This is a genomic window from Streptomyces sp. NPDC015032 (assembly GCF_043080425.1).
Classification (GTDB): Bacteria; Actinomycetota; Actinomycetes; order Streptomycetales; family Streptomycetaceae; genus Streptomyces.
Map to the genome: position 1 here is coordinate 1 of NZ_JBIBVN010000021.1, position 113,129 is coordinate 113,129.

General features: G+C 69.1%; 105 protein-coding genes and 4 pseudogenes (1 of these 109 running past the window's edge). 51 read left to right on the forward strand and 58 right to left on the reverse strand.

All coding sequences use genetic code 11. The features are described from left to right. Positions 1 to 124: 124 nt before the first annotated feature. The gene (locus ACF08M_RS25860) at positions 125 to 928 is read left to right on the forward strand and encodes a MerR family transcriptional regulator (RefSeq protein ID WP_392187654.1); all 804 of its coding nucleotides are present in this window, start codon (positions 125 to 127) and stop codon (positions 926 to 928) included. Positions 929 to 977: 49 nt separating this feature from the next. Here the strand turns inward: ACF08M_RS25860 and aac(6') are convergent, their stop codons facing one another. Next, the gene (gene aac(6'), locus ACF08M_RS25865) at positions 978 to 1,451 is read right to left on the reverse strand and encodes an aminoglycoside 6'-N-acetyltransferase (protein ID WP_392187763.1); all 474 of its coding nucleotides are present in this window, start codon (positions 1,449 to 1,451) and stop codon (positions 978 to 980) included. Positions 1,452 to 1,597: 146 nt separating this feature from the next. Between aac(6') and ACF08M_RS25870 the strand changes: the two genes are divergently transcribed. The 4 genes from ACF08M_RS25870 (at position 1,598) to ACF08M_RS25885 (ending at position 3,375) form a co-directional block, all read left to right on the forward strand. After that, the gene (locus tag ACF08M_RS25870) at positions 1,598 to 1,852 is read left to right on the forward strand and encodes a type II toxin-antitoxin system Phd/YefM family antitoxin (protein WP_266915235.1); all 255 of its coding nucleotides are present in this window, start codon (positions 1,598 to 1,600) and stop codon (positions 1,850 to 1,852) included. After that, positions 1,849 to 2,100, forward strand: a complete 252-nt coding sequence (locus tag ACF08M_RS25875) for a type II toxin-antitoxin system RelE/ParE family toxin (protein ID WP_392187655.1) — start codon at positions 1,849 to 1,851, stop codon at positions 2,098 to 2,100. Before ACF08M_RS25870 ends, ACF08M_RS25875 begins: the two co-directional genes overlap by 4 nt. Before the next feature lie 418 nt (positions 2,101 to 2,518). Then, positions 2,519 to 2,920, forward strand: a complete 402-nt coding sequence (locus tag ACF08M_RS25880) for an RNHCP domain-containing protein (RefSeq protein ID WP_392187656.1) — start codon at positions 2,519 to 2,521, stop codon at positions 2,918 to 2,920. 38 nt (positions 2,921 to 2,958) lie between these two features. Next, complete coding sequence (locus ACF08M_RS25885) at positions 2,959 to 3,375, forward strand: RNHCP domain-containing protein (RefSeq protein WP_392187657.1); 417 nt, start codon at positions 2,959 to 2,961, stop codon at positions 3,373 to 3,375. A gap of 49 nt (positions 3,376 to 3,424) precedes the next feature. Here ACF08M_RS25885 and ACF08M_RS25890 read toward each other — a convergent pair whose 3' ends face one another. Both ACF08M_RS25890 and ACF08M_RS25895 read right to left on the reverse strand, forming a co-directional pair. Further along, positions 3,425 to 4,276: an NmrA/HSCARG family protein gene (locus ACF08M_RS25890; protein WP_392187658.1), complete on the reverse strand. Its 852-nt coding sequence runs from the start codon at positions 4,274 to 4,276 to the stop codon at positions 3,425 to 3,427. A 106-nt stretch (positions 4,277 to 4,382) separates the two neighbouring features. Continuing rightward, entirely contained in the window at positions 4,383 to 4,805 is a 423-nt protein-coding gene (locus ACF08M_RS25895; RefSeq protein WP_392187659.1) for an ATP-binding protein, read from the reverse strand. 135 nt (positions 4,806 to 4,940) lie between these two features. Between ACF08M_RS25895 and ACF08M_RS25900 the strand changes: the two genes are divergently transcribed. The 6 genes from ACF08M_RS25900 to ACF08M_RS25925 all read left to right on the forward strand — a co-directional run bounded on the left by ACF08M_RS25900 (position 4,941) and on the right by ACF08M_RS25925 (position 14,449). Further along, complete coding sequence (locus ACF08M_RS25900) at positions 4,941 to 5,807, forward strand: Scr1 family TA system antitoxin-like transcriptional regulator (protein WP_392187660.1); 867 nt, start codon at positions 4,941 to 4,943, stop codon at positions 5,805 to 5,807. After that, positions 5,804 to 6,049, forward strand: coding sequence for a DUF397 domain-containing protein (locus ACF08M_RS25905; RefSeq protein WP_392187661.1), 246 nt, complete (start codon positions 5,804 to 5,806; stop codon positions 6,047 to 6,049). The genes ACF08M_RS25900 and ACF08M_RS25905 overlap by 4 nt, the downstream gene beginning before the upstream one ends. A gap of 327 nt (positions 6,050 to 6,376) precedes the next feature. Further along, on the forward strand, positions 6,377 to 7,279 hold the full coding sequence (locus ACF08M_RS25910; RefSeq protein WP_392187662.1) for a helix-turn-helix domain-containing protein: 903 nt from the start codon (positions 6,377 to 6,379) through the stop codon (positions 7,277 to 7,279). A 1,130-nt stretch (positions 7,280 to 8,409) separates the two neighbouring features. Next, the gene (locus tag ACF08M_RS25915) at positions 8,410 to 13,191 is read left to right on the forward strand and encodes an RHS repeat-associated core domain-containing protein (protein ID WP_392187663.1); all 4,782 of its coding nucleotides are present in this window, start codon (positions 8,410 to 8,412) and stop codon (positions 13,189 to 13,191) included. A 206-nt stretch (positions 13,192 to 13,397) separates the two neighbouring features. After that, a complete protein-coding gene (locus ACF08M_RS25920; protein ID WP_392187764.1) occupies positions 13,398 to 13,865 on the forward strand; it encodes a histone-like nucleoid-structuring protein Lsr2 in 468 nt (155 codons plus the stop codon). 128 nt (positions 13,866 to 13,993) lie between these two features. Further along, on the forward strand, positions 13,994 to 14,449 hold the full coding sequence (locus ACF08M_RS25925) for a hypothetical protein (protein ID WP_392187664.1): 456 nt from the start codon (positions 13,994 to 13,996) through the stop codon (positions 14,447 to 14,449). Positions 14,450 to 14,540: 91 nt separating this feature from the next. Here the strand turns inward: ACF08M_RS25925 and ACF08M_RS25930 are convergent, their stop codons facing one another. Then, complete coding sequence (locus tag ACF08M_RS25930; RefSeq protein WP_392187765.1) at positions 14,541 to 15,197, reverse strand: DNA-3-methyladenine glycosylase; 657 nt, start codon at positions 15,195 to 15,197, stop codon at positions 14,541 to 14,543. A 133-nt stretch (positions 15,198 to 15,330) separates the two neighbouring features. Beyond that, positions 15,331 to 16,158: an SMI1/KNR4 family protein gene (locus tag ACF08M_RS25935; protein ID WP_392187665.1), complete on the reverse strand. Its 828-nt coding sequence runs from the start codon at positions 16,156 to 16,158 to the stop codon at positions 15,331 to 15,333. Between ACF08M_RS25935 and ACF08M_RS25940 the strand changes: the two genes are divergently transcribed. From ACF08M_RS25940 to ACF08M_RS25950, 3 genes are all read left to right on the forward strand, one after another. After that, a complete protein-coding gene (locus tag ACF08M_RS25940) occupies positions 16,153 to 17,106 on the forward strand; it encodes a LysR family transcriptional regulator (protein ID WP_392187666.1) in 954 nt (317 codons plus the stop codon). The genes ACF08M_RS25935 and ACF08M_RS25940 overlap by 6 nt on opposite strands. Positions 17,107 to 17,484: 378 nt before the next feature. Next, the gene (locus ACF08M_RS25945) at positions 17,485 to 18,024 is read left to right on the forward strand and encodes a DUF2690 domain-containing protein (RefSeq protein ID WP_392187667.1); all 540 of its coding nucleotides are present in this window, start codon (positions 17,485 to 17,487) and stop codon (positions 18,022 to 18,024) included. A 446-nt stretch (positions 18,025 to 18,470) separates the two neighbouring features. After that, positions 18,471 to 18,704 (forward strand): hypothetical protein, encoded by a 234-nt coding sequence (locus ACF08M_RS25950; protein WP_392187668.1) that lies wholly within the window; start codon positions 18,471 to 18,473, stop codon positions 18,702 to 18,704. A gap of 107 nt (positions 18,705 to 18,811) precedes the next feature. Here ACF08M_RS25950 and ACF08M_RS25955 read toward each other — a convergent pair. Both ACF08M_RS25955 and ACF08M_RS25960 read right to left on the reverse strand, forming a co-directional pair. Next, positions 18,812 to 19,300 (reverse strand): annotated as a pseudogene (locus tag ACF08M_RS25955) (transposase); the annotation flags it as partial. A 69-nt stretch (positions 19,301 to 19,369) separates the two neighbouring features. Then, the gene (locus ACF08M_RS25960; RefSeq protein ID WP_392187669.1) at positions 19,370 to 19,897 is read right to left on the reverse strand and encodes a GNAT family N-acetyltransferase; all 528 of its coding nucleotides are present in this window, start codon (positions 19,895 to 19,897) and stop codon (positions 19,370 to 19,372) included. A 183-nt stretch (positions 19,898 to 20,080) separates the two neighbouring features. Between ACF08M_RS25960 and ACF08M_RS25965 the strand changes: the two are divergent. Then, a pseudogene (locus ACF08M_RS25965) lies at positions 20,081 to 20,967 on the forward strand (IS5 family transposase). Positions 20,968 to 20,987: 20 nt separating this feature from the next. Here ACF08M_RS25965 and ACF08M_RS25970 read toward each other — a convergent pair. Beyond that, positions 20,988 to 22,472 (reverse strand): peptidoglycan D,D-transpeptidase FtsI family protein, encoded by a 1,485-nt coding sequence (locus tag ACF08M_RS25970; protein WP_392187670.1) that lies wholly within the window; start codon positions 22,470 to 22,472, stop codon positions 20,988 to 20,990. Between the two features lie 334 nt (positions 22,473 to 22,806). On the opposite strand from ACF08M_RS25970, the pseudogene ACF08M_RS25975 reads away from it, so the two are divergent. After that, positions 22,807 to 23,106, forward strand: a pseudogene (locus tag ACF08M_RS25975) (tyrosine-type recombinase/integrase); the annotation flags it as partial. A gap of 194 nt (positions 23,107 to 23,300) precedes the next feature. On the opposite strand, the gene ACF08M_RS25980 reads toward ACF08M_RS25975, so the two are convergent. The 4 genes from ACF08M_RS25980 to ACF08M_RS25995 form a co-directional block, all read right to left on the reverse strand. After that, complete coding sequence (locus ACF08M_RS25980) at positions 23,301 to 23,807, reverse strand: SUKH-3 domain-containing protein (RefSeq protein WP_392187671.1); 507 nt, start codon at positions 23,805 to 23,807, stop codon at positions 23,301 to 23,303. Continuing rightward, entirely contained in the window at positions 23,807 to 24,028 is a 222-nt protein-coding gene (locus tag ACF08M_RS25985; RefSeq protein ID WP_106969952.1) for a YwqJ-related putative deaminase, read from the reverse strand. The genes ACF08M_RS25980 and ACF08M_RS25985 overlap by 1 nt, the downstream gene beginning before the upstream one ends. A 352-nt stretch (positions 24,029 to 24,380) precedes the next feature. Continuing rightward, a complete protein-coding gene (locus ACF08M_RS25990; protein ID WP_392187672.1) occupies positions 24,381 to 24,668 on the reverse strand; it encodes a hypothetical protein in 288 nt (95 codons plus the stop codon). After that, the gene (locus tag ACF08M_RS25995) at positions 24,661 to 24,939 is read right to left on the reverse strand and encodes a hypothetical protein (RefSeq protein WP_392187673.1); all 279 of its coding nucleotides are present in this window, start codon (positions 24,937 to 24,939) and stop codon (positions 24,661 to 24,663) included. Before ACF08M_RS25995 ends, ACF08M_RS25990 begins: the two co-directional genes overlap by 8 nt. On the opposite strand from ACF08M_RS25995, the pseudogene ACF08M_RS26000 reads away from it, so the two are divergent. Beyond that, positions 24,936 to 25,634: pseudogene (locus ACF08M_RS26000) on the forward strand (site-specific integrase); the annotation flags it as partial. The gene ACF08M_RS25995 and the pseudogene ACF08M_RS26000 overlap by 4 nt on opposite strands. Positions 25,635 to 25,836: 202 nt before the next feature. Here ACF08M_RS26000 and ACF08M_RS26005 read toward each other — a convergent pair. The 6 genes from ACF08M_RS26005 to ACF08M_RS26030 all read right to left on the reverse strand — a co-directional run bounded on the left by ACF08M_RS26005 (position 25,837) and on the right by ACF08M_RS26030 (position 35,299). Beyond that, positions 25,837 to 26,475, reverse strand: a complete 639-nt coding sequence (locus tag ACF08M_RS26005; protein WP_392187674.1) for a hypothetical protein — start codon at positions 26,473 to 26,475, stop codon at positions 25,837 to 25,839. Positions 26,476 to 26,486: 11 nt separating this feature from the next. Continuing rightward, positions 26,487 to 32,387, reverse strand: a complete 5,901-nt coding sequence (locus ACF08M_RS26010; protein WP_392187675.1) for a polymorphic toxin-type HINT domain-containing protein — start codon at positions 32,385 to 32,387, stop codon at positions 26,487 to 26,489. Positions 32,388 to 32,426: 39 nt separating this feature from the next. Then, complete coding sequence (locus ACF08M_RS26015) at positions 32,427 to 33,452, reverse strand: hypothetical protein (RefSeq protein WP_392187676.1); 1,026 nt, start codon at positions 33,450 to 33,452, stop codon at positions 32,427 to 32,429. A 143-nt stretch (positions 33,453 to 33,595) separates the two neighbouring features. Beyond that, a complete protein-coding gene (locus ACF08M_RS26020) occupies positions 33,596 to 33,790 on the reverse strand; it encodes a LamG-like jellyroll fold domain-containing protein (RefSeq protein ID WP_392187677.1) in 195 nt (64 codons plus the stop codon). Beyond that, the gene (locus ACF08M_RS26025; protein WP_392187678.1) at positions 33,787 to 34,119 is read right to left on the reverse strand and encodes a hypothetical protein; all 333 of its coding nucleotides are present in this window, start codon (positions 34,117 to 34,119) and stop codon (positions 33,787 to 33,789) included. The genes ACF08M_RS26020 and ACF08M_RS26025 overlap by 4 nt, the downstream gene beginning before the upstream one ends. Positions 34,120 to 34,453: 334 nt before the next feature. Continuing rightward, positions 34,454 to 35,299 carry an LLM class F420-dependent oxidoreductase gene (locus tag ACF08M_RS26030; RefSeq protein ID WP_392187679.1) on the reverse strand — a complete coding sequence of 282 codons (846 nt, stop codon included), beginning with the start codon at positions 35,297 to 35,299 and terminating at the stop codon, positions 34,454 to 34,456. 231 nt (positions 35,300 to 35,530) lie between these two features. Between ACF08M_RS26030 and ACF08M_RS26035 the strand changes: the two genes are divergently transcribed. From ACF08M_RS26035 to ACF08M_RS26045, 3 genes are all read left to right on the forward strand, one after another. Next, the gene (locus ACF08M_RS26035) at positions 35,531 to 37,021 is read left to right on the forward strand and encodes a CehA/McbA family metallohydrolase (RefSeq protein ID WP_392187766.1); all 1,491 of its coding nucleotides are present in this window, start codon (positions 35,531 to 35,533) and stop codon (positions 37,019 to 37,021) included. A 187-nt stretch (positions 37,022 to 37,208) separates the two neighbouring features. Continuing rightward, entirely contained in the window at positions 37,209 to 37,853 is a 645-nt protein-coding gene (locus ACF08M_RS26040; protein WP_392187680.1) for a DNA polymerase ligase N-terminal domain-containing protein, read from the forward strand. Next, the gene (locus tag ACF08M_RS26045) at positions 37,850 to 38,527 is read left to right on the forward strand and encodes an endonuclease (protein ID WP_392187681.1); all 678 of its coding nucleotides are present in this window, start codon (positions 37,850 to 37,852) and stop codon (positions 38,525 to 38,527) included. The genes ACF08M_RS26040 and ACF08M_RS26045 overlap by 4 nt, the downstream gene beginning before the upstream one ends. A gap of 61 nt (positions 38,528 to 38,588) precedes the next feature. Here the strand turns inward: ACF08M_RS26045 and ACF08M_RS26050 are convergent, their stop codons facing one another. From ACF08M_RS26050 to ACF08M_RS26120, 15 genes are all read right to left on the reverse strand, one after another. Further along, the gene (locus ACF08M_RS26050) at positions 38,589 to 40,154 is read right to left on the reverse strand and encodes an APC family permease (protein WP_392187682.1); all 1,566 of its coding nucleotides are present in this window, start codon (positions 40,152 to 40,154) and stop codon (positions 38,589 to 38,591) included. Positions 40,155 to 40,413: 259 nt separating this feature from the next. Next, a complete protein-coding gene (locus tag ACF08M_RS26055) occupies positions 40,414 to 41,877 on the reverse strand; it encodes an aldehyde dehydrogenase family protein (protein ID WP_392187683.1) in 1,464 nt (487 codons plus the stop codon). Then, a complete protein-coding gene (locus ACF08M_RS26060; RefSeq protein ID WP_392187684.1) occupies positions 41,874 to 43,613 on the reverse strand; it encodes an amidohydrolase family protein in 1,740 nt (579 codons plus the stop codon). Before ACF08M_RS26060 ends, ACF08M_RS26055 begins: the two co-directional genes overlap by 4 nt. Before the next feature lie 159 nt (positions 43,614 to 43,772). Then, complete coding sequence (locus tag ACF08M_RS26065) at positions 43,773 to 44,894, reverse strand: LLM class flavin-dependent oxidoreductase (RefSeq protein ID WP_392187685.1); 1,122 nt, start codon at positions 44,892 to 44,894, stop codon at positions 43,773 to 43,775. Positions 44,895 to 45,012: 118 nt separating this feature from the next. Then, the gene (locus ACF08M_RS26070; RefSeq protein WP_392187686.1) at positions 45,013 to 45,798 is read right to left on the reverse strand and encodes an SDR family NAD(P)-dependent oxidoreductase; all 786 of its coding nucleotides are present in this window, start codon (positions 45,796 to 45,798) and stop codon (positions 45,013 to 45,015) included. Positions 45,799 to 45,808: 10 nt separating this feature from the next. Further along, complete coding sequence (locus tag ACF08M_RS26075; RefSeq protein ID WP_392187767.1) at positions 45,809 to 46,717, reverse strand: LLM class F420-dependent oxidoreductase; 909 nt, start codon at positions 46,715 to 46,717, stop codon at positions 45,809 to 45,811. Between the two features lie 243 nt (positions 46,718 to 46,960). Beyond that, positions 46,961 to 47,506 (reverse strand): hypothetical protein, encoded by a 546-nt coding sequence (locus ACF08M_RS26080; protein ID WP_392187687.1) that lies wholly within the window; start codon positions 47,504 to 47,506, stop codon positions 46,961 to 46,963. 174 nt (positions 47,507 to 47,680) lie between these two features. Then, entirely contained in the window at positions 47,681 to 48,544 is an 864-nt protein-coding gene (locus ACF08M_RS26085) for an oxaloacetate decarboxylase (RefSeq protein WP_392187688.1), read from the reverse strand. 371 nt (positions 48,545 to 48,915) lie between these two features. After that, complete coding sequence (locus ACF08M_RS26090; RefSeq protein ID WP_392187689.1) at positions 48,916 to 49,875, reverse strand: phosphotransferase family protein; 960 nt, start codon at positions 49,873 to 49,875, stop codon at positions 48,916 to 48,918. Further along, positions 49,868 to 50,551 (reverse strand): TetR/AcrR family transcriptional regulator, encoded by a 684-nt coding sequence (locus ACF08M_RS26095; RefSeq protein WP_392187768.1) that lies wholly within the window; start codon positions 50,549 to 50,551, stop codon positions 49,868 to 49,870. Before ACF08M_RS26095 ends, ACF08M_RS26090 begins: the two co-directional genes overlap by 8 nt. 215 nt (positions 50,552 to 50,766) lie before the next feature. Continuing rightward, on the reverse strand, positions 50,767 to 52,122 hold the full coding sequence (locus ACF08M_RS26100; protein WP_392187690.1) for a dicarboxylate/amino acid:cation symporter: 1,356 nt from the start codon (positions 52,120 to 52,122) through the stop codon (positions 50,767 to 50,769). Between the two features lie 451 nt (positions 52,123 to 52,573). Continuing rightward, a complete protein-coding gene (locus ACF08M_RS26105; RefSeq protein WP_392187769.1) occupies positions 52,574 to 52,828 on the reverse strand; it encodes a DUF4229 domain-containing protein in 255 nt (84 codons plus the stop codon). 165 nt (positions 52,829 to 52,993) lie between these two features. Then, positions 52,994 to 53,518 (reverse strand): GNAT family N-acetyltransferase, encoded by a 525-nt coding sequence (locus ACF08M_RS26110; protein WP_392187691.1) that lies wholly within the window; start codon positions 53,516 to 53,518, stop codon positions 52,994 to 52,996. Between the two features lie 108 nt (positions 53,519 to 53,626). After that, a complete protein-coding gene (gene mqnE / locus ACF08M_RS26115; RefSeq protein WP_392187692.1) occupies positions 53,627 to 54,790 on the reverse strand; it encodes an aminofutalosine synthase MqnE in 1,164 nt (387 codons plus the stop codon). An 89-nt stretch (positions 54,791 to 54,879) separates the two neighbouring features. Further along, positions 54,880 to 55,335 carry an Lrp/AsnC family transcriptional regulator gene (locus tag ACF08M_RS26120; RefSeq protein ID WP_392187693.1) on the reverse strand — a complete coding sequence of 152 codons (456 nt, stop codon included), beginning with the start codon at positions 55,333 to 55,335 and terminating at the stop codon, positions 54,880 to 54,882. A gap of 132 nt (positions 55,336 to 55,467) precedes the next feature. Here ACF08M_RS26120 and ACF08M_RS26125 point away from each other — a divergent pair, with 132 nt between their 5' ends. Continuing rightward, positions 55,468 to 55,602: a hypothetical protein gene (locus ACF08M_RS26125; protein ID WP_361443644.1), complete on the forward strand. Its 135-nt coding sequence runs from the start codon at positions 55,468 to 55,470 to the stop codon at positions 55,600 to 55,602. 29 nt (positions 55,603 to 55,631) lie between these two features. On the opposite strand, the gene ACF08M_RS26130 is transcribed toward ACF08M_RS26125, so the two are convergent. Then, positions 55,632 to 56,306: a UbiX family flavin prenyltransferase gene (locus ACF08M_RS26130; RefSeq protein ID WP_392187694.1), complete on the reverse strand. Its 675-nt coding sequence runs from the start codon at positions 56,304 to 56,306 to the stop codon at positions 55,632 to 55,634. A gap of 192 nt (positions 56,307 to 56,498) precedes the next feature. Here ACF08M_RS26130 and ACF08M_RS26135 point away from each other — a divergent pair, with 192 nt between their 5' ends. Then, entirely contained in the window at positions 56,499 to 57,056 is a 558-nt protein-coding gene (locus ACF08M_RS26135) for a rhomboid family intramembrane serine protease (RefSeq protein WP_392187770.1), read from the forward strand. 82 nt (positions 57,057 to 57,138) lie between these two features. Here ACF08M_RS26135 and mqnP read toward each other — a convergent pair whose 3' ends face one another. The 4 genes from mqnP to ACF08M_RS26155 form a co-directional block, all read right to left on the reverse strand. Continuing rightward, positions 57,139 to 58,056, reverse strand: a complete 918-nt coding sequence (mqnP, locus tag ACF08M_RS26140; protein ID WP_392187695.1) for a menaquinone biosynthesis prenyltransferase MqnP — start codon at positions 58,054 to 58,056, stop codon at positions 57,139 to 57,141. After that, positions 58,053 to 59,510, reverse strand: a complete 1,458-nt coding sequence (locus ACF08M_RS26145) for a menaquinone biosynthesis decarboxylase (protein WP_392187696.1) — start codon at positions 59,508 to 59,510, stop codon at positions 58,053 to 58,055. Before ACF08M_RS26145 ends, mqnP begins: the two co-directional genes overlap by 4 nt. A gap of 106 nt (positions 59,511 to 59,616) precedes the next feature. Further along, positions 59,617 to 60,003: a hypothetical protein gene (locus tag ACF08M_RS26150; RefSeq protein WP_392187697.1), complete on the reverse strand. Its 387-nt coding sequence runs from the start codon at positions 60,001 to 60,003 to the stop codon at positions 59,617 to 59,619. A 37-nt stretch (positions 60,004 to 60,040) separates the two neighbouring features. Continuing rightward, positions 60,041 to 60,775 (reverse strand): GntR family transcriptional regulator, encoded by a 735-nt coding sequence (locus ACF08M_RS26155; protein WP_392187698.1) that lies wholly within the window; start codon positions 60,773 to 60,775, stop codon positions 60,041 to 60,043. Positions 60,776 to 60,864: 89 nt separating this feature from the next. Here ACF08M_RS26155 and ACF08M_RS26160 point away from each other — a divergent pair, with 89 nt between their 5' ends. From ACF08M_RS26160 to ACF08M_RS26180, 5 genes are all read left to right on the forward strand, one after another. Next, positions 60,865 to 61,674 (forward strand): class I SAM-dependent methyltransferase, encoded by an 810-nt coding sequence (locus ACF08M_RS26160; protein WP_392187699.1) that lies wholly within the window; start codon positions 60,865 to 60,867, stop codon positions 61,672 to 61,674. 71 nt (positions 61,675 to 61,745) lie between these two features. After that, on the forward strand, positions 61,746 to 62,141 hold the full coding sequence (locus ACF08M_RS26165) for a PLD nuclease N-terminal domain-containing protein (RefSeq protein WP_392187700.1): 396 nt from the start codon (positions 61,746 to 61,748) through the stop codon (positions 62,139 to 62,141). A 207-nt stretch (positions 62,142 to 62,348) separates the two neighbouring features. Beyond that, positions 62,349 to 62,804, forward strand: coding sequence for a nucleoside deaminase (locus ACF08M_RS26170; protein WP_392187771.1), 456 nt, complete (start codon positions 62,349 to 62,351; stop codon positions 62,802 to 62,804). Positions 62,805 to 62,936: 132 nt separating this feature from the next. Further along, the gene (locus tag ACF08M_RS26175) at positions 62,937 to 65,129 is read left to right on the forward strand and encodes a hypothetical protein (protein ID WP_392187701.1); all 2,193 of its coding nucleotides are present in this window, start codon (positions 62,937 to 62,939) and stop codon (positions 65,127 to 65,129) included. Further along, complete coding sequence (locus ACF08M_RS26180) at positions 65,122 to 66,693, forward strand: ABC transporter substrate-binding protein (protein ID WP_392187702.1); 1,572 nt, start codon at positions 65,122 to 65,124, stop codon at positions 66,691 to 66,693. The genes ACF08M_RS26175 and ACF08M_RS26180 overlap by 8 nt, the downstream gene beginning before the upstream one ends. 8 nt (positions 66,694 to 66,701) lie before the next feature. Here the strand turns inward: ACF08M_RS26180 and ACF08M_RS26185 are convergent, their stop codons facing one another. The 8 genes from ACF08M_RS26185 to hemL all read right to left on the reverse strand — a co-directional run bounded on the left by ACF08M_RS26185 (position 66,702) and on the right by hemL (position 75,262). Next, positions 66,702 to 67,232, reverse strand: a complete 531-nt coding sequence (locus ACF08M_RS26185) for an SRPBCC domain-containing protein (protein WP_392187703.1) — start codon at positions 67,230 to 67,232, stop codon at positions 66,702 to 66,704. Positions 67,233 to 67,343: 111 nt separating this feature from the next. Continuing rightward, positions 67,344 to 68,426, reverse strand: coding sequence for a c-type cytochrome biogenesis protein CcsB (gene ccsB / locus ACF08M_RS26190; protein ID WP_392187704.1), 1,083 nt, complete (start codon positions 68,424 to 68,426; stop codon positions 67,344 to 67,346). Continuing rightward, a complete protein-coding gene (locus ACF08M_RS26195; RefSeq protein WP_392187705.1) occupies positions 68,423 to 70,204 on the reverse strand; it encodes a cytochrome c biogenesis protein ResB in 1,782 nt (593 codons plus the stop codon). Before ACF08M_RS26195 ends, ccsB begins: the two co-directional genes overlap by 4 nt. 5 nt (positions 70,205 to 70,209) lie before the next feature. Further along, positions 70,210 to 70,974: a cytochrome c biogenesis CcdA family protein gene (locus tag ACF08M_RS26200; RefSeq protein WP_392187706.1), complete on the reverse strand. Its 765-nt coding sequence runs from the start codon at positions 70,972 to 70,974 to the stop codon at positions 70,210 to 70,212. 4 nt (positions 70,975 to 70,978) lie between these two features. Next, positions 70,979 to 71,590, reverse strand: coding sequence for a TlpA family protein disulfide reductase (locus ACF08M_RS26205; protein ID WP_392187707.1), 612 nt, complete (start codon positions 71,588 to 71,590; stop codon positions 70,979 to 70,981). Positions 71,591 to 71,657: 67 nt separating this feature from the next. Then, positions 71,658 to 72,902 carry a hypothetical protein gene (locus tag ACF08M_RS26210; protein ID WP_392187708.1) on the reverse strand — a complete coding sequence of 415 codons (1,245 nt, stop codon included), beginning with the start codon at positions 72,900 to 72,902 and terminating at the stop codon, positions 71,658 to 71,660. Positions 72,903 to 73,256: 354 nt separating this feature from the next. Then, positions 73,257 to 73,949, reverse strand: coding sequence for a histidine phosphatase family protein (locus tag ACF08M_RS26215; RefSeq protein ID WP_392187709.1), 693 nt, complete (start codon positions 73,947 to 73,949; stop codon positions 73,257 to 73,259). Next, on the reverse strand, positions 73,946 to 75,262 hold the full coding sequence (gene hemL, locus ACF08M_RS26220) for a glutamate-1-semialdehyde 2,1-aminomutase (RefSeq protein ID WP_392187710.1): 1,317 nt from the start codon (positions 75,260 to 75,262) through the stop codon (positions 73,946 to 73,948). Before hemL ends, ACF08M_RS26215 begins: the two co-directional genes overlap by 4 nt. A 130-nt stretch (positions 75,263 to 75,392) precedes the next feature. Here hemL and ACF08M_RS26225 point away from each other — a divergent pair, with 130 nt between their 5' ends. The 3 genes from ACF08M_RS26225 to ACF08M_RS26235 all read left to right on the forward strand — a co-directional run bounded on the left by ACF08M_RS26225 (position 75,393) and on the right by ACF08M_RS26235 (position 77,539). After that, positions 75,393 to 75,992, forward strand: a complete 600-nt coding sequence (locus ACF08M_RS26225; RefSeq protein WP_392187711.1) for a hypothetical protein — start codon at positions 75,393 to 75,395, stop codon at positions 75,990 to 75,992. A 304-nt stretch (positions 75,993 to 76,296) separates the two neighbouring features. Then, on the forward strand, positions 76,297 to 76,464 hold the full coding sequence (locus tag ACF08M_RS26230) for a hypothetical protein (RefSeq protein ID WP_392187712.1): 168 nt from the start codon (positions 76,297 to 76,299) through the stop codon (positions 76,462 to 76,464). Positions 76,465 to 76,519: 55 nt separating this feature from the next. After that, entirely contained in the window at positions 76,520 to 77,539 is a 1,020-nt protein-coding gene (locus ACF08M_RS26235; protein ID WP_392187713.1) for a proline racemase family protein, read from the forward strand. Positions 77,540 to 77,602: 63 nt separating this feature from the next. On the opposite strand, the gene ACF08M_RS26240 is transcribed toward ACF08M_RS26235, so the two are convergent. Together ACF08M_RS26240 and ACF08M_RS26245 are read right to left on the reverse strand one after the other, a co-directional pair. Continuing rightward, positions 77,603 to 78,286, reverse strand: a complete 684-nt coding sequence (locus ACF08M_RS26240; protein WP_392187714.1) for a GntR family transcriptional regulator — start codon at positions 78,284 to 78,286, stop codon at positions 77,603 to 77,605. Positions 78,287 to 78,386: 100 nt separating this feature from the next. Further along, positions 78,387 to 78,947 carry an NADPH-dependent FMN reductase gene (locus ACF08M_RS26245; protein ID WP_392187715.1) on the reverse strand — a complete coding sequence of 187 codons (561 nt, stop codon included), beginning with the start codon at positions 78,945 to 78,947 and terminating at the stop codon, positions 78,387 to 78,389. A 139-nt stretch (positions 78,948 to 79,086) separates the two neighbouring features. On the opposite strand from ACF08M_RS26245, the gene ACF08M_RS26250 reads away from it, so the two are divergent. Continuing rightward, a complete protein-coding gene (locus ACF08M_RS26250; protein ID WP_392187716.1) occupies positions 79,087 to 79,740 on the forward strand; it encodes a TetR/AcrR family transcriptional regulator in 654 nt (217 codons plus the stop codon). Here ACF08M_RS26250 and ACF08M_RS26255 read toward each other — a convergent pair. Next, a complete protein-coding gene (locus ACF08M_RS26255; RefSeq protein ID WP_392187717.1) occupies positions 79,715 to 82,378 on the reverse strand; it encodes a glycoside hydrolase family 65 protein in 2,664 nt (887 codons plus the stop codon). The genes ACF08M_RS26250 and ACF08M_RS26255 overlap by 26 nt on opposite strands. After that, positions 82,378 to 83,139: an HAD family hydrolase gene (locus ACF08M_RS26260; protein ID WP_392187718.1), complete on the reverse strand. Its 762-nt coding sequence runs from the start codon at positions 83,137 to 83,139 to the stop codon at positions 82,378 to 82,380. The genes ACF08M_RS26255 and ACF08M_RS26260 overlap by 1 nt, the downstream gene beginning before the upstream one ends. A gap of 187 nt (positions 83,140 to 83,326) precedes the next feature. Here ACF08M_RS26260 and ACF08M_RS26265 point away from each other — a divergent pair, with 187 nt between their 5' ends. Together ACF08M_RS26265 and ACF08M_RS26270 are read left to right on the forward strand one after the other, a co-directional pair. Then, on the forward strand, positions 83,327 to 84,328 hold the full coding sequence (locus tag ACF08M_RS26265) for an Acg family FMN-binding oxidoreductase (RefSeq protein WP_392187719.1): 1,002 nt from the start codon (positions 83,327 to 83,329) through the stop codon (positions 84,326 to 84,328). 29 nt (positions 84,329 to 84,357) lie between these two features. Beyond that, complete coding sequence (locus tag ACF08M_RS26270) at positions 84,358 to 85,269, forward strand: universal stress protein (protein ID WP_392187720.1); 912 nt, start codon at positions 84,358 to 84,360, stop codon at positions 85,267 to 85,269. 341 nt (positions 85,270 to 85,610) lie between these two features. On the opposite strand, the gene ACF08M_RS26275 is transcribed toward ACF08M_RS26270, so the two are convergent. After that, positions 85,611 to 86,183: a TIGR03086 family metal-binding protein gene (locus ACF08M_RS26275; RefSeq protein ID WP_392187721.1), complete on the reverse strand. Its 573-nt coding sequence runs from the start codon at positions 86,181 to 86,183 to the stop codon at positions 85,611 to 85,613. A 90-nt stretch (positions 86,184 to 86,273) separates the two neighbouring features. Here ACF08M_RS26275 and ACF08M_RS26280 point away from each other — a divergent pair, with 90 nt between their 5' ends. Both ACF08M_RS26280 and ACF08M_RS26285 read left to right on the forward strand, forming a co-directional pair. Next, entirely contained in the window at positions 86,274 to 87,092 is an 819-nt protein-coding gene (locus tag ACF08M_RS26280; protein WP_392187722.1) for a DUF6597 domain-containing transcriptional factor, read from the forward strand. Between the two features lie 154 nt (positions 87,093 to 87,246). Continuing rightward, positions 87,247 to 87,993, forward strand: coding sequence for a Mut7-C RNAse domain-containing protein (locus tag ACF08M_RS26285; protein WP_392187723.1), 747 nt, complete (start codon positions 87,247 to 87,249; stop codon positions 87,991 to 87,993). A gap of 282 nt (positions 87,994 to 88,275) precedes the next feature. Here the strand turns inward: ACF08M_RS26285 and ACF08M_RS26290 are convergent, their stop codons facing one another. Then, positions 88,276 to 88,848 (reverse strand): TetR family transcriptional regulator, encoded by a 573-nt coding sequence (locus ACF08M_RS26290; RefSeq protein ID WP_392187724.1) that lies wholly within the window; start codon positions 88,846 to 88,848, stop codon positions 88,276 to 88,278. A 177-nt stretch (positions 88,849 to 89,025) separates the two neighbouring features. Here ACF08M_RS26290 and ACF08M_RS26295 point away from each other — a divergent pair, with 177 nt between their 5' ends. The 3 genes from ACF08M_RS26295 (at position 89,026) to ACF08M_RS26305 (ending at position 91,737) form a co-directional block, all read left to right on the forward strand. Continuing rightward, positions 89,026 to 90,483 carry an FAD-dependent monooxygenase gene (locus ACF08M_RS26295; RefSeq protein ID WP_392187725.1) on the forward strand — a complete coding sequence of 486 codons (1,458 nt, stop codon included), beginning with the start codon at positions 89,026 to 89,028 and terminating at the stop codon, positions 90,481 to 90,483. Positions 90,484 to 90,587: 104 nt separating this feature from the next. After that, entirely contained in the window at positions 90,588 to 90,923 is a 336-nt protein-coding gene (locus ACF08M_RS26300; RefSeq protein WP_392187726.1) for a YnfA family protein, read from the forward strand. Positions 90,924 to 90,978: 55 nt separating this feature from the next. Further along, positions 90,979 to 91,737, forward strand: coding sequence for an SDR family NAD(P)-dependent oxidoreductase (locus ACF08M_RS26305; RefSeq protein ID WP_362199186.1), 759 nt, complete (start codon positions 90,979 to 90,981; stop codon positions 91,735 to 91,737). A gap of 118 nt (positions 91,738 to 91,855) precedes the next feature. Here the strand turns inward: ACF08M_RS26305 and ACF08M_RS26310 are convergent, their stop codons facing one another. Continuing rightward, positions 91,856 to 93,049, reverse strand: a complete 1,194-nt coding sequence (locus ACF08M_RS26310) for an RtcB family protein (RefSeq protein WP_392187727.1) — start codon at positions 93,047 to 93,049, stop codon at positions 91,856 to 91,858. A 170-nt stretch (positions 93,050 to 93,219) separates the two neighbouring features. Here ACF08M_RS26310 and ACF08M_RS26315 point away from each other — a divergent pair, with 170 nt between their 5' ends. The 3 genes from ACF08M_RS26315 (at position 93,220) to ACF08M_RS26325 (ending at position 96,862) form a co-directional block, all read left to right on the forward strand. Next, positions 93,220 to 94,128 (forward strand): DUF3558 domain-containing protein, encoded by a 909-nt coding sequence (locus ACF08M_RS26315; protein WP_392187728.1) that lies wholly within the window; start codon positions 93,220 to 93,222, stop codon positions 94,126 to 94,128. Between the two features lie 165 nt (positions 94,129 to 94,293). Next, positions 94,294 to 95,106 carry a DUF3558 family protein gene (locus ACF08M_RS26320; protein WP_392187729.1) on the forward strand — a complete coding sequence of 271 codons (813 nt, stop codon included), beginning with the start codon at positions 94,294 to 94,296 and terminating at the stop codon, positions 95,104 to 95,106. A gap of 235 nt (positions 95,107 to 95,341) precedes the next feature. Further along, positions 95,342 to 96,862 carry a DUF2637 domain-containing protein gene (locus tag ACF08M_RS26325; protein ID WP_392187730.1) on the forward strand — a complete coding sequence of 507 codons (1,521 nt, stop codon included), beginning with the start codon at positions 95,342 to 95,344 and terminating at the stop codon, positions 96,860 to 96,862. Positions 96,863 to 97,071: 209 nt separating this feature from the next. Here ACF08M_RS26325 and lysS read toward each other — a convergent pair whose 3' ends face one another. Then, positions 97,072 to 98,847, reverse strand: coding sequence for a lysine--tRNA ligase (lysS, locus tag ACF08M_RS26330; protein WP_392187731.1), 1,776 nt, complete (start codon positions 98,845 to 98,847; stop codon positions 97,072 to 97,074). A 196-nt stretch (positions 98,848 to 99,043) separates the two neighbouring features. On the opposite strand from lysS, the gene argS reads away from it, so the two are divergent. Further along, positions 99,044 to 100,816, forward strand: a complete 1,773-nt coding sequence (argS, locus tag ACF08M_RS26335; protein WP_392187732.1) for an arginine--tRNA ligase — start codon at positions 99,044 to 99,046, stop codon at positions 100,814 to 100,816. Positions 100,817 to 101,604: 788 nt separating this feature from the next. Here argS and ACF08M_RS26340 read toward each other — a convergent pair. Further along, positions 101,605 to 103,155, reverse strand: coding sequence for a helix-turn-helix domain-containing protein (locus tag ACF08M_RS26340; RefSeq protein WP_392187733.1), 1,551 nt, complete (start codon positions 103,153 to 103,155; stop codon positions 101,605 to 101,607). A gap of 316 nt (positions 103,156 to 103,471) precedes the next feature. Here ACF08M_RS26340 and ACF08M_RS26345 point away from each other — a divergent pair, with 316 nt between their 5' ends. Both ACF08M_RS26345 and ACF08M_RS26350 read left to right on the forward strand, forming a co-directional pair. Further along, entirely contained in the window at positions 103,472 to 104,215 is a 744-nt protein-coding gene (locus ACF08M_RS26345; protein WP_392187734.1) for a DUF4232 domain-containing protein, read from the forward strand. An 86-nt stretch (positions 104,216 to 104,301) separates the two neighbouring features. Next, entirely contained in the window at positions 104,302 to 105,033 is a 732-nt protein-coding gene (locus ACF08M_RS26350) for a hypothetical protein (RefSeq protein ID WP_392187735.1), read from the forward strand. A gap of 193 nt (positions 105,034 to 105,226) precedes the next feature. Here ACF08M_RS26350 and ACF08M_RS26355 read toward each other — a convergent pair whose 3' ends face one another. Further along, positions 105,227 to 105,835 (reverse strand): GNAT family N-acetyltransferase, encoded by a 609-nt coding sequence (locus tag ACF08M_RS26355; protein ID WP_392187736.1) that lies wholly within the window; start codon positions 105,833 to 105,835, stop codon positions 105,227 to 105,229. Between the two features lie 191 nt (positions 105,836 to 106,026). On the opposite strand from ACF08M_RS26355, the gene ACF08M_RS26360 reads away from it, so the two are divergent. The 5 genes from ACF08M_RS26360 to ACF08M_RS26380 all read left to right on the forward strand — a co-directional run bounded on the left by ACF08M_RS26360 (position 106,027) and on the right by ACF08M_RS26380 (position 109,541). Then, complete coding sequence (locus ACF08M_RS26360) at positions 106,027 to 106,830, forward strand: HEAT repeat domain-containing protein (protein ID WP_392187737.1); 804 nt, start codon at positions 106,027 to 106,029, stop codon at positions 106,828 to 106,830. Positions 106,831 to 106,947: 117 nt separating this feature from the next. Beyond that, complete coding sequence (locus tag ACF08M_RS26365; RefSeq protein ID WP_392187738.1) at positions 106,948 to 107,733, forward strand: Scr1 family TA system antitoxin-like transcriptional regulator; 786 nt, start codon at positions 106,948 to 106,950, stop codon at positions 107,731 to 107,733. Continuing rightward, positions 107,730 to 107,981 (forward strand): DUF397 domain-containing protein, encoded by a 252-nt coding sequence (locus ACF08M_RS26370; protein WP_392187739.1) that lies wholly within the window; start codon positions 107,730 to 107,732, stop codon positions 107,979 to 107,981. Before ACF08M_RS26365 ends, ACF08M_RS26370 begins: the two co-directional genes overlap by 4 nt. A gap of 24 nt (positions 107,982 to 108,005) precedes the next feature. After that, positions 108,006 to 108,668 carry a 1,4-alpha-glucan branching protein gene (locus ACF08M_RS26375; protein ID WP_392187740.1) on the forward strand — a complete coding sequence of 221 codons (663 nt, stop codon included), beginning with the start codon at positions 108,006 to 108,008 and terminating at the stop codon, positions 108,666 to 108,668. Positions 108,669 to 108,749: 81 nt separating this feature from the next. Further along, the gene (locus tag ACF08M_RS26380; protein WP_392187741.1) at positions 108,750 to 109,541 is read left to right on the forward strand and encodes a DUF4253 domain-containing protein; all 792 of its coding nucleotides are present in this window, start codon (positions 108,750 to 108,752) and stop codon (positions 109,539 to 109,541) included. 107 nt (positions 109,542 to 109,648) lie between these two features. Here ACF08M_RS26380 and ACF08M_RS26385 read toward each other — a convergent pair whose 3' ends face one another. Beyond that, positions 109,649 to 110,221: an SMI1/KNR4 family protein gene (locus ACF08M_RS26385; RefSeq protein WP_392187742.1), complete on the reverse strand. Its 573-nt coding sequence runs from the start codon at positions 110,219 to 110,221 to the stop codon at positions 109,649 to 109,651. A gap of 232 nt (positions 110,222 to 110,453) precedes the next feature. Here ACF08M_RS26385 and ACF08M_RS26390 point away from each other — a divergent pair, with 232 nt between their 5' ends. After that, positions 110,454 to 111,101: a class I SAM-dependent methyltransferase gene (locus tag ACF08M_RS26390; protein WP_392187743.1), complete on the forward strand. Its 648-nt coding sequence runs from the start codon at positions 110,454 to 110,456 to the stop codon at positions 111,099 to 111,101. A 217-nt stretch (positions 111,102 to 111,318) separates the two neighbouring features. Then, positions 111,319 to 112,311 carry a phosphotransferase family protein gene (locus ACF08M_RS26395; protein ID WP_392187744.1) on the forward strand — a complete coding sequence of 331 codons (993 nt, stop codon included), beginning with the start codon at positions 111,319 to 111,321 and terminating at the stop codon, positions 112,309 to 112,311. 312 nt (positions 112,312 to 112,623) lie between these two features. Here ACF08M_RS26395 and ACF08M_RS26400 read toward each other — a convergent pair whose 3' ends face one another. After that, on the reverse strand, positions 112,624 to 113,129 hold the 3' portion of the coding sequence (locus ACF08M_RS26400; protein WP_392187745.1) for a MarR family transcriptional regulator. 619 nt of this gene lie beyond the right edge of the window; 506 of the gene's 1,125 nt are visible here — the last part of the coding sequence; its start codon lies beyond the right edge, outside the window; the stop codon is at positions 112,624 to 112,626.

A 113,129-nucleotide genomic window follows, 5' to 3' on the forward strand; every position in this document is an offset into this window, starting at 1 on the left:
CCCGAACACCCACCGTCACCCTCGCCCCATGAACGGGACCCACACCCCCAAAACCGACAGCGCGGGATTGACGAACGACATAGAGGCACCCCCCCGGGCGCCGGTCGCAGCGACAATCAGGAGCATGCCTGATACCACTGACGCCGATGGCCTGCCCGTCGGCCAGGTCTCGACACGCCTGGGCGTGACGGTCCGCGCCCTGCACCACTGGGACGAGATCGGTCTTGCGCGACCGTCGCTGCGCACGGCTGCCGGATACCGGCTCTACACCGCCGGTGACCTGGAACGCCTGCACCGCATCGTCGTCTACCGTGAGATCGGTCTCGGCCTGGACAGGATTCAGGCCATCCTGGACGACTCGACCGCAGACGTACCCGGCGCACTGCGCGCGCAGCGCACCCAGGTCGCGGAACGGATCGACCGCCTGCAACAGCTCGGCGCCGGACTGGATCGGATGATCGACGCCCACGAGCGCGGCCTGCTGCTGACCGCAGAGCAGCAGGCCGCGATCTTCGGCCCCCAGTGGGACCCGGACGGGCCCGCCCAAGCCCGTCAGCGCTGGGGAGGCACGACGCAATGGCGGCAGTACGCCGAACGCTCCGCCTCTCGCGGTCCGGAGGAATTGCAGGCAATCGCCGACGCCGTCGCCGCCCTCGATCGCGCCCTCGGCGATGCGATGGACGCCGACGTCACACCTGGCAGCCCGGAAGCGAATCAGCTCGTCGAACGGCACCGGGAAGTCTTCGCTTCGTACTTTCCCCTCACCAGGCAAATGCAGGTCTGTCTCGGCCGCATGTACGAGGCCGATCCGGCATTCGCCGCCCACTACGACGGCATCCGCGCCGGCCTTGCCGCGTGGTTCCGTCAAATCGTCGACGCCGACGCGCGCGCCCACGGCATCGACCCCGACACCGCGATCTGGCAGTAGAACGCGGGTCCGGAAGCGTCGGTCGACATGCCGCGGACCACGCTGGATTTCAAGCCAGCTCGTCCGCGAGCAGGTCCATCAGCAGACCGTCCTGCCAGACCCCCGTCCGGTGGTCCCGCCAGTACGCCCGCATGATTCCCACGGGTTTGAACCCGACCTTGCCGTAGCAGCGGATCGCCGCGGCGTTGGCCGAGGCGGGATCGATGGTCAGCCGGTGATGGCCGCGTTCCCCCACCAGCCACCAGGCCAGCGTGCGCACCGTATCGGTACCGAGGCCCTTCCCGTGGTGCCTCGCCGTCAGGAAGATGTCGATGCCCGCGTGGCGGAACTCGGGATCGTTCTCCTCATTGAACTGGACTGCGCCGATGACCTCACCCTCGAAAACGACGGCCAGCATGCGTTCGTAGCCGTCCGGGGGCGACCACCACGCCGCGACTTCCGGTTCCCTCACGACCCTTTCGAGGATCTCGTCCTCGCCATCGGCCACCGGCCGCAACACGACCTTGTCCCCACGCAGCTCCATGCCCTCATTCTCTCCGAGGGGTACGGAGAACGCCGAGGCATTGTCGTCCAGCACTCGCGACACTCCGCCCCGTTCACGTATCAGGAAGTCGGCTCACGCGCGGACACCGATTGGACACAAGATGCAACAAGTGTACACTTCTGCACATGAGCGACACGTTGCCGATCACTGAAGCCCGCGCCCGCTTCGGCTCTCTTGTCCGTAGAGCCTCCAACGCGCGGGAACGCATCACGATCACCGACCACGGCCAGCCCGCAGCCATACTGATCAACCCCCAGGAGCTGGCCGAGCTGGAGGATGCACTGGCTCTTGCCCAGTACCAGGCGCGCCAGGCCGCTGGCGCGGTGGAAACGGTCCCGCATGACCAGGTCCGCGCACGACTTGGCCTGGAGCAGCGTTGACGTATCTGATCACCTGGGACGAGCACGCCATCGACCAGGCTGCCCGGTTCCTCAAGGACGACCCCGACGGCTTGCGCCAATTAATGGATGCTGTCGACATGCTCGCCGACAACCCTCTGCCGCAGGGGTCGGCACCGTATGGCTCGCCCACGCTGCGACGCGTGCATGTCGGGCGCTACCGCGTGCTGTACGAGATCAAAGAGGCCCAGGTCACCATCATCGTGATCCACGTCGGCCGCGTCGGCTGACCTCCGCCGGACCTCTGGAGAGAGCGACGAGCCGGAGCTCGAAGTCCCGCCCCCGCCCGCGCCCGATATTCGCTGGAGTCCGATAGGGGCGCGTTGTTACGGTGCTCGCACCTCGACCACGGTGCCGACCGTCGGCGACCTACGGGCGTTCGCCCTGGAAAGCAGTTGATGTATGCCCCGGCCAGTAGTTCCGAGCCTCCCTCGCCGCGCCTTCATCCGCGCCGGGGCGATCGGAGCCGCGTGCACGCGCACGCCCGCGGCATCGCACTGACCCGCGCAACCTGACCGGTACGCGCTTCCTTTCCGTCAGTACGTGATTCCCGGCCGATGCCTCATGCCTCCCCGGCCGCCGCCCCCGAGGGCCGCTCGGTACTTCCCTGCTGCATTGCTCATCCTCTTCGGCAAGGAGAAAACCCGGGTGTCCACCGACAACCCCCAGCACCGTACGACCAAGTCCTCCCAGCACGGCGCCAGCGCCTATCTGAGGACCGATACCTTCACCTGCCTGTGGTGCGGGCTGACCGTCGCCACGCTCGCGCCCGACGGCAGCCGTCGCAACCACTGCCCCAGCTGCCTGCACTCGAAGCACTGCCTCGACCACGTCGAGGGCGGCCCGTCCGGCTGCGGGGCGCGTATGACCCCGATCTCCATCGCGGTGCTCCGCACCGGTGACTGGATGGTCATCCACCGCTGCACCCGCTGCGACGAGCTGACCTCGAACCCGGTCTGCGGGGACGACAACCAGCTGATCCTGATGCGGATGGCCGTACGTCCACTGGCCCAACCGCCCTTCCCCCTCGAAGCGTTCGGCGATCTGTGAGCCACCGGAGCGACCGAGGAACGGACGGAGGACCCACCATGCCACGACGTGGACCCCGGCGGTCGTCGCACCGCCCGCAGAGACGGAAGGATGTCCTGCACGGACCGGGCGGCGCCCACGGCGACGCGTTCCGTTGCGTCGGCTGCCGGCTCGACGTACCACTGACCGCCCCGGGCACCGCCCATCGCAACCACTGCCCGCACTGCCTGACCAGCCTGCACGTCGATCTGCGGATACCGGGCGACCGGGCCGCCGACTGCCGCGGGCGGATGACGGCGCTCAGCCTGTCCGTCCGGCAGGACGGGGAATGGACACTCATCCATGAGTGCCTGACATGCGGTGAGCTCAGTGCCAACCGCATCGCGGGTGACGACAACGCCCTCGCGCTCATGCGCATGGCCGTACGCCCTCTGTCGGACCCCCTCGTCCCCGTACGGGCGCTGCGCATGCTGTGACGCGGGCACGGCCTCTGCCCGAGCCGCCCGGCTCGGGCAGAGGTGGGGGTCACCCGCGTGGCGTCGGCCATTCCTGGGTGCCGGCCCAGTCGGCGTACGAGGTCCAGGGGACCGTGGGGAACCAGCTCCGCAGCGCCCCCAGATCCACCTGGTAACCGGTGCCCGCGAGGAACTTGTACATGGCGTACATGTCGGGGTTGGTGCGCAGGTCCTCCAGCGGCGTCTGCCGGAACGCCACCTTGCCGCCTGCGGCAAGGCCGATCTCCTCGGCCATCCGGAGCGGCGTGGGGTCGTCGCCCGCCACCTCGATCCGCTGCCCGGTCCAGCGGCCCGGATCGGCCACGACGGCGGCCACCACCCGGCCGAGGTCCTGCCTCGCCACCTGCTGGAGAGGCGTGTCACCGGGAAGCGGCATGGTCAGGACACCGGCGGCGACCTCGTCCAGAGCGCCCAGCGCGTTGTCGTAGAAGTAGGTCGGTGCCACCACCGTCGCCGGAAGCCCGGAGCCGGCGAGCAGCTCTTCGATCCTGGCCTTGGTCTCGAAGTGCGGGACCCCCGTGCCACGGTCCGCACTGGCGACGGAGGCCAGCACCAGATGCGGCAGCGCGGCCTCCTCGGCGGCCCGTACGATCGCCGCACCCTGCGCCACCTCCGCGTCCAGACCGTCCTGGAACGGTGTGGTGACGGCGAACGCGGCCGCCGCGCCCCGGAACGCCTCGGCGAGCGAGGCCGCGTCGAGCAGATCCCCGGGCACGACCTCCGCCCCGGCCGCCGCCAGCACCCTGGCCCGCCTGCCGCCGGGATCGCGCACCACGGCGCGCACGGCACGCCCCGCCTCCAGCAGGGCGGCGACCACGGCGCTGCCCTGGCCGCCGGTTGCTCCGAGTACCGCGATGGACATGGGTCCTCCCTGATCGAGGGGCATGGGTCCATGCTGACCAGCAGCGGCCGGACCTGCCACCGGGACACACCCGGGCGGTGGGTGTCGGCCCCACCTCATGCCCGCGTCAATGATGACCGATAGGCAACTCGGCCCAGACCGTCTTGCCCACGGCCCGGTCGGTGACCCCCCAGGACGTGGCCAGCGCCTCGACCAGATGCAGGCCGTACCCGGACTCCGCGCCGGGCCGGAGGCCACGCTGCTCCGGTCCTCGCTCACCCCGCGCGTCCGACACCTCGATACGGAGCGTGTCCGCGAGGGGGACGAGCCTCAGTTCGAAGTCCCGTCCCTGTACGTGCCCGTGCAGCACCGCGTTGGCCGCCAGCTCGGACACGATCACTGCGGCGTCCTCGGAGAGCTCGCTCCCGTACGGCACACCCCACCCGTCGAGTTGATGCACAGCAAGCCGGCGGGCGAGCCGTGCCCCGCGGCGGGTGGCGCTGAAGCGCTGGACGAACTCGGCGCCCACAAGGGTGATTTCGACGTTCATGTGACTCAGCGTGTCCGGTTCCTCGTACGCTGACCAGGAGTGACACCACGACGCCGAGTAGCTGTACGGGCACGCCCGGTCGGCTGTACGGGGCGTCGGCCGTGACCGGACGGACAGAGAAGCGGTGCGGGGCAGATGGCGAACGCGGAACGCGAAGAAAGGCCGGAACGCCCGGCCGAATCGGATGGAACGGCGCACCTGTTCCGGGCGCTGGGCAAACAGATCAAGGCGCTGCGCGAACGCGCGGGCCTGAGCCAGAAGGACCTGGGCCTCGCGGCGCATTGCGGGGAGGACCTGATCTCGGCGATGGAACGGGGGGTGCGGACGCCGCAACCGGAGTTCCTGATCCGCGTGGACCCACTGCTCGATGCGGGTGGGGTGCTGTGTGCCGCTGTTGACGAGGTACGGGAGGCGATGGCGAAGGTGCGTACGCGGCATCCGGACTGGTTCCGGAACTACGCGCGGGTGGAGGCGGATGCGCTCGCGTTGCACATCTACAGCACGCAAGCCGTGCCAGGCCTGCTACAGACCGAGGGCTATGCGCGTGCAGTCTTCACACAGCGACGCCCCTTGCTAGACGAGCAGACGATCGAGAAACGGGTGGCGGACCGCATGGATCGCCAGCAGATCTTCGACCGCTGGCCCGCACCAACATTCAGCTACGTGCTGGAGCAGGTCGCACTGGAACGCCCAATCGGCGGGAGCACCATTCACAGGCAGCAGTTGCAGAGGCTCTTGAATGTTGGCCGCATGCGGACCGTGGAGCTCCAGGTCATGACAACGGACAGGGAGGACCACCCAAGTCTGGATGCGGCGTTCACTCTCCTCACCCCCAAGGGCCGCCAAGAAACGGCGTACACAGAGACGTACGGCCATGCGCGGCTGATTACTGACCCGGAGGAGGTCCGCGTGTTCAGCGAGCGCTATGGGATTATCCGCTCGCGGGCTCTCACGCCCACGGAGTCCCTGACGCTGATCGAGAAGATGCTGGGAGAGCGATGAATATCGAGCAACTCCACTGGTTCAAGAGCAGCTACAGCAGCGGCGAGGGTGGCGAGTGCATCGAGGTCGCCTACGACTGGCACAAGTCCAGCTACAGCAGCGGCGAGGGCGGCGCCTGCGTCGAGGTAGCCGCCTGCCCCACCACCATCCACATCCGCGACTCCAAGAACGTCCAGGGCCCCCACCTCGACGTCGCCCCAACCGCCTGGTCCGCGTTCGTCACGTACGCCCGCCAGGGCTGATCGCCCCAGGTCCGCGCCCCCGCACCGGATCGCGACAGCCGCGACCCGGTGCGCCGCGACCCGGCTGACCGCGACGCGGCGGGCCCCGACGTAAAAAGGCTTTTAAAGGCTTTGGGAATAAGAAACTTCCCCAAACCCAACCCAACCCCTCCCCCAGCAACGTGCAGGAGCCCGTCACCCGCACGGGTGAGGTTCGCCAACTGAGCTGGCTTTCGGGGCTATTGGCTGGCATATGCTCGCCGCGACAACCGCACACAGACGTCGGCCCCCGGCCGGGACTCGCAATCCCGATCGAGGGCCTGACCACCGAGGAAGAGACGCTTCCCGATGGATACCCAGCAGGTTAGCGCGCCCCCGCGCACCCCGTCTCCCGTTCGCGGGAGCGCCACGCCGACATCCGGTGTCATGCACATCAACACCCGGCACACCAGCCGCTTCACCGTCATCGGCAACCATCTCGCCCAGCACCGTGAGCTCTCCCTGCTCGCGATCGGGCTCTCGACGTACATCCAGTCGCTGCCCGCCGGGGCGCGGATCGGCATCAAGACGCTCGCCGAGCGGTTTCCCGACAGCGAGGCCCGTATCGCCGCCGCGCTGCGCGAACTGGAGGCCCATGGCTACCTGAGCCGCACCCGTGAGCGGCTGGCCAATGGCCGCGTCGTCACGCGTACGTGCTCCTACAACCAGCCGACCCGCACCGCGCAACCCCACCCGGCCCCGCCCCCGTCGCCCAAGCCACGCCGCCAGGCACCCGCCCCCGCCCCCGCGCCCATGGCCGCCACGCCCGCACCTCCGCCCCCGCCGACGCGTACACCCACACCCACACCCACACCCACGCCGCTCCCCCAGCCGCGCAACCCGCTCCCCAAGCACCTCCGCGCCGCCACCGCGCTGCTCACCGATCTCCCCCGCCACTCGGCACAGATCGCCCTCACCGAGAAGGACGTCGTCCTGCTCGCCCCCGCCGCAGCCACCTGGTTAGAACGCGGCACCACGCCCGCCGCCCTCCGGCATGCCCTCACCCACGACCTGCCTCAGCCCCTCAGACACCCCGCCAAGCTCCTGCGGCACCGGCTCACCGCTCTCCTCCCGCCCCCACCGGCCCCGGGGCAGCCCACGGTCCCGCTCCAGAACTGCGACCGCTGCGACCGGGGCTTCCGCTCCCCCACCCCGGGCAACTGCCGCGACTGCACAACCGATGAACCGCGCCTCCTGTCGGGAGCGCCATGAGGGTCTCTCACGGAATGTCGCACACTGTCGGCCCTTGGGGGAGAAGCGCCTGCGCGGTAGCAATGTCGCAGCTGGCCGCCGTGGCGGCTTCAGCCGCGGTCATCCCTTGCGCGCCCGGGTCGGACTTCGGGTTCGTCGCCGTCGACGCGATCGGCGACTTCCTTTCCCAGCGGGAGTCCGCCGCCCTGGTCCAGCGCACGGGCTTCTGCGACTGCGGACGCCTCATCCTTAACGGCCGTCCTTCCCGCGGACCGCATTCGAGCTCGCTTCGAGGCGGAACTCGCCGTTCGAGCCCCCAGCCCTGATAGCGCTCCTGAAGCATGTCCGCACAGCCCACCGAGTAGGACACGCCCACGCCGGTCACGATCGAGTTCCCGACGCGGTGATGTGGCCGGACACCGCCGCCTCCTCCTTGCCTGAGCTCATCCCGCACTCCTGACCCGCACGTTCAGCTGCCGCTCGTCCGGGAGGGCTTGGCGTCAAGGAAGGCGGTGTCTCGGCTCCTTGCCGACCTGCTCGACCATCGCCGCGCAGAGGGCCTCGTCCGTCGGCGACATCTTCGTCCAGGGGCTGGTGATCCACCATCCGTCCTGTGCCACCGCGGTCGAATTCAGCGGCGGCCGACGGTGGCACGAACAAGGCCACACGGAACGACGCAGAACGCGCTGAGACTGCAGGCGACGAGGAGCAAGAGGTACAGCCAGTAGCTGAAGTCGTGGCCAGTGGACTCTGCGGCAAGGTAGGTGTAGGTCAGTGCGGTGGATTCCGGTGTGGGCAAGCCCGGCTGCCCAGCCCAGGCGTCTCAGCCCGTATCCCAGTCCGATGAACGCCCAGAACAGGGCGGGGCCTGCCATCGTCATGGCCGCAGCCACGGGCGGAGCGGTGATCTCGTGGTCGGTGGCGAGGGCGTTGAGCTGCGGAAAGCAGACGAACGCCCAGAGCACAGAGTAGGCAGCGGCGAAACCTGAACCCGCGAGAGTGATTACGCGGAGGGTTCGGCTTGCGGCAGGCGTGGCCGCTGACCAAGCGAGCCGCTTTCACAAGCTGACAGAGGGAAGCGGGCCTGGTGATGCGGCTACCAGCGTAGCTGTCGGGCTGTTGATCTGGAAGTTCGCTAATCATTTCATGGCATGCTGATTCACCTCGTTTTGGTTGAGCTGTCGCGAACTGGGGGCTGTTGCGTCGTGGGTTACACAATTCCTGATGGCGTCGACACGATGCTCGATGTGGTCGGAGTGGGCTGGCCTAACGTTGACGAGGATGCCTACCGCGATATGGCGGACGCGTTGCGGGAGTTCGGGGAGGACGCAGAGGACGACGCGTACGCGGCATATCAGCACGTCCAGACTCTGCTCGCGAGCGGGCGAAGCGAGTCACTGACCGCGCTGGACAGACACTGGTCGAAGGTGCAGGGCAAGCACAAAGATCTAGCGAAGGCCGCGCGGATCGTCGCGGGTGCGTTGGACCGAGTTGCGGACATCATCGTGGCCCGGAAGATTGCCGCGGTGGCCGAACTCGCAGACCTGTGCGCGACGGTGGGCATTACGTTGGTGTTCGCTCCGGTGACGGCTGGCCTGTCAACACTTTTGGCGGGCGCGAAGATCGCGGCTACGCGCATCGCGTTCAAGCGGATCCTGAAGGAGATGGCTGAGGAGGCCGTGGCGGAGATCGTCGCGACACTCACGGAGCCGGTAGTAGCCGCGATCGAGAACATCGTGGCAGACCTGGCGGTCCAGACCGTGCTGAACGTCACCGGCGTGCAGGACGGCTACGACACAGACCAAACGGTGCAGGCGGGCAAAGAAGGACTTCAGCTCAACTCGGTGGGTGGTTCTGGCGGCTCAGGCCCCCATAGCGACCTGGACCTCGACCATGACGCACACAGCAAGGCCGGAACGCGCCTGGCCAGCGTTCAGATCAGTATGCGTGAGAAGACGGGCGGCAAGCTCGGCAAGGCCAAGGGGCACCACGGCCGCGCCAAGGGCAACGACTCTTTGACCGCCGCGCTTGACACGACCATCGACGGAGTAATGGAGAAGCTCGGCAAGGCACTCGGCGACCTCGGTGACCACATCGGCAAAACGGTGCCCGAGGGCATCACCAGGAGTTCCAAGATCCATAGGGAGACTGACCACGACGTCCACGACCGCCTCAAAAGCCTTTCCACCAAGGATCCTAAGGGCGGCCAAGTCCGCCGCGATACCTCACAGGGTCGGCCGAACCACAAGAGCGGCAGCATGCGTGTCAAGCCGGCCTCCCTCAATCAGGTCAAGGGAGACCCGCGCCGTCACGCCATCTCTTTGGAGAAGAAGACCTGTAAAAACGACCCGGTCGATGTCGCCACCGGCGAGATGACGCTCCCCCAGGCGGACCTGGTGCTCCCGGGAACCCTGCCGCTGGCGCTCCGGCGTACCCACCTCTCGCAGTACCGATATGGTCGTTGGTTCGGACGCAGTTGGGCTTCCACTCTCGATGAGCGCATAGAGATGGATGTCAGAGGGCGGGCAGCGATCTGGGCGCGGGAGGATGGGTCCGTGCTCGTCTACCCGCGGCTGCCGGTTTCTGAGGAAGCGGAGGGCATCCTGCCCATCGAAGGGGCCCGTCTGCCCCTGACCTACGGCGGGCAGGACAACGCGTCCACGACGTACCGAATAACCGATCCGGTCTCCGGGACCACCCGTCACTTCATCGGCAGCCCGTACAACGAGTCTCCCGCGTACTGGCTGAGCAAGGTCGAGGACCGCAACCACAACGGCATCACCTTCGTTCGCCGCGGCGACGGAGCTCCGGTCCAGGTGGTGCACGACGGCGGTTACCAGGTCACGCTACGCGTCGAGGACGACCGGGTGGCCGAGATCTCACTGCGCACGTCCGAAGGTCCGGCCTCCGTACGCCGCTACGGCTACGACCACGAGGGGAACCTCGATGCGGTTATCAACTCCTCGGGTCTTGCCTTGCGGTTCGCCTACGATTCACAGGCACGCATCACGTCGTGGACCGACCGCAACGACTCCACCTTCCATTACGTCTATGACGCTCAGGGGCGAGTTGAGCGCACGATCGGGCCCGAGGGGTTCCTGTCTTCGACATTCGCGTACGAGGAGCCCCCTGAAGCGGGCCATATCGGCCGGCTCACCCGGTACACGGACTCAATCGGTGCTACCACCGTGTTCCACCTCAACGACCGCCACCAGGTCGTGGCCGAGACTGACCCTCTGGGAAACACCACCCAGCACACCTTTGATGCCTACGACCGGGTCCTGACGGTCACCGACCCGCTTGGACACACGACGCGGCTCGAGCGTGACGAGGCCGGCCGCATCATTGCCATGACTGCGCCGGACGGCGAACGCACCGCTGCGGTCTACAACGACCAGTTTCTACCGATCGAGATCGCCGAGCGCGGCGGCACGCGCTTCCGCTACGAGTACGACGCAGTCGGCAACCGCACCGCCGTGACCAACCCTGTCGGCGAGCGGACAGAGTACGTGCCCGACAGCACAGGCGCTGTCAGCGAGATCCGTCCCGCAGCAGGCGGAGCGGTCCGTGTCACGAACAACGCTGCAGGGCTGCCGGTGGCCGTCACGGCGGCCACCGGGGCTACTGTCGCCTGCATCCGGGACGCGTTTGGCCGTATTACCGCTGCCACCGATGCGGAGGGCGGAACGCTGCACCAGGGTTGGACCATTGATGGCCACCTGTCCTGGCGTGAACTGCCCGACGGCACCCGTGAGGAGTGGACCTGGGACGGGGAGGGCAACCTTCTGACCCACACCGACCGCATGGGCCGCACCACTACCCACAGTTACACCCACTTCGATCTCCCAGCCGGCACCCGCAGTACCGACGAGCCCGGCTACGCCTTCACCCACGACAGCGAACTGCGTCTGACCAAGGTCACCGACACCCGCGGCCGGGAGTGGACCTACATCTATGACCAAGCCGGAAGACTCGTGCGGGAGAGCGACTTCGACGGGCGCACCCTGACCTACCAGCACGACGCGGCCGGCCGCCTGGTCAAGCGAACCAACGCGGCAGGACAGAGCATCGCCTACGCACGTGATGTCTTAGGCCGAGTTGTCCAGACGTCTCACAACGGCAAGATGAACTCGACCTTCTCCTATACTCCCACGGGCCGCATCCAGCAGATCGACAGCGCCGACGCGCACATCACGCTCGAAGTTGATGACGCAGGTCGGATCGTGGCCGAGACACTCAACGGGCACACATTCCGCTACGCCTACGACGCACAAGGCCGTCGCACCTGGCGGCGTGCCCCCTGTGGTGCCGAGAGCAGCCTTGAATACGGGCCCGCAGGCCTCAGCACCTATTCCGTCGGGGAGCACACGTTCCGCTTCGAGCGCGACGCGCTCGGCCGGGAACTCTCCCGGACCCTGGATGGTTCGCTGGCCGTACGGCAGGACTGGGACCCGGTCGGGCGGATCACCCGGCACAGCCTCAGCAGCCCCGACGCGGAGATCCTCGAAAGGGTTTTCACCTATCAGCCAGACGGCACCCCGGTCGGCATCAACGACAGCATCATGGGCCGCCGCACCTTCGCCCTCGACACAGCCAGCCGTATCACCGGCGTGCAGGCCCGGGGCTGGAGTGAGCAGTACTCCTACAACACCGCAGGCGACCAGACACGAGCCGACCTTCCCGCGTCAGCCCCCGGGCAGGACAGCGCCGGTGACCGCCTCTATGACGGCACCCGCCTGACCCGCTCGGGAAGAACGCACTACACCTACGACACGCAAGGCCGACTGACCACACGCAGCGTGCGGACCCTCAGCGGAAAGCACCTGACCTGGACCTTCCAGTGGGACGCCGAAGACCATCTCGTGCAGGTCCGCACCCCTCGCGAAACCGTTTGGCGTTACTCCTACGACGGCCTCGGCCGCAGGATCGCCAAGGTCCACCAGCATCCGGACGGGGCCGTCATTGAACGCATCGCATACGGATGGGACGGATACCAGCTGGCTGAGCAGCGGACCGGTAACACCGTGCTGGTGTGGGACTACACCGGCCTGTACCCGCTTGCCCAGCGCGAGACAAAACACCAGGGCTGCGACCAGCAGGACGTCGACCGCCGTTTCTTTGCCATCGTCACCGACCTGACCGGCAGCCCGAACTACATGGTCTCCCCCGGCGGAACCGTGGCCTGGCGGGCGCGCTCCACCGCCTGGGGTGCAACGCAGTGGAACAGTGATGCCGCCGCGTACACGCCTCTGCGGTATCCGGGGCAGTACTTCGATCCCGAGACCGGCCTGCATTACAACGTCCACCGCTACTACGACCCGCAGACCGGCCGCTACATCAGCCCGGACCCGCTGGGTCTGGCGCCGGCGGCAAACCACTACGCCTATGTGCCCAACCCATTCACTATGGCGGACCCCCTGGGCTTGGCCGGCTGTTCTCCGGACCATACCTGGGGCGGCAGGGTCGTATTCACCCAGGACGAGCACGGCAGGCCGAGCGAGATGCATGCCACAGTCACGCGCGACATGCTCGACGAGGGCACCCTCGCCAACAACTCGCTGAGACCACAGGGCTTCCTCCACGGCAACGACTACAACCAGGCCCGCGGGCACATGCTGGCTCGGATGCTGGGCGGCACCGGTGACAACCTCGATAATCTATTCACCATCACCCAAAATCCGACCAACAGTCCCCATATGCGCGACCTGGAGCAGCAGATCTACGACGCCGTAGCAGGCAACCCCGCCCAGAGTGTCGCTGGCCAGACCGTCCAGTACAGCGTTTACCTCGAATACACCGACGGCAGAGCAGACTCCGTACCGTCGCGCATCTACATGCAAGCGGACGGCTCTCACGGCTACCAACTCGACACCGATTTCGCCAACCCCGACCACGCAGCACAGCAGAACCGACGCCGCCTAGGAATCCAATGACCGACCTCACCGCCCTCACCCGGCTCTGCCCACCCCCCAGCCAGGCCATGAACATCCACTGGGACACGATCGAAGCCCGCCTCGGCATGCCTCTGCCGCAGGACTACAAACAGCTCGCCAACCGCTACGGTCCCGGAACATTCAACAGCTACTTCCACATCTTCCACCCCCACGGCGTGACCGAATTCGTCAACCTCACCGGGCCCATGCCCGGCCGGATCCGTGCGCAGCTGCGCACGGACTACGACCGGGGCACACACCCCGTCCCCTACGATCCCGAAAAGCTCTTCGCCTGCGGCGCCACCGACAACGGCGAGTACCTCTTCTGGATCAGCGACCCCGCAAATGCCCCCGACCGCTGGCGCATCACGGTCAACGAAGCCCGCGGCCCCGGCTGGTTCACCTACGACGGAAACCTCACAGCCTTCCTCGTCTCCGTCCTCGACGGGCAGCTCCAAGTCCCTCTGTTCCCGCCCAGCATCCTTGATGCCCCTGCCCGCTTCACCCCCTCACACCCCACCCTCTGGAAACCACAACCCCCCACCGACGTCCAACCCGTCGACACCGCAGCGATCCGCTCCTGGGCACGCGCCAACGGCTACGACGTACCATCCCGAGGACGGATCCCCCTCGAGATCCGCGAAGCCTGGGAACGCGCGTCTCACGGAAATTAGCGGAAGTTGAGCCGGATTTGCAGCGTGCAGGCTGCCCGTTCAGCCGGGATGCGAGCGTTCGGTGGTAAGGGTCGGACTGTCAGACATGAGCACTAGCGTGTGCGGCCATGGCTGACATCTTTGAGCTCATGCTCACGCTGGACCTGCGTGACGAATTGTCGGGGGAGGAACTCGCCGAGCTCCAATGGCACCTCGGGCTGGGCCCCCAGCCGAAGGTCCTCCGAATCGTGACCGACTTTCCGTCTGTGGTGGAGGATGATCACGGGGAACTCATCGTCGAGAACCATCCTGAGCCTCTTCTGGGCTACCACGGCGAGGCGTTCAAGGTGGACGGTGCACTTGTCTCGGTCCTGTTGCGCAAGCAGAACACCCGGCGTGATGCCTGGGCTCTGACCAGTCGGCAGGAGATCCATCCCGACGACTTCGAGCGCACTGGCGAACTCCTCACCTGGCTCGCGGACAAGGCCGACGATTCTCATCGACGCCCCGATGGCAGCGTCAACCTGGGATGGATCCGGTTCTACGAAGAGCGTCGGCCCGAACCGCTGGTGGTGCGTGACGGCGTAGTCATCTGGCGGTCGTAACTGGGGCTTTCCTTGGCCGGCTGGGGGGTGGCGCCTCTCCGGGCAAGGCGTCTGGTCATGTTCAAGGCAGCCGTCAGCGTGTTCGGGGCTGTCAGGTACGGGAGCGGGGGGCAGCGGTCGGTTCGCCGCTGGATCTCCGCTTGGGGACGTGGGCGCGGTAGGGGCTGACGCTGGGGTCACCGTCGATCCAGAAGCGCCAGGGGGTCGTTGCGCCCTCGCCGGAGACGCCGGTGCGCGGGCCGGTGCGGATCAGCGCCGGGTCGGGGGGCGTGCCGGTCAGGACGCTGAAGGTTGCACCGTCCCCACAGGCGTCGGCGCCGTTGTGGGCTCGGTCGACGCCGACGGCCACGGTCAGCCTGGCCGGGCCCTGGGCGAGTTCGCGGTCCTTGCGGGCGGTGGGGCGGCGTCCGCGCGCGAGTTCGACGCCGTCCAGGACCTCACCCGCGCGCAACAGCACGGCCGACGAGTGCCCGGCCTCACTGGTAACGAGGTTCATGCAGAAGTGCATGCCGTAGGTGAAGTACACGTAGATGTGCCCGGGCGGCCCGAACATGGCCTCGTTGCGCGGGGTGCGGCCCCGATATGCATGCGAGCCCGGGTCGTCCCGGCCGTTGTACGCCTCGACTTCGGTGAGGCGCAATGCCACAGTCCCCTCCGGCATCGCGCAGACCAGGGTGCGGCCCAGCAGGTCGGGTGCGACCTCCACGACATGACGGTCAAAGAATTCACGGTCGAGCCGCTGGTTCATCCGTTCGAGCACGCCGCAGAGTGCATACGGCAGCCGCTTGAGCCTCCCCGCGTCCGCCCCGCCCCGACTCACCGTTCTGGGCGGGCGGTTCGCGAGAAGCCGTCCTCTCTTGACGGGGCCGCGCGGCTGGAGCTCAGGTTGTCGGCGTGCCGACGGCGTGTTCCGCTTCATCGAGCCAGGCGAAGTAGAACTGGCCGAACGAGATGCGGTGGCCCTCGGGGTCGTCGTCGAGGTGGTCGGGGATGAGATGAACCCCGTCACCTTCCGGGTCGCACCACATCGTGCCCTGTTCGGGCCCGGTGATCGCGAGCCACTCCGTGGAGCCGCACCCATGGTGACAGACAGGCAACGCACCTGTTGTCCGCAGGTCCTCGTCGAGTTGACGACTGCGTACGGCCCAGGCCCGCTTGGCGGCCTTCGCCTCCTCGCTGTTCGGATCGGGGTACCGCTCCGGGTATTCGTCCGGGTGGTCAGCGTCCAAGGCATCCTGGAGATCGTCCGCGGAGGCATGCAAGGGATTGGGAAACGGTTTGCCGATCCGGCTGTGATCTACGAGGCCCCGGCCATCGTTGAACCACCGCCATCCTTCGGTTGCCGTTTTCTTCAGCACGAAGATGCCGTATGAGGGGCCGGCGCCTCCGGCGCCGACGTGGAGAAGGAACTCTCGATAGTCCTCGGGCAGCTCCACCGCCATCTGCTCTTCCACTTCGAGCAGTTCCTGCGGCGAAAGCGGATCTTCGAGTACCCATTGGTGTCCCTCGCTTCCGAACACCTCGTCAGCCCCGGGGGCCTTCCCGAGACTGAGTACCCTGTCGCGGACACCGGACCAATCAACAGTCGTCATGGGCACGCAGCTTAGCCTCGCCGTTTCGGTGGGGCTAAGCGCAGGCAGGAATGCCTCAGAGCAGGCGGTAGATTCTTCAACATGGCATTGCGTGGCGATGGAGCTGAGTCCGTGCACGCGGGGCCGCCGAACGGGGGTGCGGATCCGAGTACCCATCAACTCCGGCTTTTCCTTGCCCTGACAGAGGAACTGCACTTCGGGTGGGCTGCCGCACGGCTGCTGATCACCCAACCGGCATTCAGCCAGCAGATCCGATGCCTGGAACGGCGCCTGGGGCTCCAGCTGATCGACCGCACCTCCCGAACCGTCGAGCTGACCTCCTCAGGACACGCGTTGCTGCCCAGGGCGCGCGCAGTAACGGACGCGATGGCCGAGCTGCACCGCACTGCCGAGGCGCAGTCGCGAGAAGTGTCCGAACACATCGTGATCGGCGCACTCTCGACCGAGCCCGTGATGCCGCGCAGCCAGGCCATCCTCGACGAGCGGAACAAGCAGCGCCCGGGACTGACCGTGGAGGTACGCGCCCTCAACTTCCTAAACCGGTACGAGGCGTTGAACTCCGGCGAGGTGGACGTCGCCTTCGTGCGCCCGCCGGCACCGCCCGGCCTCCAGGTGTTGGAGCTGGTCGAGGAACCCCGCGTCGTCTGCCTCCCGTCCGAGGATCCCCTCGCGGACAGGGCCGAGGTGAAGCTGGAACAGCTCTCCGGGCGCCCCGTGGTCACCATGCCGCCAGAGTCACCACCCCAGGAGTGGCGCGACTTCTGGGCCGTCAGCCCCCGCCCCGACGGGGTGCCCATCCTCTTCGGCCCGCTCACCTTGGACGTAGAGGGCGTGCTTCACGCGATCTCACGCCGTCAGGCCATCGGCATCCTCCCGGCCTCGGTCCGCACCTTCTACCCTCGCCCCGGCGTCATCTACCGGGACCTGGTGGACGTTTCTCCATGCACGATGGCCCTCGCATGGCCCGCCAAGAACCGTGACCGCGCCGGCATCACCCTGTTCCGGACCATCGCGCGCACGATCGTTCAGAACGCAGCCGAACAGGAAGAGGGGCACTGCTACTAGCGGCCTTCGCTGCTGGCCTCCGCCACCTGCCGACCGTGCCGCGGGACTGACCGCCGCGCCGCAGCGGTGCGACATTACCGACCGCGGCCCTGCGCCCGGGCACTTCGCGCTGCTGCAGCTCAGGCGCGACCGCGCCGAGGAACTCGATCGGCGGCGAATGAGCGAACCAAGGACGGGGTCACGACGCCGGGGGTGCCGCTGACTTGCACTGAACCCCACTCAAGGAGCCCGTCGCCCCACCACGGGTTCGGGACAGCCCTGCCTCTCAACTGACACGATAAGGAGAACACTATCAATCCGGCGAACAATCGAATCAATTGCCCTGCTTTTGCTTCGAGTTGAAATGACACAATCAAAGTGCTCGCCTCAAGGACACCAGTGAGTGCGAAGTATGAGACGTGTCGAAATTCGAACCTGGGGGAATTCATGATCGCGGTTATTCGCCGCAAGGTTGTCGCCGCCCTTGCGGCGACGGCGGCTCTCGGCACACTGGGAGTCGCAGCAACACCGGCCGGAGCCACGGAGCAGCCGATCGCAACGCGAGCCGCGGCCGCGGGGTGCTTCGACGGGGGCTGTACCGGGAAAGACCCGCAGGCACTGGGGTGCGCGGCCGATGCCGTCACTGTCGAGCAGATCTTCGTCTGGGAAAACGTCTGGGATCTCCGCTACTCGCGTGCGTGCAACGCCCATTGGGGCCGTCTGTCGAAGCTGGGCGCAGGGAGCGGTTCGACGACCAATCTTGACGGCGCCCCGCCGGATCGTCCTGGGTACACGTTCACAGCTTGGGCGACCACCTACACGCCGGCGGGCATGGGAAAAACCTGGACGGCCATGGGCGCTGGACGAGACAGCGTCCGCGTGTGTGCGCACGTGGACTATGTGCGGCCGACACCTTGGTACTGCACCAAGTGGTACTGAGAACACCCTGTTCCCGGGGACGAGCTGTTCCAGGTCCCCGGGCAGGGTAACCGCGGGATACAGGTGCCGGTGTCGCCGCCAGCGGGACCGCGGACGCGTGGCCGGCCATCGGTCCGGGCCTGCCGGACAGGCCGCGCGGCACACGAATGGTGACAGAGGCCGCACAGATAGATGCAGAGCGCACGCTTGTGAGGATTCTGCAACGAGGGAGCCGATCGGATTGAAGCATGACCCATTTTCATGATCGTCTATTCATGCCGGACGACATGCTGGCGACCCCAACATATTTGGTCGGCAGTGCGAGCTGAGGCAAGTGGAGACGGTTCACATCGCGAACACGGAAGAGAGCGCAGCCATTACCCGGCCGACGCGATCACATGCCGATGCGAATCGGTAGCGATGACCGGATCCCCCTCGACTCACGCTCCCCGACCGCAGGAGGAAGAATGCGTAAGAAGTTCGCGAAGATCGCGGTCATCGCTGCCGGTGTCATGATGTTCTCCGGCGCCGTCGGCGCGACGGCGCAGGCAGCCGACGGCGTGCCGGACAAGACCTACATTGTTGAGAGCGACGCCCAGTGCTACGCCTGGGGGAAGGCATTCGTCGAATCGGGCGAGTACAAGGGCTTCGGCTGCATGGTGCGGGCGGACGGCCGGTGGGACCTCGACCTCATGAAGTAGGCGTCCCAAAATCCGGTGTGCCTCTGTCGACCGTCTGATACACGGCAGCCCGGATGCAAACGAAATCCCGGCCACGTCGACGGCCGGGATTTCATGCGTTGTCAACGGCCATCAGGATTTCGTCCGCCGGCCTGGACGGCGGGTATGCCCTGGCCGGTCTCGGCGGCCTGCATCCAGGCGGTCTCCCGGGCCGAGGCGCGGGCCGCTCGCAGCGAAGCGAGTACTGCGTTGTCGGTGTCGGCGAGCAACCGCCAGGCCGTGGGCGTGGAAGCGACCGGTCCGAACACCTCGCCCTGGTTCCGCAGCACGGCCAGATCCCCTGTCGCCTCACCGCCGTCGGCGAGCATCACCGCGAGATCGGTGAAGGTCCGACCTGGATCGTGCCCGGTGCCACGCGGTCGCAGCGCCCTGAGTGCAGTGGAGTATGCGGTGGTCAGACCAGTGGCATCGGCAAGATCCGCCAGCAAACGTGCGCCCGCGTGCCCGACCACCCCCGAACCGTCAGTGGAGACGTGGAGCTTGGGACGAGAACCGATACCCTGCGCGCACAAAGTGCCTTGCGCTTGGACCGAGAGAACCACTCGGCAAGGTTTCATCGTCCCAGCTCAGAAGGCACTTTCGTATTCGCTCCCCGCTTCCGGCCTCATCTCAACCGAAACGGCGAGTCAGTCGCCGAGGACCCGCTCCCACAGCAGCCCGTCCCGCCAGCTCCCGTCGAGAAAGATCGAGGAGTGCGCGACGCCGTACGGGCTGAACCCGTTGCGGCGCAGCACCCGCTGCGACGGCAGATTCTCCAGATTTGTGGACGCCTCGGCGCGGTGCAACCCGAGTTCGTCCGTCATCACCCGGAGTACAAGCCCGACGGCGTGCCCGGCGTGCCCTTGATTCTGGGCCACGCTGGCGATCCAGTATCCAACGGAGCCGCGGCGCAGGTGCGGCTGCGGCAGGATGCCTCCGACGGTAATCTGCCCGATCACCTGGTCATCGGCGAGCACCACGCCCGGCCAGACCGTGCCGGCCCGGTATCCGGCCAGCAGGCTGTCGATCCGCTCCGCCTGGCCCTCTGGGGTGAAGAAGTCGGCCGACTGGGCCGGTTCCCACGGCCGGAAAGCCTCGAAGTCCCGCACCCGATGCGCGGCGATCGGAGCGGCGTCGGTGGGCTCGATCAGGCGGATCCCGGTGCTGCTGCGCATGGGCTGATCCTCGTCGCGGTGCGTCGGATGAGACGTCCAGCCTATGCGAGGGTGCCCGCGCCGCCGCACCCTCGCCCCCTTCGCACCCCGCGCCCGCACGGGCGCCGCTCGCCCGTCCGGCGGGACCACCACCAGCGCCGCGATCATCACCCCCGCGGCGCCGTACGACCGTTGGGGAGCGATATGCCCGTACTGCCGTCGTGGCTGACCGAACCACTGTGGGACCAGTTCTCTGCCCTGCTCCCGACACGGCCCGTTTTCGATCCGGCCCACCCGCTGGGCTGCCACCGCCGCCGTATCAGCGACCGCACCGTCTTCGACAAACTCCTGCAGGTCCTGCGGTTCAACTGCTCCTACCAGGCCATCGCGGACGCCACGTGCTCGGCGAGTACGATCCGGGCCCGCCGGGATGAGTGGATACGCCTGAGGATCTTCGCCCTGCTGAAGCAGATCGCGCTGGACGCCTACGATCGCGTTGCCGGTCCCGTTCTGGATCGGATCGCGATCGACGGCGCGATCACCAAGGCCCCCGCGGCGGGGGCGAGGCGGCCGGGCGTTCACCCGTCGACCGGGGCAAGCAGGGGATGAAACGCTCGGGTATGACGGACGGCTACGGCATTCCCCTCGGCCGCATCCTGGCCGGCGCCAACCGCCACAACTCTCCTCTCCTCGCCCCCGCCCAGGACCTCCTGGAAGAGCTTGGGCCGTTGCCCGAGGCGCTCACCGTGCGCCTCGACGCCGGCTACGACTCCGCCACCACCCGCACCCTCCTCAACGAGCACGGACTGCACGGCCGGATCGCCCGCAAGGGGATCAAAGCGCCCATCCAGGCCACCCAGCAATGGCACGTCGAAGGCGCGCGCGCCTGGCAGAACACCTTCAACCGGCCCACCCGCTGCTACGAACGGCGCGCCACCGTCATCGATGCCTTCTTCGACCTCGCCGACACCATCATCACCGTCCGTAGCCTCATCCGCCGAACCTGGGCCACCCACCGCTGGGACACACCCGCTGGGACACACGCCCTCAACGCCGGCGGTGATCATGTGCCTATTCGTGCGGCCTCATAGCGATCCCTCTTCCCTGGTCGTCACACCCCCAGCACCGCTCGCATCACGCTCTTCGCGATCGGCGCACCCAGCCGGCCACCGGAGATGTCCGACCGGGAGATGTCCATGTCCGTCGGGTCGATGAACACCGCGACCGCCACCGACCGGCCGTCGGACTTCTTGCCGTACGAGACGAACCAGCCGTACGGCACCTCGTCCTTCACGTTGACACCGCGCTGCGCCGTACCAGTCTTGCCGCCGACCGTGACGCCGTCGATCAACGCCCGCTGGGCGCTGCCCTCCTTGGCCGTGAACTCCATCATTTCCCGGACCTTCTTCGCCGTCTCCTCGGACACGGCCTGGCTCTTGAGCTTCGGCTCGTTCTTCTCCAGGACCGACAGGTCGGGGCCGCGCAGCTCGTCGACGATGTACGGCTGCATCAGCTTGCCGTCGTTGGCGAGGGCGGCCGTCACCATCGCCATCTGCATCGGTGTGCTGGTGAGGCTGCCCTGCCCCATGCCCGTCAGGGCGGTTCCGGGCTTGTCCAGTTCCTTCGGGTAGAGGCTCTTGGTGGCGAGCATGTCGCCGAACTCATCGTCGTAGACATCGGAGTTGAAGCCGAACTTCTCCGCGGTCTCACGCATCTTGTCGGCGCCGACCTTGGACGCCGCATCGAGGAAGACGTTGTTGCAGGAGTGCTGCATCGCGGTCTTCATGGACGCCTTGTTGCACACCGCGTCGCCGGCCTCGCTGCCGATCTTGTTCGTGGAGAGCGGCAGGGGGTACGGGGAGACGGCGTCGGTCCGCGCGTCGACGTCGGTGACCACGCCGTTCTCCAGGGCCGCGGCCGCCGTGAGGATCTTGAACGTCGAGCCGGGCGGGAAGGTCTCCCGCAGCGCGCGGTTGGCCAGCGGCTTGCTCTTGTCTTTGACGAGCGCCTGGAACTTGTCCCCCTCCTTGAACGAGTTCCCGGCGAAGACGGACGGGTCGTACGAGGGGGTGGAGACGAGGGAGAGGACCTTCCCCGTACTCGGTTCCAGCGCGACGACCGCGCCCCGCGCGCCGAGGTCGGTCAGTGCCTTGTAGCCGGCCTTCTGCGCCTTCGGGTTGATCGTGGTGATCACATCACCGCCGCGCCGCTGATCGCCGGTGATGATGTCCTTGGCGTGCCGGAACGCGAACCGGTCGTCCTGCCCGCTGAGGATGCTGTCGTACGTCTTCTCCAGGAGGGACATGCCCTGCGACTGGGAGGCGTACCCGGTGACGGGGGCATACATCGGGCCCTGTTTGAAGGTCCGCTTGTACTTGAAGTCCGTTCCGTCGACCGCCTTGGAACCGGTGACCGAGTCGCTGCCGACGACGATGTCGCCGCGCGGAGTGGCGAACTGGGTGATCTTCACCCGGCGGTTCTTCTCATGAGTGGCCAGGGGCTCACTCTGGAAGTACTGGAGCCAGTTCGCCCGCAGCAGCAGTGCCATCACCAGCAGCCCGCAGAATATGGCTATGTGCCGCAACGGCCTGTTCATCCCGATCCACTCCCATGCTCATCACCCATTTGGTCCTCAAACAATAGGGATGCTGGTTCCGCACGGATGGGTTGCACCCCGCAACCATCTGTGCGGGGCCCTTCCGGCCGGGAAGTGCGGGCCGTCCTGGACGCGGCCGGGTGCGCAGAACGTGGGCGTGGGCATGACCGTTCAGAGGCCACGCCCCGCGTTGCCAATCCCTCCCGCAGCCGTCCGCACCAACGGCGACGGGTCCGGTCTACCAGCACACAGCCGGACGCCAGGAAGCCGCCGGGTACGTCCTCGCCCCGTGCAATGCTCGCAAGCGCGTCCGAGCCTACGGCACCACCCGCACGGAAGCCCTGGCCCGACCAGCCTCACCCGTGCCTTCAACACGCTCCGCCGCAAGGCCGGCCTCCGCCGCACCCGTTTCCACGACCTCAGGCATTCCACCGCACCCCTTCTCCTGGAGCAGAGGGGCGAACTCGTCGTGATCAAGGAACTCCTCGGCCACGCCCATATCGGCGTCACCGCAGGCGTCTACGCCCACGTCCGGCTCCGCCTCCAGCGCCAAGCCATCGACGCCCTGGGGGATGCCCTCGGCACCGGGGACGGTGATCCTGACGACCCACCTGCCGCAGTCGTAGTCCGCTGACGTTGCCGTCACCGTTGCCGTCAAGGCACCCAAAAGCCCCACCGGCACCATTGCCGGTGGGGCTTTTGAATTCACACTTCTAGGCTATTCCCGTGGAATCAGAAGAACGTTCTGGGCGCTGCCTTCTGAGAGCCACTCCTCGGACTCTTTTCTGACTGATGGCTCATCCACACTTCCCGAGGGGCACCTGAGCCCTACTTGGGCCACGGCTTCATCCCCTCGGGCGCATGAGCGCAGATCAACGGGCGATCCGCGCTCACCATAAGGTCCAAGCCCTCGTAGGGTGTGCTTCCGATGCTCCAGATCAGGCCGTTCGCGTAAGCGGCCACAGCCCCGTCCGGCCGCATGAAGACATGCGAGTAGCTGAGCCACCAGCCGACGGGAAACCATGAACCGCCGAGGGCTGAGCCGATCGCCGAGGCTTCGTCCTGATGCCTGCCGCCAGCCCCCACGGCATCGACGAAGAACGGTTCGCCGTTGATGAAGTTGGGGCCGTCCTCACGGGCCGGCCCAATCTTCAGACCTCGGAACGATTCGAGGAAGGCGGTTGCCAATGGGCTCGGGATGTACCCCTGCGCCTCCAGAGACTGGATGTCGGAGGACACGTCGAGGTGTCGCCCGGGGTACCAGCCAGCCTGCCGCAGGGCGGAAACCGTTGCCGGGTTCAATCGGGAGGTGAAATCCTCCGGTTCGCCGCTCACTAGTAATTCACCCCCAAGCTGTCCATCACTCGGCGGCACGCCTTGCACGGGGTGGCAGGAGCACCGTGGTCACCCTTGGGCGTATCGCTCACATGCACCGTAGTCATGTTCCCGCCTCGGATACCCGGTTCACCTTCTCTTGCATACGCCTTGCTCAGGCACTGCATCTCCGCACATCCACCGTTCATCGGGTGGGCCTGCTGCTCGAAGATCTCCGCCATTTCATCCGGAGCGGTGACAGGCTCCTTGTTGTCCGATCGGTAGACATGGCCGCTCCGTGATTTATATTCGGCGGCGAAGTCGCTTCCCCGAATCTCGCCCGCATCGGCCTGTGCGTCGAGGGATGCCTCACCGCAGTTATGGACAAGGACCGGAGTGGCCCCCGCCAGCACATAGTACGTGTGCTACGCGGCACCTCTCTACCTGCTTTGTCGCAGGTCAGCGCGGGATTTGCGTTCCGCTGGTGTCCGTAGTTGTGCGGGGGAATCCGTGGGTGTTGCCGTCGCTACTGCCGTCAGAAGCGACGGCCACGCGGTCGCGCTGCCGCTGGCCTGGTGTCGGTGCAGCGGGACGCTACTGCCACGCGCCAGGCTCGGCGCGGACGAGAGCGCGGACGGTCTGCTCGTAGAGCTGGTGGCCGCTCTGGGCGCAGTGTCCGGCGATCCAACGGGTGAGCTCGTCCGGGGTGTGCAGCGTGCCTGAGATGGCGCCGCAGTTGTGCTTTTCGCCGGTGACGCAGACCGCCTCGAACGTTGGCAGCGCCAGGGGGTCGGGGACGGGGGTCACGTGGTACTCGCGGAAGCGGTGGCGGCCCCGAGAGGCGTTGCGTGCTGGTGCGCCGGCGTTCGGCGAGTCAGGCATCCTCGGCGGCCTCTTCCTGATCCGGGATGCGCTGTCCGCGCGAGTCCGCGACCCTGAGCGCGTCCGTCAGGGCTTCTGCCAACCGGCGGGACAGCCAGCGGTATTCGGTCGCCGACAGGGTTTTCGCGCCGGGTGCCGTGGCGGCGCGGGCGTACTCCAGCAGTTCCTGGCCCATGCTGAGCTGTACCGTCTCGATGCTGTCGGCGAGGGTGTTGCGCAGGATCTCTTCCTCGCGGACGGCGTGCTCCAGGGCGGATTTGAGCACGGACACCGCGCCCCCGACGCTTCGAACCCCTCACCGCCGACGAAGAAGGCCAGTTCCTCGCCGCCACGCAGGATCACCGGCTGCAGGCCCTCTTCGAGCTCGCCCTCCACACCGGACTCCGCAAGGGCGAACTCCTCGGCCTGCGCTGGGAAGATCTCGACCTCGACGCGGGCACCGCCGCAATCCGCCGAACCTTGCAGCGCACGAGCACAGGCGGGCTCACCACGCTGCCCACCAAGACCCGGGCCTCCGAACGCCGCATCGCCCTCCCCAACCGCTGCGTCCAGTCCCTGAAGCTCCATCAGGAGCAGCAGCGCGAGCAGGAAACTATTGGCTCCTCTTGGCAGCACGACGGGCACGTGTTCACCACCGCGCAGGGCCGACCGATCGACCCGACCAACCTCACCCGCGCCTTCACCACGCTCCTCCGCAAGGCCGACCTCCGCCGCATCCGCTTCCACGACCTCAGGCACTCGACCGCGACCCTGCTCCTGGAACAGGGAGTCGAACTTGTCGTGATCAAGGAACTTCTCGGCCACGCCCACATCGGCGTCACCGCCACCGTCTACGCCCACGTCAGGCTCCGCCTCCAGCGAGACGCCATCGACAGTCTCAGCACCGTGCTCGGCAGCCCGAAGACCGCCGAGGCATCACGCTCCGGCGGCGACGAACCGCCACCCTGCGCCGCCCTCGTCCGCTGACGTTGCCGTCAACTACTGCCGTCATCCCACGCAGAAGCCCCGCCAGGACATACCTGGCGGGGCTTCAAATTTGCGACTGCTACCCAACATGGTTTGCGTCGCCGCGGATGGCGAGGCTGCACCTCGCCCTCCAACCGACGCAGCCCCCGGCGGCAGTTGCCGCACCGCCAGTAGGCATCAAGGGGCAGTCCGGCGGAACCTCTCAGGGCAGACGCAACCGATCCACCTTCAGCACCAACTTCATCTGCTCTGCGAGAGCAAGGTTCGCAGCCCCAGCCCGACGCATAAACCGAGTCGCGGGAAACTCGTCAGCGGGAAACTCCCCAAGGAAATCCACATCACCCTTGGTTTCGGCTAGGGATGCTTCCCCGGCCTCGTCACCCTTCAGGAAGTACTCCCCTTCGGCACTCTGATATTCCGCCAGAAATTCGGCGATCTCCGATCGGATTTCGGCGATCGAGATCGCCGAGTTCACTGCGGACTCTGGATCTACCTCAAGGAAGCTTGACATCGCGGACACCGATACGGAGATGGCATCCGCTGCGAAGCCGGCTGCTTCCCCGCCGACATCCTCAAGGCGAGTGATCCAGCGCTCTGACTCCTCTCGGACCCGCGTGAGATCCGACGCCGAGGCCTGCTGGATACCGCGCAGGTCCAGCCACACCGCATCCAGTCCGTTGTTGATCCGGTAAAAGGAGTCTCCCTCTCCTGAATCATGAAGGAACGCCATGGATACCGATCGCACCTTCGTCGCACACAGAGCCGTGACGGCCAGCCGTTGGCGTGGGGTCAGCCGTGCGCACTCCGCACGGACGACTTCGACGTCTTCGAGAAATCCCATCTCAATTCACCTCACGGAGTCCAAATCGCCTGTGTATCGCTGACCAGGGTCGCACCCTTGCCCTGCAGGAATCCCCGACATGCTGGGCAGAACGGTCTATTCACTGCCAGGCCTGTCGGCGTTAGGTCAAGATGGACTGCTGTCTCCCAGAGCTTGACCTCTGCATGTGGGAAGTTACCTGATGCGTCCACGCCAGTGCGCGATATCCCGAGCTCGTGAGGGAGGAGCTGTGCACGTTGAATCTGAGAGATATTCTTCCGTGCTCCAACAGCCACAACGTCGAGAGATTCCGGTCCACCGCCTACCGCGTGCATGACTCCAGTGGTCGCCCTGTCGTTCGCCTTCCCCGCCGGGATGAGCGCGTGCAGGGTGTCGGCCCGGTCTTGCAGGTTGTCAAGATCGAGAGCGCCGCCGCCGCAATTGTGAACAAGAACCGGCGTGGCCCCAGCCAGCACATAGTACGTATGCACGTCACTGACCGTCAGGTCATGTGTGCGCTGACGCTGATCGAAGTGCCGAATGCCTTCGACAGTGACGGACTCGCCGGTCGCCGTCCTGAGTTGCATACCCGGACGCAGCTCACCGGCATCGATCCAGGCGTTCTCGGAGGGGACCCAGAACGGGTGGGTCGTCGTCGAGACCAGGCGCGCCGGGGCACCCTTCTTCGGTGCGATCTTGAGGTCGACGAAGTGCTTGTCATCCTCGGTGACAATGGTGGCTACGACTTCACGGGTCGTCGTCCGTCCGGTCTCCGGGTCGGTCACGACGACCTTGTCGCCGAGCTCGACCTTTTCGATCGGCTTCTTCGAGCCGTCGGCCAGGAGCACCTTCGTACCTGGCAGGAAACTGTGGTTCGGAACCGGGCACGACCCCTGGTCCTTCTTCAACTTGCTCAGGGCAGCCTTTGCCTTGGCGCGCGCCACAGCCAGCGCGTCCTCTGCCTTGCTCAGCGCCTTCGATGACTTCATCAGGCCCTTGACGCCGCTGATGAGGTCACCGACCAGGCCTGCCACCCGCTTGGCGAGCTGGACGCCCTTGGCCCATTTCCAGGGAAGGCCGTACTTCGCCATGATCTTGCCGGCCAGGCCGCCCGCGAAGCTGCCCGCGACGTTCAGCAGCGTTTCACCGCAGGACCCCAGATCGCCGCTGGAGAAACAGTCCAGTGCGGCATCGACGCCTACGAGGTCCCGGACGATCTTGACGAGCGCCTTGGCGGTCTGCTTGATGCGCTGCTTCGCCTGGCCCTGCTGGGCCTGAGCGGCATTCCTGTCACCCGTGGCCTTCGCCACCTGCGCTTCCGTATCGGCCACATCGCCGGAGCAGTAGATGCCGCATCCACCGCCGCCACAGCTGTTGCCGTGCTCGGGGACCCCGGGCGCGCAGGGCAGCAGCCCGCTCGGGTCGGAGAGAGTGACAGGGCTGTTGTTCGCATAGGCGTATGCGTTCATCTGCTGCGGGTCGGTGTAGTCGATGACGGGATCGACCGAGATGAACTTCCCCAGCCCGGGGTCGTATTCGCGCGCCCCCAGATGCGTCAGCCCGCTCTGCTCATCGATCGTGCCGCCGACGAAGCCCTTCTCGCCGGGCCACTGGCCGGTCGGCTCGGCACGGGCCACCCCGTAAGGGTCGAAGCGCCGCTGGGTCACCGCTTGTGTGGCCCCGTCGATGGCCAGTTCAGCGGTTCCGTGATGGTCTGCGGCAAGGACCGTCAGCTTGTTGTCGTTCTGCCGGACCGCGATGGTCTGGCCCGCGTAGCTGTAGTAGCGCGTGGCCTCGACCGCCGTCGCGCCCTTCGCGAGGCGCAGTTCCATGCCGGGGAGATAGACCGTGGTCGCCTTGGCGTCCCGTCTCAGGACCCGGCCGCCGTCGGCGCCGTAGACGTAGCTGGTCTCGTCCCCGTTGGCCTCCGTCGCCCTGGTGAGGTCGCCGCTCGCGTCCCAGTCCAGCTTCTGCGTGTCGCCGCCGAGGGTGCGCGTGGTGGTGTTGCCCGCGTCGTCATAGCCGTAGGTGGACTTCTTGTCACCGGTCGGGGTGGTCTCCACGACCGTGGTCACCGCGTGCGGGCCCGCGCCGTTCTCTCCGTAGGTGAAGTTGCGCGTGACGTTCTTCGACGCGTCACCGCCCACGTCGTAGGAGTCGTCCTTCGTACGGTTGCCGATGGAGTCGGTCTCGTACGACGTGCGGTACGGCGCCGGGCCGCCGAGGCTCTTCACACCGGGGGCGGCCGCACACGCGGTCGGGGTGCCCTTGGTGAGGTCGCTGTCCTTCGTCCCGGAACCGGCCGCCTCGGCCGCGGTCGCCGCCGGGGTCCAGGCGTCCGTGAGCCGTTGTCCGCCGTCATAGGCGAAGCACTGGACGTCGGGCACGGCACCGGCCGTATCGGTGATGGCGAGGACGTTCCCGGCCTCGTCGTAGCTGTAGTTGGACGACTTGGCCGGGCCGGCCGAATCGACGACGCGCAGCGTGGAGTTGGTCATGCGATCGGTGCCGCGCTCGTACTCGAACGACTCCTGGATCGCCTTGCCCTGCCCGGTGGACAGGTGGAGGGCCTTGAGCAGACTGGTGGGCCCGTACAGGGTGTTGGTGACGTAGGAGGTATTTCCCGTCATCGAGACCGGGCGCTGCATCTTGTCGTACGTGTAGGCGATGGCCTCACCCGTGAGCGCGCCCGCCCCGGGCATTCCCTGGCCCTTGACCGTGCCGTCGGGGTTGTACGTGGTGGTGAAGGTGTAGATGCCGGCGAGCGCGCCCTCGGAGGCCGGGACGGTGTAGGCCGTCTTCTGCGGACGGTAGAGCGCGTCCATGCCCTGGATGATCGAGGCATACGACTCGGTGTCGTTGACGTACCGGTACGAAGCCCAGGCGTATCCCACCCAGCCGGGCTTGTCGTACTTGGTTTCGGTCAGCTTGGTGCCGGTCTCCGGTTCTCCGGACCATGTGGTGACGGGACGGCTGAGCTTGTCGTAGACCGTGGAGGTCTTGTTGACGGAGTTGACGGTGGTCGTGATCGGGCGGTCGAGCTCGTCGTACGCCGTCTCCGTGACGCCCGCGTCCGGATCGACGCTCTTCGTCCGCAGTCCGAGCTGGTTGTACTCGTACCGCCAGGTGTTGTTCTTCGGGTCGGTGACGGTCTTCAGGAGTCCGCCCTTGGTGTACGTGTACTTCGTCGAGTCGTACTGGTCACCCGGCCCGGACGGTACCGGTGACGGTCCGTGGTACTTGCGCAGCTCGGTCACCCGGCCCGCCGCATCGGTGATCGATGTGGTCGGGGTCTGGCCGACGGGCGGATCCACGTGGGTGCGGTCGCCTTCGTACACCGTGGTGGTACGCCACTGCTCGTAGCCGGCGACCTGGAATATCTGGGCCGTGGCACGGCCCAGGCCGTCGTACTCGTAAAGCGTCTGGGCGCCGACTTCGCCATCGGCGACGGTCTGCAACTTGTCGCTCGGCACACCGGCCGCGTTGTAGGTCGCATTCGTCTTCTTGACGTTGCCCGAGCCGTCGTAGAAGACATCACCGATCATGCGGGTGCCGTCGTGGCCCTCGGTCTGCAACTGCCGTGGCCTCAGCAGGGAGTCGTAGAACTGGTACTCGGCCCCGTATCCCCCGCTGTTGTCGATCTTCTCCGTCTTGACCACGACCGCGTCGTCCTGGCGGATGAGGTAGGAGTACTTGATGCTCGGGCTCTTCGTCTTCGGCCGATCCGCCAGCCACACGGAAGTGAGACGCCCCAGCGCGTCGTAGGCGAGGTCGGTCCGCCTGCCGTTGGGGTCGGTCTGACCGGTCGACGCTCCCCACGCGGGCGCGAAGTCCGTGCTGGTGACCTGTTGTTCCACATTGGTGACCGTGGTCTTCGAGATCAGGCCGTTGACATCGATGTACTTGGTCGTCGTCGCCGACTTCTTGGCGTCCTGCTGAGAGGTGGGGCGCCCGAACGCGTCGTAGGCCGTGCTACCGGTCACCTGGTACGTGGCAGTGGTGCCGTTGTGGGATGTGAGGCGTTCCGTCGACGTGGGAAGGCCACGGACCGGTGCCGCGCCGAATGCCTTGTCGTCGTAGAGCGTGCGTTCGTCGGCGAGGACGTCGGTCTTCCGGTTCGGGGTCGCCGAACAGTCGACGGTGACGGCCTCGCTGCGTGAGGGCAGCTCGTACAGGTTCAGGCCCGCGTTGTCCGCGTACCAGAGCCGCGTACAGGTGTCGTCCTCGGCGGTGGCGAGGTCGCCGAAGTCCTCGGTCCGGTCCAGCCGGACGTTGGGGCTGCCCGTGTCGTAGTTCGAGACCGATCTGGTGGTGCGCCAGGTGCCGCCCGGCATGGCCGTGTAGCCCCTGGTGGACTTCGTCTTGACGGCTGTCGCGTGACTGGTCAGCCAGGTCCGCGTCTGGGTGGCCGTGTCGTACTTCCATGGTTCGCTGAGGACCTTGGAGACGGCTTTGCCCTTGTCGTAGGTCGCCGTCTCGATCTCGAAGCCGGTGAATTCCTGGTGGCCGGTGTATTCGGCACCGGTCGAGTCCTTGACCTTCTCCGACCGGGTGCCGCCACCGGGGACCTGGTCGCCGTCCAGCCCCTGAAGGTAGGTGTAGTCGATGCGTGACTTCATGGCCTGGGAGGTGCCACTGGTGACGGAGACCTTGCCGTATCCCTGCCACTGGCCCCAGGTCAGGAACTTGCCGTCGGTCATGCCGTCCGGGTCGGCGTGACGCCAGCCCGCATCGCCCTGGTAGGTGTACCGGGTGGTCCGGTCGTCGGCGCCGCCGGTGCGGTCGGTCTCCACGACCTCCTCGACCACGTACTTGTGGAACCAGTCCGTACGCGGCTCGATGGTTCCGGGTGGCGCCCACACAACCGGATAGCAGCGCTTGACGGACTTGCCCGGCACGGGCAGGGCACTGGGCGTGCAGTCGGGTTCGGCGTACTTGATGTCCAGTTGCGCGCCCGTCTCACTCATCACTGTGGCGAGGCGGTAGCGGTGGATGGCGTCCGTGTTGTCCGTGGTGCTGTCGACCCGGTTCTTCAAGTGGATGCCCTGGAGCAGGACGGACGGCAGTTTGGCCGGAGTGCCGCCCTGCCCGGCGTGGTTGACCCGGCCTTCGTGGTCGATCTTGGACAGCCAGAGCGTCTTGGTCTGGTCGCCGTTGTCGGTGAAGAAGTGCGTGAAGGTCCAGGCGTCCACGTCCGCGTAGTCGGCCGCACCGGTGCCTGTGCTCATCTGGGTGGTGACGCCGGCCAGCCGCTTGGTCGTGAAAAACGTCTGACTGGACTGGGCGATGGTGCATTTGGTGTCGGCCTTGCAGTACCGGTCGACGGGGGTGTCGGGCCAGCGGGCGGCGTTGGCGGTGGTGAATTTCGACTCGGCGCAGTCGAAATTCGCGTCCGGTATGCAGCGCTCCTTCACGTCGAAGACGATGCGGGCCGGAGCCTTCGCCGTGTAGACCGAACCGTCGCGCTGGCCGTAGTCGATGCGCTTGAGATAGCCGCCGCGGTCGTACTCGGTGCCGTTGACGTCGGTCTTGGCGTTCAGGGCGTAACGGTTCTTCTCCGCGCCGTAGTAGTACGACATGACGTTGCCGTGGATGTCCTTGACGTAGTCGAGGTTCCACCGCCATGCCTGCTTGCAGTACGCCTTGGCGAACGTGGCGTTGTAGCAGGGGTCCTTCGGGTCGTTGCCGAAGACGGGTGCGGTCCATGTGGAGGAGGTCTCCTCCTTGCCAGCGGCCCAGCCCGGCAGCTTGTTGCGCCCGAAGGAGTACTCCGTGCCGTCCGTGGTGGTGACTTTCCAGTGCTCTCCGTCGTTGTCACCGTTGTCCACGGGGTACTTGGCGGTGGTGGCGTCGAGCTTCTCGACCTTGGCGCCGTTGTCCGAGGAGAGGTGCCATTTCTTCGACGTGTCGTCCTGGACCAGTTGACCGGACATGCCGTTGAGCATGATCGTGGCGTTGTCGAAGGCCCAGCACTATTCCGCCGAGGTCTTCTGTCCGTCCTCGGAGCACGGTTTGTACGAGCGCTCGATGTATCCGGGTTCGTAGCTGAAGCCCTCGCCGATCCATGACCCCTGATTGTTGGTGGCCGCGGTGCGGCCGTCCGCCGACTGGGAGGAGTAGCCGAACCCCACCGTGGGGGTGAGGCCCCCCGGAGTGGGAATCGTGCGGATCGGATAGTCCCAGGAGAAGCCTCCCGAGGACGCGGCGACCGACCAGCTCGCGGACGGGGCGAGGCTGGTCGCCTTGTAGTCGCCCTTGGCGGACGCATCACCTGCGGCAACCGCGTATACCGCCCCGGCACTCCCGGCCGCGGACGGGACTGCGGCCACTCGTGCGGTCAGGGTCTGCTGTGCCGAGTCGTTCTCGAAGCGGATCGGCTTGGGCGCGGCGGTGCACGAGGGGTCGGGCCCGGAGGCGGTCGCCGCACACGCGGGTAGTTGCATCAGCTGAAGCCGCGAGCCGTACGCGCCACCGGCACCATCGGCGAACTCTGCGTAATTCAGCGAGAGTTCGACGTCAGCGGCCTTCTCGCCGCCGTCCGCGCGCTGCACCGTGAGAAGCGCGGCGCTTCCCCATTTCCGCGCGGCCTCGTGGCCGAGCGAGGAGATCTTGATCTTCGACGGTGCCGTATCCGCCGCGGCTGTCGTCCTGTGCTTCACCGGGGCCACGGTGACCGGGATGCCACCGGGCCGGGCCCTGACGGCCGGAGAAGGCCCTGCCGCGCGGGTGGTGCGGAGTGAGGGTGACGCGGAGACAGCTACCTCCGCACTTCCGGCCTTCGGCCAGACGACCCGGTCCAGTCCCGTGGCGGCAGCCTTCTTCGCCGGGTCGACCGGCCGTAATGCCGCCCTGGCGTCCTTGACCTCGGCCGGATCGGGGTCCTTCGGAAGACCTGGAAGGCCGATGCTCTCCTGCCTGGGGGGCAGGGCCTGGGCGCTCCCCGCGGTCAGCGCGAGGGCCAGGCCGAGCATGAGCGCGCCCACGGTATGCCGGGGCATACGAGGGACGAGAAGACGACCACGCATAGACATCACATAGCTCCGCAAGGGCAGACTTGATTCGTTCAGAGGTCAGGTGAGACGTGGGGCGGCACCGGCGGCCGGGGCAGCGGTCCTGGACCCGGCCGTCGGTGGCCTCGGTGCTACATGGCCGGGTTGCCGGTCGGCACACTCATCCGGCTGATGGAGATCGGATCCGCTGCCCCGGCGTAGACGCGAACCTCGTCGATCGCTCCCGCGAAGTAGTCGCTGCCGCCCGCCTGTGCCGAGCGGCCGACTTGGAGCCCGCCGCTGGACGGCCACGTCGTGTAGTCGAAGCCCTTGGCCGTCGATGTCATCTGGCCGTCCACAAAGAGGCGTACCTCGTGCGTGGAGGTTCGTGCGCGGTGAAAGTGCCGGTCGGGTTGGCGAACACCTCGCGGCGCTCCTGGCGGAGTCCCGTCACCTCAACCGGTTCGCCGGCCGCTTCGGCAGCCGCCAGGGCAACCTGCTCGGTGGCCGCCTCACCGGACTTCGTGGCGGACGAGATCAGAGTGTCCGGCACTGCGGCAGTGGCCTGTCCCTGCCCCCCTGGCAGCACGAACGATCCCGCTGCGAGTACCGCTGTCAGCAGGCCGGTCACCGCCCCGCGACGCGTTGCCCGCCGGCCGATTCTGCGGACCTTCACCGTCTCGGCCCCACCTCTGCGCCGGCCGGTGCGACCGCACCGGCCGGCCGCATCCAGTGGCCCAAGAGGTTCCCGGCCCGAAAGTACTTCCCCCACATCGCAGCAGCCCCCCAGCTGTCTCCACATCAGTGGCGATCTCGTGAAGATCGCCACCGGAAACTACGGGAAAAGCTTTACGTGAGGAGGCATAGCCAACCCACAGGAACTTACATATGCAGGAAGCTGGCCCACCCACAAATCCCTGAAATCCCCATAAGACAAAACATAAGCCGCGGACGGTCGGGAACCCGGAAACCCAGCAGGCCAGGAGCGGAGGTCTCTGAACCCGCGGCAGCTACAGATACTGCGCGTACGCGTCGAGCGCCCGCAGCACCTCCGCCTCTCCCGCCGGAGGCAGTTGCAGGACGACCTCCTCGATGCCCAGGTCCGCGTAGTGCGTCAGCTTTCCCGGGCTCGGGAGTACCGCGTAGGGGACCACCTGGAGGTGCTTCGGGTCGCGGCCGGCCGATTCCCAGGCGTCGCGCAGTTTCGGTACGGACTCCGTCAGGCCGCGGCCGCCGATCGGGAGCCAGCCGTCTGCGTACTGCGCGATGTACGTGAACAGCTTCGGGCCCGCCGCGCCGCCGATCAGGGTGCGGGGGCCGTTCACCGGGCCACGGGGCTCCTGGACCGGCTTCGGGTACGCGTGACTGGCCCGGACGGAGCCGAACTCGCCGTTGTACGCCGTTGGTTCGTCCGTCCACAGGGCGCGCATCAGGGCCATGCGGTCGCGGACGAGTTCGCGGCGCGTCGACCATTCCACCCCGTGGTCCGCGGCTTCCTCGGTGTTCCAGCCGAAGCCGAGGCCCAGCGTGAACCGGCCGCCGGAGAGATGGTCGAGGGTGGCGATCTGCTTCGCCAGGCCGATCGGGTCGTGCTGGGCGACGAGCGTGATGCCGGTGCCGAGGGCGAGGCGTTCGGTGACCGCGGCGGCCTGGGCGAGGGCGACGAAGGGGTCGAGGGTGCGGCCGTACTCCGGCGGGAGTTCGCCGCCCGCCGGGTAGGGGGTCTCCCGGCTCACCGGAATGTGGGTGTGCTCGGGCAGATAGAGCCCGGCGAACCCGCGCTGTTCGAGCTCGCGGGCGAGCCGCAGCGGCGTGATCGTCTCATCGGTGAGGAAGATCGTCGTGGCGATCCGCATGGGAGGCACCTCCGTCGTGGTCCGGTGACGGCCCCAACGTATGCCGTGCGGTGCGGAAAACCGAGCGTCCCGGAGTTCGGGTTCCGGTCATTCCCCCCACCGTTTCCCCGGAATTCACGGCTCGCGGCCAGGGTCGGGGTACGTCACCTTTCACCGCACCGTCCCTCGTCCGTCACGACACCCCGGGGAGCCACCCGTATGCCCGCATCGCATTCCGCCCACGGCCGTCCGATGGCCAGGCGCGGCCTTCTCGTCGGTACGGCCGCCACCGCTCTAACGTTGGGCACTGTGAGTTTCGCCGACGCCGCGACCGGGGACGGCGCCCCGGACCGGACCAGGACCGTGCGCGGCACCCTGCCGACCGGGTCGCCCGACTATGTGTATCTGCCGGTCGAAGTACCGCGCGGAGTACGGGAGATCGCCGTCTCGTACACGTACGGGAAGACGCCCGTCCCGGCCGGGACCCAGGGCAACGCCCTCGACATCGGCATCTTCGACGAGCGCGGCACGGAGCTGGGCGGGCGCGGATTCCGGGGGTGGTCCGGCGGGGCGCGCACCGCGTTCTTCATCCGGGCGGACGAGGCGACGCCCGGCTACATCGCGGGGCCGGTACGGGCCGGGACCTGGAACATCGTCCTCGGGCCGTACACCGTCGCCCCGGAGGGGCTCGCCTACGAGGTGACGGTCACCCTGCGCTTCGGGCCCACCGGGTCCACGCCGGAGCCCGCGTACCCGCCGGAGCGCGCGAAGGGGCGCGGGCGCGCCTGGTACCGCGGGGACTGCCATCTCCACTCCGTCCACTCGGACGGCAGGCGCACCCCGGCCGAGATCGCCGCCGCCGCACGCGCGGCGGGGCTCGACTTCATCAACAGCAGTGAGCACAACACGTACTCCGCGCACGGCGCGTGGGACGGACTGTGGGGCGACGATCTGCTGGTTCTCACGGGCGAGGAGGTCACCACCCGCAACGGGCATGTGATCGCGCTGGCGACCGACCCGGGCACCTGGATCGACTGGCGCTACCGGGCGCGCGACAACCGGTTCGGGCACTACGCGAAGGCCGTGCGCCGGGCCGGCGGTCTGGTCGTGCCCGCCCATCCGCACGCCACCTGCATCGGCTGCCACTGGAAGTTCGGCTTCGGCGAGGCGGACGCGGTGGAGGTATGGAACGGTGCGTACACCCCCGAGGACGAGATCGCACTGGCCGAGTGGGACAACTCCCTTGTCGCGGCGGTCCGTTCGTCGAAGCCCTGGGTTCCGGCCATGGGTAACAGCGACGCGCACCGGGAGCCGGACAAGGTGGGGCTGCCGCAGACCGTCGTCCTCGCCGACGAGCTGTCGCGCGGGGCGATCGTGGCCGGGATCCGGGCGGGGCGCTCCTACATCGCCGAGTCGTCCGCCGTCGCCCTGTCCTTCGGCGCCTCGGGCGGGCGCGGCCGGCACGCCGGGATCGGTGAGCGGCTGCGGGTGGACGGGGACGCGACCCCGGTCACCGTACGGCTGGAGGTGACCGGGGCGCCGGGCTGCACCGCGCACTTCGTCACCGATCAGGGCACGCTGTTCACGGCCGTGCTGCCGGAGTCGGGGGCGGGAACGGTCCAGTGGCGTACGACGCCGGCCTACGCCGCCTATGTGCGGGCCGAGGTCCGGCACCCGGCGACGGTGCCGGGGCTGCCGGGAGCACTGGCGGCGCTCACCAATCCGGTGTTCCTGGAGGGTTAGGGCCTCAGAGCTTGCCGCCCATCATCTCGACGTCAAGATGCTTGATATCGGCATACATTCCGTCCGCGCGCCGCGCGCCGTGCGCCCGCCGTCCCGGTGCGCTTCACGCCCGGGAGCGTCACAGTGGAAGGGGGGCATCGGGCGGAAGGGGGGCATCGGGCGGGGCTGCCGGAGGAGGTATATCCGGATGGACGCGACCGGCGAGAGCGACGACCGGCTCCGGGACTACCGCGGCAAACGGCACTTCGACGTCACCACGGAACCGCGCGGCGACGGGGAGCGGGCGGGTCCGGCGCCGTGCTTCGTCGTCCAGATCCACCAGGCACGGCACATGCACTTCGACTTCCGGCTGGAGGTCGGCGGCGTGCTGAAGTCCTGGGCGGTGCCGCGCGGCCCCTCGGAGAACCCGCGCGAGAGGCGGCTGGCCGTCCCCACCGAGGACCACCCGCTGGAGTACCGCACGTTCGAGGGAGTGATCGCGAAGGGCGAGTACGGCGGCGGCACGGTGATCGTCTGGGACCAGGGCACCTACCGGCCGCTCAGCCACGACCGCCGGGGCGTGCCGGTGCCGTTCGAACAGTCCCTGGAAAACGGGCACGCGACCTTCTGGCTGGACGGCACCAGGCTGCACGGCGAGTTCGCCCTCACCCGCTTCAAGAAGGGCGGCGAGAACGGCGCCCCGGGCGGGGAGATCTGGCTGCTGATCAAGGCCAAGGACCGGCTCGCCACCCAGGACGGGCCGGAGGCGCCCGACCCGTACCGGGCACGTTCGGCCCGCACGGGGCGCACGCTGCAGCAGGTCGCCGCCGAGGAAGGAGGCGGGGGCCCGTGACCGCGCGCAGAACCGTGGAGGTGCTGCTCGACCGGTACGGCACCACCTATGCCGCCGAGGCCGGCATCCGGCTGCGGAACGCACCACAGCCCCTGTACCAACTCCTCGTCCTCAGCGATCTGCTGAGTGCCCGCATCCGGGCGTCCGTGGCGGTGGCGGCGGCACGCGCGCTGTTCGCCCACGGCATGCGGTCCCCGGACCGGATGATCGGAGCGACCTGGCAGCAGCGCGTCGACGCGCTGGGCGAGGGCGGCTACCGGCGCTACGACGAACGGACCGCCACCCAGCTCGGCGACGGGGCGGAGCTCCTGCTGGTCGAGTACGGGGGCGATCTGCGGCGGCTGCGCAAGGAGGCCGACGGCGACCTGGACGTCCTGCGGGGCGGGCTGCGCAGGACCCCGGGCATGGGCCCGGCCGGTGCGGACATCTTCGTGCGCGAGGTGCAGGCCGTATGGCCGGAGACGGCGCCGTTCCTGGACGGGAAGGCGCTTCAGGGCGCCGGGGAACTGGGGCTGCCCGCCTCTCCGGCGAAACTGGCGCACCTGGCCGAAGAAGCCGAGGGGGCCGAGGGGGAGAAGCGGGCCGGGGAGGCCGACGCGGTGCTCGCGGCGGCTCTGGTGCGTGCGGCGCTGGACAAGCACGTCGCGGCCGACGTCATGGAGCACGCCGCCTGAGGACGGCGGGCGGCGCGGGACCGGGGCACCCGCCGTCTCCGGGCGGCGTGCAGCCCGGCGGTCAGTCCGCCACGACCAGCGCCGGAGTCTCCTTCGTCAGTACCTCGCCGCGGAAGAACGCCGGGCTGCGGCGCCGCATCACCAGCATCAGCACCACGCCGAGCAGCAGCAGCCCGACCCCGATCACGAACACCGAGCCGACCCCGAAGACCGACGAGCCGGAGCCGTACGCGGGATTCCACATGTCGTGGAGGGTCTTGCCGAAGACCGCGGTGAGCAGGATGCCTCCGACGACCGGGAAGAGGCCCTTGAAGACCAGGTCGCGGACGGAGCGGGTCAGCTCGGCGCGGAAGTACCAGGCGCAGGCGAAGGCCGTCAGCGCGTAGTAGAAGCAGATCATGAGGCCGAGCGCGTAGATCGTGTCGACCAGGACGTGTTCACTGACCAGGGTCATGACCGTGTAGAAGACACCGGTCGCCACGCCCGCCGTGATCGTGGCCCTGCCCGGGGTCCGGAAGCGCGGGTGGACGCGGGCGTACGAGGGGGGCAGGGCCTCGTACGTGGACATCGCCAGGACCGTACGGGCCACCGGGATGAAGGTGGTCTGCAGGCTCGCGGCCGCGGAGGCGAGTACGGCGATGAAGAGCAGGACGCCGAGGCCGGGGCCCATGACCGGGCCGGCCAGCGCGGCGAAGACGTTGTCCGAGGTGCCGGGGTTGGCCAGGCCCAGACCGGAGGTGCCGGAGCCGACGGCCATCTGGGCGGCGACCCCGGTCGCCAGGTAGGAGCCGACCAGCACGACCATCGCTATGAGCGCGGCCCGCCCGGGGGTCTTCTCGCTTCCGGTGGTCTCCTCGTTGGCGGTCAGACAGGCGTCCCAGCCCCAGAACATGAAGATCGACAGCGACAGACCGGCGGTGAACGCGGCGAAGGACTGCACGGCGAGCGGGTTCAGCCAGGACCAGGAGAAGTGCAGCGACGAGGCGAACTCCCCGCTGTGCGCCTTCTGTACGGCCATCGCCACGAACAGGCCGAGGACGACCAGCTGGAGCCCCACCAGTGCGTACTGGAGGCCCTTGGTGGCCGTCATGCCCCGGTAGCTGATCGCCGTGGCGATCGCGATCAGGACCAGACAGGTGACGATGTGGACGGGTTTGCTGTCGTCCAGGGCGGCGATCGAACCGCTGCCCGTGATCTCGCCCGCCAGGAGCCAGAAGTACGAGGTGGCGACGCCTGCCAGGTTCGACAGGACGATGATCGTCGCGATGACCAGGCCCCAGCCGCACATCCAGCCGACGCGCGGGCCGAATGCCTTCACCGTCCAGGTGAAGGAGGTGCCGCAGTCCGGCATGGCCTTGTTGAGTTCGCGGTACGCGAAGGCGACGAGCAGCATCGGCAGGAAGCCGGCCAGGAAGACCGCCGGCATCTGCACGCCGACCTCCCCCGCCGTGGAGCCGAGCGTGGAGGTGAGGCAGTAGACGGGGGCGACGGTGGAGATGCCGATGACGGCGCTGCCCATCAGGCCGACTGAGTTCCCGCCGAGGCCCTTGCCGCGCACTCCGCCGTCGGCCGGGGCGGCCCCCCGGACCGTGTCTCCGGCCTGCGGCCGCACGTCCAGCTGTGTCATGGAAAGGACGTTAGGCGCTGCGATTTCCACATCCGGAGAGTGAGACTCCACCCCCTCGCTCTTGCGTTTCGGATGACAGAACGGACACGCGAGAGTGAATTGAAGGCGATCTTCGCTTTAACCCTTTCAACGAGAGGTCGATACCCGATCGCAGCAATGTACGAGAATCGCAGTACTGTCCGCTTTGTTGTGATTCAAAATTTTCCCGCGCGTGTCCGCTCAGCGGACACCCGCGGGGCCGCGTACGGCGTCCACCGGTTCAGCCCGGCCAGACGATCGCCTGGAGTTCGCTGTACGCGTGCAGGGCGTACGAACCGACATCGCGCCCGACACCGCTCTTCTTGAACCCGCCGAACGGGGCCTCCATGTTCCGCCCGATGGTGTTCACGCCGACCCCGCCGGCCCGCAGCCGACGGGCCACCCGGAAGGCCCGCGCCACGTCCGAGGACCAGACGTAGTCGATCAGTCCGTAGTCGCTGTCGTTGGCGAGTGCGATGCCCTCCTCCTCGTCGTCGAAGGGGACGACCACGACGACGGGGCCGAAGATCTCCTCCCGGACGACGCGCATGTCGTTGGTGCAGTCGGCGAGGAGGGTGGGTGCGACGTAGAAGCCCCGGCCGGGTCCGGCCGGGCGCTCGCCGCCCGTGACGATCCGCGCCCCCTCCTTGCGGCCGAGCTCGACGTACGACTCCACGCGGTCGCGGTGGGCGGCGGAGATGACCGGGCCGACGACCGTGCCCCTGGCCGCCGGATCGCCCACCTTCAGATGGCCCGCGTACGCGGCGAGCTTCCCGATCAGGGCGTCGTGGGCCGCGCGCTGGACGAGCACGCGGGTCGGGGCCGTACAGATCTGGCCGCTGTAGAAGGAGAACGTGGTGCCGATGCCCGCCGCCGCGGAGTCGAGGTCCGCGTCGTCGAGGACGACGGCGGCGCCCTTCCCGCCCAGCTCCATCAGCTGACGCTTCATCGAGCGCCCGCACACCTCGCCGATGCGCTGCCCGACGGCGGTGGAGCCGGTGAAGCTGACCATGTCGACGTCCCCGCAGTCCACGGCCGCCTCGCCCGCCTCGGGGCCCGATCCGGTGACGACATTGACGACGCCCGCCGGAACGCCCGCCGCTTCGAGCGCCTCGGCCATCCGGTAGACGGAGAGCGGGTCCTGCGGTGCAGGCTTCACGACGACCGTGTTGCCCATGGCGAGCGCGGGGGCGATCTTGCCGGCCGGGTTGGCCCAGGGGTTGTTGTACGAGGTGATGCAGGTGACGACGCCCACCGGCTGGCGTACGGCGAGCGCCCCGAAGACACCGGCCCGGCCCATCGGCCCGGCCTCGTTGATCTGAGGGGCGACGGCTTCCTCGGCCGGTTCCAGGGCGCCCCTGGCGTACCGGCGGAAGCGGGCGGCGCCGACGGCGACCTGCATGCCCCTGGCCGTCGGCGTGGTGGCGCCGCTCTCCGCCTGGGCGAGCGCTGCGTTGCCGACGAGGTCGCGCTGCATCAGGTCGGCGGCCCGGTCGAGGATCGCGGCCCGCTCCTCGGGCCGGGTCCGGGACCAGCCGGCGAGGGCCTCGCGGGCGGCGGACGCGGCCGCGTACACCTGCTCACGGCTCGCCTCGGGGGCGAGGCCGACGACCCCCTCGGTGGCCGGGTTGATCACCTCGTAGTGGCCGTGGTCGGGTTCGGTCCACCGCCCGCCGATGAAGAGACGCCGGTTTCCGTCGCTCATTGGGTGCTCACCGTCCGGGTGTCGCGGCCGGAGCGCAGCACCGTGCCGGGGACCGCGCCGGTCACCTTGTCATCGCGCAGGGTCTCCACACCGTTGACGCGGACCGACACGATGCCGATGGCCTTGGCGTCGAGCCGGGGGCTGTCGCCGGGCAGGTCGTGCACGAGGGTGGCGGGCCCGGCGTCGATGCGCTCGGGGTCGAAGAGGACGAGGTCGGCGTGGAAGCCCTCCTCGACGCGGCCCCGGTCACGGAGCCCGAAGAGCCGGGCGGGATCGTCGGTGAGCATCCGGACGGCCTGTTCGAGCGGGACGAGTCTGCGCCGGCGCAGGCAGTCGCCGAGGAAGCGGGTGGTGTACGGGGCGCCGCACATCCGGTCCAGGTGCGCACCCGCGTCCGAGCCGCCGAGCAGGACGTCCTCGTGTTCCCAGGTGCGGCGCCGCAGCTCCCAGGAGGCGGGGTCGTTGTCGGTGGGCATGGGCCACAGCACCGTACGCAGCCCGTCCTCGGCGCAGATCTCGACGAGGCAGTGGAAGGGGTCCTGGCCGCGTTCCGCGGCGATGTCGCCCACGACGCGTCCGCTCAGCCCCTCGTTGGCCGCGCTGTAGGTGTCCCCGATGACATAGCGGCCGAAGTCGGCGAGGCGGCGGAAGACGCCGGCCTCCTTGCTGTCGGCGCGGCGGAGCATCTCGGCGCGGGTGGCGGCGTCGCGGAGCCGTTCGATGCGTTCGGGGACGGGGAGGGCGAGGATGTCGCCCCAGCCGGGGATGAGGTTGAGGGCGCAGAAGGTGCCGAGCGACATGTTCATGGGCGTGAGGATCGGCATGGTGAGGGCGACGATCCGGCCGCCCGCCCGGCGGGCCCGTTCGCTGGGGACGAGCTGGCGCGGTACGCGCTCGGGGACGGCGGCGTCGATGGTGAGGACGTTCCAGTTCAGCGGACGTCCGGCGATGGCCGTCATGTCGACGAGGAGTTCGATCTCCTCGTCGGAGAACTGGTCGAGGCAGCCCGCGACGATCGCTTCGAGCTGGGTGCCCTCGTGTTCGCCGACGGCGCGGGAGAGGGCGAGGAGTTCCTCGGGGAGCGCGTGCCGGGAGGCGACCGGTTGTCCGTCCCCGTCGGAGTGGGTGGCGGACTGGGTGGTGGACAGCCCCCAGGCCCCGGCGTCCATCGCGTCGTGGAAGAGCGCGAGCATGGCGTCGAGCTGTCCGGGGGTGGGCTGTCCGCCGATCGCGTCGGCGCCCATGACATGCCTGCGCAGGGCGCAGTGGCCGACCATGAACCCGGCGTTGACGGCGATCCGTCCTTCGAGGGCGTCGAGGTATTCGCGGAAGCTGGACCAGGTCCACTCGACGCCCTCCTCCAGCGCCTTGAGCGCCATGCCCTCCACCCGCGCCATCATGCGCCGGGTGTAGTCGGCGTCCTCGGGGCGTCCGGGGTGGAGCGGGGCGAGAGTGAATCCGCAGTTGCCTCCGGCGACGGTGGTGACGCCGTGATTCATGGACGGGGTTGCGTACGGGTCCCAGAAGAGCTGGGCGTCGTAGTGGGTGTGGGGGTCGACGAAGCCGGGGGCGAGGACGAGGCCGGTGGCGTCCTCGGTGGTAACGGCTTCCTCGGCGAGCGTGCCCGGTTCGGCGATGACGGCGATACGGCCGTCGCGGATGCCGACGTCGGCGGGGTACGAGGGTCCGCCGGTGCCGTCCACGACGGTCGCTCCGCGGATGAGGTGGTCGAGCATGACGGGGTTCCCTTCTGTGGTGTATGTGGAGCCGGGGTGCGCACGGCCGCGGCCCGCACCCCGGCTCCCCGCAGCGGCGGTCCGGGAAGACGCCGCAGCTTCCGGCGGGGCTCCGCCCCCGGGCCCCCGCTCCTCGATCGCCAAAGGGGCTTGCCTCTCCTACGCCGCGTCGCGGAAGCGTGAGGTCCGGTGCACCGGGTCCGTGTCGATCTCCGGGATCACGTGCTCACCGATCAGCCTGATCGAGTTCAGTGTGTCCTCGCGGCTGATCCCGATCGGCAGCCCGAAGCTCAGCTGATCCGCCCCCGCCTGCTCCCACCGCTTGCACTGCCGCAGCACCTCGTCCGGATCGCCGCAGATCATCAGCTCCTCGGCGATCAGGAGCTCGATGATCTCCTCGGAGTACTCCGGCAGCAGCTGAGGCCACTCCGGTATGCCCTCCGGCCGGGGGAACGTGTCGTGGTAGCGGAACAGCAGCGACTGCAGGTAGTTCAGCCCGCCGCCCACCGCGATCTCGACGGCCTTCGCGTGCGTTTCGGCACAGATGGCCGTGGAGGTGACCATGACGTTGTCGTTGACGAAGTTCCCGACGGGTTCGGCCTCCTTGACGGCCGTCTTGTAGGACTCGACGACCCACTCCATGTCGGAGACCTTCTGCACGCTGAAGCCCAGCACGCCGAGCCCCTTCTTCCCCGCCATCGCGTACGAGGACGGCGACCCGGCCGCGTACCACATCGCCGGGTGCGACTTCCCGTACGGCTTGGGCAGGATCTTGCGCGGCGGCAGCGACCAGTGCTTGCCCTGGAAGCCGACGTACTCGTCCTGGAGCCACATCTTGGGAAACTCGGCGATGGTCTCTTCCCAGAGTTCCTTCGTGTGGTTCATGTCGGTGATGCCCGGCATGAAGCCCAGGATCTCGTGGCTGCCGGCCCCGCGCCCGGAGCCGAATTCGAAGCGGCCCTCGGAGAGGTGGTCGAGCATGGCGACCTTCTCGGCCACCTTCACGGGGTGGTTGACGGGGGCGAGCGGGTTGAAGATGCCGGAGCCGAGGTGGATGCGGTCGGTGGCGTGCGCGAGGTAGCCCAGGTACACATCGTTGGCCGAGAGATGCGAGTACTCCTCCAGGAAGTGGTGCTCGGAGGCCCAGGCGTACTTGAAGCCGGACTTGTCCGCCTGGATGACGTACTCGGTCTCCTCGATCAGCGCCTTGTGCTCTGCCCCGGGGTCGTCCTTGGCCCGTGCGGCGGGCACGTACCCCTGTACAAAGAGCCCGAATTCCAAGGGGGTTCACCGTCCTCCATCGTTTCTGACACACCGTCAGATCGTGATGCGTCCGACTGTTCCACCGGCACCCCCACCCGTCAATACCTGATGCCTCGTCAGATCAACTCGGAGCGGCTCAGAACAGGCTGACGCCCGCCAGCCATCCCCCGTCGATGACGAACGGCTGCCCGGTGATGTACGAGGAGTCTTCCGAGGTCAAAAAGAGCGCCAGCGCCGCCACCTCCTCCGGCCGGCCGATCCGCCCCAGCGGTACGTGCTTCCGGTACAGCTCGGCCACCGCCGCCCTGGACTCCTCCGGGTCCGCGGTCGGATCCAGCGCCGCCGGGTTGGTCATCGCGGTGTCCACGGCCCCGGGACAGAGCGCGTTGACCCGTATCCCCTTCGCCGCCAGCTCCACCGCCGCGACCTTGGTCAGCCCGAGCACCGCGTGCTTGGTGGCGGCGTACGCGCCCACGAACGCCATGCCCGTGAGCCCCGTGTACGAGGCGGTGTTGACGATGGTCCCGCCGCCCGCGGCCTCGATCTCGGGCGCGACGTTCCTGATCCCGAGGAACGCGCCCACCTGATTGACCTGCACCACCTGCTGGAACTCCTCCAGCGGTGTGGCCACCAGCTCGTTGAACCGGAGGATCCCCGCATTGTTGACCAGCCCGTCGATCCTGCCGAAGGCATCCTTCGCGGCAAAGACAGCGGCCTGCCAGTCGTCCTCCCGGCTCACATCCAGATGGACGAACCGGGCGACGTCCTCGCCCAGCTCCTCGGCCAGCGCCTCGCCCTGCTCGTCGAGCACATCGGCGATCACCACCCGTGCGCCCTCCGCGGCGAAGAGCCGCGCCTCCTGCTCGCCCTGCCCGCGCGCCGCACCGCTGATCAGCACGGTGCGTCCGTCCAGCTTGCCCATGACCTGACTCCTACCTGTCGAGATGGGGTGCGACCTCGGCGGCGAACGCCGCCATCTGGTCGGTCAGTTCACTACGGCTCCGGCTGCGGAACCGCACCTGGATCTGATGGACGCCCATGGCCCCGTACACACGCAGCGACTCGGCGAGGACCTCCGGCTTGCCGGTGAGGGTGCGCCGCCCGACGGACCACTCGGGCTCACCGACGTACAGCGGCTCGGTGATCGCGCCGACGACGATCGGGGCCTCGATCCCGGCCGCCTCGCGCAGCTCCCTCAGCCGGGCGATCTGCGCGGGCAGCTTCTCCCGCGGGTCGCCCTGCGGCAGCCAGCCGTCACCCCGCACCGCGGCCCGGCGCACGGCGGCGGGCGAGGATCCGCCCACCCAGACCGGCACCCGTTCCTGGACCGGGCGCGGCAGCTGCCCGAGCCCGGCGAAGGAGAACCGCTCCCCCGCGAACTCCGGGTACTCCTCCGGGCCGAGGGCCGCCTTCAGCGCGTCGATGGTCTCGTCGAGCACCTTGCCCCGCCCGTCGAAGTCCGCCCCGAGCGCCTCGAACTCCTCCGGTACGTGCCCGGCCCCGACCCCGAGGACCAGCCGGCCGCCGCTGAGGTGGTCGAGGGTGGCGTACTGCTTGGCGGTGGCCAGCGGGTGGCGCAGCCCGACGACGGCGACATGGCTCATCAGCAGGACCCGCTCGGTGATCCCGGCGAGGAAGGAGAGGGTGGCGACCGGGTCGTACCAGACGGTGCCCATGACCCCGGCGAGCCGCCGCGGGATCGCGACGTGGTCGCAGCTCGCCAGGTAGGAGAAGCCGGTGCGGTCGGCGGTGCGGGCGATCTCGGCGAGGTCGGCGGGGCCGGCCGCGGCCTCCCACCCCTCGGCGTAGATGGTGCTCTGCGACTGGACCGGGAGCTGCATCCCGTACGACAGCGGCCCGGTGAGCGGTATCGGCACCGAACGGCCTCCTTCCCGCTGGAATCTGACGCATCGTCACTTGACGGGCGCGGGGGCCATCGTCGTACCTGACGTCACATCAGACAAGGGGCGGGGGCGGGCGAAACGGTGGGCCTCGTCACCGCCGGACCGGTGCGGCACGTAGCACCCGCCGGACCGGCCCCTTCGCCGGGCGCGGGCTCACCGGGCCGGGCGGGACCGGTGACATCAGGGCCGGGACGGAGCGGCGGTGTCCGCCCCGGCCCGGCGCGACCGACGGGTGGATTCGTGATCGGCATCGCCCTCGTCGTCGTCCCCTCCGCTCGCCGCGCTCTCGGGCCCGGCCGCGGGTCCGGGGCGCGGCCCGGGACCGGGAGCTGCCGCTCCCGCCGGTCTCTCCGCCCCGGCCGCTGCCTCGCCCTCGTCCTCATCCTCGATTTCGTTTGTGCTTTCGTTTGCGTTTTCGTCCGGCGCGGCCTGGACGCCCACACCCTGGGAACTCGACACGTTCTGGTCGATCGCACCCCCGCCGCCGTCATGGTCGCTGCCCGCCGTGCCCTTGCTGAACGGGCCCAGCACGTTGAGGGTCCGGTCCACCTCCAGCCAGGAGTCGGCGTTGGAGTTGTCGATGGTGACGAGGGAGGGCCCGTGGTGCGTTTCCATGCCTCCGTCGGGGGCGTCGGCCCAGGCGTTCCCGGCGGCCAACTGGCCCTGACAGAGCGCGCCGAGAGCGACCACCAGGGCCGCGCGCGCCTTCATCGAGGTGATTCCCATGATCCGGCTCTTCTCTCCCGGCCGCACGGTCCTGCCGGTCCGTGCACGGCCTGTTTCGCTGTGGTTTCGGGTGCGCCGGGGTCCCGATGGCACACAGACGGGCGTCATCGGGCCCCGGCATCCGGATGGAACGGGCGAGAGGCCGGGCCGCGCGCTCCCGGCGCATCGTCCACGTCAGACGGCCGCCGGCTCACGGACGGGGTGGTGCCTGCTGATGTTCTTCTCCAGCAGCTCCGTCGAACGCCGCACTCCGATGCCGTGGGTGGCCACGAACTCGGGAAGCCGTCCGTCGGACTGCTTGAGATCCGTCAGTGCGGCATCGATGGCGGCGTGGGCGGCAAAGAGGCAGGGGGTGCTGTAGATGGCCACCTGGCACTCCAGGTCGGCCAGTTCGGAGAGCGAGAGCCTGGGTGACTTCCCGCCCGCGATCTGGTTGAAGAGCAGAGGCTTGTCACCGACCACCTCCCGGATCCGCCTGATCCATTCGACGCTGCGCACGCCGTCGACCAGGACGACATCGGCGTCCGTCGCGGCCAGCGCCTCGGCCCGGCGCAGGATCTCGTCCTCCTCCGTGGCGTCCGTGCGGGCGACGACGACCAGATCGTGCCTGCTCTCCAGTACGAGGTTGAGCTTCTCCAGGTACTCCTCCAGCGGAAGCACCTGCTTGCCGTCCGCGTGACCGCAACGGCGCGGGCGCTTCTGGTCCTCCAGGATGACGCCGGAGGCGCCGATCCTCTCCAGCCGCTGGACCACGTGGCAGGCGACCTCGTGGTCGACGTAGCCGTCGTCGATGTCGACCAGCAGGTGGTGGGCGGGGAAGGCCAGCCGCAGCCGCTCCACGAAGGCCACCATGTCGGGCCAGGCGATGAAACCGATGTCGGGGAGCCCGTAGTGGGAGGCGGCGAAGCCGAATCCGGATACGAAGAAACCGTCGTAGTGCCGGGCGACGACGGACGCCGAGTACATGTCGTAGATGCCGATGAGAGGCGTCGTTCCCGGGCTTCGGACTTCTTCCCTCAGCGCACTTCCGTAACGCACAGCGTCTCCTTGCCAATGGGTCGTTGATTCGCGGATCGCCACTTGGCGCATCGACGATGCGCCGAGTGGTGAGTGATGTGAACTCCGGCGATACCGGGACCGGACCGGAAGCCACCGAGACACGGGAAGACGAATCGGGGCTCGCGGGTGTCGCGGTTCGGCAGCAGAACGATGCGGCGGGTGCGGGAGCACCAGGACGCAAAATCTGCCTCGTCGCGAAGACGCGTATACCTATACCGACATGACCGTCTCTTTACCCACGGACACGCCGCGCTTTACCTTGCGTACGACTCTTCGCGGGTAAGTGCGGGACACGGGTTGACGGCGTCGGGAAACCGGGGCCGCCCGATCAGAGGTCCTCCGACAGGCTCTCAGCCGAACCGGTCGAGAAGGCACTCCACATAGCCTTCCAGGCGGGCTGTGATCATCTCGGACGTCAGTTCGGTCCGTCCGAGTTCCCGCCACGGGACCGCGACCTTCTCCGCGTCCGGCGCACAGGCCAGCGCGTCCAGAAGCCGCCAGTAGAGGTGGTCGGCCCCGTTCCGGGTCAGCCGCCCGCCCGCACTCGTGTACTCCTCGGCGAAGCTCATCCCGGCCGGGACGCCGTGCAGCAGCGCCAGTGCCGTCGAACAGTGGGCGACGTCCAGGTCCGCGGGGCCCCAGGAGGTCTCGACCCAGTCGACGACTCCGCTGATACGCGGGGCCGCCCCGTCACCGGTGAAGAGCACGTTGCCCGGGTGGAAGTCGCGGTGCAGGAACCGGGGCTCGTACGCCGGCGGCTCGCGGCGGATGACGTCGATCGCGCGCCGCCAGAGCCGCGTCCGCCCGGTCGCTCCGGGCACCCGCACCCGGTCCGGCGCGGTCCACGCCTCGTAGTCGCGCGGCCGGGTCGCTTCCGTCACCCGTACCCGGTGGATGTCCGCCAACTGCCGTGCCAGCGGCCCGATGCGCTCCCTTGCCCCCGCATCGTCCACCCGGACCCCGCCGGGCAGCAGCGACATCAACAGCGAGGGATGGTCGCAATGTTCGGCCCCGGCGTCGACGGCCACGTACCGCGCGGCCGGTACGCCGGTGCCGGCCAGCAGCCGCAGAATGTCCGCCTCCCGCGTGAGCAGCCCCGCCGCATGGCGTACGTAGAAGGGCTTGACGAACGACCTCAGCACGAGCGAGCGCCCGCCGCCCGGCCCTGAGATGTCCAGCCGCCGCATCTGCGAGGTCCAGCCACCACGCAGCCGCTCCACGGCCTCGATCCGCTCCCCCGGCGCGAGGCCCTTCTCCACCCACCTGCGCGTCGCTGCCCAGCCGTGACCGTCGGCCCCCGCTTCACCCATGCGTGCAGCGTACCGACGACCGCGCGCTCCTCCCGCTCGCGCCCACCCGGCCCGCGGACGGGTTCGGCGGCTGCCACGGACGGCCGTTCATAAGGTTCTCCAGACCCGCCCAGGCGAAGTTCATCAGGGTGGCCGCGGCTTCCTTCGCCGAGACGCCCGGGGTGTCGTTGGCCCAGCCGGCAAGCGACTCCGCGGCCCCCACGAGGGCCTGCGCCAGACCCGCCACATCGCGGTCCGGCAGTGCCGGATCGCGGTGCGCCTCGCGTGCCGCGGCCCCGATCAGCCCCGTCACAAAAGCAACGATCTCATCCCGCATCGCCGTGACCTCGGTGGCGAAGGGCTCCCCGTGCGTGCGCGCCTGGCGGTGCAGCACCGCCCAGCCGTCCGGATGCTCCGCGGTGTGCGTAAAGAACGCCCGCAGCCCTGCCCACAGTTGCCGATCCGCCGGAAGCTCCGGCTCCACCGCCGAGTGCACCGCTGCGACCAGCGCCTTCGCCTCGCGCTGTATGCAGGCGGTGAAGAGTTCCTCCTTGGAATTCAGATACAGATAGACCAGCGGCTTGGACACCCCGGCCAACTCCGCGATCTCGTCCATCGAAGCGGCCCGGTATCCGCGCTGCCCGAACGTCCGTACCGCGGCGTCCATCATCTGCTGCTCACGCACGGCACGCGGCATCCGTTTGCCCTTCACAGCACCCACGTCGACTTCCTCCCGCCCCGCTGCGCCACTCCCCGGAAAGAGTAAGGCGCGGGGTTCCTCCCGTCGCACGGCGACCGAGATCACGCCGGCCGGCGCGGCCGACGAGGGCGCTGCGGACCGCTGACAGACACGTGCCCCCCGCACCCGAAATCAACGGGTGCGGGGGGCACGTGTCGTACCAGCCCGGGGCCTCAGGCGGCTGCAACCACGGCCTGCGGCTCGCTGTCACACACCTCGGCGTCGTCGACCGGGGAGGACGAGGCCGAGTTGTACGCGTCGTGGTCGAGGATCTTCTCGCGGGCCGAGACGATCACCGGGACCAGCGCCTGGCCTGCCACGTTCGTGGCCGTCCTCATCATGTCCAGGATCGGGTCGATGGCCATGAGCAGACCGACGCCCTCCAGCGGCAGGCCCAGCGTCGACAGCGTGAGGGTCAGCATGACCGTGGCGCCGGTGAGACCGGCGGTGGCCGCCGAGCCGATCACCGAGACGAACGCGATCAGGACGTAGTCGCCGACACCCAGCTGGACGTCGAAGATCTGCGCGATGAAGATCGCCGCCAGCGCCGGGTAGATCGCGGCGCAGCCGTCCATCTTGGTGGTGGCGCCGAACGGGACCGAGAAGGAGGCGTACTCCTTCGGGACACCGAGGCGCTCGGTGACCTTCTGGGTGACCGGCATGGTGCCGACCGAGGAGCGGGAGACGAAGGCCAGCTGGATCGCCGGCCAGGCGCCCTTGTAGAACTGCAGCGGGCTGAGCCTGGCGACGGTGGCGAGCAGCAGCGGGTACACACCGAACAGCACCAGGGCGCAGCCGATGTAGATGTCGGCGGTGAACGTCGCGTACTTGCCGATCAGGTCCCAGCCGTAGTCGGCGATCGCGTAGCCGATGAGGCCGATGGTGCCGATGGGGGCGAGGCGGATGACCCACCACAGGGCCTTCTGGAGGAGCTCCAGGACGGACTCGCTGAGGGTGAGGATCGGCTGGGCCTTCTCGCCGAGCTGAAGTGCGGCGATACCGGCGACGGCGGCCATGAAGACGATCTGGAGGACGTTCAGCTCGGTGAACGGAGTGATCACGTTGTCCGGGATGATGCCGGTGAGGAAGTCGAGCCAGGAGCCCGCGTGCTCCGGCAGCTTGCCGTCCTTCGGGGTCAGTCCGGTACCGGAGCCCGGGTTGGTGATCAGGCCGATCGCGAGGCCGATGGCGACCGCGATCAGCGAGGTGATCATGAACCAGAGCAGGGTGCGGGTGGCCAGCCGGGCGGCGTTGTTGACCTTGCGCAGGTTGGTGATCGACACCAGGATCGCGAAGAAGACGAGCGGCGCGACGGCCAGCTTCAGCAGCTGGACGAAGAGGTGGCCGACCTTGTCGAGCGTGCTGTGGAGCCAGTTGATGTCGTACGAACGGGCAAGCCACCCGAGAACGACACCGAGGACGAGACCGGCGACTATCTGGGCCCAGAACGGGACCTTGGGTATACGGAAACCGGAGCCGGAGCCGGACGGGCTGTCGGTCGCGGCGGCGGACGCGGGATTCGCGGACACGGACACACTCCAGATGTGACGCATCGGGGCGCACGGGAACGCCGTGCGGGGGGACGGGGGTGCGGCGCCCGCGCCGGGGGCGGCGCCGCTGCATGGTGCCGGTTCAGACGTTGCGGCAACAGACCGCGGACATACAGCGGCAGAGATCGACGTGCAGGCGCTCCACGAGCGGGACGCTCGCGGCGAATCGATGGCGCACTGCTGTCTTCACGTCGAACACGTTAACACTTGAACTTTGAGTACCTCAAAGGTCTTCTTTGGTCCCCCTCGGGCGGCGGCGCGGGCACCGAAGCCCCCGGCGCACCTGCGGGAACGACAAAACCCCAGCGTGGGAGCGACTGCTCCCACGCTGGGGTTCCGTACGAAAACTGTGCGGGTGTGAGGAAACTTACGCAGCTCTTACACTGCCACCACGTCGTTCCTCACCCGGCGGACCCGGCGGACCCGGTCGTCACGGGGTGACGTGGTCCTCACGGGTCCGGTTCGCTTCGAGCCGCGCCTTGGTGCGGTCGACCGTGGAAACGATCTGCTCGGACATCTCGTCACGCTGCTTGCGCAGCAGCACGTAACTGAGCGGCGCGGACAGGACCAGGGCGAGGAGGATCACCCAGACGACATTGGAACCGCCCACCCCGGAGGGCAGCAGGCCGAAGTGGACAGCCACGGCCGCGAGGGCGAAGCAGCCTACGAAGATGCTGAGGCGCATCGCGGTGTACCGAATGGTCGCGTTCGGCTTGGCAGCGGACACAGTTGGCCCCTCTCTCTACGTACGGCGGTCCTGCGATCCTGCCCGACCAGTGAAGCATGCCCCGGAATCGATCACTTCGGAGGGCTGCGTCAAAGGGGGTTCCCCCGCGCCCGCCGCGGGCTCTCAGCCGAGCGGCAGCAGCATGATGATGTCGTCGCGGTCGTCCCCCTCGGCCACCCGGATCGCGTCGGGCACCCGCCCCACCTCCTTGTATCCGCACGAGGCGTAGAACCGGTCGACACCGGTGCCTCCGCGGCAGGTGAGCCGGATCGCCTCGATCCCCCTGATCCCCCGGGCGGCCTCCGCGGCGGCGTCCATCAGGTCGCGCCCGTACCCCTTGCCCTGGTGGCGGGGGTGGACCATCACCGTGTAGAGCCAGAGCCAGTGGCCCATCAGCCGGTGCGTGTTGAGGGAGAGGAAGGCCGTGGCGGCGACGGCGCCCTCCTCGTCGTGGCCGACGAGGAGGCGGGTGCGGCCCTCGGCCATGGCGACGAGGTGCTTGAGCAGCTCGGGCCGGACGTCATCGGTCGTGACGGGCGGCACGAAGCCCACCGAGCCGTCCGCGTTGGAGACATCGGTCCACAGCTCGGTGATGCCGTCCCGCAGGTTGCGGTCGAACGCGGGGTCCAGCTCAAACGTAAGTGCCATAGGTGCAGATTAACCATTACAGAACGGCCGCTTCAAGCCATGTCCAGTACACGAGAAAGCCCCGGCCGGCAGCCGGGGCTCTCGTACGGGACGGCGGGGGACGGAATGTCAGACGCGCATCGGCTGCGGCGACTCGCGCCGCTCGGCGTCCGGGCCCGGGTACTCGCGGATGATCTCGTACCGGGTGTTGCGCTCGACGGGCCGGAAGCCCGCGTCGCGGATCAGGTCGAGCAGATCCTCGCGGCCGAGCTTGTTCGGCGTGCCGTAGTTGTCCGCGTCGTGCGTGATCTTGTACTCGACGACCGAGCCGTCCATGTCGTCGGCGCCGTGCTGCAGCGCGAGCTGGGCGGTCTGCACCCCGTGCATCACCCAGAAGACCTTGACGTGCGGGACGTTGTCGAAGAGGAGCCGCGAGACGGCGAAGGTCTTCAGCGCCTCGGCACCGGTCGCCATCGTCGTCCGGGCCTGGAGCTTGTTGCGGACCTTGCCGTCCTTCATGTCCACGAAGTCGTGCTGGTAGCGCAGCGGGATGAAGACCTGGAAGCCACCGGTCTCGTCCTGCAGCTCACGCAGCCGCAGCACGTGGTCGACACGGTGCCGGGGCTCCTCGATGTGCCCGTACAGCATCGTCGCCGGGGTCTTGAGACCCTTCTCGTGCGCCAGCCGGTGGATGCGCGACCAGTCTTCCCAGTGGGTGTCGTGGTCCACGATGTGCTGACGGACCTCCCAGTCGAAGATCTCCGCGCCGCCACCGGTCAGCGACTCCAGACCGGCCTCGATCAGCTCGTCGAGGATCTCGGAGGCGGAGAGTTTGGAGATGGTCTCGAAGTGGTGGATCTCGGTGGCGGTGAACGCCTTGAGGGAGACCTGCGGCAGGGCCTCCTTCAGCGCGCTGAGCGAGCGCGGGTAGTAACGCCACGGCAGGGTGGGGTGCAGTCCGTTGACGATGTGCAGCTCGGTGAGGTTCTCGCCCTCCATCGCCTTCGCCAGCCGGACGGCCTCCTCGATGCGCATGGTGTACGCGTCCTTCTCGCCCGGCTTGCGCTGGAACGAGCAGTACGCGCACGACGCGGTGCACACGTTGGTCATGTTGAGGTGCCGGTTGACGTTGAAGTGGACGACGTCGCCATTCAGCTGCGTGCGCACCTCATGGGCGAGGCCGCCGAGCCAGGCCAGATCGTCCGACTCGTAGAGGGCGATGCCGTCCTCACGGGTCAGCCGCTCCCCTGCGCGGACCTTCTCCTCCAGCTCGCGCTTGAGCCCAACGTCCATGCGGCTGCCTCCCAGGTGTCGACGTGCTGTGCCTGCCCGGCGATACCGGGCGAAACCCCCGGTCCCCCGGGGGCTCCACCACGTTACGCCTACACCTCCTCGGGAAGTTCCCCGACCCGGTTCTCCCACTTGGTGGAGAGCACGATCGTGGTACGCGTACGCGAGACGCCCTTCGTGCCACTGAGCCGGCGGATGGTCCGCTCCAGGCCGTCCACGTCACCGGCGCGCACCTTGAGCATGTACGAGTCGTCGCCCGCGATGAACCAGGCATCCTCGATCTCCGCGAGGTCCTTCAGCCGGCGCGCCACGTCCTCGTGATCGGCCGCGTCGGAGAGCGAGATGCCGATCAGGGCCGTGACGCCGAGCCCCAGCGCCGCGGCGTTGACGGTGGCGCGGTAGCCGGTGATGACACCGGCGGTTTCCAGCCGGTTGATGCGGTCGGTGACGCTGGGCCCGGAGAGCCCGACGAGCCGCCCCAGCTCGGCATATGAGGCCCTGCCGTTCTCTCTGAGGGCCTGGATGAGCTGCCTGTCCACCGCGTCCATATGACTGAAACCTTCCATTGTTCAGCAGTATCGCGAGTCTACGTGTAGAATCTAAGGCATGCAGGCTTCATCGCCTGTAAATCTTCCCGAGTATCCAAAAAACGCTTTCGAATCTTCAGGAGTGAGAACACCGTGTACACGATCGAGATGGCCTACGCCCGGATGCGCGAGCTGCAGGACCTGGCCAACCGCTCGCGTGCCCACCAGCCCGCCGCCGCGCGCCGGGTCGACAAGACCCGCAACCCGCGCGCCACGAAGAAGCGCTGACCTCAGGCCCCTTCCGTCCGAGGCCGGCCTCAGTCGCGAGAGCCACCACCGAGCTCTCCCTCCCACCGGCGGTACAGACCGTGCGGCACCCCCGCCGCGTCCAGCACCCGCCCGGCGACGAAGTCCACCAGATCCTGGATGTGCGTCGCCCCCGCGTAGAACGCCGGAGAGGCGGGCAGCACCACGGCGCCCGCCTCGTCCAGGCTCACCAGATGCTTCAGCGTCTGCCCGCCCAGCGGGGTCTCCCGCACCGCGACGACCAGCTTCCGCCGCTCCTTGAGCGTCACACTCGCGGCCCGCTGGAGCAGATCCTTCGAGAGTCCGAGCGCCACCCCGGCCACACACGCCGTCGAGGCCGGGACGATCAGCATCCCCTTCGCCGGGTACGACCCCGAGGACGGCCCCGCGGCGAGATCACCGGCCGCCCAGTGCCGTACGCCCTCGATGTCCGCGTCGCCCACGTCGAAGGTGTGCGGCTTCCCGTCCGCGCCGCGCGCCAGCCAGTCGAGCAGGTCCTCCCGCCAGTGCGCGTCGCGGAACGCGATCCCGGTCTCGTCCAGCAGCGTCAGCCGCGACGCCCGGCTCACCACCAGGTCGACGCTCTCCCCCGCGGCCAGCAGACCACGCAGCACGGAGGCGGCGAATGGGGTGCCCGAAGCACCCGAAACCCCGACAATCCAAGGCTGTCGCGGGTGCTGACTCACTGAAGTACCGGAATCCACACACCCGAGCCTATCCGGCTGCGCAAAACCGGAACCGACTAAGGTGCCTCAGGCGTTTCGAGGGTGGGAACGGGGGCGACACGGGACGGCAGGGGGGCATCGGTGACCGCATCGTCGGATCGATTCACGTCGGCGTGGAACACGGGCGACCGCGCGAAGGCCGCGGCCAAGCTGATGCTGGGCTGGGTCGCCTTCCTCTGGATCCTCGAAGCCGTCGACGCGGCGACCGGTCACTCGCTGGACACCTACGGGATAGAGCCGCGCCGACCGGGCGAACTGCTGGACGTCGTGCCCGCGTCCTTCATCCACTTCGGCTTCGGCCACGTCGCGTCCAACAGCGTGCCGCTGCTGGTCTTCGGCTTCCTCGCCGCGCTGGGCGGCCTGCGCAGGTTCGCGGCCGTGGCCGCGCTGATCATCGTGGTCGACGGCCTCGGCATCTGGCTGGTCGCGCCGGACCACTCCAACACGGCGGGCGCGTCCGGACTGGTCTTCGGCCTCTTCGGCTATCTGCTGGTCCGCGGCTTCGTGGACCGCAGACTCCTCGACATCGGCGTCGGCCTGGTGGTCGGCGCGATATGGGGCTCGTCGATCCTGGTGGGGATATCCCCCGCCGACGCCTCGGTCAGCTGGCAGGGCCACCTGTTCGGACTGGCGGCGGGCGTGGTGGCGGCGTTCGTCTTCCGCCGCCCCGGGAAGGCACCGGCACCGGCACCCGCCCCGCTGATGCCGTGATCCCGTCCGCCCCATGGTCCCGCTCGTATGCCGCGCGCCGTGGTCCCGCCCATGCGTCGCGCGCCCGCCCCGGCGCCCCGACTCAGACCGTCAGGCCCCGCACCAGCAGGTCCAGCAGCGCGCAGGCGAACAGCGCCATCCCGATGAACCCGTTGACCGAGAAGAACGCCCGGTTCAGCCGGGACAGGTCGTGCGGCCGCACCACCCGGTGCTCGTAGACAAAGGCGACGGCGACGATCACCATGCCGATCCAGTAGAAGAGACCCGCCTCCGTGGCCAGCCCGAACCAGACCAGCAGCCCGGTCGTCACCACATGGCAGACCCGCGCCCCCCAGAGCGCGGCCGGAATCCCGAACCGGGCCGGCACCGACAGCACCCCGTGCGCCCGGTCCGCCTGGACGTCCTGGCAGCCGAAGATCAGGTCGAAGCCACCGATCCAGATCCCGACCGCGAGACCGAGGATCACCGCGTCCCACGACCAGCTGCCGGTCACCGCCAGCCAGGCACCGATCGGCCCTATGGCCTGTGCGATACCGAGGATGGCGTGCGGGTAGTGGGTGAACCGCTTCCCGTACGGATAGACCACCATCGGCACGACGGCGGCCGGCGCCAGCGCCAGACAGAGCGGGTTCAGCAGAGCGGCCGCCCCGAGGAAGAAGACGACGGCGACCACCGCCCCCGTCCACGCCGACTTCACGGAGACCGCCCCGGTGACCAGCTCCCGGCTCGCGGTACGCGGGTTACGGGCGTCGATCTCCCGGTCGATGATCCGGTTGCAGGCCATCGCGAACGTCCGCAGCCCCACCATGGCCACGGTGACCAGCAGCAGGGTGAACCAGTGGATGGACTTGTCCGCCTGGAACATCGCGGTCAGGGCGGCGATGTAGGCGAAGGGCAGCGCGAAGACCGAGTGCTCGATCATCACGAGCCGCAGAAACGCCTTCACCTTGCTGCTCGGCTGTACGGGCCCTGAGCCCAGTGCTGCTTCGGCGGCGCTCACAGTCCGTATTCCTTCCACCGGCGGTCGACCTTCGCCGCCGTCTCCGGGTCGGACTCGACCATGTCCGGCCAGCCCCCGTCCCGGGTGTAGCCCTCCTCGGGCCACTTCCGCGTCGCGTCGATCCCCGCCTTGCCGCCCCAGAACTGCTGGTAGGAGGCATGGTCGAGATGATCGACCGGCCCCTCGGTGACGGTCAGGTCCCGCGCGTAGTCCGTATTGCCGAGCGCCCGCCACGCCACCTCGTGCAGATCGTGGACGTCGCAGTCGGAGTCCACGACCACGATGAGCTTGGTCAGCGACATCATGTGCGCGCCCCAGATGGCACTCATCACCTTCTGGGCGTGCTTCGGGTACTTCTTGTCGATCGAGACGATCGCGCAGTTGTGGAAGCCGCCCGCCTCCGGCAGGTGGTAGTCCACGATGTCCGGCACGATGATCTTGAGGAGCGGTAGGAAGAACCGCTCGGTGGCCCGCCCCAGCGGCCCGTCCTCGGTCGGCGGCCGGCCCACCACGATCGACTGCAGCAGCGGACGCCTCCGCATGGTCACGCAGTCGATGGTCAGCGCGGGGAACGGTTCCTGCGGCGTGTAGAAGCCGGTGTGGTCCCCGAAGGGCCCCTCGGGAAGCATCTTCCCGGGCTCCAGCCACCCCTCGATGACGACCTCCGCCTGCGCCGGCACCTGCAACGGCACGGTCTTGCAGTCGACCATCTCGATCCGCTTGCCCTGGATGAACCCGGCGAAGAGGTACTCGTCGATGTCCCCCGGCAGCGGTGCGGTGGAGGCGTACGTCACCGCGGGCGGCGCCCCGAACGCGATCGCGACCGGCAGCCGCTCCCCGCGCTTGGCGGCGACCTGGTAGTGGTTGCGGCTGTCCTTGTGGATCTGCCAGTGCATCCCGATGGTGCGCCGGTCGTGGCGCTGGAGCCGGTACAGCCCCAGGTTCCGTACGCCGGTCTCCGGGTGCTTGGTGTGCGTGAGCCCCAGGTTGAAGAACGAGCCGCCGTCCTCGGGCCAGGTGAACAGCGCGGGCAGCTGTTCCAGGTCCACGTCGTCGCCGGTGAGAACGGTCTCCTGCACGGGCGCGCTCTCGGACTTCACCTTCTTCGGCGGCACGTGCACCATCGAGCCGAGCTTCCCGAACGCCTCCCGCACCCCGACGAAGCCGTGCGGCAGCTCCGGCTTGAGCAGCCCGCCGATCTTGTCGCTGATATCGGCGTACGACTTCAGCCCGAGCGCCTTGAGCAGCCGCTTGTCGGTCCCGAACACATTCATGGCCAGGGGCATCGAGGACCCCTTGACGTTCTCGAAGAGCAACGCGGGCCCGCCCGCCTTGTTCACCCGGTCGACGATCTCGCCGACCTCCAGATACGGGTCGACCTCGGCCTTGATGCGCTTGAGCTCGCCCTCGCGCTCCAGGGCCCGGAGGAGGGAACGAAGATCGTCGTAAGCCATGCCGTCCAGTTTGTCATCACCCTTGGCGATCACCTGGGGTGCCCCACCTCGTGGCTCCTGACGGGACAGGGACGCGCCCGCACCCGGACGACCGGCTTCGCCGGGGCTACGGCCACTGGAACTCGCCGTCCACCACACCACCCTCGGACGCTGCCCGCTCACCCTCGTCAGACTCCACACGGTGTCCCCCAGCCCGTCTCTGCTGAAGGCGCCCGCCCCGGCTCTCGGCAATCCGCAGCGCATCGGTCAGGCATTCGGCCAACCGGGCAGCGGCAAAACGGAGTTCTGTCGTCGTCGCACCGGCGGCCGCAATGACCGGCTTGGCACAGTCGAGGACCTCGGCGCCCATGCCGAGTTGCACGACTTCCATCTGGTCCGCGACACGCGACACATACCCATGGCCGTCCGTACGCAGATAGCACGGTCCGCCATCTGGCCTGACCCATGGAAGCAACCGGGCGCAAGTGGCATCGAGTTGCTCTGAGGAGTTCATGAATTTGAGACTGGACCGGTTGACCGGTCCAGTCAAGCTATTCCTGGCTGCTTCCGCCCATCGGGTAGCTGTCGACCTGCTCCCAGAGGTGCGCCGGGGTCACACCTTCCTCGCACACCAGCACGCGTCCGGTGCCGTCACTCGCCGTGTGAAGGACAACCGCGACGGCGGTCGGCAGCGTGAGACCCAGCTGCCTGGCCTCACTCTCGGTGGCAAGGCGCACCGAGAGCACATCCGTCCCCTGAGCCGGGAACCGGCCGAGCGTCCTGGCGACGTAATGCGTGGTTCCTTCCGCGATCGGCCCCTTCTGGGCGAGCTTGGGGCAGGCGTCGGCCACCTCCTCCGGGAACCATGCGGTGACCAGGGACAAAGGCGTGCCGTCATCGAGCAGCATCAGCCGATCGCGACGAAGGGCTACACCGTCGCTCCGCAGCCCGAGCGCCTCGGCCACCCTCGTCGGCGGTTTCTCCTTACCGGGTGTACCGAGCCGCCGGAAGGGGCTGCCACCGGATACGCGGGCCGAGCCAGCAGTCCGCCGCCCCGCCGGGCGGGCCACGGGAGTCTCGACGACCGTGAAGCCCGAGCCCTGCCGGGCCACGACGAGTCCGTCCCCGCGCAACACGTCCATCGCCTTGATGACAGTGGCCCGCGACACCGACCACTGCTCGCACAGGTCGCGCCCGGACGGCAGAAGATCTCCTGGACCGAACTCCCCGTCCGAGATCCTGGCGCGCAGGGACTCGGCGATCTGCTCGTACTTGAGTAGCGGCACAGTGGCCTCCTGGTAACTGGACAGGTCAACCGGCTAGGTTAATCGAGGGACGAATACGCCGGGGCTTCGGCCATGAACGGGACGGATTCATGACGACTCACCAAGTACCGCCGAGGATCATCGAGTTCTACACCTCCACGTTCAACGAGGCGAACCGGCTGTCCGTCCCCGCCGACGGCGTCCTGGAGATGGTCCGCACCCAGGAACTCCTGCGCCGTCACCTCCCTCCCGCACCGGCGTCCGTGCTCGACGTCGGCGGCGGTCCGGGAACGCACGCCCGATGGCTCTCCGAGGACGGTTACCGGGTACATCTAGTGGACCCCGTACCGCGTCACATCACGGAGGCCGAGGGCGCCGGGTGCAGTGTCGAGCTGGGGAACGCGCGAGACCTGAGCGCCCAGGACGACTCCTACGACGTGGTTCTGCTCCTCGGCCCGCTCTACCACCTCGTCGACCCCGCCGACCGCCGGGCCGCCCTCGCCGAGGCCCGTCGAGTGGTCCGGCCCGGCGGGCTCGTCGCCGCGGCGGGCATCAACCGGTACGCCTCACTGTTCGAGCACACCGCGTTCGCGCACCTGGATGGGGCTCCGCTCCAGCAGAACATCGCCAAGATCCTGGCCACCGGTTCGCACGACGGTAAGAAGGGGTTCACCGAGGCGTACTTCCACACCGGCCCCGAGCTGGAGGCCGAAATGCGTGAGGCGGGTCTCACCGACACCCGGATGTACGGCGTCGAGGGCCCCGCCTGGGCCCTGCTGAAAGCGACCGAGCAGCACACCGGGGAGTCCCTCACCGCATCGCGGATGTTCGCCTCCGCGCTGGCCGCGGCCCGTATGGCGGAGCCCTACCCCGACCTGCTCGCCGCCAGTTCCCACCTGCTCGCCGTGGGGTGTCATTGACACCGGCTACTCTGGGCGCGTCACCGGGGCGGGACAAGCCCCGCCATCTCTCCGCAGGGGGACTTTCCACCATGTTCCGGGCCCTGATCTATCTCCTGCCCCTGGCACTGACGATCTACGCGTTCATCGACTGCCTGAACACCCCCGAGGACGAGGCCAAGCACCTGCCGAAGATCGCCTGGGTCTTCATCATCCTGCTGTTCTGGATCGTGGGCCCGATCGTCTGGCTGGCCGCGGGCAAGCTGCGCCAGGCGCCCGCCGGAGGCCGCACGCCGTCCGAATGGCACCGCAATCACCGCTCGCAGTGGGTGGCGCCGGACGACAATCCGGAGTTCCTCCAGGCGCTGAAGGAAGAGAACAAGAAGGACGAGTCGCTCCTCAAGGACTGGGAGGCGGACCTGCGCCGCCGCGAGGAGGAACTCAAGCGCCGGGAGAGCGGGGAGAGCTCCAGCCCCTCCGGCGAGTGAGCAGCAAAGGCCCGGGGGCAGCACCCCCGGCGACGGCGACCAGGAGCACACCCGCATGAACGACCGCGCCATGCTCGCCACCGCCCTAAGGGCTGCCCCGTAATCCCTGGCGGGCGCACGACGACAGCTACGGCACCTCGCCGCGTTGTCGGAACGTCCGAATACATCCAGTATGCGGACGCCCCTCCGCCTTGCGATGCACCGCATCTGACGCCGCGCGCTGATCCACCAGGGACTACGGGACAGCCCTTAGCCGAGGCCCGTACCGGTCTCGCCGAGGGCGGCATCCCTGTCGGGGCCGCGCTGTACGGGCCGGACGGCGCGCTCCTGGGCCGTGGCCACAACCGCCGCGTCCAGGACGGCGATCCGTCCCTGCACGCGGAGACGGCCGCCTTCCGGGCGGCCGGGCGGCAGCGGTCCTACCGGGGTACGACGATGGTGACGACCCTCTCCCCGTGCTGGTACTGCTCCGGCCTGGTACGGCAGTTCGGGATCTCGCGGGTGGTGATCGGCGAGGCGGAGACGTTCTGCGGCGGGCACGACTGGCTGGCCCGGCACGGGGTGGAGATCGTGCTGCTCGACGACGCCGAATGCGTCGCGCTCATGCGGGACTTCGTACGGGATCATCCCCGCCTGTGGCACGAGGACATCGGCGCGGGCTGAGTAACCGCCTCGCGTCGTCACCACCCCGCGTCCCCAATCGTTCGAAAATCTACACCTTGCCCCAACGCCCCGCCGATATCCTGGTGTTGACGGTGTGACAGATCGGTTGGGACATCGGCGCTGGGGGGTGCTGTGGAGAGAGAGCTGCACGGGCGCGAGGCGATTTTCGGGAACGACGGACTTGCGGCGCGTCTGACCGGTCTCGCTCCGTACGGCTCCGCCCGGGTCGCGTACGAGCACCGCGACGATCCTCCGGTCGCGGTGCTGACCGGTGGCCGCGGCATGGGCAAGACGGCCGTGCTCAAGCAACTGCGCCATCTGTACCGGGAGACCACCCCGGTCGCCCTGGTCGACTGCGAGGCCGTCGTGCCGCCCGCGGACCCCGGGCCCGGCTGGACCCCGGTCACCGGGGCGCTGCCGGAGCTCGCCACCCAGCTGACGGCGAAGGTGCGTGCCGCGCGGCCGGTGTCGTTCCCCCGGCTGAGCCTGGGGCTCGTCGCCGTCGCCTCGATCTCCTGGACACGGGAGGACGAGACACGGGCGCAGCGGGATCTGCAGTCGCTGGGCCCGGTGCTGGCGACCGTCGACAACCGGGGGGACGCGGCGACGGGCTGGGTCACCAAGGTGCTGACGAAGCTGGCGGCCAGCGCCTTCGACTCGATGCTGCCGTTGGCCGGGATGATCGCGGAGGCCACGATCGAGACGGTGCTGGAGGAGTCGTTCAACCGGTTCCAGCGCCGTGCGGCGGACTGGTACGGGAGCTATCCGCACGCGGGCGGCAACGGCAGGATCGGACTGCGGCAGCTGGCGGTCGACTTCGAGCGCGGCGGTGATCTGCGTCGCCGCGCCGAGGACCATCTGGTGCTCGCACTGGTCGCTGACCTGGTGCGGGCGTACGGGGGGCTGGCGCGGGGTGCGCGCCGGGGCCGTCCGGTGCTGCTGCTGGACAACGCGCACACGCTGCTGGGCCGGCAGCTGGTCGAGCCGGTGCTGCGGCAGCGGGCCGCCGGGGTGCGCGATCGGATCGCCGTGTTCGCCTCCTCCCGCGCCCGCGGTCACGAGGGGCTGAGCCATGCGGTGCGCAGGCGGCTGCCCGAGGTGGCGCACGGTTCGCACTGGGTGCGCGGTTCGGAGGTGACGTCCGGGATTCTGGCCGTGGAGCTCACCGCGCTGAGCCCGGCGCATGTGCAGGCGGCGTTCGACCGGCACGATCCGGTGGGCCGCGCCCCGGCCGGGCCGGCCCGCGGGGTGCACCGGCTGACGGGCGGGCGCCCCCTGGGCGTGGCGCTGCTGGCACAGGCGGCGGGCGAGGCGCTGGTGGCGGAGGCGTTACAGACGGGTACGCCGCGGTCGGCGGCACCGGCGCCCGATTCGCTGGTCCCGGGGGCGCTGCTGGACCGGACGGTGGAGCTGCGTGAGGACCGGGCGCCGGTGCGGGTGGCGGACGAACTGCTGGCGCAGCTGCTGCCGGGGCAGCAGCTCGACGTGCTGAGCGTGCTGGCCGCCGCCCACGGTGAGGATTCGGCGCGGCTGCTGGCCACGGCCCGGCTGCGCGGCCGGTCACTGGAGGGCGATGTGGCCCTGCAGGTACGGGATGTGCTGCGGGCGCAGGGCTGGCCGGTCGGTCCCGAGTACTTCGTCGCCGATCCGCTGCTGCGGGCGCTGCTGCTGCACCGGCTGCGGTTCCAGGACGACGACCATCCCCACTACGCGGTGTGGCGTGCGGTGCACGAGACGCTGCGCACGGCGTACGCGCCCGGGGGCCGCTGGCCGAGCGTCCCGCACCGGCTGCACCAGGAACTGGTGCTGGGCACGACGCGGGACTGTGTGACGCATCTGCGGGAGCGGTTCTTCGACGGGGATGTGACGGCGTGGCTCGGCTCGCTGCGGTTCATCGCCTCGGCGCCGTATCCGCGTCCGCCCGGCCAGGCCGGTCCCGATCCGCGGCGGGCGATCGCGCTCGGCCGGGAGGCGGCCGGTTCACTGCCGGACGGGGAGACGGGGCTCGCGGGGCTCGACGAGCGGGCCGTGGAGCTCCAGTTGCAGCTGCGCAGGCTGCTGCACGCCGTATGGCTGCTGTCCGATCCACTGGCTCTGCCGGACGAAGAGGTGATCGACAAGATGGCGCACGAACTGCGACAACTGTCCGGCAGGCATCCGACGGGCAACAGCGTGCTGTGGGACGCGGCGACACACTGGCCGCGGGACATCAGGGCCTGGCGGTCGCTGTCCATGCCGCCGGGGACGCCGGGCACGGACGGAGCACCGGGCCCGGACGGCAGCCCGCGCGGGCAGAGGCGGGGGGACGGTGGCTCGCATGCGTAATCCGCTGCGTTATCGCGTCTGGTACACGGCGCGGCAGAAGGTCGTCACCACAGTGGTGGTGGGCGTCCTGGTCGTCACGTCCGGCTGGTACGGCATCGGCCGGCTGACCGCTCCGGAGGACCGCTCGTGCGCGAAGGGGGTCGAGCGGCCGCAGGGCAGCGACGAGTGTGTGGGCGTCTCCGGTGACGGCTTCGACTTCGGCCGGCCGAAGCTGACCGAGGTCGCCGCGGCCATCGCCCGGGAGAACGCCGGCCTGGAGCCGGGCCGGTACGCCACGGTCGCGCTGCTGCTGCCGCTGACGTCGACGGACGGGGCGATGCAGACGAAGATGCAGCGTGAGCTGCAGGGCGCGTTTGCCGAGCAGTACCGGGCCAACCATCTGTCGAACGAGCAGGTGCCCAAGATCCGCCTCGTACTGGCCAACACGGGGAAGAACAACCTGCTGTGGCGGCCGACGGTGGACCGGCTGAAGACGATGACCGGCGCCCCGGACCACCTGCGGGCCGTGTCGGGGGTCGCCACCAGCAGTACGCAGGTCAGGGAGGCGGTCCGGGAGCTGACCGCCGCGCGCATCGCGGTCGTCGGCACCACGATCACCGCCGACGACATCGCCAACGGCCCGGGCGGCGACCCGTTCCCCGGGCTGGCACGCGTGTCGCCGACCAACCGGGACGAGGCGCGGGCACTGGCGCACTTCGGGCGGGTCAAGGCCGACAAGGCGCTGCTGGTGCAGGACACCCGTACCGGGGACCACTACACGGACACGTTGCGGGGGGCGTTCACCTCGCTGGTGAAGGGCACGCAGTACGAGCCGCAGCTGTTCACCTCGCGCCAGGACCCCAACGACGAGGGCACCACGGCCAATACGTTCCAGCAGATCACCCACCTCATCTGTGACACGGACGCGGATACGGTGTTCTTCGCCGGACGCCACACCCAGCTGCGGCAGTTCATCAACGCGCTCGGCTCGCGAGGCTGCCAGAGCCGCCCGTTCACGATCCTGACCGGCGACGAGGGCTCGTACCTCGGCAGCGACACGAAGCTCGACCGGAGCGCGCTGCGCCGCAAGGTCACGGTCCGTTACGCCTCGCTGGCGCACCCGGACACCTGGGCGGCGGCAGCAGCGAAGGGAGGGGGCGGCGCGGCGGCCGGCGGTTCCGCGGCGGACTACCGGAGCTTCCTGGATCTGCTGGCCACGGTGGCGAAGAAGCCCGTGGGCCCGGTCGGCCCGACCCGTCACCAGGATCTGACCGACGGTCAGGTCATCATCGCGTACGACGCGATGTCCCTGGCCGTGCACGGCATCCGGCAGGCGACCCCGGACAAGAAGCGGCTGCCGCAGCCCGCGGACGTGGGTGAGCAGTGGCCACGGGTGAAGGGATCGTTGCGGGTGTCGGGGGCCAGTGGCTGGATCTGCCTGGACAACCACGGGAACCCGTACAACAAGGCGGTGCCGGTGGTGGAGCTGGCGCCCGAGGACGCCCGTCAGCGGTTCGTGGCGATCGCCTGGCCGGAGGGCACGCCGCCGGACCCGAAGTGCCTGCCGCCGTCCTCGGCGCCCTGACTCCGCCTTCAGAGCCTGTCGGCCGCCGCGTACTCCTCGCGCAGCTCCGCCCACCGCACCGGGGTCCACTTCGACCAGTCGGCGGGGTATCCGTCGAGCGTGTCCGCGAGGTAGCGGAAGTGGTCGTGCCAGCCGGCGAGGCAGTCCAGGCGCAGTGCGTCGTCGCCCCGGAACTGGTTCGTGAAGCGCAGCAGCACATGGTCGCCGCGCGGTGGCTCCAGATGGAAGCGCATGCGTCCGTGGAGCCCTTCGAGGGTGTACTCGGCGATCCGCTCGACGTCCCAGGCGGTGATGGTGCCGGAGGCGACCGTGGCGTGCCCGTCCCGGTCGGTGTTCAGCCAGCGCAGCGTGATCGCGCCGCCGATGTGCGGTTCGAACGGGTCGGCGGCGGCGAGCCAGCCCGCCAGCCCCTCGGAACTGGCAACGGCTGCCCACACCCGTGGAACGGGGTGGGGCAGCCGTAGCAGGAACCGCAGGGTGTGCACGTCACCATGGGTCTCGCTGGTGCCACGCTCGATGACGGGGGTCGCATCGGTCATGGTTCCAGCGTGGCCCGGTGATCCGGGATCCGCACCCTTACGGCCTCGCCCGCGATGGTCGGCGGCGCCGCGCTGCCCATCGCGGGCGAGGTCGTTGCAAGTGGGCGCCGGTCAGACGCCGGCGTAGGAGTGCTTGCCGGTGACGAAGATGTTCACGCCGTAGTAGTTGAAGAGCCAGCAGCCGAAGGCGATGAGCGCCAGATAGGCGGCCTTGCGGCCCTTCCACCCTGCGGTGGCGCGCGCGTGCAGGTAGGCGGCGTACGCGACCCAGGTGATGAAGGACCAGACCTCCTTGGGGTCCCAGCCCCAGTAGCGGCCCCACGCGTCGCCCGCCCAGATGGCGCCCGCGATGATCGTGAACGTCCACAGCGGGAAGACGGCGGCGTTGATGCGGTACGAGAACTTGTCGAGCGTCGAGGCGGCGGGCAGCCGGGAGAGCACGGACCGGGCGAACGAGCCGGGCTGCCCGCCGCCCGCGAGCTTGCTCTCGTAACTGTCGCGGAAGAGGTAGAGCAGGGTGGAGACCGCACCGATGTAGAAGACGGCGCCGCAGATGATGGCGGTGGAGACGTGGATCCACAGCCAGTACGAGTGCAGTGCGGGCACCAGCTGGTCACTGTCGGTGTAGAGAATCGTGGTCGCGATGCCGAGGTCCAGCAGGACGGTGGTGACCAGGAGCAGCCCCATCCAGCGGACGTTTTTCTTCAGCGCGAGCAGGATCAGGTACGCGCCGACCGCCACCGTGGAGAAGGTGATGGAGAACTCGTACATGTTGCCCCAGGGGGCACGCTGCACGGACAGCGCGCGGGCGAGGACTCCGCCGACCTGCACGAGGAAGGCGAGCACGGTCATGGAGATCGCCATGCGCCCGTACAGGTCGCCCTTGAAGGTGCCGCCGGCCGCGCCGGGCCCGTCCGGGACGTCGCGGGAACCGGCTGCGGAGCGCGTGATGATCTTCGGGCGTTCCAGCACGGCGGTGCCGCCGCCCTGCTGCGCGACCTGCACCTTCACCGGCGCCCCGGCGTTCTCGGCCCCGGTCAGGGCGGCCGCGGTGCGGCCGACCTTACTGCGGCTGCCGAACACCCATTCCGCGATGTGCGCGAAGAAGGCCAGGGTGTAGACGGCCATCGCCGAATAGATCAGCACATTGCTGGTGTGCGCCAGGTTCTCGTTGGTTGCGGCGGCGAGATTCACTTCTCAGCCCCTTCGACAGGTTCTACGGAGGATTCTTCGACGGAGCCGGCATCGGATCCGGGGTCGGTGTCGGGGCCGGGCGCGGTGGGCGCCACGGCGTTGAGCGTGACCGCGAGATCGGCCAGCTCCTCGGGAAGCTTCGCGGACTCGCTGCGGCCGAGACCCGCCATTTCGACGACGGTGACGCCGTCCGCACCGCGTACGGCCCGCACCCAGATCCGGCGCCGCTGGATGAACAGCGAACCCGCGAGTCCGGCGATCGCGGCGATGGCTCCGGCGAGCGCCCAGCCGCTGGCGGGCTGCTCGGAGATCTGGAAGCTGGCCCACTCCTCGACACCCTCGAAGGTGATCGAGCCGGCTCCGTCGGGCAGCTTCATCGTGTCGCCGACCGCCAGGCGCTGCTTGAGCGGGTTGCCCTCGCTGTCCTTGAACGCCTTCATCTTGGACTTGTCCAGCTGGTACACGTTCTGCGGCAGTCCGGAGTCGACGCCGAGGCTGCCGTAGTAGCCGTTGAGGGCCAGGACGGGCATGTCGGCAGCGGGGAACTGCGAGAACATCGTGCCCTTGCCGTCGCCCGCGAAGGTCGGCACGAAGAAGGCCTGGAAGCCCAGCTGGCTCTTCTTGCCGTTCTTGTCGCGGTAACCGTCCATCACCTTGATCGCACCGGTCGAGGTGACGTTGTTGTCGATGGGCAGCAGCGGCACGGCGTTCCGGTAGACCTCCTTGCCGCTCGCGTCCTTGACGGAGACGACGGGTGCGTAGCCGTGCGCGTTGAGGTAGACCTTGGTGCCGTCGACGACGAGAGGCTCGTTGACCTTGATGACGGTCTTCTGCGGCTTGCCGGAGGCGCCCGCCTCGTACGTCACATGGGCCTCGTAGGTCCGGGGCGTACCGATCTGGGGGCCGCTGCGCTCGTACGTACCGATGAACTTGTCGAGCTTGAAGCTGAACGGGGCGAGCGAGTCCGGGTCGAACAGCGAACCGGACTTGAAGTCGTCGTACTGCGTCTGTGTGTTGGAGAAGCCGTCGCCCTCGACGATCAGCTTGCCGCCCTCGGACTTGAAGAGCTGTCCGAAGGCGAACGCCACCAGCATCACGATCAGGGCGATGTGGAAGAGCAGGTTTCCGGCCTCGCGCAGGTAGCCCTTCTCGGCGGCGACCGCGTCCCCCGCGGTGTGCGCGCGGTAGCGGCGCCCGCGCAGCATCGCGAGCGCGGCCTCGCGGACCTGCTCGGGCTCGGCCTCGGTGCGCCAGGTGGTGTACGCGGGCAGCCGGGTCAGGCGCTTGGGGGCGCCCGGCGGGCGGCTGCGCAGCTGGCCGACGAACTGGCCGGTGCGCGGCACGATGCAGCCGATGAGCGAGATGAACAGCAGGATGTAGATCGCGGAGAACCACACCGAGCTGTAGACGTCGAAGAACTGGAGCTTCTCGTAGATCGGCGAGACGGTGGTGTGGGCTTCCTTGAAGGTCTGCACCTTCAGCTCGTCCACGCTGTTCTGCGGGATCAGCGAGCCGGGGATGGCGCCGAGCGACAGCAGGAAGAGCAGGATCAGCGCCACCCGCATCGAGGTGAGCTGCCGCCAGAACCAGCGGGCCCAGCCGATGACGCCCATGGCCGGCAGGTTGGCCACGGTCTCCTCGCGCGGGGCGGTGGAGAGCTGCGAGCCGGCCGCGCCCAGTTCGCGGGCGCTCTCCCGGTCCTGTTGCTCCCGGGCCTCCCGCGCGTCGCGGCTCCCGCGCTGCGGGGCCGGGGCCTGATTGGACTTGGTGTTGCTCATGGAACTCAGATCCCCACAGTGAAGCCGTCGGACCAGCCCTGCAATTCCTGCATCATGGTGTCCCACACACCGGTCAGCAGGAGCAGTCCGGTCGCGATCATCATGACGCCGCCGATCCGCATGACCCATGCGTAGTGGCGCTTGACCCACCCGAAGGCACCGAGCGCCTTGCGGAAGGCGACTGCGGCGAGCACGAAGGGCAGGCCGAGCCCGAGACAGTATGCGACGGTCAGTACCGCCCCGCGTCCGGCGGTGCCCTGCTCCATCGCGAGGATGCTCACCGAGCTGAGCGTCGGGCCGAGGCACGGGGTCCAGCCGATCCCGAAGAGGGCGCCCAGCAGCGGTGCGCCCACCAGCCCGGTCACCGGCCTCTTGTGGATACGGAATTCGCGCTGCGTCATCCACGGCATCAGGCCCATGAAGAAGATGCCCATCAGGATCATCAGCACGCCGAGGATCTTGGTGAGCGTCCCGCTGTGCTCCTGGAGGGTCTGGCCGAAGAAGCCGAAGAGCGCGCCGCCGGAGACGAACACGGCGGTGAAGCCGAGCACGAAGAGCGAGGCGCCCGCGACCATCCGCCCGCGCCTGGCCTGCGCCAGGTCCGTGCCGCTGACCCCGGTGACGTAACTGAGGTAACCGGGGACGAGCGGCAGGACGCACGGCGAGAAGAACGAGACGAGCCCGGCGAGTACGGCGACGGGCAGGGCGACGATCAGCGCCCCGTCCACGATGGTCTGGTTCTCGCCCTGGAGCGCGGCAAGGGTGAGCACGGAATCACTTCTCCGCGATCAGCGGGTCGATCATCTTGTGCAGCTTGTCGGAGTCCAGCGCGGTCAGGGAACGGGCGGCGATCTTCCCGTCCCGGTCCAGGACCACGGTCGACGGAATGGACTGCGGGCGGAGCGTGCCCTTGGGGAAGCGGAGCATGAGCTTGCCGGTCGGGTCGAAGAAGCTCGGGTAGGTGACCCCGTAGTCCTTCTCGAAGCTGATGGCGGGGCCCTTCTGGGCGTCCCGGGTGTTGATCCCGACGAACTGGACGCCCTTGTCCTTCGTCTCCTTCGCCACCCTCGTGAAGTACTGGGCCTCCAGCCGGCAGGGGCCGCACCACGAGCCCCACACGTTCAGCACGACGACCTTGCCCTTGTAGTCGGCGACGTCGAGCTGCTTGCCGTCGAGGGTCTCGCCATCGAGCTTCGGGGCGGGCTTGCGGTCGGCCTTGTCGATGGTAGAGATTCCGCCACTGCCCGTGACGAAGTTCGTGTTGCCACCACCGCCGGCCTTGTTGCCGCCCCCACCGCACGCCGTCAGCGTGAGTGCGAGCGCGACGGCCGCTGCGGGGGCGGCGAGCAGGGTGAAGCGGCGTCGAGGTGCGCGGCTAAAGCTCATGTGAAAAGTTTCGCATGGCGGTTCCGGCACTCTCGGGCACCCCCCTTGATGCCCGTAAAGCCCGATGTCAGGACTGTTTAAAGAAGGTGTTCCAGCCGCCCTCGGGGGACTGTCCGACACCCAGCGTACGGAGCTTGTCGAGCACGGCCGGGGTCTGGACGTCGAGCCAGTCGACGAACTGCTTGAAGGAGACGAGCCGCACATCCGGCTTCCCCGCGATTTTCTTGATCGTCTCCTCGACCGCATCCATGTAGATGCCGCCGTTCCACTCCTCGAAGTGGTTTCCGATATAGAAGGGAGCGCGATTCGTCGTGTACGCGCGGTTGAAACCGGCGAGATACGCCCCGGTGGCCTGCTTCCGCCAGCCCGGATAACGCGAGGGCATGCCCTTGGTCGAATTCTGCGACTGGTTGGCGAGGATGTTGTAGTCCATCGAAAGGACTTCGAAGGAGTGCCCGGGGAACGGCATGCCCTGCAACGGCAGATCCCAGACACCCTCGCGCTTCCGGGGCCACACCTGGGTGCCGCCGGGCGAACTGGCGTCGTAGCGCCAGCCCAGCTTGCTCGCCGTGGGCAGCAGATTGTCCTGGCCGAGCAGGCAGGGGGCACGGCCGCCGATCAGTTCCTTGTGGTAGTCGAAAGGCAGCGGGTCGAGGTCGGTCCAGCCGGTGTTCGTGCGCCATTCGGTGACGAAGGAGACCGCCTGATCGATTTCACTCCGCCACTGGGTGGGCGACCAGTTCGCGACCGACCCGGAACCGCTGCAGAAGTGTCCGTTGAAGTGCGTGCCGATCTCGTGGCCGTCGAGCCAGGCCTGACGGACGTTCTTCAGCGTCTCCTTGATGTGATCATCGGTGAGATATCCGATGTCGGAAGCGCCTATCGCGTTGTTGGGCGGCCGGTACTTGGACTTCTTCGACTCGGGCAGCAGATAGAGGCCGGAGAGGAAGAAGGTCATCGCCGCGTCGTGGTCCTTGGCGAGTTCCAGAAAGCGCGGGAAGAGCCCGTTGCCGACCTCGCCCGCCCCGTCCCAGGAGAAGATCACGAACTGCGGCGGCGTCTGCCCGGGTTCGAGCGGAACCGGCGCTTTCGGCTGGTGCGGCTGCTTCCCGGTGTCCGCGGTGGAACCGTCCCCGATCTCCCGGACGTCCTTCTTCGCAGGGCCGGTCCCCCGGTTGCGTCCATCGGCCCCCTTGTCGCCGGCGCTCCCCGTGTCCGACCCCGACCCGGAGAAGCCGCACCCGGCCAGACCGATCGTGGCCGCGGCCCCGACCCCGACTCCGAGCAGTCCCCTTCGGCTGATCTCGCGCATGCGTTCCCCATCTGCGGTCGTTTTACCTCAAGTCCATACAAACTGGCGAAGGCTTAGATGAGGGAAACAACACGACGGTTCCGCGAACTAGCACATTTTTCTTTACGTGGCCAGGCCCGGCATGTGAGCGAACGTATGACTGATGGCCGGGCCGGCTCCATCCCCCGGCCCCGGGACGCCGGTCCCGTCGCGGCAGCACCGTCGCCGGACGGGCGTTCGGACCGGGCCCGTCCGGCGGTGGAGGACCGAACGGCGACCGGAGAACCGGGAAGAGCGACGGGCCGGGCCCCGGGGCCCGGTGCACCGCACCCTCGCCGGACTGGGGACAGCCCTTAGTACTGCAACGACACAGTATTAGGCGCCGAACGCCTTCGACTTCCCCTTCACCGGCTTCGCCCCGGCCCGCAGATGCGCCGGGACCAGATCCCGCGCCGGCTCCGTGTACCCGACCGACACGATCTTGTCGCCCTGGTACGTGAAGCTGGTCAGCGACGCGAGCGTGCACTGCCGCTTGCGCGGGTCGTGCCACAGCCGCCGCCGCTCCACGAAGCTCCGCACGATCCAGATCGGCAGCTGGTGGCTGACGCACACCGCCTCGTGACCGCGCGCCGCGTCGCGCGCCGCGTCCAGGGCGCCCATCATCCGTACGACCTGCTCGATGTACGGCTCGCCCCACGACGGCCGGAACGGATTCGTCAGATGCTTCCAGTTGTCCGGCTTGCGCAGCGCCCCGTCGCCGACCCCGAAGGTCTTGCCCTCGAAGACGTTGGCGGCCTCGATGAGCCGCTCGTCGGTGGCCAGGTCGAGACCGTGCGTCCGGGCGATCGGTGTGGCGGTCTCCTGGGCGCGCTCCAGCGGGGAGGCGACGACATGGGTGATGTCGCGGTCCTTCAGGTGCTCGGCCACCCGGTCGGCCATCTGCCGGCCGAGCTCGGAGAGGTGGTAGTCGGGACGGCGCCCGTACAGCACGCCCTCCGGGTTGTGCACCTCTCCGTGCCGCATCAGATGGACGACGGTGATGTCCTTGCGGCTTTCGTTCCCGCTCATGCGGTGGCCTCCGATGCGGCACGGGCGGCGGCGGGCAGGGCGGCGGCGATGCGCTCGACGGCCCGCGTGTCATGGGCGGTGGAGACGAACCAGGACTCGAAGGCGGACGGCGGCAGGTAGACGCCCTGCGACAGCAGCGAGTGGAAGAAGGCGGTGAAGCGGAAAGCTTCCTGCTGCTTCGCGTCCTCGTAGTTCCGCACTGGCCGGTCGGTGAAGAAGACGGAGAACATGTTGCTCGCCGCCTGCACGGTGTGCGCCACGCCTTCCTTGGCGAGCGCCTCGCTGACCAGGCCGCGGATCTCCGCGGAGACCGCGTCCACCTTCGCGTACGCGGCGTCGTCGAGCAGCCGCAGCTGGGCGAGACCGGCGGCGGTGGCGACCGGGTTCCCGGAGAGGGTGCCCGCCTGGTAGACGGGGCCGGCCGGGGCGAGGTGCGCCATCACGTCCGCGCGCCCGCCGAAGGCCGCGGCCGGGAAGCCGCCGCCCATGACCTTGCCGAAGGTCATCAGGTCGGGCCGCACCCCGTCGACGCCGAACCAGCCGGCCTTCGAGGTACGGAAACCGGTCATGACCTCGTCGGAGATGTAGAGCGCCCCGTTGGCGGCGCAGATCTCCTTGAGCCCGGCGTTGAAACCGTCCAGCGGCGGTACGACACCCATGTTGCCCGGCGACGCCTCGGTGATCACACAGGCGATCTCGCCGGGCTGCGCGGCGAACGCCTCCCGCACGGCGTCCAGGTCGTTGTACGGCAGCACGATCGTGTCGCCGGCCTGGGCGCCGGTGACCCCCGGGGTGTCCGGCAGACCGAAGGTCGCGACCCCGGATCCGGCGGCGGCGAGCAGCGCGTCGACGTGGCCGTGGTAGCAGCCGGCGAACTTCACCACCTTGGCCCGGCCGGTGAACCCGCGGGCGAGACGGATGGCGGACATGGTCGCCTCGGTGCCGGACGACACCAGTCGTACCTGCTCCACGGGCTCGACCCGGGCCACGATCTCCTCGGCGAGCGCGACCTCGCCCTCACCGGGCGTACCGAACGAGGTGCCGCGGGCGACAGCCTCCTGGACTGCGGCGATGACCTCGGGGTGGGAGTGGCCGAGGATCATCGGCCCCCACGAGCACACAAGGTCTACATACTCACGGCCGTCGGCGTCGGTGAGGTAAGGACCGGCACCGGACACCATGAAGCGGGGCGTACCGCCCACGGCCCGGAAGGCACGGACGGGAGAGTTCACGCCGCCGGGCGTCACGAGGGACGCGCGGTCGAAAAGCGTCTGCGAAACTGGGGCGTCATAGGGAAAGCTCACACCAACCATGGTGTCAGAGCCACGGACGGTCTTGCGGACAGGTGTTTCACCGCACGTCCGCGGGGGAGGTCACTGACACGATGATCGGGTTGCACGGCGGGGGCTGTGTCTCCTTAAGTAGTAGTCGGGTGGATGAGATATGCATCGCGGTGGCGGAGTGGGCGAAGGGACCGACGACCTGGGGCCCGAGCCTGCCCGGCGGGGTCGGCACCGGCGTGAGGCAGAGCGCAGACAGGGCAGGCAGGGCAGGCAGGCCGGTGGTGCGCCGGGTGGCGGAGCCGGGAGCAGGAGTGGTGGCCGGGTGGGGGTGACCTACAAGTACTTCGGCGCCCCCGACGGGGCCACCGCGGCCCGGGTGCCCATTTCGATGCGCCCCGAGGAACTCGGCGGCGACGAACTGGGCATGGGCGGCATGTTCACCAAGATCAAGCCGGAGACGGTGGCGGCGATGGTCCTCACCGGCATCCAGGGCATACCCCTGCACAGGGTCCCCCCGCTGGAACTGGTCGTCCTGCACCCCGACTACGCGGTGGTCAAGCTCCCGATGACGGTCGTCGACCCGCTGCGCGGCGTCGGAGAGGAGTCGGTGGGTGCCGCGGCCTTCATCTGGTCCACGGTCCCGGACCGGGGCGGCCCGCGCGACGCGTTCAACGTCTACCAACTGCTGCACGAGTGGCAGGACTTCAGCCACCGGTTGCATGACGCGGGGCATCAGGCGTACTGCCTGGTGTGGCCCTGAGCGGGGCTTTCGTGGTGGCGCCGGCGGCCGTCCAGGCCGCCGGCAGCGGACCTGCCGGCGCCGACCGACGCCGTGATCGGCGGTGGGAACCATCCATCGCGCGAGAGCAGCACACCAGACCATCCGAGCTTGCGGTGGTCCGCTGCGCGTCGCCGACGTTCCAAGGGCCGAGATCTTGACAACGCCGCACACCCGCCCGATTCTACGTAAGGTATTACGCCTCACTCCTAAGGGCTGTCCCGCAATCCCTGGCGGGACAGCCCTGAGCGCAAAGTCGCCCCTCGTTCGCAGGAGATCGTCCGCCATGGCCCTTGACGACTTCGCCGACTCCTCGACGTTCGGCTCCGAGGCGGCCAGCCGGCCGGGGCTCTTCTGCGACGGCCGCACCCGCGTGGATACCGCCCCCGACTTGGTCTTCCGCTCCAGCGACGATCCCGAACTGGCCGATTTCGTCGACGCCGTACGGTTCTGAACCCGCCCGGCGGATGGGCCGCACGACATTCGACACGAGCCGCGAAAAGGACCTCATGACCATCCATCAGGTATCCACCACCGACTACCACACCGGCGGTGAGCCGTTCCGCATCGTCCCCGAACCGCCGGTCGCCATCGAAGGGGCCACCGTCGCCGAACGCCGCATGTTCGCCATCGGCGACCCCACGGTGGACAACCTGCGCAAGCTGCTGTGCTTCGAACCCCGCGGACACGCCGACATGTACGGCGGATTCATCACCCCGCCCGACGACGAGGGTGCCCACTTCGGGGTGCTGTTCTGGCACAAGGACGGCTTCTCGACCGCCTGTGGCCACGGCTCCATCGCGCTCGCCGTCTGGGCCGTGCAGACCGGCCGCGTCGCCCGCGACCCCTCCGGCGTCACCACCGTCGTCATCGATGTCCCCTCGGGCCGGGTCACCCTGCGCGTGCACACTGCGGGCGAACAGATCACCGGCGTCGACTTCGTCAACGTCCCCAGCTACCGCCTCGCCGAACACATCACCGTGGCCACCTCCCGCGGGGACGTCGTCGTCGACATCGCCTACGGCGGCGCCATCTACGCACACCTGAACGCCGCGAGCGTCCAACTGGCCGTCACCCCCGAGCACTACTCCGACCTCATCGCGATCGGGCGCGAGGTGAAATGGGCGCTGAACGACACCGAGCACGCCCGCCATCCCACCGACGAGCGCCTCAGCGGCATCTACGGCACCATCCTCTACGACGACCTCGGCACCGACGAGGACGGCAACCCGCACCAGCGCAACGTCACCGTCTTCGCCGACGGCCAAGTCGACCGCTCCCCGTGCGGCTCCGGCACCTGCTCACGCGTCGCCGTCCTCGCAGCGACCGCTCACCTCAAACAAGGCCAGACCCTCGTCCACGACTCGATCGTCGGCACCCGCTTCCACGCCCGGATCGCCGAGGAGCTGACCGCCGACGGCTACCCCGCCGTCGTTCCGGAAGTCACGGGGACGGCGTACCGGACCGGAGAGCACCATTTCGAGCTCGATCCCACGGACGGCCTCGACACCGGCTTCGTACTGCGTTAGCCGCCCCGCCGACCGGCCGAGTGAGAGGCGTGCGCGGCACTGGCGCCCGCGTACGCCTCTCACTCAGGAGTCGTTCTCGGCCCGGCCCGCCCAGATGCCGCGGCTGTGGGCGAGGTGCTTGCGCATGAGTTCGGCGGCCGACTCGGCGTTGCCCGACTCGATGGCATCCACGATCTCGATGTGCTCCTCGCCGGAACGGGTCAACTCGCCCTGGTCCGCAAGCTTCTGAAGGCCCTGCATACGGGCCTGATCGCGCAGCCGGCCGACCATCGCCACCAGACGGCGGTTGCCCAGCAGCTCCAGGAGCCCCAGGTGGAACTGCCGGTCGAGATCGAGGTAGGAGGTCAAGTCCCCTTCCCGGGCCGCATCGGTGATCTGCTCGGCCAGCTGCCGGAACTGCGGGATGGGCCGACCGCCGAGGAGTTCGGCGACCTCGGACATGGCCGGCGCTTCGAGCATGGTGCGCAACCGGAAGATCTCGTCCAGGTCGTGATCGGTCAGGACCGGCACCCGAAAGCCCCGGTTGCGGATGACCTCGACGATGCCGAGGTTGGCGAGGTCCATGACCGCTTCCCGGACCGGCGTGACGGAGACGCCGAGCGCGGCTGCCACATTGATGACGCTCTCCACCTGCCCCGGCTCGATCTCCCCGAGCACGATCCGGGTCCGCAACGCCTCCCGCGCCTGTTCCCGGAGGCTGACCGACTTGAGCTGGGGAACGGCGGCTGCTGGGCGGGAGGGAGTCACGCCTTATGCATAACACGGCAGCGCACAAACCGTCGAAAGCCCCCAGCCGGCCACGGCGGCGGCGCGGCATCCTCGGCGGGCCGCCGCCGCACGTGACGGGTCAGGCAGCGATGGCCGCGGCCTGGGCGGTGACCCGGCGGATGACCTCGGTGATCGCGGTGACGACCTCGGCGTCATCGGCGGGGTGGGTCTCGGCGAAGCGCGTCACGGAGCCGGGGATGGACAGCTTGACGTCCTCCAGGACCACACCGCCCGCGATCCCGGCGGACTTGCGGGCATCGTCCTGCGCCCAGACGCCGCCGTACTGACCGAAGGCGGTGCCGACCACGGCGACCGGCTTGCCGGAGATGGCGCCGACGCCGAACGGGCGGGACAGCCAGTCGATGGCGTTCTTCAGGACGGCCGGCATGGTGCCGTTGTACTCGGGCGAGAACAGCAGGAACGCGTCGGCCCGGCCGGCCGCCTCGCGCAGCTGGGCGGCAGTGGCCGGGACGCCTCCCTCGACGTCGATGTCCTCGTTGTAGAAGGGCACGTCGGCCAGGCCCTCGTACAGCTCGATGTCGACGCCCTCGGGGGCGTGCTTGGCGGCGGCTTCGGCGAGCTGGCGGTTGTGCGAGCCGGCGCGGAGGCTGCCGACGAGCGCAAGGATGCGTACAGACATGGGGGAACTCCCGGAGGGCTGGTGCTTCGGATACTTCGAACACTTCGGAACAGAGCCAAGCGGACCACGGTCCGTTGAAATTCGTACCATCTAACCGGACCACGGTCCACTTTCCCTGCTCGGACGCTACGCTGAGCCCATGACCGGTCCCGTTGTTCCGCCGCTCAGGCCCTCCGACCCCGGCGAGGCGCGGACGAATCTCCCGCTCGCCCCGACCGGTGAACCGCCGCGGCTACGGGCGGACGCCGCGCGCAACCGCACCCGGCTGCTGGACGCGGCTTCCCGGCTCATGGCCGAGTGCGGAGCGGCGAACCTGACCATGGAATCGGTGGCCGCCGCCGCGAGGGTGGGCAAGGGCACCGTGTTCCGGCGCTTCGGCGACCGGGCCGGACTCCTGATCGCGCTCCTGGACCATCGGGAGGAGCAGTTCCAGGCCGCCTTCCTCTCGGGCCCGCCGCCCCTGGGCCCCGGCGCCCCCGCGACGGAGCGGCTGCACGCCTTCGGGCCCGCCGTCCTGCGCCACGAACGCGATCACCACCCCCTGATCCTGGCCGGCCGGACCGACCCGCTGCGCAGCTACGCCGTGCCCGCGAGCCGTCTGCGGCTCAGCCACATCACGATGCTGCTGCGCGGGGCGCAGGTGTCCGGCGACCCGGAACTCCTCGCGCACACCCTGCTCGCCTCCGTCGACACCGCTCTTGTCCACCACCTCACCGAGGAACGCGGCATACCGCTGGGGCGCCTGGAGGAAGGCTGGCACCACCTGGTCACACGGCTCGTGGCGGCTCCGTAGCCGGCCCCTGCGGGCTTGTGTGACCGGACGGGGCGTGACCGGACCGGGCCGGGTCGGGCGGGTCAGGGGCGGACGGGACAGGGCTGGACGGGACAGGGCTGGACGGGGCAGGGGCGGGCGAGGCACGACCGGGCGGAGGAGGGCCGTGCCGGGCCGGGGGCAGGTCGAGCCATCGGGCCGTACCGGGTGCGACCAGATGGGTGTGGCCTCCCAGGACGACCCGGACGGCCGGGTGGCGCGAGTCGGGTACGGCGATCCGGAGCCGCCCGGCACGGAACCGCACGTCCACATCCCAGTGCCGGCGGAACCGGATCCGCACCCCGAACTTCGAGAGCTGCGGCAGCGTGGCCGGCGCGAGCCACAGTGCGTCGTCGCGGGTCTCCAGTCCCGTCATCCCGCGCTGCACGAAGTCCAGGGTGCCCGCCATCGCCCCCAGGTGAATGCCTTCCCCGGTGGTGCCGCCCTGGATGTCGGTCACGTCCCCGGTCAGGGACTCCTCGCAGAACTTCCACGCCTCCTCGCGGCGGACCCGGGCCAGAACCCAGGTGTGGACCAGGGAACTGAGCGTGGAGCCGTGGCTCGTACGCGCGAGGTAGTAATCGACGGTGGCGCGCCAGAGGTCCTGGTCCAGCGGTTGCCCGAGCCGCCGGAAGAGGCCCGCGAGTTCTTCCGGCGAGAAGAGATAGCCGAGCATCAGGACATCGGCCTGCTTGGACGCCTGGTAGCGGTTGACGGTGTCACCCTCCGCCTCCAGGATCCGGTCCAGCCGCCGGATGTCCCCGTACCGCCTCCGGTAACCCTCCCAGTCGAGCTCGTCCAGTTCCCCGTAACCGGCGAACTGGCTGACGACGCCCCGGTGGTACGGCACATGCAGCCGACGGGAGACGTCCTCCCAGCGTTCCGGTTCGGCGGGATCGAGGCGCAGCCGGTCGAGCAGCAGGTGCCGCCGCGCCTCGGGCAGGGCCCGGTACAGCTCCGTCGCACGTGACAGGACCCAGGAGGCTGTCACGTTCGTGTACGTGTTGTCGTCGAGGCCCGGCGCCCCGGTTCCCGGATAGGCGTCGTGGTACTCGTCCGGTCCGACGACACCGCGGATGCGGTACCGGGCCAGGGACTCGTCCCATTCGGCGCTGTCCGCCCAGAACCTGGCGATCTGCAGCAGCATTTCCGCGCCCCTGGAGTGCAGGTATTCCGTGTCCCCGGTGGCCTGGCAGTACTGCCACACGTTGTACGCGACGGCCGAGCCGACATGGTGCTGCAACCGGGAACGGTCGGGCAGCCAGCGCCCCGAGTACGGGTTGAGATGGAGTTCCTGGGTCTCCTCGCGTCCGTCGGCGGCGCTCTGCCAGGGGTACATGGCCCCCGCCCGGCCGGTCGCGCGCGCCGCCCGGCAGGCCGCGGGCAGCCGCCGGTAGCGGTAGTCGAGAAGCCCTCGGGAGACCTCCGGGAGGTGCAGGTTCAGGAACGGCAGCACGAACAGCTCGTCCCAGAAGACATGGCCCCGGTACGCCTCGCCGTGCAGCCCCCTCGCCGGTACACCGACATCGAGTTCGGCGGTGTGCGGGGAGAGCGTCTGCAGGACATGGAAGAGGTGCAGCCGGAGAACACGGCCCGCTTCGCCCGGGACGTCCATCCGTACCTGCTGCCACAGGTCGGCCCAGGCCCGCCGGTGCGAGGCCAGCAGCTCCGAGAAGTCCGGGGCCCTTCGCACCGCGTCCACGGCCGCCCGGAGAGGGTTGCCGATCGCGGGGTCACGCGTCGTGTGGAGGGCCACCGTCTTGTCGACGGCGACGGCGGCGGTGGCATCGGAGTCCGGGCTCAGCGGCAGCACCAGCCGTTGGAAGACCGCCTTCTCCGTCTGCCGTTCTCCCTCCTGCTGTCCTCCCTCCTGCTGTCCTCCTTCCTGCTGTCCTCCCTCTTCGCCGCCGTACACCGCCAGCGTGCGGGCCGCCAGCACGACACCGATATCCGACTCCGATGTACGGCACCTCAGCGACACCACACCGTCGTCCGCCGCGCCGGTCGCCCAGCCGGTGAGGTGCTGGTTCGACAGCTCCCGGTACCGCGCGACGCCGGAGTTGCGGACATCGCCGTCGATCCCCGCCTCCACCTCGATCACTCCGGTCCACCCCTCCGCCCGGAACACCGTGTGCAGGGCGGCGAGATGCGGATCGCCCATGTGCACCAGACGGCACTGCTCCACCTGCAGCCGCCGCCCTGCCTCGTCCTCGTAGACGGACCGGCGGGTCAGCGTGCCGCCGCGCAGGTCGAGTGACTGGCCGTGCTCCACCATGTGTGCGTGGTCGAGGGTGAGCCACGGTCCCGGGGCGGTGCCGGCCGGGTGGATGCGGTAGCGCAGCGGCAGCCAGTTCGGCAGGTTGACCAGGTCCTCGTTCTCCACCCGACGGCCCCGGACCGTGGAGGTCAGGCGGTTGTAGCAGCCCGCCACATAGGTGCCGGGGTAGTGCGGCCCTCCCTCGAACACCTCGGGCGTCACGGGCGTGTCGGACGCCGCAGGTGTCTCGGAGGCGGCTCCACGGGTGGCGAAGTACCCGTTGCCGAGCGTGCACAGCGCCTCCCGCAGCCGTTCCTCCCGCGGGTCGTACCCCTCGTACGACCAGGTCCAGGCCCGCACCATCAGTCGTCACCGGCCGTCAGCAGATCCCCCGGATCGGACACCACGATGTCGGCGCCGTGGCGGCGCAGCTCGGCGGCGCTGGTGGGGCCGCCCGTACGGTCCACACCGACCACGAGTCCGAAACCGCCTCGCCGCCCGGCTTCGACCCCGGCCAGCGCGTCCTCCACCACGGCGGCGTCCGGGACCGGGATCCGTAGGCGTCTCGCCGCTTCGACGAAGAGCGCGGGGTCCGGTTTCCCCGGCAGTCGCAGCCGACGCACCTCGTTCCCGTCGATCACGGCGTCGAACCGGTCGAGGAGGCCGGCCCGCGACAGCAGTTCCGTCGCGTGCCGGGACGCGGACACCGCGGCGCAGGGCATCCGCTCGCCGCGCAGCACGTCCAGGAGGCGGACGGTGCCGGGCCAGACATCGACCGGCTCGGTCCGCAGACTCCGGGTGAACAACTCGTCCTTGCGGGCCGCGACCGCCCACACGGTCCCGGTTCCGGGTGAATCGTCGGGGCTGCCTTCGGGAAGGTCCAGCCCCCTCGATGCCAGGAACGCCACCGCGCCGTCCCGCCGGGAACGGCCGTCGACATGGAGCAGGTAGTCGTCGACGGAGTCGAAGGGCCGCTGCCCCTCGATGCCCGACAGACAGGCGTCGAACGCCTTCTTCCAGGCAGCGGCATGACTCCGGGCGGAGTCGGTGATCACTCCGTCCGTATCGAAGACCACGGCCCGCACGGAACGCAGGCACGGTGCCGGGGACGGTGCGGCTGCCATGACCGAGGGTCCCTTCGTCAGGGGCTCTTCTTCATGGCACCACGGTTCCTTCGCACGGGCGCGACGTGGGCTCCCGACCGGCGTCCGCCCTTCCGGGCCGGGGAGGGCCGAACGGCCCATCCCACCGGAACGAGATCTGTTCCATGCTGGAGAGACATCGACCGTTCCCGACCTTCCGGGAGTTCCGATGCTCAGCCAGCCACCGGACGACACGACGCTGACCGGCCTCGTCGCCGACGCCACCGCCGCCCCGTCCATGCACAACGCCCAGCCCTGGCAGTTCCGCTACACCCGGGCCGGCCGGACCCTCACCCTTCTGGCGGATCTCGACCGCGTGATGCCGGAGGCCGACCCCGCCGCCCGTGCGCTGTACATCGGCTGCGGCGCCGCCCTGCTGAATCTGCGGGTGTCCGCCGCCCACCTGGGCCTGGAAACGGTCACCACGCTGCTGCCCGACCCGTCGGACCCGGCCGTGCTGGCCACCGTACGGCTCGGTGTCCGCCCCGACACGCCACGAGAGCCCGCGGACGAGGCACTCGCCGCTCTCCATCCCGCGATACCGGAACGGCACACGAGCCGCTACCCGTTCGACGAGCAGGCGGTTCCCGAGGACGTCCGCGCGCACCTCACCGACGCGGCCCGAACCGAGGGCGCGGATTTCATGTTCCTGGCCTCGCCGCATCTGGAGACCGTGCTCGAACTGATCCGGGACGCCGAGGGATACGACCGCGGGGACCCGGCGCGGGCGGCGGAGGAGCACCGCTGGACCCGGGACACGAAGACCGAGGCGCCCGTCGACGGAATCCCGGACTACGCCTTCGGCCCCCGCGACGCCTCCGAACGGGCGACCGTCCGCGACTTCGCGGGAACCGGCGTCTTCCCGGGCCGGCCACGCGTCCCGTTCGAGAAGCGGCCGCAGCTGGCCCTGCTGACCACCCCGGGCGACCAGGCCGTGGACTGGCTGCGCGCCGGTCAGGCGCTGGAGCGCGTCCTGCTCACCGCCACGCTCCACGAGGTGTCCACCTCGTTCGCGACCCAGCCCGTCGAATGGCCGGACCTGCGATGGCTGCTGCGCGACCCGGTCTCCGGCACGGGACACACGCAGATGATCGTCCGCCTGGGATACGGACCCACCGGACCACGTACACCACGCCGTCCCCTGAGCCAGGTCCTGACCATCGAACCGTAGGAACATCCGCACGGAAGGCGGTGGGAGCCATGCGACTCCCCGTAGTCGTCGGAGTGGACGGATCGGAGGGCAGTCTCCGTGCCCTGGACTGGGCTGCGGCGGAAGCGGCACGTTCGGGGCACCCCCTGCGCGTCGTCCACGCGTCACTGTGGGAGCGCTACGAAGGCATACGCCCCGCCTCCGACACCGAACATCCCAGCGAACAGGTCCTCGCCGAGCATCTCGTCGCCGCCGCCCAGGAACGCGCACACCGGCTCGGCCCCGGGGTGGCCGTGGCGGCCTCGGTGGAACCCGAGGACCCCGTTGCCGCACTCGTCAGGGAGAGCCACGAGGCAGCCATGGTCGTCCTCGGCTCCCGCGGCCGGGGCCGGATCGCCGGGATGCTCCTGGGGTCCGTCAGCCTCACGCTCGCCGGCCGGTCCCGCTGCCCGGTCGTGGTGATCCCGGCGAGGACGTCGGGCACCCCGCCACGGTCCGGCCGTGTCGTCGTCGGTATCAGCGACGCCGCGGAGCCGACGGCGGCCACCGTCTTCGCACTCGCCCAGGCCGCATCGCGCCACGGCGAGCTGGTCGCCGTGCGGGCCTGGCGCAGCCCCGCCCACCAGGCCCGGGCCCATCCGCTCATCTCGGGATCCCCGGCTTCCGCACACCACCAGAACGCCGAGGAACACCTCGAAGAGGTGCTGACGAAGCTGGACCGGACCGGTGCCACCGACGTCACCATCCACCGGTTGGTGGTGCAGGGGCCGGTGCACCATGAACTGCTCGAAGCCGCGGAGGGCGCGGAACTGCTGGTCGTCGGCGCACGGCGGCCCGGCGGATGGCACGGCACCCATCTCGGCCCGGTGAACCACGCGATGCTGCACTACGCGCCCTGCCCGGTCGCGGTCGTCCCCGATGCCTACCACCGTCCGGAGCCCGAACCGAACACGCCGGAGTGACGCCCGCCGCCCCGGCCACCGGTTCACCGCCTCATTGCTTCGCGGCCCCTACGGGCCTTCCGGACCCGGCTCTCCCGCGCTCGGGCCTTCCGCGCCCGGCGTGGGGGCGGGGCCGGGGTCGGTACACCGCACCGCTGGACCGCGAGCAGGACGCGGCGGACGCTCCGCGCCTCCCCCACGCCACCCGCCACTGTCCCCCTCCGCCGTCCATCACCCTCCGCCCGCCACTGTCCCCCTCCCCAGTCCATCACCCTCCGCCCGCCACCCTCCGGTCCCGGTGCCACGCGCCCCTCCGGATCCCGGTTCCACACGCCGCCCGGGCGCCGACCCGGTTCCCGGCGTCACGCCCCGGGTGGACGCCAGCCCGGATCCCGGCCGGTCAGCGCCAGCACCTGCTCGAAGGGGCCGGCCCCTTCCGGTACGGGGTGGGGCTCACCGAACACCTTCGCCTCCCGCGCCATCGGCGCCATCGCGGCCAGCCCGGGGCCGATCTCGTTCAGCACGGACTCGTCCGGCACGAACTCCTGGCCGGTGGCCCGCGCGAGGTCCCAGGCATGAACGGTCAGATCGCCCAGCACCATGTTCCCGACGGTCCTGGCCGGGAGCCCCATGGCCCCCGCGGTCCCCTCGTCGGCCCCGGGCACGGCCCAGGCCGCCACCAGCTCGGCCGTCTCCTCACCGAATCGGGCCCGCCAGTCCCCCGTGACGGCGTCCGGCACCTCACCGAAGTCGGCCTCCTTCCGGGCCGCCAGGGCCTGGAAGTTGACGACCACCTGGAAGAGGTGGTTGATCAGGGCGCGTACGTCGTACTCCGCGCACGGCGTGGGATCTCCCAGACGGCTGTCGTCGATTCCGGCCAGCACGGGAACAGCCCGTCCGGCGGCCGCTTCCAGCAACTCGCTGATTTTCTCCATCCTGCGACCTTGCATGCCGGGGCGGCCCGGCGCTTGAAGAAACGCGACACCGCCCCTATCGCGTGCCGCGCTCACCGTAGGATCACCGCCATGCCAGGTCCGCGACGCGATACCCGGGGCATCGTCGACGCCCCCGAACTCTTCGCGCAGGTACGTTTCCGCCGCCGCCAACCCGCCCCCGGACTTCGGCCGTACCTGGAGCACTACTGGCTCATCGACTGGGATCTGCCGGAGCCGTACGTCTCCCATCTGGTGCCGCACCCGTCCGTGAACCTGGTCCTCCAGCGGTACGGGACGGGAACCGGCGAGGATCACGACGCCGGGTTCGCCGAGGTGTCGGGCATCGGTCTGGAGCTCTTCACACAGAAGCTGGAGGGGCGGGGCCGGGTCTGCGGAGTGCAGTTCCGGCCCGGTGGATTCCGTCCGTTCGCACCGGCCCGGCCGGTCTCCGAGTGGACGGGGCGACGGCTTCCCGCAGACGAGGTGTTCACCCCGCCCGCCCCGCCGTCGGCCGTGCTGGACCCGGCGGACGAGGACGCGCGGGTGGCGGCGCTCGACGCGTACCTGATGGCGCTCGGCCCGGAACCGGACCCGCAGGCCGACCGTGCGATGGCCCTGGTCGACCTGGTCCGCACGGACCGCACGGTGCGCCGAGTCGACGAGCTCGCCCGGATCGAGGGGGTGACGTCACGCTCGCTCCAGCGACTCTTCGCCACGTACGTCGGAGTCGGCCCCAAGTGGGTCATCCTGCGCTACCGCATCCACGAGGCCCTGGAGCGGGCCGCGTCGGATCCGGAGGTGGACTGGGCCACCCTCGCGGCGGAGCTCGGCTACAGCGACCAGGCCCACCTGATCAGGGACTTCACGGCAACGGTCGGCGTCCCCCCGACAGCGTTCGCCGCACACTGACCATAGAAGTCCGGCACCGACCGCACCTGGGCCGCGGAAGACGCGGCTGCCTTCCGCCCCTGAGCCGTGCACCCCGGCGCGGAGCGCCGTGCCGGTCGCGCCCTCGCCAGGAAGACCCTCGCCGAAGCACCCCACTCGATGACATCCTGACGAGGTGAACGGACCGGAGATCCACCTCGAAGTCGCCCCTGAGCTGCGGCTCTTCGTCGCGCATGAACACCGTCGGGGGCGCTCGACCGTGACCACCGACGGCTCGTCCACCCTCGGCCACGTCGTGGAGTCGCTCGGCATCCCGCTCACCGAGGCCGGGCAGCTCCTGGTCGACGGCCGACCCGTATCCGTCTCACACATCCCGGGGGCGGGCGAGCTGGTCGAGGTGCGCGCCGTGGAACGCCCGCAGCATGTCCCGGGCGCACCCCTGCGGTTCCTGCTCGATGTCCACCTCGGCACGCTCGCGCGGCGGCTTCGGCTGCTGGGTGTCGACGCGGCATACGAGAGCGAGGACATCGGCGACGCCGCGCTGGCCGCCCGGTCGGCGGACGAACGCCGTGTGCTGCTCTCCCGGGACCGCGGGCTGCTGCACCGACGGGAGATCTGGGCCGGCGCGTACATCTACAGCGATCGGCCAGAGGACCAACTGCGGGACGTGCTGGAACGGTTCACCCCGCACCTGGCCCCCTGGACCAGATGCACCGCCTGCAACGGCCCGCTGAAAGCGGCCGACAAGGACTCCGTCAGCGACCAGTTGGAACACGGCACCCGGCGCTCGTACGACGTCTTCGCGCAGTGCGCGGAGTGCGACCGGGTCTACTGGCGGGGCGCCCACCACACCCACCTGGACGCGATTGTCACGAAGGCGCTCCACGAATTCGCGCCCACTCCCCCGGACAGCGGCCGGTAGTACGGTCGGGAGACCCCCGGGAGAACGCCCAGGAGAACACCCAGACAGGGCACTATCGAGCCCACCGGCCTTCGGTACGGGAGTCACACGGGAGTCAAACCCCTGGAAGCTCGGGAACCTCAGGAGCCGATGACTGACGGGCCGCCCTTTCCGTGGCACTGCCGCCACCGACCGCGCCACGCCGCCGCCCCAGGCCACCGCCACCGCCACCGCCACCCATCGACCGTGGCCGTGACCACGGCCGTGACCAGTGCCGTGACCTGCACTCTCGGCGGACGCTCCCTAAGGCCGCTCGGCGGTCAGGTAGCGCTGAACGGTGGGTGCGAGCCAGGCGATCACCTCTTCGCGCGGCATCGAGACAGCAGGCTCGATACGCAGGACGTAGCGCGCAAGCGCCATCCCCAGAATCTGCGAGGCGACGAGGGCCGCCCGGCGCGGCGCGGCGGCCGGGTCGGGGCAGACGCCGGCCGCTATCGGACCGACCTGCTCGGCGAAGATCTGCCTCATCCGCTCGGCGCCGGCGTCATTGGTGACACCGACCCTGAGCAGGCCCGTGAGCACGTCGTCGCCCTCCCACCGATCCAGGAAGTGCGCGACAAGGGCGGCGCCGACATGCTTGCCCGGCAACGCGCCCAACTCGGACACCTGCAGGTCGATCACGGACGCCGCGGCGAAAAGCCCCTCCTTGTTGCCGTAGTAGCGCATGACCATCGACGGGTCGATGTTCGCGTCACGGGCGATGGCCCGGATGGTGGCGCGCTCATACCCGTCGGCGGCGAACCGCTCACGCGCGGCTTCGAGGATCGCGGCCTTGGTGGCATCCGAACGACGGGGGACTGCGGTCTTGCTCTTCACACCAACGACTGTAGGCCAACAGTCGTTGACACTCCAGCCCCGACCGAGCTATCGTTGCCAACAAGCGTTGACCAACGAGCGTTGGCATCACTTCTGCATCACGTCTGCGTCGCGCCGACATCACGCCGGCCGTGCTGACATCAAGGTGACGGCTGACGACCGGCCCAGGAGGCAGTCATGACCACCACCCCGAGCACCCCACCCGCCCCCGTCGACGTACTGGTCGTGGGCGCCGGCCCCACCGGCCTGCTGCTCGCGGGCGATCTGGCCGCCCAGGGCCTCTCGGTCACGCTCGTGGAGCGCCGCCCGCACGGGATCAGCAACATGACGCGTGCGTTCGCCGTGCACGCCCGCACGCTCGAACTGCTCGACTCCCGCGGTCTGGCCGATGAGCTCGTCGGGTCCGGCATCCCCCTCTCCTCCATACGCTTCTTCGGCAGGCTCTCGCTCGATCTCTCCGGGCTGCGCACGCGTTTCCCCTTCCTGCTGGTCACCCCTCAGTACGAGGTGGAACGCCTACTGGAGCGCCGCGCCCGTGCGGCGGGCGTCCGCTTCCGCCACGAGACGCGGCTGACCTCGCTCCGCCAGAGCCCCGCGTCGGACACGGTCACCGCCGAACTGCGCGCGGCCGACGGCGGCACGAGCACGCTCGAAGCCCGCTATCTCGTCGGCACCGACGGGGTGCGCAGCCAGGTCCGTGAGGCGCTGGGCCTCCCCTTCCCCGGCACCTCCGTGATCCGGTCGCTCGTCCTCGCGGACGTCCGGCTCGCCGAGGAGCCGCCCGGTGTCCTGACGGTCGACGGGGACGGGGAGGCGTTCGCCTTCATCGCCCCCTTCGGCGACGGCTGGTACCGCGTGATGGGCTGGGACCGCATGCACCAGCCCGACGACAGCGCCCCTGTCGATCTCGACGAGCTCCGCGGAGTCGCCCGCCGCGCCCTGGGCACCGACTACGGCATGCACGACGCACGCTGGATCTCCCGATTCCACAGCGACGAACGGCAGGTGCCCGCCTACCGCACGGGACGGGTCTTCCTCGCCGGGGACGCCGCCCACGTCCACTCACCCGCGGGCGGGCAGGGCATGAACACGGGCCTCCAGGACGCCGCCAACCTCTCCTGGAAGCTCGCCGCGGTCCTGCGAGGGCACACGGCCTCCCCGGAGGCACTCCTCGACAGCTACCACGAGGAACGCCACCCGGTCGGCGCACAGGTACTTCGCTCCAGCGGAGCACTCATCCGCCTCGCCATGGCGAGAACGCCGCTCCAGCGGACGGCCCGGATGGTCGCCACGACGGTGCTGTCCCACGTCCAACCAGCTTCCGACAAGGTCATCGGCATGGTGTCCGGGCTCGCGATCTCCTACGCCGCCCCGCGCGGAGCCCACCCCCTGACCTCGCGACGGGCCCCCGACCTGAGCCTGCGGGAGGGCCGACTCCACCAGTTGCTCCGCGACGGCGCCTTCGTCCTCGTCACGCCCGCCGGCACCCCGACTCCGGAAATGCCCACCCCGCCGACGCACGCCCACTGGAAGGACGACCGCACCACAGCCCTGCTCGTCCGCCCCGACGGCTATATCGCCTGGGCGAGCGACCACCCCGACCCGGCGGCGCTACGGGCCGCACTCACCCGATGAACCGCCCCGCCCCGCGCCGCCCCTCCGCACCCCAGCCCCTCGGCCCTGCCCCTGTCCCCCTGCCCCCTGCTCCCCGCCGCCGCCTCCCATGACAGGCTGCGCCCATGGTCGTCGCTCGCTCTGTCGCTCTGTTCGTCGTCGCCGCGCTCTTCGAGATCGGCGGTGCCTGGCTCGTCTGGCAGGGCGTACGTGAACACCGCGGCTGGATCTGGATCGGTGCGGGCGTCATCGCGCTCGGCGCCTACGGTTTTGTCGCCACGCTCCAGCCGGACGGCGAGTTCGGCCGCATCCTCGCCGCTTACGGCGGTGTCTTCGTCGCGGGCTCGATCGCCTGGGGCGTTGTCGCCGACGGCTACCGCCCCGACCGCTGGGACGTGATCGGCGCGCTGATCTGCCTGGCCGGCATGGCCGTCCTCATGTACGCCCCCCGCAACCACTGACCGCACGGCTGCCTATTCTGGGCCCCGTACCGATCAGCTGCCCGAGGAGTCCGCCATGGCCGCCACCCCGATCGCCGTCATCACCGGAGCGAGCAGCGGCATCGGTGCCGCGACCGCCCGACAGCTGGCCGCAGCCGGCTACCGCGTCGTGCTGACCGCCCGCCGCAAGGACCGCATCGAAGCGCTCGCCGCCGAGATCAACGAGGCCGGCCACCAGGCAACGGCCTACGCCCTGGATGTCACCGACCGCAACGCGGTGGACGAGTTCGCCACGGCGTTCCGTACCCTCGCCGTCCTCGTCAACAACGCGGGCGGCGCACTCGGCGCCGACCCCGTTGCCACCGGCGACCCCGCCGACTGGCGCCAGATGTACGAGACGAACGTCATCGGCACACTCAACGTCACCCAGGCCCTGCTCCCCGCGCTCACCGCGGGTGGCGACGGAACGGTCGTGATCCTCTCCTCCACCGCGGGCCTCTCCACATACGAGGGCGGCGGCGGCTACGTGGCCGCCAAGCACGGCGAACACGTCCTGGCCGAGACCCTCCGACTGGAGATCGTCGGCACCCCGGTCCGCGTCATCGAGGTGGCCCCCGGCATGGTCAAGACGGAGGAGTTCGCCACCACCCGCTTCCGCGGCGACACCGAGAAGGCGGCCAAGGTGTACGCGGGCGTCGAAGCCCCCCTCACCGCAGACGACGTGGCCGACACCATCACCTGGGCCGTCACCCGCCCCAGCCACGTCAACATCGACCTGCTGGTGGTCCGCCCCCGCGCCCAGGCCTCCAACTCCAAGGTCCACCGCACCGCCTGACCCCACCCCGTGCCGGCCTTCTGGACCGTTCCGGCCTCACTCATGCGACAAGGGCACGCGCCGTACCGCACGCGTGCCCTGACCGCCACCGTCCGAGAAGCTGCAAACCTCAGCCTTCTCAGCCCTTCACGCACACCACCTGCCTGAGCTTGGCGACGACCTCCACCAGGTCCCGCTGCTGCTCGATGACCTGCTCGATCGGCTTGTACGCGGCGGGAATCTCATCCACCACACCGGAGTCCTTGCGGCACTCCACACCCCGCGTCTGATCCTCCAGGTCCCGCGTCGAGAAGCGCCGCTTCGCGGCGTTCCGGCTCATCTTCCGGCCGGCTCCGTGCGAGGCCGAATTGAAGGACTTCTCGTTCCCGAGGCCCTTCACGATGTACGAACCCGTACCCATCGAGCCCGGGATGATCCCGAAGTCCCCGGAGCCCGCGCGGATCGCTCCCTTCCGCGTGACCAGCAGGTCCATACCCTCGTACCGCTCCTCCGCCACGTAGTTGTGGTGGCAGGAGATGACCGGCTCGAAGGTGACCTTGGCCTTCTTGAACTCCTTGCGGACCACGTTCTGGAAGAGCGCCATCATGATGGCCCGGTTGTGCTTCGCGTACTCCTGCGCCCAGAACAGGTCGTTCCGGTACGCCGCCATCTGCGGGGTATCGGCGATGAACACGGCCAGGTCCCGGTCGATCAGATCCTGGTTGTGCGGCAGTTTCTGCGCCTGGCCGATGTGGAAGTCGGCCAGTTCCTTGCCGATGTTCCGCGATCCGGAGTGCAGCATCAGCCAGACGGAACCCGACTCGTCGAGGCAGAACTCAATGAAATGGTTGCCCGATCCGAGCGTTCCCATCTGCTTCGTAGCACGCTCCTGACGGAACTTGACCGCATCGGCCACTCCGTCGAACCGTCCCCAGAAGTCCTCCCACCCCTTTGCCGGGAGGCCGTACAGCCGGTCCGGATCCACGGCTTCGTCATGCATGCCACGGCCCACCGGAATAGCCTGCTCGATCTTCGACCGCAGCCGGGACAGATCGCCCGGGAGGTCGTTGGCCGTCAGGGACGTCTTCACCGCGGACATCCCGCAGCCGATGTCCACGCCGACCGCCGCCGGACAGACCGCACCATGCATCGCGATGACCGAACCGACGGTCGCCCCCTTGCCGAAGTGGACGTCCGGCATGACAGCGAGCCCCTTGATCCAGGGCAGGGTGGCCACATTGCGCAGCTGCTGCATCGCGACGTCCTCGACCGAAGCCGGGTCGGCCCACATGCGGATCGGAACCTTCGCGCCCGGCACCTCTACATACGACATAATTCCTCGTTCCCCCCGAAAAGCCTGAAAGCGCAAAACCGGTGCCAAGATCGGCAAATGAGTCGGCCGACCGGCAATCACAGCGGCGCGTGCGATAGACATTGTGTCCACCGGTCGCCATCGAGCGACAACGGTTTTTCGCACGAAGGGAGCCCAGGACCGTGCGGCGAATGGCGTACGTACCCGGCATCGCGCTACTGGCAGCGCTTGTCGTCGGCTGCAGTGCCGGCACTGGAACGGGTGGCTCCGCCCCCGACAGCAAGCCCGGCGAGGCAACGGTCACCGCCGCGGCCCCCGGCAAGTACCGCACCCTCCTCGACCCTTGCCGTGCCGTTGCGCCGTCCTCCCTGAAGGACCTGCTCCCGGGCACCGCCGAACTCCCCGAGGACCAGCGGAAGAAGGTCTACGACGGCACGGCCACCGTCACCTACGACACCGACCGCCGGGTCGGCTGCCGCTGGAAGTCCGAGGCCCTCGGCTCCTCGCGCACCCTCTTCATCGACTTCGAGCGGGTCGTTTCCTACACCCCCTCGGTGAGCGACGACGACCGCGCGCGCGAGGTCTACGCGGAGAAGGAGGCCGCTGTAGGCCTGCCCTCGGACGCCGACACCGCCGCACCCGGCAGCACGAAGAAGCAGACGCCCCCCGCCTCGGATTCCGCCTCGGGACCCGCCCCGCACTCCCTGTCCGGCCCGGCCGCCAAGGACAAGAAGACGGACGAGCCCGCGGACAGCAGCACCCACGGGAACGGCAACGGAACCACCGCCGGCGGCAAGGCCGACGACACCGACAGCGGCACGACCGGCAGCTCCGGCGAACCCGAGGATTCCGACGAGAACCTCGTGCCGCGCACCCTCGACGGCATCGGAGACAGCGCGTTTCTGAACGATGTGCCCGCCCAGGCAGGTTCCACCGCACAGAGCCGCACGGTGAGCGTGGTATTCCGCACATCCAACGTCATCGTGACCATCCAGTACACCGAGCAGCCGACCGTCTCCACGATGGTCCCCGACAGCAAGGAACTGCAGGAGAAAGCCCAGTCGCTGGCCCGGAAGCTGGTCGAAAAGTTCAGCGAATAGCCCCGCCCGGAGCGCCCAGGACCGGCGGCTTCCACGCCCGCCGAGCGCGCGACCGAGGCGGCATCCGGTCGCCGTCCGTCGTACCGTGGCCCCTCCGGAACACCCGCCGGAACGTCCGCCGACCACCTGACGGCCCGCCCGCCGCGCCACCCGAGTGAAGGAACCATGCACCGTTCAGCCCCGCGACTCACCCGCATACTCGCCTGCGCCGCCGTTCCGGTCATGCTCGTCGTCGCCGGCTGCTCGTCGGACTCCGGCGACAAGGACAAGAAGGACTCGTCGGGTTCGTCCTCGTCGTCCACGGCACCGAGCGCGAAGGCGTCAAAACCGAGTGTCGAGCCCGCCAAATTCACCGCCCTGCCCGACCCGTGCAAGTCGATCGCCGCGAAGACGGTCACCTCCCTGGTCCCCGAGGCGAAGTCCAAGGGCGGAACCCCTGCGAACTCCAGCGACCTCGCATACCGCGCCGGCTGCTCCTGGAACGGCCTCGACGACAAGGGCGTGAAGGGCTCCCAGTACCGCTGGCTCGACGTCGGCTTCACCCGCTTCGACTCGGACCAGACCCTGGGCAGCGGCGCCGAGCGCGCACAGCAGGACTTCGGGAAGCAGGTCACCAAGGCCAAGGCGGCCGAGGGCGCGAAGAAGCTCGCCGAGGCGCCTGTCACCGGCATCGGCGAGCAGGCCACCAAGATCACGTATGACCTCAGCAAGACGAGTGAGGACTTCAAGTACGCGACGATCGTGACCCGCACGGAGAACGTCGTCATCACCCTCACCTACAACGGCGCGGGTTACGCGGGCGCGAAGGCCCCGTCGGCCGACGACATCCTGAAGGGCGCCGAGAAGGCGGCGAAGGAGGCAGTGGCGTCGGTCGCCACCGCCGCCGCCGACTCGAAGCCGGATGCCCCGAGCGGGTCCGCCGAGCCCGGCGGGTCGTCGAAGGCGAGCGAGAAGTCCACGGACAAGAAGGCGAGCTAGCCGACTCCACGGGGCGCGGCGGTGCGCAGCAGGACGCACCTCGACGCCCCCGTCCAGCAGCGGTTTCACGAAGCCCGGTCCTCCCCCGAGTACCGGGCTTCGCCCCTCCCCGCGCAACCCGCCGCACCCTCATGTGCCAGGCTGTGCCCGCCAGAAGTCGGAGCAGGACGTCAAAGCAGAGCACCAGCGCGGGCGTCGGATACGGGAGACGGGGAGGGGAACGCGGGTGGCCGCGATGCAGCTGACACGCACCCACCGGATACTCATCGGGCTCGTGATCGCCGGTGCGGTGCTCATCGCCGCGATCGGCTTCGCGGGTTCGTACGCGGCGGTGCGCGAGCTCGCGCTGCAGAAGGGCTTCGGGAACTTCTCGCTGGTCTTCCCGATCGGCATCGACGCGGGCATCTGCGTCCTGCTCGCCCTGGACCTGCTGCTGACCTGGCTGCGCATCCCGTTCCCGCTGCTGCGCCAGACGGCCTGGCTGCTGACCGCCGCGACGATCGCCTTCAACGGCGCCGCGGCCTGGCCCGACCCGCTGGGCGTCGGCATGCACGCGGTCATCCCGGTGCTGTTCGTGGTCTCCGTCGAGGCCGCCCGGCACGCCGTGGGCCGGATCGCCGACATCACCGCCGACAAGCACATGGAGGGCGTGCGGCTCACCCGCTGGCTCCTCTCCCCCGTGCCGACGTTCCGGCTGTGGCGGCGGATGAAGCTCTGGGAGCTCCGGTCGTACGAGCAGGTCATCAAGCTCGAACAGGACCGGCTGATCTACCAGGCCCGCCTCCAGGCCCGCTTCGGCCGCAACTGGCGCCGCAAGGCACCCGTCGAGTCCCTGATGCCGCTGCGCCTGGCGAAGTACGGCGTTCCGCTGGCCGAGACCGCCCCGGCCGGCCTGGCCGCCTCGGGCATCGAACCGGCCCTGCTGCCCCCGGCCCCGGCCCTGTCCGCGGCAGAAACGGACGAGTTCCCGCCCGAATTGCCGTACACCGAACCCCACCCGCAGCAACAACCCCAGCTACAGCACCCGCTGGAGCACCAGCACCAGCACCCGCACCCGCACCCGCACCAACAGCAACAGCAACAGCAACAGCAACAATTCGGAGAGCAACAGCCGCAGCACACCCACCCCTCCGACCCGACCGCCGTCGAGGAGTGGCCCCAGGAGGGCCCCGGCTCGCACGAGAACCCGTGGTTCACGGCGTCCCGTGTCCCGGACAACACGTACGAGGGCGGGTACGACCCGACGCACGTCGAGGGTCTGGAGCCCGCCCCAGTCATGGTCCCGCTGGGCCCCGGCGGCCGTACCCGCCCCTTGGGCAACGTAGGCACCATCGGCGCCGTCCCGGGCCCCCGCGCCGCAGAACCCGAGCCGGAACTCCAGCAGGGGCCCCGACAGGAACCACAGCCGGAGCCACAGCCACAGCCACAGCCACAACCGCAGCCACAGCCACAGCCACAGCCACAGCCGCAGCCACAACCGGAGCCTCGGCCTGAGCAGCCCCGGCCGATGCCTCAGCCCGAGCAGGACCCGGCGGAGTGGGCGCAGGAGGACGCGGAGTTCGCCGAGATCGCGTACAAGGTGTTGGCCGCGTTCGTGAACCAGCACAACGACTTCCCGAGCGTCGAGGCCCTGGACATACACGTCTCGGACGGCCACAACGTCAGGCACCCGCGCAGCACGGCGCTGATCCGCCGTCTGATGCCGGAGTTCAAGAACCGCTACCACGCGGAACTCGAAGCGGACCACATCGCGTAGTCACGCCACGCCGGCTCACACCACACCACAGCGCACCAGGTCACAGCGCACCAGACCACACTCCACCCCACCGCACCACGCCGCCCACCCATCCCGCCCCCGAGGACGGACGGGGCCGGCAACGGACGGGGCCGGCAACGGACGGGGCCGGCAACGACAAAGGGCCGTCACCCGGATCAACGGGTGACGGCCCTCCGTACGAGCACCGCCTACGCGCCCAGCAGCCTCCGCACCCGGTCCGCCCCCACGGCCAGCAGCAGCGTCGGCAGCCGCGGGCCCGTGTCCCGGCTCACCAGCAGCCGGTACAACAGCGCGAAGAACGACCGCTGCGCGGTCTTCAGCTCGGGCGTCGGCTTGGCGTCCGGCTCCAGGCCCGCCAGGATCTTCGGCACGCCGTAGACGAGGGTGGTGAGCCCGTCCAGCGACCAGTGCGAGTCCAGTCCTTCCAGGAGCAGTCGCAGCGACTCCCGGCCCTGCTCGTCCAGCGAACCGAGCAGCTCCTTGTCCGGCTCGTCGCGGACGATGGTGCGGGCCTCGGCCGGGACCTGGCTGGTGATCCAGTTCTCGGCACGGTCGAGACGGGGCCGGACCTCGTCGAGCGTGATCAGCGGGTTCTCCGGGTCCAGCTCGCTCAGGATGCGCAGCGTCTGCTCGTCGTGCCGGCCCGTGATGTCGACGACCGACGCGAGCGTGCGGTACGGCAGCGGGCGGGGCGTACGCGGCAGCTCCCCGGCGGCCGTGCCGATGGCCCGTGCGTACGCGGCGGCGTCGGCCGGCAGCACCGAGCCGTCGGCGACCTTCCGCGCCAGCGAGTCCCACTCGTCGTAGAGCCGCTGGATCTCCTGGTCGAAGGCGATCTTGAAGGACTGGTTGGGCTTGCGGCGCGCGTACAGCCAGCGCAGCAGCGGCGCCTCCATGATCTTCAGCGCGTCGGCCGGGGTCGGCACGCCGCCCTTGCTGGAGGACATCTTCGCCATGCCGGAGATCCCGACGAACGCGTACATCGGACCGATCGGCTGCACGCCGTCGAAGATCTCGCGGACGATCTGGCCGCCGACGACGAACGAGGAGCCCGGCGAGGAGTGGTCCACGCCGCTCGGCTCGAAGATCACGCCCTCGTACGCCCAGCGCATCGGCCAGTCGACCTTCCAGACCAGCTTGCCGCGGTTGAACTCGCTCAGCCGGACGGTCTCCGCGAAGCCGCAGGCCGTGCAGGTGTAATTCAGCTCGGTGCTGTCGTCGTCGTACGACGTGACGGTCGTGAGGTCCTTCTCGCAGTTGCCGCAGTAGGGCTTGTACGGGAAGTAGCCGGCCGAGCCGCCGCTGCCGTCGTCCTCGCTCGCCGCGCCGGAGCCCGCCTCGGCCTCCAGCTCGGCCTCGTCGACCTTCTTCTGCTGCTGCGGCTTCTTCCCGCCCTTGGCACCCGCCGCACCCGCCGCCGACGGGTCCTTCTTCGTCCGGTACCGGTCGAGGACGGCGTCGATGTCGGCACGGTGCTTCATCGCGTGCAGGATCTGCTCGCGGTACACGCCCGCCGTGTACTGCTCGGTCTGGCTGATGCCGTCGTGCTCGACGCCCAGCTCGTCCAGCGAGGCGGTCATGGCGGCCTTGAAGTGCTCGGCCCAGTTCGGGTGCGAGGACCCGGCCGGGGCGGGCACCGAGGTCAGCGGCTTGCCGATGTGCTCGGCCCAGGACTCGTCGACCCCCGGGACACCGCTCGGAACCTTGCGGTAGCGGTCGTAGTCGTCCCAGGAGATCAGGTGCCGGACGGTGTACCCGCGGCGGCGGATCTCGTCGGCGACCAGGTGCGGGGTCATGACCTCGCGGAGGTTGCCCAGGTGGATCGGGCCCGACGGGGAGAGGCCGGACGCGACGACGACCGGTTTGCCAGGCGCACGACGCTCCGATTCGGCGATGACATCGTCCGCGAAGCGGGAGACCCAGTCGGTCTCGGTGCTGCTCTGACTCTGAGCCACGGTCTGCACGTCCTTCTCTCTTGTGGGGCTTGTGGGGCTCGCAGGGGCAAAACCCTTGTGGGACTCGTAGGGCATTGCCCATTGTCCCAGGTCCCACCGACAGCGCGAAAACGGCTTTACCCGCCGTGGAATACTGGGTGTGATCCTTCGCAGCTCTGTGCTGCGGACCTGTATCCCTAACCCCTACGGAAACGGCAGCCAGCCCATGGCCTCGGTCAATTCCCTCGCTTCCACGCTCCAGCAGCAGCTGGCGGACGCCCTGACGGCAGCTCTGCCGGATGCCGGCACCGCGGACCCGCTGCTGCGACGAAGCGACCGGGCCGACTTCCAGGCCAACGGCATCCTGGCCCTCGCCAAGAAGCTCAAGGGCAACCCCCGCGAGCTGGCGTCCCAGGTCACGGCCGCGATCCCGGCGGGCGGCCTGATCAAGGAGATCGAGGTCTCCGGCCCCGGCTTCCTGAACGTGACGCTCTCCGACAGGGCGATCATCGAGACCCTCGCCGCGCGCGACGCGGACGACGAGGGCCGCCTCGGTGTCCCGTACAACAGCGCCGCGGGCACCACGGTCATCGACTACGCGCAGCCGAATGTGGCCAAGGAGATGCACGTCGGTCACCTGCGCTCCGCGGTGATCGGTGACGCGATGGCGCAGATCCTGGAGTTCACGGGCGAGACCGTGGTCCGGCGTCACCACATCGGCGACTGGGGCACCCAGTTCGGCATGCTCATCCAGTACCTGATCGAGCACCCGGGCGAGCTGACCCACGAGGGCGACGGCGGCGCGGCGGACGGCGAGGCCGCCATGTCGTCGCTGAACCGGCTCTACAAGGCCTCGCGGGCGCTCTTCGACTCCGACGAGGAGTTCAAGGCCCGCTCCCGGGACCGGGTCGTGGCGCTCCAGGCCGGTGACGAGGAGACGCTGGCCATGTGGCAGCGGTTCGTCGACGAGTCGAAGATCTACTTCTACTCGGTCTTCGACAAGCTCGACATGGAGATCCGCGACGCCGACATCGTCGGCGAGTCCGGCTACAACGCCATGCTGACGGAGACCTGCCGCCTGCTGGAGGAGTCGGGCGTCGCCGTCCGCTCCGAGGGCGCACTCTGCGTGTTCTTCGACGACGTGAAGGGCACGGACGGCGAGCCGGTGCCGCTGATCGTGCAGAAGTCGAACGGCGGTTTCGGCTACGCGGCGACGGACCTCTCCGCGATCCGCGACCGGGTCCAGCACCTCAAGGCGAACACCCTGCTGTACGTGGTGGACGCGCGGCAGGCCCTGCACTTCAAGATGGTCTTCGAGACGGCCCGCCGGGCCGGCTGGCTGAACGAGGATGTCAAGGCCGTGCACCTCGCCTTCGGCACGGTCCTCGGCAAGGACGGCAAGCCGTTCAAGACCCGTGCGGGCGAGACGGTCCGGCTGCAGGATCTGCTCGACGAGGCGATCGACCGGGCGTCCGCCGTCGTGCGCGAGAAGGCCCAGGACCTCACCGACGAGGAGATCGCCGAGCGCGGCGCGCAGGTCGGTGTCGGCGCGGTGAAGTACGCGGACCTGTCGACGTCGGCGGCCCGCGACTACAAGTTCGACCTGGACCAGATGGTCTCGCTGACCGGCGACACGAGCGTGTACATCCAGTACGCGCACGCCCGGTCGCGGTCCATCAAGCGCAAGGCGGGCGAGCTGAAGTCCCAGCCCCACCCGGAGCTGGAACTGGCCCCGGCCGAGCGCGCGCTGGGCCTGCACCTGGACCAGTTCGGCGAGGTCGTGGCCGAGGTCGCCGCCGCATACGAGCCGCACAAGCTGGCTTCGTTCCTCTACCAGCTGTCGTCGCTCTTCACCACGTTCTACGACCAGTGCCCGGTGCTGAAGCCCGAGGTTCCGGGCGATGTGGCCGAGAACCGCCTCTTCCTCTCGGACCTCACCGCCCGCACCCTGCACCAGGGCATGGAACTACTCGGCATCCGGACCCCCGAGCGCCTCTGACCCGGACGTCCGCCCGTACGCACCGGCCCGGTGGCTGCGCGGCGATCTCGGCACATGTCGCCGATGTCGCCGACCCGTCAGCCGCCGAGCCCTCCACTGCCAAAAGCCCCGCCCTTGTCCTCCTTGGGTATGTCCCCTGGCGAAGAGGGCCGGTTGATCTCATAGGGGCTGAGACCTTCCCCGAAATCATCTGCAGCCCTCAAGTTTTCGCTGCTTCGGGAGGAATGTTGGGCCCGTGGTCCCTGCTGCCGTGCCCGAGACCGACGGCGCGCGTCCCACCGGACGAGGCCAAGCAGAACAGCGACTACGACCACTGCTATACCGAGGGGGAAAATCCAGCGCACAGCCGAAGCAGCCAGTGTGATGTCACTGATGGGCACCTGGCTCACAAGGTGGCTCATCTGGCCCACGTCCTTCCTGAGGGGATTCCACCGCTCACAAAGCGAGGCAGCGGCTTCCGCTCATTGGAGAGAGAGCCCGCGATGGCTGGAGCCGTGGGAAACCCCCATCCCACCGCCCTTGGCGGGATCAATCTCGCGGAGCCCGCCTGAACAGGACGTCTGGCAAGGCTCAAGCTCCCTGACAAGTCTACGGCGGGGAGCACACGGGGGACTGCTCAGCGCGCGGCGGGGGTATCGGCGGGCCGGAGAGCCATCCACCCGGGAGTGAGTGCACGCCTGTGCCGATCTCGGGTGATGGCGTTCCACCGTTCCAGGGCTTGTGGCCCGGCAATGGCTCGGGCAGTCCTGCTTACCAGCCCTGCACGGCCGGCCAGAATCCGGCCGGCACTAGTCCCACTCCTTGGGCACCCACTGGGCGGTGTCGTACCGGTACATGTACTTCGGCCGCGCCTGGATGCTGCTGGTACGGAACGGCTTCCCGCCGTTGTCGATGCGCAGCGTCCCCTTCCGGCCGCCGCTGCTCCACTCCAGCTCCAGGTACCAGCTGACGTCGTGCCCTTCGACATGGGCCTTGAGGTCGAACACCTCCACATCGGTGGAGGACACCTTGAACGGGAAGTCCTTCGGTGGCACCCGCTTGTCCCCCTGCTGCCCCGCCACCGGGGTGAGGGTCGGCTGGCCGTCGTCGAGGTCGATGTCGAAGGACTGCGGGGTGATGCCGCTCCCGCAGCCCTCGCCCATCGAGTACGCCGACCACGGCAGCGGCGCCTTCCGGGACAGTGTCCGCACATGCAGTCCCTTCAGCACGACGGCCTGCCCCGACTTTCCCTGCACGGTGAGTTCGAGCTGCATGCTGCCGCCGTCCACCCCGCCGAGCGCCCTGGCCCAGCCGCGGGTGTCCTGCGGTGAGGGCGGCGGAGGTACGTCCTCCGGTTTCTGGTCCAGCACATAGTGCTGGCCGCAGGGTGCTTCCCAGTTGTACGAGCTGAGGGTGGCGGCCAGCGGCACGCCCCCGCTCTGCTGCCCACCCGACCCGGCTCCCGAGCCGTGCCCCCCGGACGGGGCGGAGGCGCCGCCGGGCGTCGGGGACGAGGCGGTCGCCGAGCCGGATGGTACGGGTTTGCCCGACTTCTTCTCCCCGCTGGGCGAAGCGGTGACGCTCGCGTCAGGGCCGGGCCGAACGCGCGCGTCCCCGTCCGGGTCCTTTGGGTCCACGGCGGGGGCGTTGCTGAGATCGCCGGCGTCCTTGCCCGACAGATTGCTCACGATGAGCGAGGTGGGCACGGTCAGCGCGACGACGGCGACGGCCGCGAGCAGCACACGCGCCCGCGGAGAGGACAGGAACCGCCGGGGCCGGCCCGACCCAGCGGCCACGATCTCGGACTCGGGCTCGGGTTCGGGCTGGGACTCGGAAGCGGGCACGGGTGCGGGTGCGGGTGCAGGTACGGGTGCAGGTACGGACGTGGGCATCGACGCGGGCGCGGGCGCGCCGCCACCGTTCCCGCCCGCTTCGACGTCCCGGCCTTCGGGCGAATCCCCGGCCCCGGCCTCACCCCCCTCCCCCGCCTCGGAGCCACGAACCGCCCCCGGAACCGTGTCCGAAACCGCGTCCTGAACCGACTCCGCGGCCACGCCCGAAACCGCGCCCCGGACCGGCTCCCGGACCGGCCCCGCAGCAGCGGCCGGGCGCCGCCGGGCCGCATCCGCCACGATCCACCGCCGGTGCAGCTCGACCAGCTCGTCCGGGCCCGCCCCGCACAACCGAGCCAGCCGTTCCACCGGGGCGTACTCGTTCGGCACCGCCTCACCGTTGCAGTACCGGTGGAGCGTCGACGTGCTGACGTGCAGTCTTCCCGCGAGAACCCCGTAGCTGCGCCCCGAACGGTCCTTCAGTTTCTTCAGCAGGCCCGCGAAATCCTCGGCCTCCGGCGTCGCCACTTCGGCGTTCCCCCCTCCTGGTCCGTCCCAGAACACCGTTCCAGGGACGTGGAATCTGCCCAGGTCACAGTACGCGCAGGCATTCCAGCTTCCCCAATGGGCTGTTCGGCGTTGCGGTCGGATTCCGCCGCCCCGCAATCTGTGGACACACCGCAGCGACCGACCACCGGGACAACGCAGTGCGAATCCACTTCCGCATCGATCCCATCGATGCCGTGGCCATCGGCGTGGTGATCGTGTCCGCCGCGATTGTCATAGTCCTGATCTGCCACAACTGACCGAACGACATCACCAGCACACGGGGAGTACCACCACCATGCGCAACCACATCCGCACCACCGCCCTCGCCGCGACCGCCCTCCTGGCCGCTCTCTCGCTCACCGCCTGCGGCGGCGACAACGGGGACAACAGCAAGACGGGAGCAATGGCTCCGGCAGCGAACAGCACCACCACCACGCCGGACACGGACAAGGACGCCAAGGACACCAAGGGCGGCAAGGACGCCAAGGACACCGACGGCGGCACGGCCAATGCCCCCGCCGAGAACGTCTCCACCACGTCCAAGGGCTCCAAGGGCTCCACTGGCGCCACCAACGGCCGGAAGAGCAACGCCGGTGCCACCGGAAGCGGCAGCAAGTCACCCGTCACCTGCACCGGCGACAACACCAAGGTCACCGTCAGCAAGGTGAGCCGCCCCATCAACCACCTGCTGCTCACCGCGACCAACACGGGCAACCGCCCCTGCTACGCGTACCACGCGCCGTCGCTCGGCTTCGACGACGCCCAGGCCGCCTTCCCGGTCCTCCGCGACAGCATCCCGCAGGCCGTGGTCACCCTTGAGCCGGGCCAGTCCGCCTACGCCTCCATCGGGCTGTTCGGTGAGTCCGACGGCAAGAACCTGTACAAGGGCAAGAACCTGACGGTGTACTTCACCCCGAAGAGCAACTCGGGCTCCACGGGCTCCCCGGCAGTACTGAAGCTCCCGGCCAACACGTACTGGGGCGACAACGGCTTCGTCACCTACTGGCAGAGCACCATGGACGAGGCCCTCACCTACTGACCCTTCTCGCGCAGCAGACGCCAACCCCCCTTCCCCCGCGGGCAGCAGATCGTAGAATCCCGGATCGGGACCTGAAGGGGGAGGGCATGCGTACGAACAAAGGTGTGGGACCGACGTCCACGGCAATACGGGCAGCAGCGGCCACCGCGGCCGCTGCTGCCGCGTTGCTGGTGCTGATCACCGGCTGCGGCAAGGTGGCGGACCCCTACGCATCGGACAAGGAGTCCAGCAGCCCCACCGCCTCGCCGACCTCGAGCGTGAACCCGTCGTACGGCACCCAGTACCTCGCCGAGAACGAGTGCGCCGCCCTCGAACCCGGAAAGAAGGACGTCTACCGCGAGGTCCCGTGCGGCGATCCGAAGGCCGTCGCACGGGTCACCTACCGGATGGAGTCCGGCAAGGCCTGGCCATTCTCGGCCACCACCTGCTCGGAGACCACCGACTTCGTGGTCGATGTGCCGATCAGCCTCGCCGCTCTGGAGAACACGCGGGCAACGGGCGAGGGTTACGCCTGCATGCGCAACCTGAAGCCTCCGCACCCCGGAGACCCGGGCGGGGGCGGCGGCCCCAGGATCGAGGTCGGCGACTGCGTGCACACCGGCCCGAAGAAGGGCGACGCCGTCGAGGAGGTCGCCTGCCGGGCCAAGAGCAAGAAGAACGGCGCGACCCACAAGATCATAAAAATCGTCGAGGACAGGTTCGCGTTCGGCTTCGACGACCCGTGCGACTACAAAGCCGACGCCGTGATCACCGAGGACCCGCTCTACGACTCCGACCCGACCAAGAACGACCGCGTTCTCTGCGCCAAGAAGCTCTAGAACCGTACGGAGCGGGCTGCCATGTCCGAGGCGAGCGGCCGGGATCACCGTCCCGGTCGTCTCCCGGCGGAACTACCGCAAGAAGCACGGAAGTCCGGCCCCCACCACAGGACGGGTGACCGGCACCGGGAGCAGCGCCGGCCTGTCAGTCCGCACGCCGGACGGGGCTCAGACGCCGTCCGGCGTACGGGGCTCAGACGCCGCCCGGCGTACGGGGAGCGCGCCGCATGGCCCACAGCACCGGCCCGCCGCCCGGCAGTTGCGCCTCGCCGAGCACGGTGAAGCCGAAGTGCTCGTAGAAGGGCAGGTTGTCCGGCTTGGAGGACTCCAGGTAGACCGGCAGGCCCGCCGCGTCGGCCTTGGCCAGGCCCGAGCGCAGCAGTGCGGCCCCGTGCCCCTGCCCCCGGGCGGCCGGGTCCGCGCCGACCACCGCCAGGTACCAGTGGGGCTCCTTCGGCCCTTGCTCGGCCGCCGCCCCGACGGCCTCACGGAACAGCGGGGCCCGGTCGCCGAGGATGTTCTCCAGTTCCTGGACGGTCTCCGCGTCGGGCACGGCCTTCTCCTGGCCCTCCGGCGACACCCAGAAGGCAGCCGCCGCCCCGGTGCGCTCGCACACACCGTGCCGGACGTACTGCCGGGTGAAGATCGTGCTGAAGTAGCGGGCCATTCCCTCCCCGCGGGAGGAGTCCTCCGGGAAGAACCAGCGCATCATCGGATCGTCATCGAAGGCACTGGCCAGCATGCGGCCGATCTGCTCAGCATCATCGACCGTTGCCGTTTTCGGGGTGTTCGTCATCGACATGCGATTTATTCTGCACTCCTGATGATCAAGGAGGATCAGCGGGCGGCCCCATTACTCGATCCAGATATCCACGGATTCGGCGCTGTACGTGGGAAAGTGCGGCACGAACCCGTTCCGCTCGTCGCAGTCCACACGGACCCGGAACCCGGCCGCCCCGGCCGCCCGCGCACGTCCTCGTTAGCATCGCCCGCATGGCTATGTTCGTGCACCTGACACCCGCGGCGAACGCGGCACGCATCCGCCGATCCGGAATACGTGCCGTCAGCCACGGCCGCGGCGTGGCACAGTCGCGGGGCCTCTACTGCTTCCCCGTTCTCCCCTCGTACACCCTCACCCACCAGTGGCTTCGCGAGCTGTCCAGGCGCGGCGGCCCGCGCGGCCTCGTCGCCGTGCACATCCGTCTGCCGGACGACGAACCGGTCACCGTGGGCGCCTACCACCGCGACCCCGCAGCCGTCACGGCCGCCGAGGCCGTCCGCCGTGTCGCCGCCATGGACGACCCGCGCGGCTGGGAGGTGTTCGTTCCCCGGACGGTCACCAAGCGCGAGGTGCACTGCGTCCGCGCCGTCCCGCAGGTCGCCGGCTGGCGCTACTTCCCCGACTCGAACGGCAGGACACCCTGCACCTGCTTCGGCTGCCGGGTGCGCGGCGAGTACGGATCGCAGCGCCTGCGCCAGCGCCGCCCGCACTTCCTCGACGGCCCTCCCCCTGCCGCCCCGGTCCTCCTGCGCCGGATCGCCGCTGCGGGCAGCCCCGGCGACTCCGAACAACTCATCCAGGCCCTCCACTGGTTCGAGATGCGCCGACGCGGACCGGTCGAGCAACTGGCCCACCTCGCGGACCACCCGGACCCGAAGGTCCGCCGGGCCCTTGTGTGGGCCATCGGGAAGTGGCCGTCCCATGGCGTCACGGAACTCCTCCACCGCCTCTCCCAGGATCCGGACGCGGGGGTCCGGGAGGCCGTCGAACGGACCTCGCCCGAGCCCCGTCCCTGACCCCCTGCGCACCCGTACAGATTTCTTGTACGGGCCGTACGCGCGTGACGCGGGCGCGCACGTGGAAGTTCGCTCCATATGCACCCCGGAAAGCGGAAGCGCAAGAACGCGTCGGCAATGAAACTCGTGGGCAAGCTGGTCGCCGTCTTCCGCAGGGCGGCCGGTCTGACCCAGACCCAACTCGCGGACCTGGTGGGCCATCAGGTGGAGACGATCGCCTCCATCGAGCAGGGCAGACGGGCGCTCCTGCCCGACCTCGCCGCCACGTTGGACGAACGGCTGGACACCAAGGGTGCGTTGAAGGAGGCAGTGGCGCACATGCCGGAGATCGATCTGATCCCGGCGTGGGCGGAGGAGTACATGGAGCTGGAGCGGGAGGCCCTGGCGCTGTCCTGGTACGACAACCAGGTCATGCCGGGACTCCTCCAGACCGAGCGCTACGCCGAGGCGGTGTTCCGCAACCGCGTCCCGGTCTTCAGCGAGGAGAAGGTGGAGACCCAGACGGAGGCCCGCCTGGAACGCCAGGAGATCCTCCACCGGCCCTCGCCCCCGACCATCAGCTTCGTCGTCTGGGAACCGGTCCTGATGCTCCAACTCCTCGACGACGAGGGGCATGTGGAACAGCTGCGCCGCCTGCGGACCTGCGCCGCGCTCCCGGGCATCTGCCTCCAGGTGCTGCCCCTGAATCACCGCACCCACGCAGGACTCAACGGCCCCTTCATCCTGCTGGAAACACCGGACTACCAACGCGTGGCCTACTCCGAGACACAACGCGGCAGCCTGCTCGTCTTCGACCCCGACGAGGTCAGCATCCTCGCCCAGAAATATGCGATGCTGCGAGCCCAGGCCCTCAGCCCCGAGGCCACCGTGGGCCTGCTGGATCGTCTGCTGGGAGAGCAATGAGCACCGCACTTGAGTGGTTCAAGTCCAGCTACAGCGGCAGCGAAGGCGGGGCCTGCCTCGAAGTCGCCTACGACTGGTGCAAGTCGAGCTACAGCGGCGACGAAGGCGGCGCCTGCGTCGAGATTGCCGCCCACCCCGCCGCCATCCACATCCGCGACTCCAAGAACCTCGACGGCCCCACCCTCACCGTCGCCCCCACCACCTGGACGGCCTTCGCCGGATTCGCCGCCGACCGACGTCTCGTCTGAGCCCACGGAAGGGACACCACCGCCATGGCTGTCATCCACCGCACCACCCTCACGCCCACCAAGCTGGAGCTGCTCACCACCTGGCTGCCCGAGCAGCCCTGGTACCGCGGCAAGGCGGGGCAGCGGCCCGAGCTGGTGAAGTCCGGCGGATTCCGGCTGGACGACCCGGCGGGCGAGGTCGGCATCGAGTTCCTGGCGGCCACCGACACCTCGGGCGGCCAACCGGTCACGTATCACGTGCCGTTCAGCTACCGCGGCGCACCGATCCCGGGCGGCGACGAAGAGCTCATCGGCACCATTGAGCACGGGGTGCTGGGGCAGCGGTGGGTCTACGACGGAACGCGTGACCCGGTCCTCGTCGCCCAGCTGTTCGCGCTGATCGTCGGTGAGGCCGAGCCGCAGATGCAGGGCGCGAGCGACACCCCAGATCCGTCCGTCACCGGTTGGTTCGCGGAAACCGGAGCCCCGGCGGCGATCGCCTCCACGACCGTGACCGACGACCCGAGCGGTACGGACATCGTGGTGGAGACAGCCGACGGGCGCCGGCTGACCATTCACATCAACCGCGTTCTCCAGCCCGGCCAGGAGACCGGGGAAGCGGCCATCGGCCACATCGTCGCGGACGCGCCGCTGCCGGACGGCAGCACCGCTCGCACCGCGTTCGCCATCGTCCGCGCACACCCGTAGCCCACCCCGAGTCCGGGCGGGGCGGGGCCTGAAGCCGGCCGCGTCACACCTCTGTCAGTGGCCACGTCTAGAGTCGCGAACATGGCGACGCTCCCGAATCCGCTCCCTTCCCTGGCCACCTCCGGGGTCCAACTCCCGTCCGGCGCACTGGTCGACGCGACGATCGACGGGCCGTGGCACGAACCACTGCTCTGGGTGGCCGACGCACCCGCGTCCCCCGGGACATGGGCCGCCATGCGCGCCGCAGGACGGCCGGTCGGGCTGCTTCCCGTGCCGATCGACGGCGGGCGAAGCGACCAGTGGCCCGCGGACTGGGATCTCATCCCGGATGACACGTCATACCCCGGCGACCACGACGCCGACGAGGTGCTCGGCACGTACTGGGCCGAGTGCGCACCCGACGAACTCGACGCCGCGGACAGCGAGTATCCGGGCCTGGCGCCCACTCCGTCCGCCGAGGGGTCGGGCTCCCCCGACGATCTGGCGGCCGAGATCGCGGACGAGTGCACCGGCCCGGACGGCTGGTTCCCCGGCTCGCGGGCGGCGCTCGTCCCGGCACGCCGCAGTGCGGACATACCGGCGGCCATCGGCTGGTCCGGCCCGATGAACTACGAGGACGACGTGGCCCGCCTCTGCGCGGTGCTCCGCTCCTGGGAGGACCGCTTCGACATACGGGTCGTCCTGCTCGGCTTCGACACCCTGACCGTCTCGGTCGGCCGACCGCCGACCACCCCGGCGGAGGCACGGGCGGTCGCCGCGGAGCACTTCGCGTTCTGCCCGGACAACATCGAGCAGAACCCGCCGTACGACCTGGACGTCTACGCCGAGAAGATGGTGCTGAACCAGGAGACCTGGTCGTTCTGGTGGGACTGAGCGCGCCTGCCGGGTCCGCTTTGGACCCGGACCGCCGCGGGCCGGAGATGAGGCACGGGACGGCCGTGCCACCGGCGGCTCACCACGTGGACGACGGCTCGGTTCGCTCAGCAGCCCACGACGGACGGCCGTACCGTCGGCAGTGCCCACGGTTCCGGGGACCCGCTGATCAGGTCCGCCAGGAACTGGACAGCACCTGCCTCGTAATGCCACCAGTCACCATTGCGTGAGGCCACGGTGACAGTCCACTCGTCGGGCCCGGCCCCGCCCGTAGTCCAGAGAAAGTAGTCGCCCGAGTACGACGTGGCCCAGGGCAACAGTCCCCCTGGCGCCGGGAAGGGACGCAGTGGAACGGGCATCTCCGCGTCCTCGCACCACTCCGCCAGGATTTCGAGATCGTCGGGGTCCTCTGCCCATGCCTGCTCCTGTCCGGGGGGCGGGAAGCCCACAAACAGAAAGTCGCCGAAGACCAAGGAGGGGTAGGTGTCACCGAGCAGCTTGTAGTCCGAGGGCAGCCTCACTCCCAGACCGGTCTCCGCCGACTCCCAGTCGATGCCGGCGGGAGCCGTACGCCGCAGAGCACCCAGCCCGGGCACGGCCTGCTCCAGCGCCTGAATCGCCGAAGCCGGGTCGGTCAGTCGTCGATGCGGCACCTGGGTGCCGATGAGAGCGTCGTCCACGCGGGACAGACTGCCAGGCCGATGGTTGCCGATCATCGCTCGGGTCCCACCAGGAGATTGCACTTCCGCACGCCACCCGTGCTGAGCGACCTGAGTGGCCTGAGCGATCTGAGCGACGGATCCGTCGCGTTGGCGATCACCGACGCCGGGTCGTCCGCAGCAGGCGAACGGGTGGGAGGGGAGATCGTGATTCTCTCGGCTCGCCTCAGTGCCAGGAACTACTGTCGCGAGCATGGTCGAACATGATGCCCTCAGTGCCACCCGCGACGCCTACGACGCTGTTGCCCCCACCTATGCGCAGCTCTTCCGCGACGAGCTGCGTGACAGGCCCCTGGACCGCGCGATCTTGAGTGCCTTCGCCGAGGTCGTACGCGCGAGTGGGAACGGTCAAGTCGCGGACCTGGGGTGTGGACCTGGCCATATCACCGCTCATCTGGATGAGTTGGGGCTGGCAGTGTTTGGCATCGATGCCTCCCCTGCGATGATCACGTTGGCTCGACAGGCCCATCCGGGCCTGCGGTTCGACGTGGGCTCGCTGGCCGCGTCGAACATCGCTGACGGCGAGCTGGGCGGCGTACTCTCACGTTGGTCCATCATCCACACTCCGCCGCACGAACTCCCCGTCATCCTGGCGGAGTTCCACCGTGTGCTGGCACCTGGCGGCCACCTTCTGATCGGCTTTTCGGCCAGCGACAATCCGTCTCACCCGACGCAGGTCTTCGATCACGCAGTCGCACCGGCCTATCGGTGGTCGCCTGATCACCTCGCCGCGATGCTGCACAAATCAGGGTTGGCCGAGGTGGCCCGGATGGTTCGCGAGCCTCAGCCCACCGACCGACGGCAGTTCCAGGAGATCCAACTGCTGGCTCGCAAAGCCTAGGCAGGGGCTGTCCGGCGCCCCGGCGATTGTCCGTGGCGTAGCGGCTGAGGGCATGGGGGGGGCTTTCAGCAGGGGCCGATCGTTACCGGCCTGGGATTGCGTGTCGATGTCACGTGATGCGTCGCCACCACCGGCGTGGATTTCCGGGCCCCGGACACCGTCCGTGCAAGGGGGTATCCAGTAGCACGGGCGGCGCCGTCGTCAGTAGGTTCTGCGGATGCGGCAATTCGCGGACATCGAAGACCTGTCGGGGCTCGTGCGTGACGCGCTGGGAGCGGGATGCCGCGTTGTCGCGGTGGACCGGTTGCGCGGGGGCAGCAGGAAAGGGGTGTACCGGGTCCTCCTTGATGGAACCCGTACCGCCAGTGTGATCGTCTACAGCTGGGCCGAAGCGGAGAACTTCTGGCCGGGAGCGCGAGAGGCCGACCCGACCGACCCGTTCGCGCCCGCCTCCGGGCTGGTCCCGTTCCTGGCCGCGCAGCGAAGCTTGGGCAGCCTCGGGGCACGGACTCCGCGGGTACTCCTGGCGGATGACAGCCGGCGCCGCTATCCGGCGGACGTCGCCGTGGTCGAGGACGTCTCCGGCGGCACGCTCGAAGCACTCTTCGAAACCGATCCCACGCGCGCCGCGGGAACCCTGGGCGACCTCGCCGAGATGCTTGAGGTGATGCACCGACACCAGGGTCGGCACTACGGCAAGGTGGACCTGCTGGAGCGGGGCGGCTCCGTGTCCGAGGTCTCCTGCGAGCGGCGGGTCCTCGACCGCGCCCTGCGGGACCTTGAGGAGGCGGCGGGGCGTGACGGCCGCATCGCGGCAGTCGGCGCCGCATTGCACGACCGTCTGCAGGAACTGGCCGATCAGGTGAGCCCACGCGCGGAATACGGACTGATCCACGGAGAACTCGGCCCCGACCACGTCCTCGTAGACGCCGACGGGCACCCCGTTCTGATCGACATCGAGGGCCTGATGTACTTCGACGTCGAGTGGGAGCACGTCTTTCTCCAGCTCCGCTTCCGCGAGCGGTACACCGCACTGGCCCGGCCCGGTCTCGATCCGCAGCGGCTCGACCTCTACATGCTCGCGATGCGTCTGTCGCTGGTGGCCGGTCCACTGCGTCTCCTCGACGGTGACTTCCCCGGCCGGGCGTTCATGCAGGGGATCGCCGAGCACAACGCGAAAGAGGCGCTGGCACTCCTGCCGTTGGTGTAGCCCTCGGATGTGCGGGGCCGCGCGGAGCACCCGCCTGGTCCTCGCCACGGCCAGGATCCTGCCGGAGCGACCGACGAGTGGTTCGCCGACCTGCCGCCCGGTGGCCAGGTCCCGGGCGTGCACGGCCCGGTCGGCGCCTGCCGTCACGGCGACGGCCCGTCCTTCGCGAACCGCCGTGGCGGCCGCCAGCCCTCGTAGCGGAGCTACCAGGGCTTTTGGCCAACGCGGCGAGCGTGCGTGCTGGGCGGCACGACGGGGCAAAGCCTGCCGGGAGGGCCACTGGTCACGCGCTCTGACACTCGGCTCCGGCTACTAGGCCCTGAGCAGGTCGCGGAGTTCGTTCACGCAGGCACGGACGTCACGTTCACGGACGTCGGATGCGGGGGCGGGGCCGGTGGTGGCGTCCGGACCGACGGCTGGGCCGCCGACGGCACGGCGGCACGGGCGGCAGAGGCCGTCGGGGAGCGCTTCTGGGCGGCCGGGGGTGCCGCACCGGGCGCAATCCACCATCGCGTGGTGGACGGGGACTGCTGAGCCTTCCTGAGCTGCGGGCAGAGCGGGCGGGATCTTGTCGTTGAGCCGACGGCGCAGGAACCCGACGGGCGAGTCGACCCGGGCGGGAAGCCCGGCAGAGAGGGCCTGGGTGAGGTAGTCCGTGCTCACGCCCCGTGCGAGCCATTCGGCGGCACGCCCCTCCAACGCCGCACAGTCGGCGGCGGACAGCGCCAACCGATGCTCTGTACGCCCGAGTTGGGCCAGCGTCAGGTACGCGGGCGAGGGGCATCCCGCATCCGGCCTCGCGCCGGGCGCGACGCCCC

Bases quoted from the DNA above. Each gene is read 5' to 3' on its own strand.
- ACF08M_RS25860 (WP_392187654.1), top strand. From the start codon at position 125: ATGCCTGATACCACTGACGCCGATGGCCTGCCCGTCGGCCAGGTCTCG.
- ACF08M_RS25870 (WP_266915235.1), top strand. From the start codon at position 1,598: ATGAGCGACACGTTGCCGATCACTGAAGCCCGCGCCCGCTTCGGCTCT.
- ACF08M_RS25885 (WP_392187657.1), top strand. From the start codon at position 2,959: ATGCCACGACGTGGACCCCGGCGGTCGTCGCACCGCCCGCAGAGACGG.
- ACF08M_RS25890 (WP_392187658.1), bottom strand. From the start codon at position 4,276: ATGTCCATCGCGGTACTCGGAGCAACCGGCGGCCAGGGCAGCGCCGTG.
- ACF08M_RS25895 (WP_392187659.1), bottom strand. From the start codon at position 4,805: ATGAACGTCGAAATCACCCTTGTGGGCGCCGAGTTCGTCCAGCGCTTC.
- ACF08M_RS25900 (WP_392187660.1), top strand. From the start codon at position 4,941: ATGGCGAACGCGGAACGCGAAGAAAGGCCGGAACGCCCGGCCGAATCG.
- ACF08M_RS25905 (WP_392187661.1), top strand. From the start codon at position 5,804: ATGAATATCGAGCAACTCCACTGGTTCAAGAGCAGCTACAGCAGCGGC.
- ACF08M_RS25910 (WP_392187662.1), top strand. From the start codon at position 6,377: ATGGATACCCAGCAGGTTAGCGCGCCCCCGCGCACCCCGTCTCCCGTT.
- ACF08M_RS25915 (WP_392187663.1), top strand. From the start codon at position 8,410: ATGCTGATTCACCTCGTTTTGGTTGAGCTGTCGCGAACTGGGGGCTGT.
- ACF08M_RS25920 (WP_392187764.1), top strand. From the start codon at position 13,398: ATGCCCGGCCGGATCCGTGCGCAGCTGCGCACGGACTACGACCGGGGC.
- ACF08M_RS25925 (WP_392187664.1), top strand. From the start codon at position 13,994: ATGCTCACGCTGGACCTGCGTGACGAATTGTCGGGGGAGGAACTCGCC.
- ACF08M_RS25930 (WP_392187765.1), bottom strand. From the start codon at position 15,197: ATGAACCAGCGGCTCGACCGTGAATTCTTTGACCGTCATGTCGTGGAG.
- ACF08M_RS25950 (WP_392187668.1), top strand. From the start codon at position 18,471: ATGCGTAAGAAGTTCGCGAAGATCGCGGTCATCGCTGCCGGTGTCATG.
- ACF08M_RS25960 (WP_392187669.1), bottom strand. From the start codon at position 19,897: ATGCGCAGCAGCACCGGGATCCGCCTGATCGAGCCCACCGACGCCGCT.
- ACF08M_RS25970 (WP_392187670.1), bottom strand. From the start codon at position 22,472: ATGAACAGGCCGTTGCGGCACATAGCCATATTCTGCGGGCTGCTGGTG.
- ACF08M_RS25985 (WP_106969952.1), bottom strand. From the start codon at position 24,028: ATGGCGGAGATCTTCGAGCAGCAGGCCCACCCGATGAACGGTGGATGT.
- ACF08M_RS25990 (WP_392187672.1), bottom strand. From the start codon at position 24,668: ATGCCTGACTCGCCGAACGCCGGCGCACCAGCACGCAACGCCTCTCGG.
- ACF08M_RS26005 (WP_392187674.1), bottom strand. From the start codon at position 26,475: ATGGGATTTCTCGAAGACGTCGAAGTCGTCCGTGCGGAGTGCGCACGG.
- ACF08M_RS26010 (WP_392187675.1), bottom strand. From the start codon at position 32,387: ATGTCCGGTCAACTGGTCCAGGACGACACGTCGAAGAAATGGCACCTC.
- ACF08M_RS26015 (WP_392187676.1), bottom strand. From the start codon at position 33,452: ATGCCCCGGCATACCGTGGGCGCGCTCATGCTCGGCCTGGCCCTCGCG.
- ACF08M_RS26020 (WP_392187677.1), bottom strand. From the start codon at position 33,790: ATGACATCGACGGCCAAGGGCTTCGACTACACGACGTGGCCGTCCAGC.
- ACF08M_RS26030 (WP_392187679.1), bottom strand. From the start codon at position 35,299: ATGCGGATCGCCACGACGATCTTCCTCACCGATGAGACGATCACGCCG.
- ACF08M_RS26035 (WP_392187766.1), top strand. From the start codon at position 35,531: ATGGCCAGGCGCGGCCTTCTCGTCGGTACGGCCGCCACCGCTCTAACG.
- ACF08M_RS26040 (WP_392187680.1), top strand. From the start codon at position 37,209: ATGGACGCGACCGGCGAGAGCGACGACCGGCTCCGGGACTACCGCGGC.
- ACF08M_RS26050 (WP_392187682.1), bottom strand. From the start codon at position 40,154: ATGACACAGCTGGACGTGCGGCCGCAGGCCGGAGACACGGTCCGGGGG.
- ACF08M_RS26055 (WP_392187683.1), bottom strand. From the start codon at position 41,877: ATGAGCGACGGAAACCGGCGTCTCTTCATCGGCGGGCGGTGGACCGAA.
- ACF08M_RS26060 (WP_392187684.1), bottom strand. From the start codon at position 43,613: ATGCTCGACCACCTCATCCGCGGAGCGACCGTCGTGGACGGCACCGGC.
- ACF08M_RS26070 (WP_392187686.1), bottom strand. From the start codon at position 45,798: ATGGGCAAGCTGGACGGACGCACCGTGCTGATCAGCGGTGCGGCGCGC.
- ACF08M_RS26075 (WP_392187767.1), bottom strand. From the start codon at position 46,717: ATGCAGCTCCCGGTCCAGTCGCAGAGCACCATCTACGCCGAGGGGTGG.
- ACF08M_RS26080 (WP_392187687.1), bottom strand. From the start codon at position 47,506: ATGGGAATCACCTCGATGAAGGCGCGCGCGGCCCTGGTGGTCGCTCTC.
- ACF08M_RS26090 (WP_392187689.1), bottom strand. From the start codon at position 49,875: ATGGGTGAAGCGGGGGCCGACGGTCACGGCTGGGCAGCGACGCGCAGG.
- ACF08M_RS26095 (WP_392187768.1), bottom strand. From the start codon at position 50,551: ATGCCGCGTGCCGTGCGTGAGCAGCAGATGATGGACGCCGCGGTACGG.
- ACF08M_RS26105 (WP_392187769.1), bottom strand. From the start codon at position 52,828: ATGCGCCTCAGCATCTTCGTAGGCTGCTTCGCCCTCGCGGCCGTGGCT.
- ACF08M_RS26110 (WP_392187691.1), bottom strand. From the start codon at position 53,518: ATGGCACTTACGTTTGAGCTGGACCCCGCGTTCGACCGCAACCTGCGG.
- mqnE (WP_392187692.1), bottom strand. From the start codon at position 54,790: ATGGACGTTGGGCTCAAGCGCGAGCTGGAGGAGAAGGTCCGCGCAGGG.
- ACF08M_RS26120 (WP_392187693.1), bottom strand. From the start codon at position 55,335: ATGGACGCGGTGGACAGGCAGCTCATCCAGGCCCTCAGAGAGAACGGC.
- ACF08M_RS26135 (WP_392187770.1), top strand. From the start codon at position 56,499: ATGCTGGGCTGGGTCGCCTTCCTCTGGATCCTCGAAGCCGTCGACGCG.
- ACF08M_RS26145 (WP_392187696.1), bottom strand. From the start codon at position 59,510: ATGGCTTACGACGATCTTCGTTCCCTCCTCCGGGCCCTGGAGCGCGAG.
- ACF08M_RS26150 (WP_392187697.1), bottom strand. From the start codon at position 60,003: ATGAACTCCTCAGAGCAACTCGATGCCACTTGCGCCCGGTTGCTTCCA.
- ACF08M_RS26160 (WP_392187699.1), top strand. From the start codon at position 60,865: ATGACGACTCACCAAGTACCGCCGAGGATCATCGAGTTCTACACCTCC.
- ACF08M_RS26165 (WP_392187700.1), top strand. From the start codon at position 61,746: ATGTTCCGGGCCCTGATCTATCTCCTGCCCCTGGCACTGACGATCTAC.
- ACF08M_RS26180 (WP_392187702.1), top strand. From the start codon at position 65,122: ATGCGTAATCCGCTGCGTTATCGCGTCTGGTACACGGCGCGGCAGAAG.
- ACF08M_RS26185 (WP_392187703.1), bottom strand. From the start codon at position 67,232: ATGACCGATGCGACCCCCGTCATCGAGCGTGGCACCAGCGAGACCCAT.
- ACF08M_RS26195 (WP_392187705.1), bottom strand. From the start codon at position 70,204: ATGAGCAACACCAAGTCCAATCAGGCCCCGGCCCCGCAGCGCGGGAGC.
- ACF08M_RS26205 (WP_392187707.1), bottom strand. From the start codon at position 71,590: ATGAGCTTTAGCCGCGCACCTCGACGCCGCTTCACCCTGCTCGCCGCC.
- ACF08M_RS26210 (WP_392187708.1), bottom strand. From the start codon at position 72,902: ATGCGCGAGATCAGCCGAAGGGGACTGCTCGGAGTCGGGGTCGGGGCC.
- ACF08M_RS26215 (WP_392187709.1), bottom strand. From the start codon at position 73,949: ATGAGCGGGAACGAAAGCCGCAAGGACATCACCGTCGTCCATCTGATG.
- hemL (WP_392187710.1), bottom strand. From the start codon at position 75,262: ATGGTTGGTGTGAGCTTTCCCTATGACGCCCCAGTTTCGCAGACGCTT.
- ACF08M_RS26225 (WP_392187711.1), top strand. From the start codon at position 75,393: ATGCATCGCGGTGGCGGAGTGGGCGAAGGGACCGACGACCTGGGGCCC.
- ACF08M_RS26230 (WP_392187712.1), top strand. From the start codon at position 76,297: ATGGCCCTTGACGACTTCGCCGACTCCTCGACGTTCGGCTCCGAGGCG.
- ACF08M_RS26235 (WP_392187713.1), top strand. From the start codon at position 76,520: ATGACCATCCATCAGGTATCCACCACCGACTACCACACCGGCGGTGAG.
- ACF08M_RS26245 (WP_392187715.1), bottom strand. From the start codon at position 78,947: ATGTCTGTACGCATCCTTGCGCTCGTCGGCAGCCTCCGCGCCGGCTCG.
- ACF08M_RS26250 (WP_392187716.1), top strand. From the start codon at position 79,087: ATGACCGGTCCCGTTGTTCCGCCGCTCAGGCCCTCCGACCCCGGCGAG.
- ACF08M_RS26255 (WP_392187717.1), bottom strand. From the start codon at position 82,378: ATGGTGCGGGCCTGGACCTGGTCGTACGAGGGGTACGACCCGCGGGAG.
- ACF08M_RS26260 (WP_392187718.1), bottom strand. From the start codon at position 83,139: ATGGCAGCCGCACCGTCCCCGGCACCGTGCCTGCGTTCCGTGCGGGCC.
- ACF08M_RS26265 (WP_392187719.1), top strand. From the start codon at position 83,327: ATGCTCAGCCAGCCACCGGACGACACGACGCTGACCGGCCTCGTCGCC.
- ACF08M_RS26270 (WP_392187720.1), top strand. From the start codon at position 84,358: ATGCGACTCCCCGTAGTCGTCGGAGTGGACGGATCGGAGGGCAGTCTC.
- ACF08M_RS26275 (WP_392187721.1), bottom strand. From the start codon at position 86,183: ATGGAGAAAATCAGCGAGTTGCTGGAAGCGGCCGCCGGACGGGCTGTT.
- ACF08M_RS26280 (WP_392187722.1), top strand. From the start codon at position 86,274: ATGCCAGGTCCGCGACGCGATACCCGGGGCATCGTCGACGCCCCCGAA.
- ACF08M_RS26295 (WP_392187725.1), top strand. From the start codon at position 89,026: ATGACCACCACCCCGAGCACCCCACCCGCCCCCGTCGACGTACTGGTC.
- ACF08M_RS26300 (WP_392187726.1), top strand. From the start codon at position 90,588: ATGGTCGTCGCTCGCTCTGTCGCTCTGTTCGTCGTCGCCGCGCTCTTC.
- ACF08M_RS26305 (WP_362199186.1), top strand. From the start codon at position 90,979: ATGGCCGCCACCCCGATCGCCGTCATCACCGGAGCGAGCAGCGGCATC.
- ACF08M_RS26310 (WP_392187727.1), bottom strand. From the start codon at position 93,049: ATGTCGTATGTAGAGGTGCCGGGCGCGAAGGTTCCGATCCGCATGTGG.
- ACF08M_RS26315 (WP_392187728.1), top strand. From the start codon at position 93,220: ATGGCGTACGTACCCGGCATCGCGCTACTGGCAGCGCTTGTCGTCGGC.
- ACF08M_RS26320 (WP_392187729.1), top strand. From the start codon at position 94,294: ATGCACCGTTCAGCCCCGCGACTCACCCGCATACTCGCCTGCGCCGCC.
- ACF08M_RS26325 (WP_392187730.1), top strand. From the start codon at position 95,342: ATGCAGCTGACACGCACCCACCGGATACTCATCGGGCTCGTGATCGCC.
- argS (WP_392187732.1), top strand. From the start codon at position 99,044: ATGGCCTCGGTCAATTCCCTCGCTTCCACGCTCCAGCAGCAGCTGGCG.
- ACF08M_RS26345 (WP_392187734.1), top strand. From the start codon at position 103,472: ATGCGCAACCACATCCGCACCACCGCCCTCGCCGCGACCGCCCTCCTG.
- ACF08M_RS26350 (WP_392187735.1), top strand. From the start codon at position 104,302: ATGCGTACGAACAAAGGTGTGGGACCGACGTCCACGGCAATACGGGCA.
- ACF08M_RS26355 (WP_392187736.1), bottom strand. From the start codon at position 105,835: ATGTCGATGACGAACACCCCGAAAACGGCAACGGTCGATGATGCTGAG.
- ACF08M_RS26360 (WP_392187737.1), top strand. From the start codon at position 106,027: ATGGCTATGTTCGTGCACCTGACACCCGCGGCGAACGCGGCACGCATC.
- ACF08M_RS26365 (WP_392187738.1), top strand. From the start codon at position 106,948: ATGAAACTCGTGGGCAAGCTGGTCGCCGTCTTCCGCAGGGCGGCCGGT.
- ACF08M_RS26370 (WP_392187739.1), top strand. From the start codon at position 107,730: ATGAGCACCGCACTTGAGTGGTTCAAGTCCAGCTACAGCGGCAGCGAA.
- ACF08M_RS26375 (WP_392187740.1), top strand. From the start codon at position 108,006: ATGGCTGTCATCCACCGCACCACCCTCACGCCCACCAAGCTGGAGCTG.
- ACF08M_RS26380 (WP_392187741.1), top strand. From the start codon at position 108,750: ATGGCGACGCTCCCGAATCCGCTCCCTTCCCTGGCCACCTCCGGGGTC.
- ACF08M_RS26390 (WP_392187743.1), top strand. From the start codon at position 110,454: ATGGTCGAACATGATGCCCTCAGTGCCACCCGCGACGCCTACGACGCT.
- ACF08M_RS26395 (WP_392187744.1), top strand. From the start codon at position 111,319: ATGCGGCAATTCGCGGACATCGAAGACCTGTCGGGGCTCGTGCGTGAC.